Origin of the sequence: Viridibacillus sp. FSL E2-0187, from assembly GCF_038006425.1 — a bacterium.
GTDB classification, from domain to species: domain Bacteria; phylum Bacillota; class Bacilli; order Bacillales_A; family Planococcaceae; genus Viridibacillus; species Viridibacillus arvi.
The window spans coordinates 692,059-807,401 of record NZ_JBBOVG010000001.1 but is presented as its reverse complement, the minus strand read 5'-3'; the positions used below and the strand labels follow the sequence as shown (position 1 = coordinate 807,401).

The following is a 115,343-nucleotide window of genomic DNA, read 5'->3' as shown; positions in this document are numbered from 1 at the left end:
AAACTTCTATTAACCTTAATAGCGAACTTTATTAATTTGATGATAGTTAACTATTTGCTATCATTTCATTTAACGAGCTAAATTAATCTCTCACCGTTTTAATCTCAATATCACTCAAAATATCTCGTACTACCCAGCTAGCAGCGATTAATCCAACTGAAGATGGCACGAACGCATTTGATGATGGCGGCAATTGCGCTTTGCGAATTTCTGCTTCCGGTTTACCGACTGTTTGTACAACATCTGGACGAACGACAATCGGGCTCTCATCAGAGAAGATTACAGGTATTCCTTTTTTAATACCTTCTTTACGCAATTTCACACGAATTACCTTAGCTAATGGATCGGTATGTGTTTTTGAAATATCAGCAATTTGGAAGCGTGTTGGATCCATTTTATTTGCTGCACCCATACTTGCAATTATTTTTACGCCACGTTTTAAGCATTCTTTCATAATGTGAATTTTATATATAACTGTATCCGAAGCATCAATCACATAATCTGGTTCATAACTAAAGAACTTTTCATACGTTTCTTCTGTGTAGAACATATGCAAATCTATGACTTCACAATCAGGATTAATATCAGCAATTCGCTCTTTCATAACAGCTGATTTTGAGCGACCGATTGTCGACATATAAGCTACTAGTTGACGGTTAATGTTCGTAATATCTACATCGTCTTTATCTACTAAGATGATGCGACCAACACCACTTCTTGCACAAGCTTCAGCAGCAAACGATCCAACACCGCCAATTCCTAAAATTGCTACAGTAGTATTTTTTAGTTTATCTATTCCATCTGTTCCAATGGCTAATTCATTACGTGAAAATTGATGTAACATATAGCTTTCACTCCGTTTAATTTAAATTTTGTAAGTAATCCTATCCTATTAGTAAGAAAATAGGTATCGTGAAAAATATATACAAAAAGTTAGATGATTGCAAGGATTGATGTAAGTAATTTTTATAGGAGCTTTGAATTTAGATACATTCTAAGACAAATAATCTTATAACAAACAAATCCCGTAAATTCGATGCTAGAGAGTACTAGCCAATTTACGGGAGAAATAATACTTAAACTTCACTACTAGATTTCAAGATTTGTTCATTAAATGTCTCGACAAAACACGGATCTATGTATTGTCCACATTTTTTCATCCCACCTACAACTGCTCCTCCAATGGGAGGCATAAGAGAAGGATAAAACTGAATTTCTACAACTTCTTTTTGCGCCAATTTTTGGAGTATCGGTATGAAAAGTTCAACATTCGAGAATACTCCACCTGCCAACACAACAGGAATCTTATCTTTAGACCAAGTCATTTGATCTAAACATGCTTTAATAGATTGGAAGTATTTTTCACATGCCTTTTGAATAATGATGCGAGCTACTATATCTCCTTTTAGAGCTTCTTCACTCACATACATACTAAGTGGAGAAATAACAGCTCTTGGATGGCCTTCACCGTAGACTTGGTCAATTATTTGAGGAACCGCGTCTACTTGAAAGTGCTGGCACAACCTCGCTGTTAGATTAGTTTGATATCCTCTACCATCATAAGCTTTAAATACAGCTTTTAAAGCCTGTACCCCTACATCATAGCCGCTTCCTTCATCATCAAACAAATATCCCCAACCGGATGTACGTACAATGTAGTGTTGATCATCTAATCCTAATGTAATAGCTCCGGTTCCTGCTATTTGCACAATTCCTTCAGATCCTAAAGTACCAGCATACAACGCATTAATCGCATCATTTGCTATCTCAATCGTCACCTCTTTTGGTAAGTGTCTATGTAAAGCATCCATTAGAATTGGATCATATTGTTTTTCTTTCACCCCAGCCATACCTGCAAAACAGCTTGCAATTTGCGCAAAGGCTGTTGGATTTTGTGATTTTAATATTATTAATACTTGATCGATTACCTGTTCAAATTCTTTTTGACTCATTGTTGTTGGATTACTTTTACCGACTGTTACCATTGCATGGATATGTCCGCCTTCGTCACTAATAACAGCACATGTTTTGGTGCCGCCGCCATCAATCGCTAATACAAACATCTTCATCCCCCTAGCTACTTACTTCATCTTAGATAAGTAAAAAGGATTGAGAACTATAGATTCATAGCACTCAACCCTTTTACTCATTCTAACTTTTTTTCTCTACCATATTAAATCCAAAAGATTCCCATGGTCGAATTTTCTCAAGTAAATAAATTTCTTCTGGTACCACTTTGGCTACAATATTCGTACTTCCTGAATTCGGTATATCCTTTAGCACTAATTGTAACTCACCTTTGTAACGGATATCCTCGTCATTATCTATCGTGACATCTCCTGTTTTAATATCAAATACATCATGTGGTTGGAATTGCTCCGATTTGTATTTGACACGAGATTGTGTACTGCGAATCACATATTCAGAGACATCGCCACGGTTAAAGTGAGGCTCTTCAAAGATGATTTTATTTTCTACCTCTGAATTTTCAGCAGATGGCACAATATCAAGTTCTAATTTTTGGCGATTCAGCTTTCCTAATGCTTGTAGCTCTTCTTCAGTTGCATACATATTCCCAATGATCAAATCATCAATTAAGCCAGTATGCCAAAGATCTTTCGCTTGAACTGTGATAGGTAAACCGCGGTGCTCTTCCAATGTAGGTAAGCCGTACGGTGTTTCTTCCCAAGGTCCATATTGCGCATGATTCGAAGAAATCATCGCCGCAGTACGAATATGATTATCTTTGAATAACTTTGAAGAATTAATAAAATGCTCTCTCGAAAGACCTGTATACTTTCTTGGATAGAAATTATGGCAGCCAATAATATTTTCACGGTTTGGTTGATAAGACAAAATATTTTCTACATATTTTGTACCGTTACTAATATTAAGTTCGACTTTTAAGTTTGAAGCGTCCAATGACATGAACGCTTCCTCCTGTCCAGAGAATCCCATATCTAAGCGTAAAGCGGCTAAGTGATATTGTTCTTTTAAGAATGCGATATCTCTATAAGTTAAGCCTAATTCCTCAAAGACTTGAGGAGCGATGTCAGCGGAAATATCAAAGCCAAGCTGTTGCGCAAATTGATTGATTTGTTGTAACTTTTCTTTTTCCTCATTATTTTTCATAGACATTAGACAAGTGAATATCCGACTAAAACCATGATCATGCGCTAGTTGGATATAGTTTTGCATTTCCTCTAACGTGCTATGTTGAGGATAAATTGAAATTCCTAATCTTCTCATTTGAATACCTCCGCTTACCATCAATTAAACTTCTACTTTTTCTGCTTCTTCTTTTTTCATCACTACTGATTGATTTGGTTTAGTTGCTTGTGTGCCTTCTGTATTATCTAATTTAGCTGCTTTTGATGACATCATTACAAAAGGTAGATAAATACATACTGAGATTGTTATTAATACTACACTTAGTAATCCACCCGTCCATGATTGTGTTGCTAACCAGCCATTAATAATTGGTGGCGTTGTCCAAGGTGTTGCAATTGTCGCAGCTGGTACGAAGCCCCATTTTGTTGCGAAATAGGCAATTGTTACATTGACCATTGGAGTAACAATAAATGGAATAACTAAAATTGGATTTAAAATAATAGGTAGACCGAACATTAAAGGCTCATTAATATTAAATAATGCTGGTGCTGCACCTATTCTACCTACCGTACTATATTGCTTATTCTTTCTAGCAAAAAGAATTATAGCGATTACTAAAGCAATTGTTGTTCCCGATCCACCCATATTAACGAAAGCATCAAAGAATGGCTTGTTAATAATATACGGTGCAGTTTCACCGGCATTTATTGCTTTAAGGTTTTCAGCAATAGCTGGAAGATTAATAGTTTGCATGAATGGTTCGATAATGTTCGCCCCATGAATACCGAATGACCATAAGAATACAGGTACGAAAGCTAATAGCAAACCTGCAGCCCATGTATTTGTCAGACCCATAAATGGTTCTTGAATCGTTGTATAGAATGAAGATATAATATCTGGAATATCAAAGCTTGTTGAAATAACTGTTCTTACCAACGCAAATGATGCAATTGTAATGATAGCAGGTAATAAAGCTGCAAAAGATTTTGAAACTGCAGGTGGAACACCATCTGGCATTTTAATCAATAAACGTTTGTTACCTGATAACCTTGAAAATAGTTCTGAAGATAAAAGAGAAACTATTAATGCGACGAATATCCCCCCGGTCCCGGTGGTTAATCCACTTAAGCCGCCTTCACCGAATGTTCCGAAAGTCATATAACAAGATAAACTGATTACCCCTGCAGTTAATCCATCTTTACCATAGCTCTTAGCTAAGTGGTATGAAACTGTAAAAGCAAGAAGCAAAGACATAATAGCAAATGTAGCATTCCACATATTGCCGCCCCATTGCGTCCACGTTCCATGATCCCAAATAGAGTCCATTAATTTTTGATATGCTTTAATTGGTAAACCATTGAATAATACCGCTAACGAACCGATAATTGTCAGTGGCATGATTGTAATAAAGCCGTCACGAATTGCAACTAAATGTCTCTGGTTCCCAACCCTTGCTGCTACTGGAACGAACTTCTCCTCTAAAAAACGAAACATCCCTCTCCACACTCCCTTGTGTTATAGATTATTTATATGGTAAACATCAAACCTGATGTTAAGCCCCTTGTAGACGGTCATATAAATCAATAATTTCAATTGCTAAATCTTTAAAAGTAATAGCGTTCATCAAGTGATCCTGTGCATGGACTAACATGATAGAAACCTCTACTTTTTCTCCTCTAGCTTCTTGTGTTAATAACGCTGTTTGAGAATGATGTGCTTCTACTAAAGATTTATTAGCTAATGTAATTTTCTCTTTAGCAGCGCTTACATTTCCTTGTTTAGCAAGTTGAATCGCTTCCATACAATCACTTTTTACATTACCGCTGTGCAATATCAGCCCCATAATTGACTGTAATAAATCTGTTTCTTGCATGACCTTAAACCTCCTTGATTATCCAATTAAATTCAGTGCGTGTTGCAACACTTTTTCGCCGTCCATCATGCCATAATCACTCATATTGATCACTTCAATTGGGAAGTTTTTAGCTTTATATTTCGCTTCAAATGGTCCCTTTAAATAGCGTACTTGAGGTCCCAATAATAAGACATCGATATTTTTATTTGCTAATGTAGAATCAACTTCACTTTCTGAAATTGCGAAAATATCAGCAGCTAAATTTTGTCCCTCAGCAGCTTTTTGCATTTTAGTTACTAGTAAACTAGTACTCATACCTGCCACACAAACTAGCATAATATTCTTCATGAAGAGCACCCCTTTTTTGTAATTTAACTCCTAAATTGAGAATAGCAGAAATTGGTCTATACCACAATACCTTAAACGCGCTTTATTTTCCTTTTTTTCGCATTTTTTTATTGGCATATTCATAAGCAGCTTGAATTTACTGATTTTTCTAACAACTGGTATAGTCCAAAGTTTTTTTCAAAATTTTTTTGATTAACTATTAATTCTTATAAAAAGACATTAAAAATATTCATAAAATGACGGTTTTTCTGTTCTTAACGCTTTGTTCCAAAGCTTTAAGGCTGAATCATCAAGTTGATGCTCCGCGTAGAGCATTGTTTCTGTAACACTTAAATATCCAACTATTAGAGCAGAAAAAATATTAATCGACAAAGATAGGATTTGACCATTAGCTACGCTATCCGTTTCAATTACTTTTGTTTGACCTTCTCGATTAATACAGTACAACTTCTCATTCCACTGGGCAAACGGATCCTGAATACGTAAATAAAGGTTTTCCGTTAATTCTGCCCAATTGTATTCTTTTAAAAATGCTTCAACATCCACAATTCTCACCATACAATCTTGGACAAGCTCTTTCTTGAATTGTGGCTGGTTAAAGTGAAATCCGAAATGACTTGTTCCTGCAGTATTACCAGTAATGTGATAAACACTTGCACTATGAGACGAGATATAACGCCAAATCGCTTTCTCAGCAACATGATCCTTTACGACAAAGTCTTTAATAATAAAAGTGAGATTCTGAATTTGATAACGTACAAAACCTTGAATTTCATCGTCTTTATAATAAGCGGCAAAATGACTGTCGGGCTCTCTACGCTGAATTCTTTTCCACCAAGCTGCATCACGTTTCATAGAGCCATTCATTATCTCTGCATTGTCATTATAAAAAGTACTTACCTCATCAAAAAGCTGTTCATCAAGCCATTCAAAACTAAATCGTTTTACAACATCTAACTGATTACCGAAATTAGGGAAGGCTTCACTAGGTATTGAATAATTCAGCTTATCAAAAAATAATTCCCAGCCGAAATAACGATAAAAGGAGACAGAAAATGGAGCTAACACAGAAATACATTGACCATTTTCTCTCATTTCTTCTAAAGCACGAATCATCAATTTTTTCATAATCCCTCTATTTCGATACTCTGGATAAGTACATACGAACCCAATACCTCCCATTTTGTATGAGATTTGGTGAATCGTCATATTCAATGGGAGCACAAGCAATTGACCAACTAATTTTCTTCCATCATATGCTCCAATTGTTGTACTATATTCTACCCAATATTGAAAATCATTTCTTTTTTCTCCAATATATTTATTCGAAAAACTATAATCTCGTAAACGATGAACTTGTTCACTATCTTCTAGTGGTACCAATTGAATCATCGGCTTTTCCTCCTTAAGACCACAACTATGTTATATCTTCTAATTTTGAGAATTAATATTGTTTTATTGACATTTTTCGTATAAAAAATGTCGACAATTCCAATCTTCAGGGGTTGCCGACATTCTATTGGCGAATAAGAAATTGACTTCTTGTAATAGCCAAATTAATAGTTCATGTTTAATAATTTTTGCATATATTGTTCTACTTCCATTGAAGTTGAAAGTGAAAGTATTTTATCTAAATGTTGCATTAATTCTCCTTTTGAAAGGTCCGAAATATGAGCACGCGCACGTAGAATAGAAGAGGCACTCATTGAAAATTCATCTAAACCTAAAGCGAGTAAAATAGGTATAGCTATTTCATCTCCGGCCATTTCTCCACACATACCTACCCATTTTCCATTCGCATGGCCCGCATCAATGACCATCTTTACAAGACGTAAAATGGCCGGATGGAATGGTTGGTATAAATAAGAAACTTTTTCATTCATACGATCTGCAGCTAAAGTGTATTGGATTAAATCATTTGTACCAATAGAAAGGAAATCTGCTTCTTTAGCAAATAAATCTGCAATAAGCGCAGCTGAAGGGATTTCTACCATCATGCCAATTTCAATATCACTTGAAACTTCAATTCCTTCACTAAATAACTTCTCTTTCTCTTCCTCCAATAAAGCTTTTGCTTTACGGAATTCATCAAGTGTTGCAATCATAGGGAACATAATTTTCAAATTACCATGGACACTTGCACGGAGAAGTGCACGTAACTGTGTCCGGAAAATATCTTGTTGTTCCAAACAAAGTCTTATAGCTCTATGCCCTAAGAAAGGATTCATCTCTGGCTCTAATTTCAAATACGGTAACTCTTTATCTCCACCTATATCTAACGTTCTAACAACTGTCGGTTTTTGGCCCATTTTTTCAAGTACTGTTTTATAAGCGGTAAATTGTTCTTCTTCTGATGGCAATTCTTGACGATCCATATATAAAAATTCAGTACGGAATAAGCCAATGCCATCACCGCCGTTAGCTAAAATATTGTCTACATCCTCCGGCTTACCAATATTGCCCGCTAATTCTACATGATGTCCATCAGCACTTATACTTTCTGCTGTTACAAATTGCTGGAACATTGCACTCTCTGCTGCTTGCTCTTCTTGAGCTAATAAATACTCAGCAACTATTTCTTCTGTAGCATCTAATAATACTGTTCCTTTTGTACCATCTATTATTATCTTAGCTCCGTGTGGGATATCTGTTGTTGCCAGTTTTGTCCCTACAACAGCCGGTATCTCCATTGTTCTTGCTAAAATAGCCGAATGAGATGTACGTCCCCCGATATTTGTCACAAAGCCTTTCACATGCGTTTTATCAAGCTGTGCAGTCATAGATGGTGTTAAATCATCAGCAACAATAATAACATCCTTTGATAAACGACTATAATCGGGTAATTCAATGCCCAATAAATTTGCTAATAAACGCTTTGCTACATCACGAATATCAGCTGCACGTTCTTGCATATATTCATTGTCCATAGATTCAAATAACTCGATAAACATATTTGAGGTTTCTTGCAATGCAAATTCAGCATTTACACCTTCACTTATCTGAATATTAATTGCATTTAACATCTCTGGATCTTGCAGCACTAATAAATGCGCAGAGAAAATTTCTGCTTTATCGTGACCAAATTTCTTTTCCGCAGCTTCACGAATTGCTTCGAGTTCAATTTTCGTTTTAGAAACAATTTCTTTAAACCTTAATTTTTCTGCTTCTATATCAGTAATAGTCAATTTGTCAAAGGTTAGATCCGGTTCTACTAAGCAGTACGCATTCGCAATGGCTATTCCATTCGAGACAGCAATACCTTTAATCTCTAACATTCTTGTCCTAAGCCTTCTGAAATCATTAATTCTGAAACTTTTGCGATTGCCGCTTCTGCATCTGAACCTTCTGCTTTAATAGTAACAACTTCACCGGTTGGAACACCTAATGACATAACACCTAAAATAGATTTTAAATTGACTGTTTTTCCTTTGTACTCAAGCTGTATATCTGATGCAAATGGTGTAACACCTGCAACCAATACTGTTGATGGACGTGCATGTAATCCTACTGAACTAGTGATTTTATAAGTTTTTTCCATATTAATCTCCCCCATACTAATATTTATTCGAAGTTTATTCGTCTACTATACTTCGCTATCATACAATCATTTTTTTCTTTACTACCATCTAAATTTGCACTTTCAAATACAGGCGGCTCGACACCTTCATTAGCTAATATTTCAATCACTTGAGAAAGTGTCGTATTCAAGATAGCCGAACCGATTGTCGTAGATGCAGGACCATACTGCACGCTATCTTTCCACAATAACCCATCACCTATTGGGATATGTGTATCTAATACGAAGTCTGCCGTATCTTCTAGGCGTTTTCCTGTACTATGTTTTGAAACTTGCTCTTTATAATGAAGTGACTGTAATGAAATAACACGCACCCCAGCCTCTTTTGCTAATAATGCAACATCAATAGGCACAACATTTCTTCCTGACGTGGAAACAATTAATAATACATCATTTGGATTGAACTCAAATTGATGACGATGTTGCGAAACGAAGTTAGGATCTTTCTCATTAGCAGAAGAGGTTAGTGCACCCTTATGTAACATCAATGACTCAATGAATATAGGACGTACTGGTACTAAACCACCAGCACGGTAAAAAGCTTCTTGTGCTAGAATATGAGAATGTCCACAACCGAATAGTTGTAAAATACCTCCGTTTTGGATACGCTCAGCTATCAATTCGGCTGCTTTTGTCATATTTGATTGTTCTTCTTCTACTATTACATTTAATAATTGTTGAACCTCTTGAAAATATTGATGCATATTATCACCTCTGTATTTCACTAATAAATTTATAGCGATCTGCGCGATATGTACTACGCACTAATTCAAACGGTATTCCAGTACTTAAATAACTTTTTCGTTCAATAATTAATACAGCTGATGGTTGCTCAATATTCAGTAGTTTACTATCTTCTTTAGTTACTAGTGCTGCTTCCATTAACTGCGAAGCATGACCAATCTTTTGATGATGTCTTTCTTCTATTAGAGAGTATAACGAACCCAGAACCATACTCTTATCCAAATCTGGAATGATTTCTACTGGTATATATGTTCGTTCAATAGCCATTGGTAGCTGATCTGCGTTACGAATTCGAACAACGGAAAATACTTCATCTCCCGTTTTCATTTGCAATGCCTTTGCAATATCAACTGGAGGTATAATTTTCTCAAAACGAATAAGTTTATTGCTTGGCTCATATCCTCTTGAACGCATATCTTCTGTGAAACTAGTCAATCCACTTAATGGTTGCTCTAATTTTGGATTTGCTACGTATGTACCACGTCCTTTTTCTCGGTAAAGTAAGCCACTGTTTACTAAATTCGTGATGGCATGCCTTACAGTCATACGACTTACACCTAACTGTTCAGAAAACTCTCTTTCAGAAGGAATATTCTCACCTACCTTATATTCCTCTTCGAAAATTTTTCCTTTTAAAAATTCTTCAATTTGTATATACATTGGAACTGGTGAATTTTTATCTAACAAGCATTTCTCCACCTTTCATGTAGCCCCTACCAAACTACAGCTTGTTATTCTTTTTCATAAACAACTTTACCGCGACAGATAGTCTTTTGTACATTTAAATCTTCATCTAATATAACTAGATCCGCATCCATCCCGTTACCTATATACCCTTTGCAAGGTAATTCAAGCTGATTAGCAGCATTGTTGGAAGACATAGCTACTAACTCCTGTAATGTACATTGCGTGACGGCATGTATATTTTTCACAGCTTGTTCCATTGTTAGTACACTTCCAGCTAACGTCCCTTCGGATAAATGTGCACCCGTTTCAGTTACATGTACATCTTGGCCACCTAAATCATAAACACCGTAATCCAGCCCTTTTGCCCTCATGGCATCAGTAATCAATATAATTCGAGATGCCCCTTTTAAACGATAAGCAAATTTAACAGATTTTGGGTGACTATGGATGAAATCTGCTATAATTTCTACCTTCAAATCATCTTCTAGTAATACATCACCAACAACACCTGGTTCTCGATGATGGAAAGGACGCATTTGATTATATAAGTGAGTTGCTTGTTTTGCACCGAGCCCAACGGCACGCTCTATTTCATCAGATATAGCATCTGTATGACCTAATGATACAACAATTCCTTCTTTACTAATTTCCTCGATAAATTCAAAACCATTATTTACTTCAGGAGCCACCGTAACTTGTTTTATGCGACCTGCACTAAGTTCTTGCCAGTGGTGAAACTGTTGAATAGAAGGTTCAATAATATATTGTATCGGTTGTGCCCCGGCTCTTTCCTTTGATATGTATGGACCTTCAACATGTATCCCTAACATTTCCGCTTCATCTAAAGACCCTTTATAAGTAGCAGCATTCTTTAAAGTTTCTTCAATGGCATCAACTGACTGCGTCATAGTCGTTGCAAGAAAACTTGTCGTCCCCTCTTTAGGTAACGAACGAGCAATACCTCGCATTGCTTCTTCAGTTGCATCCATGGCGTCAAAACCAGCTGATCCGTGTATATGCATATCAATATATCCAGGGAAAACAATCCATCCTTTAGAAGTTCCATCAATAGTATGCTGTGCTTGAATACTTAATCCCTTACCAACTTTCGTGATTTTACCTTTTTCTAGGTAAAGATCACCTACAAACGCCTCTTGGTCGTAGTTAACAATTGTTACATTTGAAATTAGAATTGTTTCACTCATGTGCACTCTCTCCTAATTAAAATCATCTCGTCTTTCTGATTTTCAGTATCCTATCTTACCTCAGCTAGCTATTTATAAAGCGTCTTGTCATAAACCCCACTTTATTTATTAGTAATTTTAATTTTTATGAGATTTCAGATATCCGATATAACTATTGAAGTATTTCAATGCGTATTTTGTTCATTTTTTCTATGATTCTATCTGAAAGTATTTCCAATAGAGAAAATCTATCAATATAAAAGCCTAGATTGGATTAAGAACTTTGAAGATTTACCCATTTTCATTGAGGAACTCTCATTAAAACCTTACTTAGTTTCTCCTAAAGATCTACATGGTATAGTTGTCTATACCAATTATAAAACGTTTGCATATAAATGAAAAGCAAAAGTTCTTAATTTCTCTAATTTATTGAATAAACAGAACAATCAATCTACTTGAAGTTGTATCAATAAGTTTATTATCTTCTTTTCTCAATTCAAGCTCTAAAATAATAAGTTGCCCCATACATCATTCGTCAAAATGATTCTCTTATATTTAAAACATATTCTCTTCCAGGAATATTTACTACTCTTATCTACACTTTTTTCATCTTCGTTATACAAAAAACTTTCAAGAACCTATAGGAAACAACACCTATTCACTTGAAAGCTTCATTCAAACATTCTATTTAGATTACTAAGTCAGTTAATACGATAACATTCGGATGCTTTTTCAAGATTGTTACTGGTACATCTTCTGTTACTTCCCCTCTTAACAACGCTTCTAAAGCAGTACGTTTCTTCTCCCCAACAGCAATTAATAATATTTGTTCTGCACGCATGATTGAAGAAATGCCCATTGTAATTGCTTTAGTAGGTACTTCATCTAAAGAATTAAAAAATCTTGCATTTGCTATTCTAGTCGATTCTTCAAGTTCAACAACATGCGTTTCACTATCAAACGGTGTGCCAGGCTCATTAAAACCTATATGCCCATTTTCTCCAATCCCAAGTAATTGGAAATTTAACTTCATTTTTTGTAAAAGCGATTCATAACAAGCAGCTTCTTCATGAGGATCTAATGCTTCTCCATTAGGTAAATTAGATTTTTTAAAAGGCTTTTCATTGAAGAGCTGTTGTTTCATAAAGGATATATAACTTTCAGGATGTGTTTTCGGAAGACCGACATACTCGTCTAAGTTAACACTTTCACACTGAGTGAAATCAAGATCACTATTACGAATACGCTCATAAAGAGGAAGCATTGTTCCACCTGTAGCCAAACCAAAATTTTCAGAACCGTTATCTAACGCCTCTTTTAGTACATTAAATGCTCGATCATATAAGGCATCTAAATCAATAATCGTTTCAACCTTTAATGCTGTTTTTATGTGATTGCTCGTTTCCATTAATTCACCTTCTCATTTCACTTTATTTACTTACACTTTAACCCATTATTTCTAAGGAAGCCAATAGAAAAATAAAAAAATGTTTATTTTACCAATATTATACCGATAGTAATGAAAATTTATCAATTTCATTCTTTGATATAGTTTTTGTAAAAACAATTCAAATGTACTGAAAAATGTCTTTGAATTTTAGATTAAAATCAATTTTATAGCATTTAAATCAAAAAAATAATGTATTGACGTAAAATAAAAACCCTCTCAATTTTCATTGAGAGGGGGTGATTTAATAATTAACGAATCCCGATTGTGCCGTCTTAAAATCTAGTCGTTTTGAACCCGCAATAAGCAGGTGGGTGTTCTCTTCGAAATTTTAAACGTCCCATGACAGGCATGTTCGCCATCCCAAAATGTGAACTCCCAACGATAAAATGTTCGGTCAAAACTGATAAGCTTATAACGAACACATCAGGATTCGCTTTAAATACATATTACCACATTAATTCTGACAATTCAAAAGATTTACTTCTCGTCTGCCAATGTTTTTGTGCGGATATTTAACTCATCTAATTGTGCTAATGATACTGCACTTGGCGCATTAGTTAAGACGCAACTTGCACTTGCAGTTTTAGGGAATGCAATTGTATCACGTAAGTTGTCACGACCAGCTAGTAACATAATAAAGCGGTCAAGACCGAATGCTAATCCACCGTGAGGAGGCGTACCATACTCAAATGCATTCATTAAGAAACCAAATTGTTCTTTCGCTTCTTCATCAGTGAAACCAAGTGTTTTGAACATTTTTTCTTGTAAATCTTTTTCGTGAATACGTAATGATCCGCCACCAAGTTCGTAACCATTTAATACGATATCGTACGCTTGTGCTTTAACTGCACCTGGTTCAGTATCCATTTTTTCAAGATCTTCATCGAATGGACGAGTGAATGGGTGATGTGCCGCATAGTAACGGTCATCATCTTCGCTGTATTCAAGTAATGGCCACTCTGTAATCCATAGGAATGCAAAACGAGATTCATCAATTAAGCCAAGGTCTTTTCCTAGTTTTTTACGTAAAGCACCTAATGAATCAGCAACAACTGATTTTTTATCAGCTACGAACACTAAAGTATCACCTGGTTCAGCTTGCATACGTTCAACAAGTTTTTCACCAAATTCATCATCAAAGAATTTACCGATTGGACCAGTTAATCCTTCTTCAGTTACTTTAATCCACGCAAGACCTTTCGCACCGTAACGACCAACAAATTTTGTTAGTTCATCAAGATCTTTACGAGAGTATTTGTCGTTCGCACCTTTGATATTAAGACCTTTTACTTGGCCTCCGTTTTCAACAGTACTTGCAAATACTTTGAAGTTACAACCTGCAACAACATCGCTAAGTTCAATAAGTTCTAAGTCAAAACGAACATCAGGCTTATCAGAGCCGTAGCGTGACATTGCATCTTTATAAGTCATACGTTGGAATGGAGCCGGAATATCAATTCCTTTTACTTCTTTCATAACTTTTTGAATTAATTTTTCGTTTAATTCGATGATTTCATCTTGTGACATGAAACTCATTTCCATATCAATTTGAGTGAATTCAGGTTGACGGTCAGCACGTAGATCTTCATCACGGAAGCAGCGAGCGATTTGGAAGTAGCGCTCAATTCCTCCAACCATTAATAATTGTTTAAATAACTGTGGTGATTGTGGTAAAGCATAAAATTCACCTTCATGTACACGTGAAGGAACTAAGTAGTCACGTGCCCCTTCTGGAGTTGACTTCGTTAAGATTGGTGTTTCAACTTCTAAGAAACCTTCATCTTGTAAGAAGTTACGGATTACTTTTGTCACGTCAGAGCGAAGTTTGAATGTATCAAACATTACTGGACGACGTAAGTCTAAGTAACGGTATTTTAAACGAAGATCTTCGTTTACTTCAGTACGATCTTCAATTGCAAAAGGTGGTGTTTTAGCTTTGTTTATAATTGTTATTTGATCGATTAATACTTCAACCATACCAGTTTCCATGTTTGGATTGATCATGTCCGGTTCACGTAATGCTACAGCACCTTCTACTTCTACAACGAATTCGTTACGAAGAGAATCTGCAATATCTAATGCTTCTTGAGAATTTTCAGGATTGAAAACGATTTGTACAAGTCCTGTACGGTCACGTAGGTCAACGAAAATTAATCCGCCGAAATCGCGACGACGTTGTACCCATCCTTTTAATACAACGCGTTCGCCTTCATGAGCGCCACGTAAAATACCACATTCATGTGTTCTTTTTGCCATGATTATTTCCTCCAATTATTGTACCTTATGTTTTGTTAAATAATTCACTAAGTCATGAAATAGCACTTTTTCTTGGCTACCCAATTCCATGTTTTTCACATTAGCAGCTTGTTCTTCTAATTCTGACTCACCAAGTACGATGACCCATTTAGCATCTAAACGATCTGCTGATTTCATCTGAGCTTTCACTTTGCGACTCGCATAATCAAGCTCAGTTGAAATACCTTTTGCTCTAAATGAACTTGCTAATTCAACTGCTTTTAACTTCGCTTGTTCGTCCATTGCAACGATATACATATCAAGTGCATTGTCTGTATCTAGTGAACGTCCTTCTGCTTCAAGTGCAAGCAATAAACGTTCGATACTCATTGCAAAGCCAATACCAGGTGATTCTGGTCCACCGATTTGTTCAACTAAACCGTTATAGCGACCACCACCACATAAAGTAGTAATTGCACCTAGGTCCGTTGCTGTACTCATAATTTCAAAAGTTGTGTGGTTATAATAATCCAAGCCACGTACTAAGTTTGGATCTACTACATAGGTAATGCCTAAAACATCTAAGTATTTTTTAACAGCTTCGAAATAAGCTGCAGATTCCTCATTTAAGTAATCTGTTAGTGCTGGTGCAGTAGCCATTAAGGGATTTTCGCGATCCACTTTACAATCTAAAATGCGTAATGGATTTTTTTCTAGACGATTTTGACAATCTGAACAGAAATCACCAATATGTGGTTCGAAATGTTTGATTAATGCATCACGGTGAGCTGCACGAACATCTGCATCACCTAAAGAGTTAATCACTAATTTTAAGTTTTTTAAACCAGCTGTTTCATACACATCCATTGCAAGTGCAATTACTTCAGCATCAATAGCAGGATCTTTACTACCAATTGCTTCTACTCCGAATTGGACGAATTGGCGGTAACGCCCAGCTTGTTGGCGTTCATAGCGGAACATTGGACCAATGTAGGATAATTTTACTGGTTGATCAGGTTGACCGAACATTTTGTGTTCAACGTAAGAGCGTACAACCGCTGCTGTACCTTCTGGACGAAGCGTTAAAGAACGATCTCCTCTATCTTTAAATGTGTACATTTCTTTTTGCACAATATCAGTCGTATCACCAACACTACGTTGGAATAATTCCGTCTGCTCGAAAATTGGAGTGCGAATTTCTTGATATCTATATACTTGGCAAAGTTGACGAATAATTTCCTCAACCTTTTGCCATTTTTCTGACTGTCCAGGTAAAATATCTTGAGTGCCTCTAGGTACTTTATAATTCATCACATTAACTCCTTTCAAAAATTCAGATTAACTATGGACAAACGCTGCTCTTTATCTCACGATTTTCTATGATGAAACTAAAAAAGCCCTCGTCCCTTGCAATAAATGCAAGGGACGAGAGCTGTATAAGCTTCCGCGGTTCCACCCTAGTTGATTTAGTATAACTAAATCCTCTCATGTCGGATAACGGCCGATTCCGTTTTCTCCTAATAAGCAAATGCCTTTCGAAGAAAAACCTCTCGAGTGTTATTCACTATATTGTACTGTAGAAAAGATTTCAGCCACGTCTTTTCCTCTCTTATCAGCCTTAAAAATATAGTTACTTGCTCGGTCATAGGTGATTTTAAATAAATTCAGATTACTAAATATCTTACCCACTATAAACAAATATGTCAACTATTTTGAAAAACTATAGATTTGTCATGTCATTTCCTTTTACAATAGATAAAAAGGAGGATTAGCATGAAAACAAAATTAGTTAAAATGTTTAGTATTTTTTTGCTCTGTACCACGCTTATATGCTCATATTTTTACCAACCTATACATACGGAGGCATCTTCTTCAATATCATATAAAGTAACGGCTAGTCAACTTACTTTACGTGAAGGTCCTAGTACAAGTACAAAAAAACTTACGTTAATTCCAAAAAGCACAAAATTAACAAAAATCTCATCAAAAGGCTCTTGGATTAAAGTAAAATATAGCGGGAAAACAGGTTGGGTTTCTTCACAATACTTATCTAAAGTAACAACAAACGTTAATACTGCCGCTACATCGAAAACAGTAACGACAAATGTTAGTAATTTAAATATTCGTTCCGGTGCTGCAACTAGCTATAAAAGTCTTGGTAAATTAGCAAAAGGCACAAAAGGAACTGTATTAGACGAAAAAAGTGGTTGGGTGAAGATTAAAACTTCCAAATATACAGGCTGGGTTTCTAAAAGCTATGTAACGTTTAAATCAACTACTTCTTCTAATACAACTACTTCTGCTAGTAATGTCGGCAAATATTACTACATAACAATTGCTAATTTAAACGTACGTGAAAAAGCTTCTTCATCAGCAACAACTGCTATTATTGGTAATGTAAGAAAAGGTAATGAATTTAAAATTTTAAAAGAATCTGGTACATGGGTTCAAATTCAATATACGACTACTAAAAAAGGTTGGGTTTCTTCCAAGTCAGCATATGGGAAGATTAGTTCAAAAAAACATACGTCACAAACATCAAACCCTAACAAACCAGATGTAGATGAAGATACAGATGTAGAACCGACACCGGATCCTTCTGAGCCAGAAAATCCAACACCTGAGGAACCAACTGATACACCTGAAGACAATGTCGTATATACTAAACCTTCAAAAACAGAATATATCGTTATACAATCTGGTTACTTGAATATCCGTTCAAAACCGAGTACAAAAGGAGATATATTGTCTGAAGCCTCTGCCGGAGATTACTATACAGTGCTGCAATATGCTACTTATCCATCAAATGAATGGGTTGAAGTAATGTATGCTACTGGCAAAAAAGGTTGGATTTCAAATAATACATCGAATAGTTATGTAACATTATCAAATCCAGCTACAAATCCACCTGCAGTATCGAATAAAAAGATTGTATTAGATGCTGGACACGGCGGTTCAGATCCTGGTTCAGGTGGCGGAGGATACAATGAAGCCGCACTCACATACGCTTTTACTTTAAAGACAAAGAGTCATCTTGAGAGTATGGGCTATACCGTATATACAACACGTGGTCAATTCTCAGCTTGCTCTTCATCTACTAATAAAACAATAGATTTACAATGTCGGGTAGATGTGGCGAAATCGAAAAAAGCAGATATTTTCGTTAGTATACACATGAACTCTGCAAGTGCTACTGCAAAAGGAACTGAAACATATTACGCCGCTTCTGGTAATCCATATCCAACAAGAAGCAGACAACTAGCAAATGCTGTTCATAGCGCTTATCAACCTACAATGGGGAGTACTAATAGGGGCGTTAAAACGAATGTCTTTTATGTAAATAGAATGGCATCTGTTCCTTCAATTCTTTTAGAAGTCGGCTTTATTTCAAATGTTGAGGATCGTAGTAAACTAATCAATGCTACTCACCAAAATAATGTCAGCAGAAGCATTGCTCAAGGTATCAATAATTACTTCCAAACGCAATAACTATTTTCAATTACGAACAGTCTTATTCGTTTTTAACAAAACTAGAGTAAGGCTGTTTTTTTAAATCAAGATTAAACTAATCCATTAAATCAAAAAACCTCAGATGCTTCCATACAAAATTGTATGAGAGAATCCGAGGTTTTATTACTTTCTAAATAGTAAGATAGGTATCTTTCATCCGTTTATTCATAAATGAATAGTCGATAGTGTATCAATATTATTTTGATTCAATAATGATCGTAACTGGTCCATCGTTTGTTAATTGGACATCCATCATGGCACCAAAAACCCCTGTCTCAACATGTAAACCTAAGTTACGAAGTGTTTCATTGAAACACTCCCATAAAGGCTCTGCTTCCTCAGGTCGTGCAGCTTCAATAAAGCTAGGGCGATTTCCTTTACGTATATCAGCATACAAAGTAAATTGCGATACGGATAAAATAGCTCCGCCGTGATCTAAAATAGAATGATTCATTTTACCATCAGCATCTTCCCATAGACGCATTTTCACAATTTTATTTGCGATATAGTCAGCATCGGCCTTTGTATCACCATGTGTAAGTCCAACTAACAATACATATCCTTGCTCAATGGCGCCTGTAACTTGTCCATCTACAGTGACAGTTGCTTTTTTACTACGTTGCAGTATTACTTTCAAAATGAAAACTCCTATCTTAGTTTGTCACACGTTGTACAGAATAAATATCTGGAATTTGTTTAATACGATCTACAACTTTATATAAATGAGCAATATCACGAATACGAATTGTTAAGTTAATAGTTGCTAATTTGTCTCTATCAGCTCTACCACTCACAGCACTAATATTCGTTTTAGCTTCATTCACTACCTGCATCACTTCATTCAGTAAGCCCGGACGATCATAGCCTGACACTTCGATATCCACAGAATATTCTTTTTTCTCGTCAGCAAAAGCAGAGTCCCATTCAACATCTATTAAGCGTTCTTGTTCTTCATTCGATTGAACATTTGGGCAATCTGCACGGTGAACTGAAACACCTCGACCTTTTGTGATAAAACCAACAATATCATCACCTGGTACTGGGCTACAGCAACGTGAAAGACGAATCAGAAGATTTTCTAATCCTTTTACGACGACACCTGACTCAGTAGCTTTTCTCTTTTCAGGCGAATTCATTTCTTTATTGATTTTCACTAACGCTTCTTCATGATCGCGCTGTTTACGAATTTTTTCCGCAAGACGATTTACAACTTGTTGTGCCGTCATACCATTAAAGCCTACTGCTGCAACTAAATCGTCTTCACTGGCAAAATTCATCTTTTCACATACGCGTTTAAAGTTTTCAGGAGTTAAGACTTCCTTAGGATCAAAGTTTTGCTCTTTAATTTCTTTTTCAATTAATTCGCGACCTTTTACAACATTATCTTCACGCAGTTGCTTTTTAAAGAACTGTTTGATTTTATGCTTAGCTTGTGAAGATTGTGCAATTTTTAGCCAATCACGACTTGGACCAAATGATTGCTTGGATGTCATGATTTCAATAATATCACCCGTTTTTAAAGGTGTATCAAGCGGTACCATTTTACCATTTACTTTTGAACCGATAGTTTTATTTCCTATTTCAGAGTGTACGCGATATGCAAAGTCAATCGGTACAGATCCTGCAGGTAATTCCATGACATCCCCTTTTGGAGAAAAAACATAGACCATATCAGAGAATAAATCAAATTTTAATGATTCCATAAATTCTTCTGCATCAGAAGACTCGTTTTGGAACTCTAAAATTTCCCGGAACCATGTTAGTTTGCTATCGATATTCGAATTACTCATATCGATATTCTTGCCTTCCTTATAAGCCCAGTGTGCAGCAACCCCGTATTCTGCAATATTATGCATGTCCATCGTACGAATTTGCACCTCTAATGGGTCACCGTAAGGTCCTATTACTGTCGTATGCAACGATTGATATAAGTTTTGTTTTGGCATTGCGATATAGTCTTTAAAGCGGCCAGGCATTGGCTTCCAAAGAGTATGCACTATACCTAAAACAGCATAACAGTCTTTTATACTATCCACGATCACACGTACAGCAAGTAAATCATATATTTCACTAAATTGCTTATTTTGCATAACCATTTTACGGTAAATGCTGTATATATGTTTTGGTCGCCCTGATAGATCAGCCTTAATTTCAATATCATCTAACTGTGTATGGATTTCTCCCATAACAGATGATAAATAAGCTTCACGCTCTACACGTTTTTTCTTCATCAAGTTAACGATTCGGTAATATTGCTGTGGATTTAAATAACGAAGTGCAGTATCTTCTAACTCCCATTTAATAGCTGATATCCCTAAGCGATGAGCTAATGGAGCGAAAATTTCAAGCGTTTCCTTTGCGATACGTCGTTGCTTTTCAACAGGTAAATGCTTTAATGTACGCATATTATGTAAGCGATCCGCTAATTTAATTAAAATTACACGGATATCTTGCGCCATTGCGACAAACATTTTACGATGATTTTCAGCCTGCTGTTCTGCTTTCGATTTATATTTAATCTTACCTAGCTTTGTAACACCATCCACAAGCATAGCAACATCTTCACTAAACGCTTCTACAAGATCTTCACGTGTTACGGGCGTATCTTCTACAACGTCATGTAGAAAGCCTGCTGATACTGTTTCTGGATCCATTTGAAGTTCGGCTAAAATACCTGCTACTTGAATGGGATGTAAAATATAAGGCTCCCCCGAGCTTCGAAACTGTTCTTTATGCGCTTCTCTCGCAACCTCATATGCTTTTTGTACAAAAGCAACATGTTCGGTATTCATATAAGAAGAAAGAGTTGCAAAAACGTCTTCTACTGTCATCACTTGATCCTTCGCCATGTTAGCCACCCTATTCCATAAATTTTCCGATTAGATTTAACTTTAATTGTATAAAAAAAACAGCCTTGTTGTAAAGGCTATTCGCGTCAAAAGCAGTTGGCGATCATAATAACTCTAATTATATGATAAAAAACCCCTTTGTTAAAAACAAAGAGGTCAATTTATTAGTATTTCATTAATGTGAATATATCATGGCCTTTAATCTTATCACGGCCGTTTAGCTCTTCTAATTCAATTAAGAATGCACAACCTACTACTTCTCCGCCTAATTCTTCAATAAGCTGGATAGCAGCTTCTACAGTTCCACCAGTTGCAAGTAAATCATCCACGATTAAAACTTTTTGACCAGGTTTAACAGCATCTTTGTGCATCGTTAATGTGTCTTTACCATATTCTAAACCGTAATCAGCACTAATTACTTCACGAGGTAATTTACCTGGTTTGCGAACAGGTGCAAAACCGATTTCTAAAGCATAAGCAACAGGGCATCCTGTAATGAACCCACGTGCTTCAGGGCCAACGATTAATTCAGCGCCTACTTCTTTAGCATATTCCACTATTTGATCTGTTGCGTATTTATATGCCTTTCCATTATCCATGATTGTCGTAATATCTTTGAAAGAAATGCCCTCTTTTGGCCAGTCTTCAACGATAGTTACATATTGTTTTAAATCCATTACTGTTCCTCCTCAGAAACTGTTTGAGCGGATAATCTCGCATCAAACCACTGTCTTAAATCTTTATATGGTGCATACAACAATGTCTGTTCCAAATCCATTTGTTGTGCGCGTGTTTTATAAACGTTGGCACTTGATAATTGTTTTTTAGGAGCACCTTCTACAATTTTTGCAAGTCCGTTTTCTATTGTAACAAATCCAAGTTCAAAAAACACCTGGGTCATGAAAATTAACATATCACGACTCCAACCTTTATGCTTAGCTAAATCATTCAAATGCTGTCTCAAATGGAATTCCCGTCGTTTATTCAAAAACGTATAGTACCAACCAAACTGTTCACGCGTTGGCATACCATCAAAATAATGCGAATCTGGAATATAAAAGTGAGCATAAATTCGAGTCGGTTTTACATTTGTTAATAGGTCCTCTAACATTTGCACATCTTGTGGCATATCTAATAAGACGACAAAAGGGCTAACATCTTCTAGTGATAACTCTTCACTATACGGCATAATTTTTTTCGGAATTAAAGATTCATAATATTGCATTGTATCAGGCTTAAATGCTATAAATGTAGATTCCTCTACCGGTACCGTTTGCAACCATCTAGCAACTTGTCTTATTCCACGTAAGTCGAATAGCTGCCATTCATCCGTACGTACGTCTGAAATCATAAACTGTGGCTTCTTTCTGCCATTCCATTCATTGATTTGTAAATCACCTGCAAAAGAAACGTTAATGCCATAAGTAAGCTCATCTGCAAGATATCCTTTATGAAAGCCTACTGCATCAATGGTAGCATCCGGTTGACCAATTTCCATTTTCAAATGATCTTCATTGGCACCAATTTTTCGCATCGATTGAATATGTTCATCTTCAATACCATACATAGGTTTTGGAAAACCCATCCCAAACGGGGCTAATTCTCTAACTTCTGCAATTGAATCCGTATCAATCTCATCTATTTTCAGAGGAATATCTACTTGAAGAATAGGAATTAGGTCTTCTTCAGTCAAACATTCTCTTGCTTGTATATCTAGTCGTTCACGTAATTCATCTACATCTTCCATTGCTAGTGTCATACCAGCTGCCATTGGATGTCCTCCGAACGCTGGTAAAATATCACGATTCTTCGCAAGTTCTTTATACATATTAAAGCCTTCAATACTACGTGCTGAACCTTTTGCTATCCCTTTTTCAATATCAATGCATAAGATGATTGTCGGCTTATAATATTTTTCAACAAGTCTTGAAGCTACAATTCCTACTACTCCTGGATTCCAGCCTTCTTCAGCTATAACAAGTACTTGTGAATTCCGGATTTCATCGATATTTTCAACCATAGCAACAGCTTGCTCAGTAATATCAGAAACAATCCCTTGGCGCTCTTTGTTTTTATCATTTAAAAGGCTCGCCATTGTCGCTGCACTTGCCTCATCTTCTTCAAGTAAGAAATCTACACCAGGATTGGCGTCACCAAGTCGTCCTAATGCATTTAATCTTGGTCCAAATCCAAAACCAATTGTCTCTTCAGTAATGTCATTTTGCTTTGTACCTGCTACTGTACATAATGCCTTTATCGAAGGTCTTGTTGATTTCTGTAGGGCTAGAATACCTTGCTTTACTAAATAACGGTTCTCTTCTAATAAAGGCACTAAATCAGCTATTGTTCCAATCGCTACAAACTCAAGCAGATGTTTTGGAAATTCACCGTATAAAGCATGCGCCACTTTAAATGCTACACCAACACCAGCAAGCTCACCAAAAGGATACTCCCCCTCTGGATGTCTCGGGTGAATGATGACATCAGCCGGTGGCAATTCGTCTCCAATTTCATGGTGATCTGTCACAATGACATCCATACCAAGCTCTTTTGCCACTTGTACTTCATGATTGCCTGAAATACCATTATCAACAGTGATAATTAACTTAAAATTTTGCTCATGAGCTTCTCGGAATAATCGTTCGCTCGGTCCATACCCATCTGTAAATCGATTAGGAATTTTATGCTCTACATTCGCACCTAAGTCTCTCAAAACTGTCATCATTACAGCTGTACTCGTAATACCATCAGCATCATAATCACCATAAACAAGTATTTTTTCATCATTGTTGATTGCTTGATGAATACGATCGACCGCTTGCTGCATCCCATACATTAGGAATGGATCATTTGTAGATTGATGATCAATATTTAAAAAAGCACGTGCAGATTCGATTGTATCAAAACCACGTGCAGCTAATATTTTCGCTGATATTGCAGGTATACCTAGTTCTTTTTGAAATGTCTTTACAAGCATTTCATCTGGTCTTTCTATTCGCCATCTTTTTGTTGTCATTACCATTTACGTCACTTCCTCACGCGTTTCATTATACCTAATTTAACTTACGAAAAAAACCTTTAGACAATCCAGCTTGAAGGTTAGTCGTTATAAAAAGTTTTAGTTTACATGCCCTTACCTATCCATTTGTTCACTTTCAATACTGATAAAACAAACTTTGACTAATGCTCTAAAGCCACAAAAAACTACTCTACACTTTAAAAGTGCAGAGTAGTTTCAGTGAGCTGATCATTTTCGTACTTAATTATACAACTGGTTCGTCAGTGCCCCATTGTTTTTTCTTTTTACCAACGTCTAAATTACCTTGCTTTTTCATTTGGCGTTTTTTCAACGAGTACCAAACTTGAGCAGCGATAAAGATTGACGAATACATACCCGTAATTAACCCGATTAGTAATGCAATCGAGAAGTTTTGGATTGAAGGTGCACCTAAGAACAATAATGCAACTACAACAATAATTACTGTTAATACTGTATTTACAGATCGTCCTAAAGTTTGACGAAGTGATTTATTAACAATGTTGGCAAGGTCTTCTGAATCTTTAATTTTACCAACACGATGTAAGTTTTCACGAATACGGTCAAACGTTACAATTGTATCGTTTATTGAATAACCAACGATAGTTAATACAGCAGCGATAAACGTAATATCCACTTCTAGACGGAAGAAACTAAATAACGCGACCATAAAGAATACGTCATGCAATAATGATATAATCGCGCCGACACCCATGCGCCATTCGAAACGGAAAGCAACATAAATGATGATGCCAAGAGCTGCAATTGATAATGCTTTGATTGCATTTTTTACTAACTCTTTTCCTACTGTTGAAGATACTGTGCTAATACTTGGTTCGTGACCAAATTCTTTTTTAAATTCAGCTTTCACTTTTTTAACTTCATCTTTTGAAAAGTCTTCTTTATATCGAATAACACCAATGTCTTTGTTTTCACCAGAAATTACGATATCCTCTGAATCAAATCCAAGTTTGGCGATAGTATCAGAAACTTCTTCTTTCGTTAACTGTTGCTCAGCTTTAACTTCCACACGAGTACCACTTGAGAAATCAATTCCTAAGTTAAGCTTGAATATTCCTAAAACTGTAAACCCAACAATAATGAAGATTATCGAAGCTGCATAGTATTTTTTACGATTATGAACAAAATCCAATTTATCAAAGCGTGTTGTTAAATCTAATGTATCTATGCCTTCTTCAATTTTGTGTACTTTCTTTTTACTTACGCCAAACCAAGCTGTTTTTCCATCGAAGTATCCGCTATTTACTAGTAAGCCTAGTAAAATACGAGTTCCCCAAACAGCTGTGATAAAGCTGACTAAAATACTGATCATTAATGTTGTTGCGAAACCTTTAACTGAGCTTGTCCCGAAGTAAAATAATACAGCTGCTGCAAGAAGCGTTGTAATATTGGCATCGAAAATAGCTGAGAATGAAGATTTCGAACCTGAGTTAAATGCTGCCTTTATGGACTTACCAACTCGTAATTCCTCACGAATACGCTCGTACATTAAGATATTGGCATCTACAGCCATACCTACCCCAAGTACAATTGCTGCGATACCTGGTAGCGTAAGAACCGCATTAATCCAATCAAAGATAACAAGTACTAAAAATGTGAAAATAACTAATGTTAAATTCGCTACCAATCCTGGTAGACGATAATATACAAGCATAAAGATAAAGATTAACCCAATACCAACTAGACTTGCAAAAATCGTACTTTTCAGCGCTTGATCACCGAATTGTGCTCCTACTGAAGTTGAATACTTCTCAACTAATTTAACAGGTAATGCACCTGCATTTAAAATACCAGATAAATCTTTTGTTTCCTGAACAGTAAATGCGCCTGAAATTTGAACGTCTGATGAATTGATGACTTGAGATACTCCTGGGGCAGAAACAAATTTAGGTTTTGCCTTTTTAACTTCTTCTGCGTAGGAGTCTTTACCTTCTTCAAAGTCTAACCAAATGACTAATAAGTTATTTGGTTCTCCCATTGCCGCAATTTTCCCTGTTACTTCAGCAAATTTTGCTGGATCTTTTAATTTCAAGGTAACAATAGGACGATTCTTATCGTCAAAGGAACCAGATGCACCGCCTTGTTTCAAATCATTTCCGTCTAACAAAATGTTATCGTTAACATCACGGAATGTTAAATTGGCCTCTGTTGAAAGTAGTTCGCGAGCAGATTCTTGATCTTCAACACCTGCTAACTGAACTCGGATACGGTCTTTCCCTTCAATTTGAATGCTCGGTTCACTAACACCAAGTGCATTTACACGTCGTGATAATGCTTGTGCAGTATCCTTCACATCATCTTCTGTAATATCCGAACCACCATTTAAAGGCTCTACTTGATAAAGAACTTCAAAACCACCTTGTAAATCAAGGCCTAGTTTAATATTGTTCAAGACTCCTTGAACAGTCGTACTCATCGTTGCACCTAAAACAACTACTAGTAGTAAAAAAGCAACGATACGGCTTCTTAATTTCATTCAAACTTCCTCCTCAAACAAATACAGCGGTATGACTTATAAAACATTTTACTTAATAATCTATATTATGACACGAATTTATTCATAAAGCTTGTAAAAACTTCGAGACTAAATGCTCATAACCTATGAAACCTAATATAAAAAGTACTGTAAAATGTTTTTTAGTAAAAAAATTTGTTTCATTCGAACAACATCAAATTTTAAAACTTAACAGGTCTATTATGAAACAGGTGGACCCCACTGTCAAATTGACCCTTTTTTTATTTAAATAAAAATTTTCTTTAAGGTTCTTCACTACCATTCCCATGCAATAGCAGTTGTAATTCATCTTGATTTAATTCCGAGAACCAATTAGATGTCTTTGATTCTTCAATTTGAGTATAGGTCATATATTGTGCAGTAGTAAGAGAAAATAAACCCTCAACCATTTCATAAGGACGCAATGTCTGAATATTGCGCTTACGCCATTTCTTTTTTACACATACATCCCATATGTCCTCTACTGTTACCGTTCTAAAACCTTGCATGATAAATTCATTTCTTTTACTAATTAAAGCTGGTAAAAACTTTTGAAATAAAGCCTCGTACTCGATCGCCATCATTTCACTTCCTTTATGGTAGTTTTATCCGCTTCTGTTCTTGCATAGGATAATTGTATACGAATTTTCTTGAATTGAGAAGGAAGGGATAGTATTGACTTCTTTTTTTCATGGCACTTTTTTATTAATGGGTGCTGTGTTCTTATCTAAGCTCTTGGGTTTCTTGTATCGAATGCAATTTATGAGGGTTGCGGGCGAAGAGGCTGTCGGCACATATATGGCGGCATATCCGGCTTTTATTTTCTTCTTATCCCTAATCCAACTCGGCATTCCAATTGCTGTAGCGAAAATTATCGCTGAACTGCACGCGAAAAAAAAGAAAGAGCAATTAAGTGCTGTAATGAGAACAGCTACTTTATTGACCTTTCTAGCAGGTATTATCTTATTTCCTTTGATAATGCTATTTATTCCGTATTTGTCCAACAATTTACTTCATGACGGACAGACCATGCTTATTTTATATGTTGGCTTGGCAACGGTTCCAGTTGCCGCCGCATCCGCACTGCTCAAATCTTTCTTTCAAGGACTAGCACGCATTGCAGAAACGGCTTGGTCTCAAACAATGGAACAAGTTATCCGTATTATTCTTATTACTTTTTTATTACCTTATGGCGTAAATGTAGAAGAACCAGCTCTAACTGCAGGGTTTGCTATGGTCATTACAGCAATTGCTGAAGCCGTCGCTTTCCTCTATCTGTATTGGCATTATCGAAAAGTAAAGCGTTCAGGTGTTCTACAGCCATCAAAAGAGTATTATCCACCAAATCCAATATTAAAAGTAGCTCTTCCTTCAACTGGTAGTAAAATCTTTGGTACATTCACATGGTTTTTAGAGCCCATTATCTTTTTAAAGGCGCTAACATTAGCAGGTATGACAACTGTTGTTGCGACAAAATTATACGGGGTCATTTCTGGTGTGCTTGTTCCATTATTATTATTCCCAGCTTTTGTACCATTTGCTCTATCAGTTGTGCTTATACCTGCTGTAAGTGATGCTGTTGCTCGTGGCAATCACAGGTTATTAAAAGATCGTGTCCAAATTTCACTTCGATTATCGACGCTTGTAGGCTGTTTTGCGGCTACATACTTTTTCATTCACGGTGATGAACTTGCGATGAAACTTTTTCACCTGCAAGAAAATCGTGGCTATGTAAAATTATTATCACCTGTCTTTTTCTTTTATTATATTCAAAGTCCACTAAATTCGATTCTACAGGCTGTAGATGAGGCGAATGCTGCTATGATGAATGCTGTATATGGTGGTATAGGTAAATTGTTTATCATGTTTGTTCTCGCTTCTCAGTCCGGTTTACAAGAAAAAGGTGCGGTCATTGCGATTGGTTTCGGTGTTCTCGTCACATCCTTTTTACATATCGCAACTATTCGTCAGAAGAAATATTTGCATACGGGCTTCCGATTATTTGTCGTCCCATATGGCATATTCATTTTCGTAGTCGTATTACGAACCATGCTTATACCTACTGCAGGTCTTTCTGTTATCTGGAATAGCGCTATAACCTTAGGTATACTTTCTGTACTTTTGATACTATTTAATCAAATTAGATGGCGTGATTTTATGTATTTAACAAGAACAATTAGGAAACGGCTATGATGCCGCTTCCTTTTTTTGTACGTGCAATTCATTCTCCTCAAAACAGCAATAAAATATTTCTGTAATGTCAGTGATACCTTGTTCTAATAGTTTTTCCCTTAACCATTCTTCCGTTCTTTGTGTTAACTCGAGGTTATGATTTTGTACCTCCCCATCAATAATATATGGTAGTACGGGTGGTTCTTCAGCTTTCACAAATACAGAAAGGTTTCCAGATGGTTCTAAAAAAGCGTAGGCAACTTGCTGAACAGATCCTACCTGCTGTTCTCTTAACTGTTGGAATAAATCATTTAGATTATAACGTTGTTTCCTCATTTCACTTTCCATAATGACGCCATCTCGAATAATCGTAACCGGATCGCCATCAATTAAATCACGAATCTTTTTATTTTTTAAAGTTATAAATGACAAAACAACTTGGATAACGAGCAGCATAATCATCGGCAGAACTGATTCAAATAACTTACGTTGCGGATCATCTATAGCAAATGCTGCAACTTCAGCGATGAGTACGAATATGACGAGATCAATCATACTTAGTTCGCCAACTTCTCGTTTTCCCATGAGTCGAAAAATAATCAAAATAACAAAATATAAAAAGACGGTACGAAATGCGATAATTAATAAATCGTTCATACACGACTCCTTTTTTTAAAATAGAATGTGTAAGATTGAACAATTTATACAAAAACATTGATTTAAAACACACTACTTTTTAAACTATTGTCTACATATTTTAAAAATATAATTGTTCAAAGTTTTTATTAAACTATCTGATAACTTCCTGATAAATACTTTCTTCAAATATTTCCACAAAAAAAAGACTACGCCACAACATAAGTGTGGAATAGCCTTTTTGAACGCATTTAATTAGTTAGTTGCATCTTCAACAATGCGACCTACTGCCGCGCGCTCGAAACGTAGTTTTGTGCCATCAGCAACTTTGATTACAACTGTTGTATCGTCAACCGCGTCAACTTCACCGTGCAATCCACCGATTGTCACGATTTGATTGCCACGTGATAAACTATTTTGCATTTGAGATGTTTTCTTACGTTGTTTTTGTGCTGGACGGATTAATAGTAAATACATCACACCAAACATAAGAATAATCGGGCCAATACCTGATAAAATTTCCATTGAATAAAATCCCCCTTTCTATATCTTTCAATAGTATACAAGAATCAGAAATTTTTTGCATTTGGTTTGTTGAAACCATATGCTTCAAAAAACTCTTCTCGGAAATCACCAAGTCGATCTTCACGAATCGCTTGTCTTACGTTTCTCATTAAATCTTGTAAGAAATATAAATTATGATAAGAAGTTAATCGGATTCCAAATGTTTCTTCCGCTTTCAACAAGTGACGAATATACGCACGTGAATAATTGCGACAAGTATAGCAATCACAGTTCGGATCAAGTGGACCAAAGTCTCTTGCGAATTTCGCATTTTTGATCACTAAACGACCTTCGCTTGTCATGCATGTACCATTACGAGCAATACGTGTTGGTAATACACAGTCAAACATGTCAATACCGCGAATTGCACCATCGATTAATGAGTCAGGAGAACCTACTCCCATTAAATAACGTGGTTTTTCTGCTGGTAATAACGGGGTTGTATATTCAAGCATACGGTTCATGATATCTTTTGGTTCCCCTACAGATAGGCCACCGATAGCATAGCCTGGGAAATCCATTGATACAAGATCCTTTGCAGATTGCTTACGTAACTCTTCAAATTCTCCACCCTGGACAATACCAAAGAGACCTTGGTCATGTGGACGGGCATGAGCTTCTAGACAACGTTCTGCCCAGCGAGATGTACGTTCCACGCTCGCTTTCATATATTCAAAAGTAGCTGGGAACGGAGGACATTCATCAAATGCCATCATAATATCTGCACCAAGTGCATTTTGAATCTCCATCGCTTTTTCAGGACTTAAGAATAGTTTATCACCATTTAAGTGATTACGGAAATGAACGCCTTCTTCTTCAATTTTACGAATATGACTTAAGCTAAATACTTGGAAGCCACCCGAATCCGTTAAAATTGGACGATCCCAGTTCATAAATTTATGGAGACCTCCTGCTTCACGAACAATATCGTGACCTGGACGAAGCCATAGATGGTACGTGTTACTTAAAATAATTCCTGCTCCCATATCTTTTACTTCTTCTGGAGACATTGTTTTAACAGAAGCTTGAGTACCTACTGGCATAAATGCTGGTGTCTCGAATGAACCGTGCGGAGTATGCACGATACCAAGGCGTGCGCCTGTTTGCTTATCTGTTTTAATTAGCTCATATCTGATTGCTTGAGACATTGATTAATTTCCTTTCTGTGCTTTTGGGCGGATAAACATCGCGTCGCCAAAGCTAAAGAAGCGATAGCGTTCTTGTACAGCGATATTGTAAGCATTTAATATTATTTCACGGGTTGTTAATGCACTCACTAACATAACTAGCGTTGATTTTGGCAAATGGAAGTTTGTGATTAAACCATCAATTGCTTTGTATTCAAAACCCGGGTAAATGAAGATTGAAGTCCAACCACTATCAGCTACAATCTTACCATCATGGCGTTCTGCTATAGTTTCAAGTGTACGAGTAGATGTTGTTCCTACTGCAATTACACGACCACCATTAAGTTTTGTATCATTAATAATAGCTGCTGTTTCTTCAGTTAGATTATAAAATTCAGAGTGCATTGCATGTGTTTCTATTGTCTCAACATTAACAGGACGGAATGTTCCTAATCCTACATGCAATGTTAAGAAAGCAACTTTAACACCTTTTGCACGAATTTCATCTAATAAGTCTGTTGTGAAGTGTAGACCTGCTGTAGGAGCCGCTGCTGAACCACGTTCCTTCGCAAAAACAGTTTGATAACGATCTTGATCATCTAATTTTTCACGAATATATGGTGGTAGAGGCATTTCTCCAAGTTGGTCTAAAATTTCATAGAAGATTCCTTCGTAGTTGAATTTAAATAGTCTTCCACCATGATCTAACTCACCTGTACACGTCGCTTTTAGCAGACCTTCACCGAAAGTAATTTCAGTTCCTACTTTCACACGTTTTGCAGGTTTCACTAGCGTTTCCCATTCATCTTCATTTGACGTTTGTTTTAATAGTAATATTTCAACATGCGCGCCTGTTTCTTCCTTTACACCCATTAAGCGTGCAGGTAATACACGTGTATCATTTAAGACAAGGCAATCACCTTCGTGTAGTTCTTCGATAATATCACGGAAAGTATGATGTGTCACTTCACCTGAATCACTATCTACTATCATTAAACGGCTTGAAGTGCGGTCTTCTAGTGGTGTTTGTGCAATTAACTCTTCTGGTAGTTCAAAATCAAAGTCTTCTAATTTCATTGTTAACTTCCTTTTGTTTTATGTTTGTGATGGCAATGGATAGCCAAAATGCTCATAAGCTAGTGTAGTTGCTATACGCCCTCTTGGTGTTCGCTGTATGAAACCAATCTGCATTAAATAGGGCTCGTAGACATCTTCAATTGTCATTGATTCTTCACCAATACTTGCTGCAATCGTATCTAAACCAACAGGGCCGCCTCGGAAACGTTCAATCATTGTAGAAATTAATTTGTGATCGATATGATCTAAACCTAACGGATCGACTTGTAACAACTCTAGTGCAGCTTGTGCCATTTCTAGTGTAATGTTTCCGTCTCCAATAACTTGTGCATAGTCTCTAACTCTTTTTAGTAATCGGTTTGCGACACGTGGTGTACCACGTGACCGACGAGCTATTTCTCTTGCTGCTATTTTATCAATGTTCACATCAAAAAGCACAGCACTTCTACAAACAATTTCTGTTAATGAAAGCTCGTCATAATATTCCAGTCGCAACAACACGCCGAAACGATCCCGAAGGGGAGCTGATAGTGCTCCTGCTCTTGTAGTTGCTCCTACTAATGTAAAAGGAGGTAAGTCAAGTCGAACAGAGCGCGCTGCAGGACCTTTCCCCACGACAATATCTAAACAAAAGTCTTCCATTGCGGGGTACAGTACTTCCTCAATCGCTCGGGGGAGACGATGAATTTCATCGATAAATAAGACATCTCCCGGTTCTAAAGAACTAACGATTGCAGCTAAATCTCCTGGACGCTCTATAGCTGGTCCGCTCGTCATGCGAATTTGAACATTCATCTCATTAGCAATCACAGCCGCTAAAGTTGTTTTACCGAGCCCTGGAGGCCCGTATAAAAGCACATGATCCAAACTTTCTTCCCGCATTCTCGCTGCTTCGATAAATATCTTCAAATTGTCTTTTACTTTTTGCTGACCAATATATTGAACCAAATTTTGAGGTCTTAGTGATTGTTCAAATTGTTCATCAAAATTAGATACTTCACTCGATACAACGCGCTCGTCCATAACTATTCCTCCTTTCTTTTATTTTTGTTTTAATAATAGTTGTAAGGCTTTCTTCATATATGCTTCAGTTGATGAAAGTTGATGATCTTCATCAAGTTGTGGTCGAATTTTCGTTAACTCACGCTCCGAATATCCTAAAGCCGTTAACGCTAGTAATGCTTCCTCTAATTCATGCTTATTCGGATTTACTCCGAATAGTGGCAATTCATCTTCTCCACTTGGTAATTCAACATTTTCAAGTAGTACATCTAGTTTCCCTTTTAAATCTAGAATCATTTGGCGAGCGGTTTTCTTTCCAACACCTGGGAACTTTACAAGGAAAACTTCATCTTCTTGTTCAATTGCTTGAATAACTTGAGATGGGTTGCCACTTGCTAAAATGGCCATTGCTCCTTTAGGTCCAATACCTGATACTTGTATCAGTTTACGGAATAGTTCACGTTGCTCTAATGATTTAAAAGCAAATAATAGATGTGCATCTTCTCTTACGTGATGATGCGTATAGACTTGCAGTGATTCCTTTTGAACATGAAACGCAAACGGATTTGGCGTATATAATTGCCAGCCGATTCCTTGCTGCTCCATGACAATATATTCTGGAGTAACTCTTGTTACTTGTCCAATTATGTAGTCATACATGGCAATTCCCCTTATATTCAACGCTATGATTATAGCATATTATTTGTTACATTAGGATGTCAGACCTTTGTCCAAATAGCAGTAGAAAAAGATAGATCGCCTAAACGACCTATCTGAAGCTTTATTTGTCATTTTCTTATCCCAAAAAAGACAAACACCTATTCTATTTCACACTTCCACTATCATACCATAATTTTGGCCAAGATGAGAGCGCGACCTTTGTAAATGCCACAAGTTCTTCGACGAAAGCCGCTTTGCGCTGTGTAGCAATGACATCAACATACAGCCATTCTCTTAACAGCTCATTAGGATAACGAATCGCCAGTAAGTGCTCTTTCGGAAATCCCTGCAAAAGTGGCTGCTCCTCTAAAAGTTTAGGCAGATTATAATCGACATGAGGAAGTACACGATGCATCCACATGATGATTTCATCTTCAGCATGACCAACTGCTGCTAAATCAAAATCAATCAAATACACCTTGCCTTTCTCCGTCATTAAAAAATTATGATGCACAACATCTCCATGGAGAATTGTTGGCTTTTTATTTTTTACTGGTTGCATACTTTTTAACGCTTGTTCCGCATATATAATAAGCTGATCAACAGCCGGTTCACCCAAAAACCGGGCTATTTGTTCTTTCTTAGCTTTGAATTTTGACAAACGATCCTGCCATTTCAACTGTAAATCATATTGTGGCAAAAACACTCCGAACTCAGACCAATTAATGTCACTATTTGTTGCATGTAATTTATATAATAAATCTAACGTTTTTGTACGTTCTTCTATACGATTAAATTTTACTGCTCGCACATTAGATGCCCACGGTTGCACAATAGCAGTAGGATCATCACTTGCAATAACCGGTAATATATTCGGAAAACTTGCCTTTTTTAATTGTTGATGAACAATACGAACCTTGTCAGCCGTCCCTTTATTCGCGTAGCGTTTAATCGAATAATTATGCCCATTAATAGTCCATTGCCAAACGTTTGGCTTAACCCTCCTGAAAATACCGCTTTGATTCACATCAATTATAATCTACAGAAGTTCTTGGCTGTGGGTACGGTTGTGGTTGCTGACAACTGCATGAAGAAGGATTCCAATTTGGCATTGGCATTGGCATCGGCATCGGCATTGGCATCGGATAGAATTGCATTGGCATACTTGGCATCATCATTTCAGGTTGCTGCCATTGCTGTCCTTGAACAGGCCACTGCGGTTGCATCGGTTGTTGCCACTGTGGCTGCATTGGTTGCTGCCATTCAGGTTGCATTGGTTGTTGCCATTGCGGCTCCATTGGTTGTAGAGGACCATGATGATGTCCTATAAATGGAGACTCGTCAAACCCACAATCTCTAGTTGATTCAGGCATTTGCCAGCCTGTTGGTGGACTTGGCTGCATCCCCATCGGCGGACTTGGTTGCATTCCCATTGGTGGACTTGGTTGCATCCCCATTGGTGGACTTGGTTGCATCCCCATTGGTGGACTTGGCTGCATTCCCATTGGTGGACTTGGTTGCATCCCCATTGGTGGCCAAGGCTGTTGATTTTGCCAATTCGGCATTGGCATTGGCATTGGCATCGGCATCGGCATTGGTGCTGCACCTCCCCACTGTGGCATTTCTGATGGCGGACACGATTGCATCCCCATTGGTGGCCATGACGGCATTTCTGGTGGACATGGTTGCATCCCCATTGATGGCATTTCTGGTGGACATGGTTGCATTCCCATTGGCGGAATTGGTGGTGGTGCACTTGGTGGTGGTGCACTTGGTGGCAACTCCCCTGATGGGCTTGTTTGTATAGGTTGTGTTGGTTTTTTTTCATGTAACGGTTGAATAATTATTTCCTCTTCATGTTGTTCAACAAACTCTATACGTGTTTTGACTGGACGTTGTTGTACATGTGGATGCACATGTGGAATTGGTGCCGGCTCTACAATAGGTGCTTCTTTTACTGGTACATGTTTTGGTGCTTCTTTTACTGGTACATGTTTTGGTGCTTCTTTTACAGGATAATGTTTTGGTGCTTCCTTCACCGGATGGTGTATCGGTGCCTCTTTCACCGGATGGTGTATCGGTGCCTCTTTCACCGGATGGTGTATCGGTGCTTCTTTTACTGGCTGATGTATTGGTGCTTCTTTTACTGGGTGCTCCTTATGTGAGTGATTCGGCGCTTCTTTTTTTGGTACAGCAGGCAAGAAAATTTCCATACCCGGTACGATATAATCCGGATTCGCCAAATGAGCATTTAAGCGTTTCAAATCTTCAAAAGAAATGCCATACTGTCTTGCGATTTTCCATAGAGTATCGCCTTTTTGGACCGTATGAGTGCGCATTTTTTTCCTCCTTCCGTCTTCATATCATATGAAAAGCTTTCACAATTGGTCACCCGATTTTATATTTCAGTGAGTGCCTTTCATGTTACACTATGAGTTGAGAAGGGCAATTTATGCTTGTATTCGAGGTGATTTAGATGAAAAAATTATTAGGTGAAGAACGAAGAGCAATGCTTTTGGACATGCTTAAGCAAGAAGGACAACCAATTACAGGTACTGAACTTGCTAAACGCACCAGTGTTTCGAGACAAGTAATTGTCAGTGATATGGCCTTATTAAAAGCACGTAACGTACCGATTATGGCAACAAGCCAAGGATATGTACTTTTTACTTCTAATGAAGATAAAACCCGCTGTGAACGCCAGATTGCATGTCGTCATACATCTGCCGATACAGAAGAAGAATTAAATATATTTGTCGATGCCGGAGTCACAGTGAAAAACGTTACTGTGGAACATGCCGTATATGGAGAGATTACTGCTTCCATCATGGTCTCTAGTCGTCATGACGTTCAACAATTTATGCAAAAGCTAGCCGATACGAAATCGAATCTTCTATTAGAGTTAACAGAAGGAGTTCATATCCATCTTATTTCTGCTTCCACTGAAGAAAAAATAGATTTTGCCATACAGCAATTACAATCGAAAGGCTTTTTAATTACGACAAATTAATTACAGCATACAAAAAAACTCTTAGCAAAGGTGCTAAGAGTTTTTTCTCATTTATCAGTCATGACTATTTTGGTATGTATAATAAGTGCCGAGTGATTTTACTGAGCATCCTAATGCAGATAGCTCATCCATCGCACCTCTCATCATTGGTGCATTTTCATCTTCTAGTACGTCAACGATAAAGAAATAGTCGCCTAAACCTGTTTTTAACGGTCTTGACTCGATTTTACTTAAGTTGATTTGACGCCATGCAAATACGGATAGCACTTGATGTAATGCTCCTGAACGGTCATTAGGTAATGTAATCATTACCGTTGTTTTTATTTGTTCATCACGATGTTCCCTTTCAATCCGTTGATTGGTTCTAGATAGAACGAAAAAGCGTGTATGATTAAAATGGAAATCATGAATATTATCTTGGACAATGTTTAAACCATAAGTTTCTGCAGCTGAACTGTTACCAATTGCAGCAATACATTGATCGGGGTTTTCAGCTATATACTGTGCTGCCGCTGCCGTCGATGTCGTTGGATTTAACGGAGTCCCTCTAAATCTGTAGTACAAATATTTATGACATTGAGCAAGTGCATGAGGGTGTGAATATATACCCTCAATGCCTTCCCAATGATCAGCATATTTTGGATTTACCATTAAATGTTGTGCGATTGGAGATAAAACTTCTCCAACTACATATAAATCCGCTTCATGATATAAATAGTCAATCGTTAACGGTACAGATCCCTCAAGCGCATTTTCTACAGGTACTACTGCTAAATCCACTTGACTGGATGCTACCGCTTCAATGCACTCTGGAATTGTTTTGTAAGGAATAAGCCATTCGTTTGGAAATAACTCTTGCGTAGCTAAATACGTAAACGTGCCTGCTGGGCCTAAATAAGCCACTCTATTTTCCCACTCTTTTGATGTCAATTCAAAAAAGCCCCCTTATAATGCTCCTGAACTAATTACCTCTGCTGACTCTACAAAATCTAATTTTTTTAGTTGCTGTATTAAATCATCTAACTCTATATCCATTGCTGTCACATCTAATGATAATGTCACGTTCGCTCTTCCTTGTATCGGAATCGTTTGATGAATAGTTAAGATATTACAATGTGTATCTGTGACAGTTGATAATAGACGTGCTAATGTTCCTTTACGGTCTTCTAACTGTAAAAAAACAGTTAAAATACGTTCTTGAACGATAGAGTGGAAGGGGAAAACAGCATCTCGGTATTTATAAAATGCACTACGAGATAAATCTACCTGCTTAACAGCATCCCATATTGATGAAACGGCACCTGTTTGTAATAAATACTTCGCATCAAGTGTCTTTTGCATGGCATCTGTTAGAACATCTTCGCGTACTAAATAATAGCGTTGATCTGCTACATTTTTCATCTCTTTCCCCCCTAAATACTTACTCTATAAATTCAAATTCGAATTCAAGTAAACGAACAATATCGCCGTTTTCAGCGCCACGTTCTCTTAATGCTTCGTCAACGCCCATACCGCGTAATTGACGAGCAAAGCGTCGAATTGAATCTTCACGACTAAAGTCAGTCATTTTGAATAATCTTTCGATTGAAGAGCCACTTAATACGTAAGAACCATCATCGTCACGTGAAATTTCGAAGTCTGGACCTTGTGATTCATGTTTGTATAAAACAGTTGCGTCCGTTTCTTCTTCTTCCACATCGTTCAATGCAAATTCAGGTGTTACTTCTAATAAGTCCGCTACAGCGAATAGTAATTCTTTCAATCCTTTACGTGAAACAGCAGAAATCGGGAATATTCTCGCATCTTCTCCAACTTTTTCACGGAACGCTTGTAAGTTTTCTTCCGCATCAGGCATGTCCATTTTATTGGCAACAATAATTTGTGGACGCTCTGTTAAACGTAGATTATATTGTTCTAATTCTTTGTTAATCGTTAAGTAGTCATCGTAAGGATCGCGACCTTCCATACCAGACATATCAATCACATGTACGATTACGCGCGTACGTTCAATATGACGTAGGAATTGATGTCCTAATCCCACACCTTGGTGAGCTCCTTCGATTAATCCTGGTAAATCTGCCATAGCGAAACTACGGCCGTCCTCTGTTTCAACCATACCTAAGTTCGGCACAATTGTTGTGAAATGATACGCACCAATTTTCGGTTTTGCTGCAGTAACAACTGACAGTAATGTTGATTTACCTACACTTGGGAAACCGACTAAACCTACATCAGCTAATACCTTTAACTCTAATATAACATTAAGTTCTTGTCCTGGCTCGCCTTTTTCAGAAAGTTCTGGCGCAGGATTTGACGGTGTAGCAAATCGAGAGTTTCCTCGTCCACCACGTCCACCACGGGCGATAACGGCTGTTTGACCATGTTCTACTAAATCAGCGATAACTCTACCATCTTCTTCAGAAGTTACGATTGTACCTGGTGGCACTTTTACATAATAATCTTCCGCATTTTTACCATGTTGGTTTTTACTCATACCATGATTACCGCGTTCTGCTTTAAAATTACGTTTATAACGGAAATCCATTAATGTACGTAATCCTTCTTCAACGATAAAGATCAAGTCTCCACCATTACCACCATCACCGCCTGCTGGGCCACCATTTGGTATAAATTTTTCGCGACGGAAAGCAACCATACCATCTCCGCCGTCTCCACCTTTAACAAACACTTTAACGTGATCTACAAACATTTAAATACCCTCCTTGCTTGCTTCTATGCAATAACACCAATCTTCATTTGTAAAATGATTATTTTTAATCATTATAGATTGATGCTCTATTTTTTCTTTGAATGGCTCAATATCCCATGAGCCTTTTAAATGAAATGAAATTTCTAATTGTTCTTGCGTTGAGTTGATGTGAAGTGATAGATTTTGCTCTATATATGGGTTTAATGAAGAATATACATAGGAGACAGTCCGCTCTAAATGATCTTTGATCGGTCCATCTAATGCTATATCCACCTCAGAATCAACGTTACTTTGAATAGTTACTTGATAGGACGGATATCGCCATTTCAATGTGTGAAACCATTCAATCGTTTTTGGTAATCCTAATTGATTAATATTGAAAAAGATACGACATTGTTCGGCCACTCCAGAAATTACTTCTTTCGACTCCTCTACACGTCCCATGTCCAAATTAATCTTTATTAGTTGAAGCTGATTTAAAAAATCATGGTGTGCAAAGCGTAGCACTTCATTTACGGTGAGAGGCTTTTCAGTCATTGTACACACTCCTCCAATAAGATGTTCAGTCTTCAGTATACCAATTTTTCATCGGTTTTTCTCGCATTAGAAAAACAAGGCTTCCGCTAACTTGAGCGAAAGCCGATTTAGAACAGGAACTGGTTACTAAAAACATACTTTTTACCAGTGAATAATAAAAGTGCAATCGTTCCCGTTCACCTCCGACAAGCGTTAGAAAGCTCGAAATAAAAGTGCCTTGCTTACTTTCACTTGGAGATTTGAAACAAGCTCAAAGGTGACGCGAATGCCTGGACATGATTAAAAGTTATATACTTGCTTATTCATTTAAAAAAGGACTGCAATAAATGCAGTCCTTAGCTTTTGAAATTAAGCTTCTTGAGCGACAGGGTATACACTTACTTTTTTCTTGTCGCGACCGTAGCGTTCAAATTTAACTACGCCGTCAACTTTTGCGAAAAGTGTATCGTCTCCACCGCGGCCAACGTTTTCACCTGGATAAATTTTAGTACCGCGTTGACGGTAAAGAATTGATCCACCAGAAACGAATTGACCATCAGCACGTTTAGCTCCAAGGCGTTTTGACTCAGAGTCACGACCGTTCTTAGTAGAACCTACCCCTTTTTTCGAAGCGAAAAACTGAAGATCTAAAGTTAATAACATCATCTGTTCCACCTCCTACATTTGGGAATATGATATCTGAATATATTGTCCGTAACTTTGCACAATTGTATACAACTGTGCAACCATTGTTTGAACAACTAATTGTAAGCGACTGTCTAATTCTTCATCTAAATCGGCTGGCAAAGTGACGTGGAGATATCCACCTTCACCCTCTTGCTGAATAGTAGGTTCAACATTTAATAGTTGGTACATGGCATTAACAGTGCCAAAAGCAATTGCTGATGCGCCTGCACATACTAAATCTTTCCCTGATTCATCAAAATCTGCGTGACCTTTCATTTCAAATGAAGATACATGTCTTTTTTCATCGTGATTAATCGTTACTTGGATCATTTAATCACCTCACTATTAAGCGTTGATAGCTTCAACTACTAATTTAGTATAAGGTTGACGGTGACCTTGTTTACGACGGTAGTTTTTCTTAGCTTTAAGTTTGAAAACAACGATTTTCTTTTGACGACCGTGTTTTTCAACTTTAGCTGTTACAGTAGCGCCTTCCACGAATGGAGCACCAACTTTAACCGCTTCGCCACCTACGAATAAAACTTTGTCAAAAGTAACCACTTCACCATCTTCTGCGTTTAATTTCTCAACGTAGATTTCTTGGCCAGCTTCAACTTTGATTTGTTTACCACCAGTTTCGATAATTGCGTACATATCTGCACCTCCTCTTATAACTCAGACTCGCCCTCAATCAGGTGATCCCGAAAGATACTTAAAACCTTTTCAGCGCGGTTGTAGTAGCACGGGTGCTACAAACAATAACATTAAAATACTACCACATAGAAACTATTACGTCAATATATTCAACGCATACTTTTCAAATGCTTTAGTATATTTACGATATCTCCATTCTTTTATATTTTGAAATAATATAAATACAAATAAAAAAAGCAAAAATGCGGACTTTGGTAATAATAAAATACAGCACAGTAAAACCGCTAAACATGTAATAATTGAATACTTTAAAAAAAACTCATGTATTTCATATAAAGGCTGTTTTCCGCTTAATAAGATTTCGATTAGACGACCACCGTCTAAAGGCCAAATTGGCAATAGGTTAATAAGTAAAATAAAGAATTGTATGTATACCAGCGGTTCTTTTATCGCCCCTGGCATGAATAGAGCTAAAATCAGGAGAAAAAAAGTAGCAATCGGTCCAGCAGCTGCTACTACTAACCTATGCTTTTTACGAATCAACTGTGTTTTCGCAAGTCTTATTTCCCCTCCATAAGGCATAATCGTACAGTCTTTAATGATGAGCTTATATTTGCTAGCAGCTATTAAATGACCGCATTCATGCCAAAGCAACGAGCCGAGAATCATGGCATAGTGAGCTACATTACCTGACAACAACAATATAATTATTATCGGTATCATCGTGGGATGTATGCGGAATTTTAGTACTTTTATTTTCCCCCTCACTTCAACCACTCTTTTATCGCAGTTGAATCAAGCATAGTCCCCTTATTCTCAACTTGTAAATAAAGACGCCCCGACGTTAAATTTGAAATTGTTTCTCCCTCCTTAACTGAGGTATACGGTAATATTGTCAATTCATCTAAAAAACCATACGTAACATTTTCTCCATTCTCATAAATGACCGTCATCGTCTTTCCAAGTGATTGCGTATGGCCAGTGAAAATAACAAGTCCGTCTTGTTTAGCACGGATACTAATATTCTCTTTATAAGACAGTAAAGTACCGTTCGAGAACGGCTGTAAAGTGGAAAATGTAGCTAGCTCTCCCTCATATAAAGGAGCTGTTACAGTAATTGAATCATTTTGTTTACCATCCGGATCAAGTAAACCCTTTGTCCAATTTCGTAGCACCACAAAATCTTCACCAGTACTCGTAATTTGCTTAATATTCGTCTGCATCGTGCCATTTTTTTCAAGTACTGAAATCATGACAACACTTAATGTAATGAGGAATGCCAAAATCCACTTCAATTTATTCTTCAAACTCTTCACCTCATAGTATTCTTTATTGCAATATATGAGAAGAGTAGGTACTTCATTCATTTACACGCTATATATACTTTATTTGGAGAGAAAAATAAAGTAAGTTATAAATACTCTTTTGTACTATAACTGAAATTCAAGCTCTCCTTCCATATTCCCCTAAAATAAAAAGACTACTCTACACATTTTAAATGCGGAGTAGTCTAACTAATCGAGAACAATATTTTACGGATTTAGAGCTTGTCCAGTAAGGACGAGAATCCACATAACTTATTTAGAAAATAATGATTTGAGTTTAGCGAATACACCTTTACTCTCACCTTCTAAAGTCATAAGCGGAACTGATTCACCAAGGATTCGTCGTACGATGTTGCGATATGCTAAAGCCGCTTGTGTAGTCGGCTCCATCACAATCGGCTCACCTTTATTGGATGAGCTAATCACATTCTCATCATCTGGAATAATTCCTACCAAATCAATTGATAAGTGTGTAGTAATTTCGTTCACATCTAATGTATCGCCGCGATTCATTAAATGTGGACGAATCCGATTAATAATTAATTTAGGCGGTTCTATTTCTTCTTGTTCTAACAGACCAATAATACGATCTGCATCACGCACCGCTGAAATCTCAGGTGTTGTGACAACTATTGCTTTATCTGCACCCGCAACAGCGTTTTTATAACCTTGTTCAATTCCAGCCGGACAGTCAATTAACACAAAATCATAGTCTCTTTTTAATTCACCAATTAACTGTTTCATTTGTTGTGGTGTTACGGCTGTCTTATCTGTTGTTTGAGCAGCAGGCAATAAAAATAATAATTCATCAAAGCGTTTATCTTTTACAAGCGCTTGGTGAATTTTACATCGACCTTCAATAGCATCTACTAAATCGTAAATAATGCGGTTTTCTAATCCAAGGATAACATCAAGGTTGCGTAAACCGATGTCTGTATCAACTAAGCATACTTTTTTTCCTTGAAGGGCCAATGCAGTTCCTAGATTTGCAGTAGTCGTTGTTTTACCAACGCCTCCCTTACCAGAAGTTATTACAATTGCTTCTCCCACATTAGCTTCCTCCTTTAAACGTTGACAGATTTGGTCTAAATAAACGCAAATCTTGCAAGCGGTCAATCGTAATATGACCATTTGAATGTATATACGCACATTCCATTTCAGGTGTTTCAGACAAAACGGCTAATTCATTTGTCATAAGTTCCATTAAGTCAGCAATCAGTAGATGGGTTGCTTCAAGCCAAGACGCTGCTATAACTGCTTCACGGTTACCTTTTGCACCTGCATGAGCAATTCCTTTTAAACGTCCTAAGACGAAAATACTACCGCCTGCTTCAACTTTAGCGTTAGGATTAACATCTCCAACAACTACTAAGTCACCTTCAGCACGAATCGTTTGTCCCGATCGTACGATACCAACATAAGTAGCTGATCTGCTTTCTACCACTCTACGATTACTTTCTTCAACAGAAATTACATCGCTCTTAATCTTTGAAACTTTTAAATGCTCGGATTGCTGAACAATATGCAAAATTTCTTTCAATTGTTCTTCATCACAATAACGATTTCCTAATTGAATCTGTACTTCAGCTTGACCTTCCATACCTTCTTCGGACACCTTACGCTTAAGTTCATCGATTAACTCTGAGTAAGCGCATTGATCGTCTAATCGAAGCACAAGTCCATCCTTCGTACCTTTAATATAGACTAGCTGCTTTGTCGACAAATGCGTCACCTCACGATTTTTTTATAAAATGGATTGATTTGCTTTTTGCAATACGCGCGCTTGTATTAAATATCTAAACGTCCAACCAAGCATGATTAGGAAAATTGAGTTCGCAATCATTGTTGGTATTAAACGCTGATTTAAAAATTCTGAAAATGGAATAGTCGTGAATGAAATTATTAAGAAAAATTGATGTAAGATAATCTCTAATAACGCGACTAATAGTAACGATAATGTTGTTGTTACAAATAAATGCTGATGGATATATTTTACTGTAGAACCTGCTATAAAACAAATAAATGGGTACAAAAATGAATATAATCCAATAATATCAATGTAGAAGATATCATACAAGAGCCCAAAAATTAATCCATATAGCATAGCTCGTTTTCGATTGTAGTAAATCGAAAGAAATATCAAATATAATATTAAAAATCTCGGCACTAAATAAACTAACTCACCCTTCCACTCAATCGGTGAAAATAGGGCGAATTCAGTTTCCAAAAAGAACAAAACAACAGCGACTAGAGGAATTAGAAAACGTACCATCATTCTCCATCCCCAGTCGTGTTAGTAGTAGTCTTATTTGTTTCGTCATTGTTTGTACTATTACCATCAGAACCATCAATATTAATAGATTCTCTTTTCGCAATAATAACATGATCAAGCATTGAAAAGTTAGCAGCTGGTTTCACATAAGCAAGTTTTGTTAAACCATAATCATCCGTAGTAACTTTTGTTACTTCCCCAATTAGAATACCTTTCGGGAAAATACCACCTAAACCAGATGTCATAACTTTATCGCCTTTTTTCACTTTTAAACTAGAGTCAATACGTTTTAGTATTAATTCGTTACGTTTCCCATCAAAACCTTCTATTAGGCCAAATACTTGTTTTTTATTTGCAACAACTGCTGATACACGATAATTAGGATTATTGGTAGTCAATAACTCTACTTCTGATGTATACGGTGTCGTTTGCACGATTTTACCAATTAAACCTTCTGATGTTCTTACAGCCATGTTGACTTTAATTCCATCCATAGTACCTTGGTCCAAAATCAATTTTTCTTCCCATTGATCAGGATTTCGTGCAATAACAGTTGCTTGAATTGGATTAAATTTCTTCAAATCCTCTTTTTTGTCAATTATAGCTCGTAGCTTGTCATTTTCAATCTTCAAATCATTGACTTCGCCCTGCAGTACTGCAAATTCTTCCAAACGCGATTTTAATCTTTTGTTTTCATCATACGTGTTTAATAATGCATCGACATTATTAAAGATTCCTGTTATGTAGTGAGCCGGTTTGGACACTAGAGATTGTCCAAAACCGACTGTATCTTTAATAATTTGTTCAGGAAGCGAGGCGTTTTGACGATCGCGTAAGGAGAAGCTAATCAATGCCACGAGGAAAATTACGCCGACAAGCAGCAAAATTAATCGCTTATTCGAGAAAAACTGTGGCATTGCCTAAACCTCCTTAACCTTTCGTTTGTTGACGACGTACTAAATCGATATGATCTAACGCCATACCAGTACCAATTGCAACACAATCTAGCGGGTTTTCAGCAATAAATACTGGCATATTAGTTTCGCTACTGATAACTTTATCTAAGCTTTTCAGTAGTGCTCCACCACCAGTTAATACAATTCCGCGTTCCATAACATCAGCAGAAAGCTCTGGAGGAGTTTGCTCTAATGTTTTCTTAACGCCATCGATAATAGCAGCGATAGATTCACGTAATGCTTCAGCAATTTCGATAGAAGAAATTTCAATTGTTTTTGGTAAACCAGTTACTAAATCACGTCCGCGGATTTCCATACGCTCTTCAGGACCTTCAGTGCTAGCAGAACCAATTTCCATTTTAATAGATTCTGAAGTACGTTCACCAATTGTTAAATTATATGATTTACGAATATAAGCTGTAATGGCTTGATCCATTGCATCACCCGCAACACGTACAGATTCACTTGTCACGATACCACCTAATGAGATAACAGCAACTTCAGTAGTACCACCGCCGATATCAACAACCATACTACCTGTTGGTTCCCAAACTGGTAAGTTAGCACCAATTGCTGCTGCAAATGGTTCTTCAATTGTGAAAGCATCTTTCGCGCCTGCTTGACGAGATGCATCTATTACAGCACGTTGTTCAACAGATGTAATACCATAAGGTACACAAATCATCACATTCGGCTTCTTCCAGTTACCACCTGAAGATTTCATAGCCTCACGTAAATAATATTGAATCATAGTAGTAGTAATATCAAAATCAGCTATAACGCCATCTTTCATTGGGCGGATTGCTACGATTGAACCTGGAGTACGTCCAATCATATTTTTTGCATCGTTACCTACTGCTACGATTTCACCTGTTTTTGTATTTTTCGCAACTACAGAAGGCTCTCTGAGTACGATTCCTTTTCCTTTAATAAATACCAATGTATTTGCTGTGCCGAGGTCAATCCCGACATCTTTCCCACCTAATCCAAACACTATTATGTTCTTCCTTTCTCTATAGCCATAACTTTCTTAGCTGTCATAAAATCATAAGTTTTATTATAACGGAAAGGAATGAAAAATTACAGTGTTACATGTACCCTTTCTCCTTTAAACTTATAAATTGGTGGTCCCCAATTATGACATGGTCTAAAAGCTCTATACCTATTATATAGCCGGCTTCCTGGATTCTTTTTGTAACTTCAATATCTTCTGGTGAAGGAGCGGGGTTGCCTGAGGGATGATTATGCGCACAAACAAGCGAAGCAGCAGAGCGTTTAACAGCTTCACGAAAAATTTCACGTGGGTGAACGATACTAGCATTTAAACTACCAATGAAGATCGTTTGCTTATGAATAATTTGGTTTTTAACATTCAAAAACAACACTACGAAATGCTCTTGTAGTAAAGCAGTCATATCAGCCATTAAGTATGTAGCCGCATCTTGAGGAGACCGGATAGTATAGCGATCTTCTATTCGCTGTTGCGACATTCTTCTACCAAGTTCAATAGCAGCTAGTAGTTGAATCGCTTTTGCCTCTCCAATTCCTTTTACAGACGTGATTTCTTCAATGGCTGCATGCTTTAATTCGTGAAGCTGTTCGAAAGAAGTTAAAACTCGATTTGCAATATGTAAAACAGATTCTTCCTTCGTTCCTGTCCTTAATAATATTGCGATAAGCTCCTGGTTCGATAAACTCTCTGCTCCTTGTCTCTTTAAGCGTTCCCTAGGACGGTCATCTTGATGCACATCACGGATCATCATTGGTTTAATAGTGTCAGTAGACATCGACTATCTCCCCTTCCTTTACAACGAGAATCTTTTTGCTAATTAGATGCTCTTGCAAAGCGTCAATTGGTAATCCAGCGACATTATCAAAATCCCCCTCAATAGATTCCGTTATATTTGCCCCTAATCCTTGTATATTATAACCAATATCATGCTCAAAAGGTTCCCCGGTTTCAACATAATATTCAATTATTTTTTGAGATAATTTTTTCATCGTTACTTTGGACTCAACTACAACCATTGTTACCTGTCCAAGATATCTAACTGCAATCGCTGTCGTTACAATATGTTGACGATTTGATAGTTTAGCTAAATAACGATATGCAGCCTGTCTAGTAGTAGGGGGGCTAATAATTTCACCATCAATGCTAACGGTTCTTTTCGTCGAAATATATACCTTATTACGCTCTACCATAAATTGACGCCACAAAGTCACAAAAGAGCAGTAAACAGTAAAATCTAAAGGTGATGTAGTTGAAGGATAATCAATGGCTACATGATGATACTCAACCTCATAAGGTATTTTAATACGAGCAAAAATATCTTCAGCATTGCCTTTTGGGCTCACTAGAATAATAGTCGTTATCGGATTTAAAGTCATTTCAATTCCCTCCTTTTTTGACATCATAATCGAAATGACATTTTTTTCAAAAGTGTTAAAACTAAGATTTGATGGGTTTTAACACCTTAAAACCCAATCTTGAGACATTTGTTCTGTGCTGTATAGTGGCTAATTAACTGTAATCTGATTACTAAAATATCGTCTGAAACCTTTGATACCGCTTCAATGTTCGAAGTCCAATTAGAAGGTGGATCAATCTTTTTCTTAGAGCCTTCAAAAGTAAACTTTGACACTTTTGATGCACTCAGTACTTTGGGCATTTCGACAAGTGCTGGACTTTCACATTTAGCACCGCTAAAGCTAATCTTTTTTACGAATGAATCTTTATCTACTCTTTCTTTAATTTCCTTTTCCTTCGTTCCAACAGCAGACCATACAAAATATTGACCTCCAAATGAAACAATAGCACTCGTATATAGTTTTGGATTAGTACCTAAAAATTCCGTTGCGGATTGCTCACTTGAAAAAACACCATACTGTTGAGCATAAAAGGTATATGCTTTGTCATCAGCCTTAGCAGTTGTTGTCGTTTTTGTTGCAGTTTTCTTATCGTTAGTAACTTGCTTATCTGCCTGTCCATCAAAAAAATGCAATGCAATGAAAAATAGAAATACTCCTGCCACACCAATAATCACACCATGCACCATAGACAAGAGCAGCATTTTTTTATTATTTCTGGATTCAAATTTCATGTCATCACCCCTCTATTAACCGTAGCATGATAACCATAAAAAAAGACAAGACTCCTGTCGTCCTGTCTACAAAATTTATCTTGTTAAAATAACAAATTCATATACCATTCGAGAATTTGTTCACCATAGAAATAAGCAATAATACTTGCCACTGCAATCGACGGACCGAAAGGAATTGGAGTTTTACGCCCTTGCTTTCGGTAGATTAATAGTACAACACCTGTTACTAAACCAATAACAGCAGCCAAAAATAACGCAAGTAATGTCGAAAAAATACCAAGTACTAGTCCAATGATGAAAAATAATTTAATATCCCCTCCCCCTATACCACCTTTCGACAGGATAGCAACGAGTAATAATATTAAAAATCCACCAAATGCTCCAACAACACTGTCCCACCATGGCTCTGACTGGATGAAAATACGTCCAACCACTAAGAGCGCCCCAAAAAATAATAAAACCTTATTAGGAATCAGCATATACGCAATATCTGAAACTGTAATAATGATTAATAGGGAAATAAATAATAGTGCAATAATTAATTCAGGTTTTAACCCCAATTCTAAATATGCCAATGTAAATAAAAAACCTGTCAAAAATTCCATCAACGGGTATACCCAATGAAGTTTTGCATCGCAATTTCTACATTTCCCCTTCAAAAACAAAAAGGATAAAACAGGCACTAAGTCCTTAGCTGTTAACTGCCTTTGACAATTTGTACAATGTGAAGGTGGGCGAACAATAGACTCTCCCTTAGGTACTCTTAACCCAACGACATTAAAAAACGAACCAAAAACTAGACCAAATATAAAAAAGAATAGTGCATAAACAATTATCATGTATATCCCTCTTATTAAAGTTTATTCTTCTACTGAACCCTCATAATAGAATACTGTGAGTTGTACGGTTGCTTGAAGCGCTTCTTCTACCTCTGAATTTTGTACATCTGTATTTGGTATCTCGTACTCTACAGAGTCAATACGCATAATACGAGGCAATACTTCGACTTCCTTAAAAAAAGCTCTTATTCCTTTTTTATCCTTTGCACTAATCGATAGCGTCATCGTTATTAGTTTTAGTGCTTCTGGTAGACTACTAGATGCAATCGGTGAAATCGGGGTAACCGACGTTTCTTTCTCATCATTACCGTTTACATTATCACTATTTCCTTGATTTTGTGGTTCCTTATTAGTTGAGGTATCGTTCGTTTCGATTGTTTCTTTCACAGCCTCATCATAATTATTAAATGTAACGTCAAGTACATTTGTTTCGCTTACTAATTCCACTTGTTCAATAGCATTAATCACATTACTCAAATCACGATCTAACGGTACTTTCGTTTTAAGTTCACTCATACTTTTCTCGTTGGCTTTTTGTTCGTCCTTTATTAAGTCAAGTTGTTCATCTAGAGTGGCTGCCTCTTTCCTCATATCCGCAATTTGATATTTCAATGAATTACTTTCCTCCATTTTTGGATACACAGCATAATAAAAGATAGCACATAAGATTGTGATAACAAGTATTCCGATTAGAATATAAGCTGATTTCTTATTACTCCCTAAAGAATTCATGGACGCCCTACCTCCGCAAGTAAATCTGAATTACTAATAGCCAATTTAAACTCTGCTGTATAGCGGGGGACTAAATCTTCATCTAAATCGGCATTATTATACTCGTTTTTTTCTGGTTTAAAAGCCGTTACTTTTTCAATTTGGACATCAGTATATAAATGATCCATTAATAATTTTTGAACATATAGAGATACATCGTTAAGTGTTTCAAAATCGATTGTCACTGCAATACCTTCAGCACCGTACTTAATGTCGGTAAGCTTTTCGTACGATTCAAGATGACCTTCTAAACTATCAATTATAGGTGTAACTGGGTATGAAATCGATTCAACAAATTGTACAGATTGAGCAAGAGTACCTTGTGATTGCTTCTGAATATTAGCGATTTGTCCTTTATAACTATTAATTTCTGTTGATAAACTTTGTTGCTCTGAGGTCAAGGTTTCAATCTCACTTTTTAAAGAGAAATATTTTACCCCAATAGCAATAAGTAATAAACAAACGACAGCTATAAATAACCATAAAAATAGACTATGCGTCTTTTTTCTTTCTATCTTAGGTAAGAGATTAATATCTGGAATCATAACCTACTCTACCTCCTTTAAGGCTAAACCAATTAAACTTGATTGAGATGCCTTAAAGTTAGGAAACTTACTAGTAATCACCGAATCTTTTAAAGTATGTATAGGCAAATTTAATTGACTTTCTAGCATATCAATTATATAAGGCAACTCAGGAGAATCTCCTATAACAACAATATTCCCTACGCTTTTTTCGCCTTTATTTAAAGAGTAGTGATAAAAGTTTAAAATACGATCAATTTCTGATAACGGCTCCATTAATGCTGTTTTATAGTTCATCACATCATCACTGTAGGCATAGACAAAGGCATCTTCCGTTTGTTTAGGGTACCATTTACTACGCTCTGTATTAATCGTTTGATAACGTAAAAATTCGACTTCCCCTTGCGAATAAATTGTTAATGAGAGCTCATTAATAGACCAATCCGTGATTAGCGTAATGCTTTTATGTATATTCGGCATAACTATCTCCAGCAAACGCAGATTAGAAATCGCTTTAATATCTGCTACAACAGGCGTTAAGCCAGAATCATCTAATAGCCCCGTCAACTTCTGAATCTCATCTGCACTCGTAGCAAATAAAGTCGCCTTGCCATCCCCAGCCTGTGCATCATAAATATCTATAAGCGCATCTTCAAATGGTAGGTGAATTGAACGTCCTAGCTCCATCTCTACATATTCTTTAATCGCTTCTTCTTCCTTTAATTCCTGCGGATGATCAATTACCTTCATCATAACTGTACTATCTGGCACAAAAAAGCGTACATTTTGGCCTTTAAGACCATATTTTTTTACTTGCTCCTTTAGTATCTCAAAAAAAGAAAGCTCATCCTCAATGACACCATCCACCACAATACCTTCATCTAAAGGAATTCCTTCTATTGTAGACTGCGCTAAATCATTTGAACTGACTGCTAACATATGCATTGCATAATCATTATATATAAGTGACAGCTGTCGCTTTTTCTTCTTAAATATCATCAGAGTACCTCCCACATCGAAAAGCTTTAATACTTCGGTGGAGAAAGCCAAGAGTACATTTGAAGTGCTATGGCTTTCTTCAACGAAAGATTAAAGGGAATACAGCAGCTGGGGCTGCTGTAAATTTTCACTACTCTCCTTCATCTTTCACATTATTATTTTTCATTATTTTTGCTAGTTCATCGCTTGTAATCGGTGACTTAACCTTTCCTTCTAATTTCCCTTTCATATTACCTAATTCACTATAAGTTAAAGTGTATTCATTTTTTTCAAACTTTACACTTACATCCTCTAACTTCACACCGGGTTTAGTTACGAAATTTTCCAATACTTCTGCCGAGCATGTATCTTCTGGACATTCACCATCTGCTATTGCAATTTTCGCTCCTGAAATAATACTTGAAGCATCAGCTAAAATCGCTTTATCATGAGAGTTATTAATAATATTCCCAATCGCAGGAATAGCGATTAATGCGATAATAGCGATAATAACGATTACAGCTAAAAGCTCGATTAAAGTCATACCTCTTTCATTTTTCATCATTTTTTTGATCTTATTCATGATAAAACCTCCTTTTTCTGTATATGTAAGTTGATCCTTAGAAGTTAGTTGTACTTGCTCAGGTGTCATTTTCCCTTTCACCTCCTTTCAATTAATTTCTATTAGATTTGTTCATATAAACTAAACATCGGTAGCATAATGGCTGCTACGATAAATCCAACAATAGCTGCTAGAAGTAAAATCATTAATGGTTCTATTAAAGACTTCAACGAATCGACTGTGCGATCCACGTCATCTTCGTAAAACTCCGCAATTTTTTCTAACATATAATCTAGGGAACCCGTTTGCTCTCCGATAGCAACCATTTGCGTTACGAGTGGCGGAAATACCCAGCTTTTCTCTAATGGCTGCGCTAGTGGACTTCCTTTTTCTAATGAACTTTTAGATTCGCTAATCACTTCTTCTATAACAGGGTTACCGATAATTTTCTCAACTATGGCTAAAGCACTTAATATAGGTACAGAGCTACTAAATAAGGTTGATAACGTTCTAGTCATACGAGCAATTGCCGATTTTTGCAGTACTTTTCCGAAAATCGGCATTTTCAATAGGACATAGTGCGTCATAAATTTAAATTTTTCATTATTCTTAAATAGAAAAGCAAATCCTCCGATTGCAACTATAGTTACGAGTAAAAATAGCCACCAGAATTTTTTTAAAGCATCGCTAAATGCTAGGACAATCAATGTAATGGCTGGTAGTTCAGCGCCAAAACTAGCAAAGGACGCTGTAAATCTCGGGACAAGCCATAGCAGCATAAAAACGGCCACCAAAACGATTAAGATGACTAACACAACCGGATAAGTCATAGCCGATTGAATTTTCTTCTGTAACTTAAAAGATTTCTCATAGCTAAAAGCCATTCGTTCTAATGTGTCATCTAAATTACCTGTCGCTTCCCCAGCCTTCATCATATTGATAAAGAGCGTCGGGAAGACCTTTGGATATTTCGCCGCTGAAGCAGAAAAAGCAATACCGGAGCGAATATCCTCCTCCACTCCATTCAAAGCTTTTTTAAGCGTCTTACTAGACGTTTGCGCACTTAATATCCGTGTTGCTTCTACGATCGATATACCTGCACGGATTAGCGTCGCAAATTGACGACAATAAATAACAAAGTCCTCATTTTTCACTCCATTACCAAGCGATAAATCCTTGTGCAAAATACTTTTGGACTCTTCAATTTGTCGAGGGTTAATGCCTTGTTCTCGTAATTTTTTCACGGCTAATTGCTTGGAGCCAGCTTCAATAATCCCTTTCTCTGCAGACCCCTTTGATGACCGACCACTATAGCGATATACTGTCATCCAAATTCACCTGCATTCAAATACGTTTTGGCGATTTCAAAATCTATTATTTTCTTCGTTAAAAGCTGTTGAATAGAACTATCAATCGTATGCATGCCAAGCGCTCGATTTGTTTGCATAATATTCGGAATTTGATGCACCTTATCGTTTCGTATTAAATTAGAAACAGATGGAGTATGTACTAAAATTTCTGTTGCTGCTACTCTACCTGGCTTGTCTATTCGTTTAAATAGACGCTGTGAAATAATACCTTGTAACACATTCGCTAGCTGAATACGAATTTGACTTTGCTGATGAGGTGGGAAGACGTCGATAATTCGGTCAATTGTCGTAGGTGCACTACTTGTATGCAATGTCGCCATAACTAAATGTCCTGTTTCAGCAGCTGTAATTGCTGTTGAAATCGTTTCGTGATCACGCATTTCTCCTACTAGAATAATGTCTGGATCTTGACGAAGAGCTGCTCGCAAACCGTTTGCAAAACTATTCGTATCAGTACCTACTTCTCTTTGATTTACAATCGACTTTTTATGTTTATGCAAATATTCAATCGGATCTTCTAGCGTAATAATATGTTTCGCATTATTTGTGTTAATATAGTCAATCATTGCAGCTAGAGTTGTAGATTTACCTGAGCCTGTTGGTCCTGTTACAAGTATGAGCCCTTGGGGTTTACTACATAAATTTTTCAATACTTCCGGCATACCTAATTGTTCAATTGTTGGAATTTCAGATGTAATTTTACGTGCTGCTAATGTGCAGCTATTACGCTGATGATAGGCGTTCATACGGAAACGACATCTTCCTGGGAGTGAGTAGTTGAAATCAACTTCACCTTTTATTTCATACTCCTCCTGACGATGCGGTGGAAGAATTTCTTTAATCATCAACTCTAATTCATCAGGTGTCAGATTATCTTCTCCATACGGCTGCAATTGACCGTTAATACGATAATGCGGAGGAACACCTACAGTTACATGTAAATCCGAAGCGTCATTATCATCCGCATAAGTTAGTAATTCTAAAATAGATTTCGCCATTTCCTCACATCCTAATTATCAGTTGCTACACGTAATATTTCTTCTGTCGTTGTTACACCCTCTGCCACCTTTAACAGTCCATCTTCTAATAATGTTCGATAGCCTTTGTTATACATTTCCTTTTTAATCGTTGCAATCCCTGCTTTATCTAGTATCAATTCTTTTATATAATCATCAACTACGAGTATTTCATGAATTGCAAGTCGCCCTCTATATCCCGTCTTATTACATGAAGGACATCCTTTACCACGCTTTACTCTTTCAACATGTACATTATGTTTCAAAAAAATCTCCTGTTCTTGTAAAGATAAGTCATGATCCTCAACACAATCTCGACAGACTCTTCTAACAAGACGCTGTGCCACAACTCCGACAACTGAAGATGAAATTAAAAACGGCTCAATTCCCATATCAATCAATCTAGAGATAGATTCAACAGCACTATTCGTATGTAATGTACTTAGTACTAAGTGACCGGTTAAGGATGCACGAGTCGCTATTTGCGCTGTTTCTAAATCTCGAATTTCACCTATCATGACGATGTCTGGATCTTGACGTAAAATAGATCTTAGGCCAGTAGCAAACGTCAATCCTATTTCTTCACGAACTTGAATTTGATTTACACCATCCATTTGATATTCAACTGGATCCTCAACTGTCACGATATTGACATCTTCACCATTTAGATGATGCAATGTCGCAGATAATGTAGAAGATTTACCGGAACCAGTTGGACCTGTAATAAGTACAATTCCATTCGGTTTAGAAATTATATCTTTAAAATGTACTAAGTTATTATCTGAAAAACCCAGTTTTTGAATATCTCCGTGTGAGTTATTCAAATCCAATACGCGCATAACAACTTTTTCTCCATAAATTGTTGGTAACGTAGATAATCGAATATCAATTGGATGAAGATTGATATTCGCCTTTATTCGCCCATCCTGGGGTAAGCGATTTTCTGTAATATTCAAATTCCCCATTATCTTAATACGAGCGATAATCATATTTTGCATATGTTTTGGAAGGGAACGCTCAGTTTTTAATACACCATCAATACGTAACCGAATACGCAGTTCTGTTTCATGAGGGTCAAAGTGAATATCACTAGCTCTTTGAACAACAGCATTCGAGATAATTTGGTTAACTAACTTAACAATAGGAGAATCGTCATCAAAAATTTCTGTTTCTTCATCTTTTTCTAATGGGATAAAATCATTCAACGCAGCATCCATTGTTTCCTGTAGATCATAGTATTTAGAAATAGAACGATATAAATCATCCTTCGTCGCAATACTCGTTTCTATTTGGCAGCCCGTCACCATACGAACTTCTTCAATAGCGAAATAATCCATAGGATCAGCCATAGCAATGAGTAACTTATTCTTTTCACGCGTCAAAGGCATTAATAACGCACGTTTAGCTAACTCTTTTGGTACTAGTTGAATGAGTTCCGGTTCAATTGCATATTGACTAATACTAATATGAGGTACGCCTAATTGGAATTCTAGTACTTCAATTAAAAGTTGCTCAGTTAGTAAATTTTCTCTAATTAGAAAATCTCCGAGTCTCTCATTTACACTTCTACTTTTTAGAGCATAATCTAACTGCTCCTGAGTAATTGCGTTAGCTTCTACTAATAAATCCCCGAGTCTTTTTCTTTTTACTCTACTCATTTTCCCCTCACCTCTTCGCCACCTTATTTAGTACTAGGTGTAACAATATCTCCTGTTTCGGTATAGTAGCTTCCTTCAGGAACAGGACTACCATTTTTACTTTTAGTTGCTTTTTTTCGTTTAGTAGTTGTAGGTTTACAGACATCTGAGGTATCATCCACATTACATTCTTCTGAAACTTCTTCTTCGCTTGTAGTATTCAAATCAACCGCTGTTTGTTTTGATGACAGCTCAATGATTTCATTTTGTGGAGCATAGTAATTTTGACTGATTAATTCTGTCTTTTCATTTCCATTATCAATAGTGACTGTGCGAAAAATTAATAGTTGTAGACCTGCCTCTGATTGTTGAGCTATCTCTCTTTCTCCTTCTTCTAAATAAGAAGAATATCGATAAATAGTACGGGGTTTAACAATCTTTTTATCCTCTTCAAAGACGGACACTTTTGGATTGCCTCTTAGTGAATATAGTTCAATTTTTAATTCACCTGATTTTACTGTAGCAACAATTTTCGCCGGTACTTTACTATGGGATACAAATCGAAAATCTCTTTTAAATATTGGATTAACAACAGCTTCATACCCAGGATACACATAACTTGGAATTTCGTTGGCTTGATGCCTTTCCAATATTTCGAAGCTACTTTGCACTACTGCACTATGCAAAGCTGATGCTGCAATCGTCATTGCACTTTCATTGTTAGAGGCATTAGCTATTAGTCCATTAAATGAGACTTCATTTTCTGGCTCAATTAAATACCCATTTAATTGATCAAAAATTTTCGAAATTTCTGCGATTTGACTATCTCTTAAAACTATCGTTTCAAAGGAAATTCGTTCAGCATGATCGATTGATATATCGTTCACTTCAACCTTAATTGGTGAACTCTTCAAATAAGACGCAGCTTCAATAATTTGAGTAATTAAATTTGCATCTTTTAGATTTGTTTGGTTTTCAACTTTCTCTTTTAAAGTAGAATTTGCTTCTACAATTAAAGACTCATGTACAATACTTTTCTTTTCCCAAAACGCATACCACGGTTTCTCTATACTAAGTTCATATTGCTTAATAGAAGCATCTATATCGAATTGAAAATCTTCTCCAGTCAATAAAATCTCTTTTTCCCCAACCGTTATCAATATTTCTCCACCTTGCCATGTATCAATAGCTGCATTTAACTTTTTTTTCATATCTTCCTTAGACAAATTCTCTATAGAAACATTCCCTATAGTAGAGCCCTTAGGAGCTGCTAATGCGTTATCCCCTTTATATTCAAACGAAACAAGAAAACCGAATACTAAAAGGGTAATTATTGTTATTTTCGTGAAAAACCTCATATTCTAATTCTCCTATTATAGATATTTTTATATATACTTATTTCCCATAACTATAGAATAGATTATAAATAAAAATTATCCAAAAAGATACGACTTTTATCACAACTAAAAATTAATTTTACATATTACAACTAAAAACATATGCTATATATCATATAAGAAGGTATGATATAAGTATATAGTTCAATCCTAAAAACAGGTTATTTGAACCATTCATATTTACATATTACTTCTCTATTAATATTTTATTTTATTTATCACCTCATACTGTTGAAAAATATATTCCATCAATCATACGAAAGAGGTTTTAAAAATGATGAAATTCTATAAGCAGATACGTTCAAACGAAAAAGGATTCACACTTATTGAAGTCTTGGCATCTTTCGTTATATTAGTAATTCTACTAACATCCTTTTTTACCTTCTTTATCCAAACAGCAAAAACGGGGAAAAACTCAGAAAATATTGTAGATGCGACATATATCGCACAATCAGAAATGGAAAAAGCTTATGCAGTGAGTAAAAAGGAGAGCAATCGGGAAGAAGCCATTAAAAGTTTAGGCTATACACTTGAAGGTAATGGGAGCGAATTCATTAAAACAGAAGCTACAAATACTATTAAATTAAAGCTTAAAAATAACACAAATGCACCTAACTTAACGAACATCATTATTACTGTCTATGAAAACAAAGAGATTACTCCGAAAGCACAAATGGAAAATGTATTCGTATGGAAGTGAGGTAAACAATGATGAAAATAGTAAATAACGAAAAAGGTGTGTCATTAGTAGAAATACTTGCTACGATTGTCTTAACTGCTATAGTTGCTACTTTAATATTCAACGTTCAATTGTCCAGTTCTAAACAATACGACAAACAATTAAATAAAAATCAACAGCTTAATGAGGTTTCATATGTCTTAAAAGTCATTACAAAAGAAATGAGAAAAACAACTGATATTAGCTCTATTAATGATGGAATAAAAATAAAAAACGTAGAATATAAATTCGATGAAAGTACAGAAAGTATCACAAAAAATGCTGAACCCTTTGCTTCTCAGATTAAAAGCTTTAGTGTCAAAAAAGAAGATAGTGCTTGGCATATCATCATTGAAAATCTGGATGAAAAAAAAGTAGAAACAAAAATAGTCGTTAGGAGTGGGAGCTAGTGAGGAAACAATTCAGAGATAATCAACTAATAAAAAATGAAAATGGCTATACTCTGCTCATTGTTTTAATGGTATTAGTCGTCATCTCAGTACTTGGCCTTGGACTATTGACCACAACCGCAAACACGATGAAGCTTTCAGACAAAGAACGAGTTGACCAAGCTACGTACTATATTGCAGAGGCGGGGTTAGTACAGCGAAGAGAACAATTGAATCAAATTGTAAATACGGCTTTTGAAGATACTAAAACGAAATACCTTTCTCTTTCTACTGAAATAAAACGTGGCGAGACGCAATCTGAAAGAGATAAATTTGATTTTGAAAAGGAATTTTTAAAAGAAGTACAACTCAAAATCCCATTATCAAATACAACATTCCTTGATTTTGAAAAGAACGGAGATAATGCTCCTGAGGCTTTTGTAACAGTTTCAATTAAAAACATAAGTAATAAGGAATTAAAGTATAAAATTACATCCACAGGTAAAATTGCTAGCAATAAAAAACGAACTTTATCTCAAAACTTTACTGTTTCATTAGATGTCGACCCCGGAAACAACGGAAACTATATTTCCAAGTTTGCTGTCCATACAACAGGTAGTTTATTTATGAGTAATGGTAGTATTTTTGGACAAGTTGCTACAGCAGGAGAAAATTCGCTAAAGATGACTAACAGCGGAGCGGAAATTTGTTTAAAACCAAAATCTAAAAATGATTGTTTAACTTATGCCACATTACACAATAGGGATCTATTAGAAAAACTGTTAGTACAAAATGTACCTTTACCTGAATTACCAATTTTCCCAGATGATAAATTTATAATTAATACAAATAGTAATATACCTGGATATCAAGAAGATAAATATGCAGTAGAATATACAAACCGTTATTATTTAATTAAAGATAAAAATTTAGAACCTAATTGGTATTACAATAATTATGTATACCCTATTCATAAAGATCAACACTTCGCTAATGTTAACATAACAACAAGTAATAGTGGATTTACAATTGATATTGGTAACTCAGACATAAATCTTTATATTGATGGTACACTTGATATTCAATCTAAGTTAAGTATTAAAGGAAATGGTTCCCTAACTATCTACGCCAATGATATGAATATCCACTCTTCAAAAATCTTTGATATCGAAAATTCAGGAAGGGTCCACCTTGTTATTAATAATAAATTATCTATTAAAGGAGATTTAAATAGCGGAAATACACCATTAACTATTAATACTAGTGAATTACAATTGAGTAGTCCTGGAAAAATACAGATTCAAGATAAAGGGACTGCATCTATATATGTTAAGAATAAAATATCCGACTTTTCGGGTTATATACTTACAGCTTCAAAAAATACAAAACAGGCTACTATATACTATCAAGGGCCCGATTTAGTATTATTCAATGGAGCCGCTACATTATACGGATCACTTTATGCAAAACAGGCTAATTTACACATAGGTAGCGGTGCTTCAATAAGAGGTGATATTTTATCTGGCGGTTCTTCGATACTAATGGACGGAGGAGCCAATGTCGTCACTAATCAATATATTCTAGCACCACTTGCAAGTATTAATATGGGAGCAGGCTTCGATATTATAGGTTCTGTTATTTGCAATACTTTTGACATGAGCGGGGGCGCTAAAATTACTCATCCATCTGCATTAAACGATGATAACTCTTTAGGTGAAACTATTACTAGTCAACCTGATAAAGTAAATAAGATAACTTCTAATGATGATTTATTGGAAGAGTAATATTTTACTACTATGTATCATTATCAATACATTATTTAGACAATAAAAAAAGCATCTTCGATTGAATTAGGGTACATTTACCTTAAATTCAAATAGAAGTTGCTTTTTTTATGTGAACAGTATTAAGTTATCCGTACGAAGTGAAAAAGAAAGCTATCGAGATACGATAAGCAGGTATATCAGAGAAACAGTCTTAATCAATTTAACGTTAGACATAAAACGCAAGATTAAACATTATGCTGTGGTACAAACACAGAAAAATACTTCGATTAGAACAAACTTTTAAAAAATAAATAAATTATAATAACTATATTCAAATACAAGCGAAACTATAATAATTCTAAAAAATCATCTCTTTTTAAAAAGTTAGCAAAAGTATCCCTTAACCAACTCAATTACTTATATCCCAGATTCTAATACGACTTATCCCTACAATAAAAAGTCGTTAACTGTAATGTCGTTTGAATGGTTTCTTTTAAACCATTTGAAACTACTTCTCCGTTTGGTACTGAAAAGTTCACTTTATCTATACGGACGATACGATCTAATCTTTCTACTTCTTTTATAAAGTCATAAACATCGTCATAATTTGGAGAGACTAGCATTACATCAAATGTTATACATTCAGGCTTAAGTGAGGAAGTTACAGATGAATTAGAACATACGGGAGTTGCATATTGAATTTCTTCTACTTGTTGGTTAACTGATGAACGGTTAGATGATAATGTTTCATCTGTGGTTATTGATTCACTACTATGCTTCATTGTTCCTTCTACTAATTCTTGTCCATACAAATTAGTTAATGAAATGGTCACATCATTTTTGATTACAATACTATCAACTTTCGTGATTGTTAGCTGTTCAATATTCCGGAGTGCACGAAGAACCTTTTCAAACTGTCTACTCCCAGGATCTTTGTTTAAAAATTCTAATTGATTGATTTTAAGTACATCCTCTCATTTTTAATCCACGTTTTCTTTGCTCATTTTCAACAGTATATTAATAGTATTGCAGGCATTCATAAGTAAAAATATTTAACTAATATGTATTCTGCTAATCATTATATGTTGCAATAGCTAAGAGAATTCTAGGATTCTCTTAGCTATTGTTTATGTCTTTAGATACTCCGCTACGCGATTACGTCCTTTTTGTTTAGCTCCTACATACAAAGCCCTATCAGCATTTCGTATTAGTGCCATTGGTTTATCACAATCTTCAGGAGCAGTTGAAACACCAACACTTGTCGTGATTGTGACATGTTCTTTTATATGATTCAAACTCAAATCTGATTCAATTTCAAATAACTTAAGTTGTACATTCATACGAATATCTTCGGCTAAGTTGAGTGCCTCACCTTTAGACACATTCGGAAGTAAAATAACGAATTCCTCACCGCCAAATCTAGCTAATAACCCTTTACCTTCCACTTTTTCCTCTAAAGTACGAGCAAAGTCACATAAAATGCTATTACCACTTTGATGACCATAAGTATCATTTATAAGTTTGAAATGATCAATATCGAGCATGATTAACGATAGCTGACGTATTTCACCGTCCATTAATTCTTGCATTTTAATTGTAAGTTGTTCTTCGAAATACCTGTAATTATATAACCCTGTTAAACCACAGCGTTCACTTTTGTTTAATGTCGCCTCAATATACCGCGATCGCTCCACGGAAACAGCAAAATAAGAACAGAGAATGTCCAATATACTAATTTTATATTCTTCAAAGAATTTTTTCTTATTAGAAGCTAATAAGAAAACCCCTACCATTTTTTGATTTCTTGAGATTGGCATTATTACTATACTTTGTGTAGCAAAAGGCAAAAAACCTATCCCCATATCTATCCATTCTGACTGTTGATTGTAAACAATCGTTTCCTCTGTGTTCATTATTTCTTTGATAGGCGTTTTCAAAATATTTTCATGAGAGATATTAACCGTTGTAGCTACTCCATTTTCATGTGATCTAAGGAATTGTAGCTGACCATTAACAATATCGATAATGTAAGCATGATCTACAGGCATGATTTCAATAGTTTTAGCCATAAATAAGTCTACAACTTCATCACTCGTTAATCGATCCCCTAATTGATGACCAAAATGCGCAGCCAACGATAAGTATTCATTTACTCTTTCTGATGTACTATACATTCTTAAAATTTGAGTCACTATTAGAAATGGCAACCCTAGTAAAACAAATGATATTGGCCCCACATATTCCGACAGTAGATATAGTGTTAACCCCATAGGAAAAGTAAATAGCATACTATTATAATCCCAATAATCATCTTTCGTTAGAAATGGAGCTCTTTTCTTCATAACGATTAAACTCAATTTCAGTAACACATGATTCACAAATGTATTCATAAATAAATACACCATTCCGAATAAGACAATATGAGTGATGCTAAGCGAACCAAATTCTCCACCAATTATGATAAAAAATAAACCACTGATGAAAGATACGAGGAAAAACATAATCGAATTCCATGGAATGCGGTAGAGACTTAACTTAAGTAACTTAGCACGGTATAAAAATGGAATGAGTGCAATTTGGAATACAATCAACTCTATAAATAAACCATATTTCAAAAAAACCGCTAAGTTTACCCATTGCATAAAAAATAAAGGGACCCCGTTTATAACAAAAGGGAAAATGGCTGTTATGATTGCCAATACTATAAAGCCTATTAACTCAGACCAGTCAATATACGTTGGTGGAGGGAAATAGTGGTATACCACATATAAACTGATTGGTACTGTTGCCAACCATACTGCAAATACGGTCCATTTAAACTTTAGTGATAAATTCACTTCTCACACCTCTAATCGTGAGCATTTATGCCTACTTTTAAGCAATTATAGCAAATCACTTTACCAAAGTCATCCATTTAATGAAATTCAATTAAATGTTTCATGCAATATTTTTCGCCATTTTGCTAACAAATATAAGGAACCAGTCATGATAATTACTTCATTTAACAGCAACTTTTGTTGAACAGTAGTTAAAATGTCATATGTTGTCGATTTATTTACCGTATTACTCATTTTCATAATCTCATTAGCAGCCATCGCTCGATCATTTGCTACATCTACAAAGGTAAAGGTAGTACCTACTTTTTCTAATTCTGCTAATACCCCTCGTATATCTTTGTCCCCAAGCATACCAACTATAAAATGAATAGGTTCATTTGGAAATTGCTCTTGAATCGCATCTACTAAACTTTTAGCACTCGCTGGGTTATGCGCCCCGTCAATATAAAGCTTCGGTGCAAGTAGTTCAAAACGACATGCTAGCTGAGCACTTTGAACCCCATTTCGGAATGCCTCGACATTTGTTTTCACTCCATTTACTTGTGCAAAAATATTAAATGCTGTAATTGCTAGCGCCATATTACTACGTTGATGCAGCCCCGGCATTGAACGTGTTAAGTTCGGAATTCGTACATCATTAGCCATATATATTTCCTTCGAGTTTTCCTCTATAACGGTGAAATTTTCATTGTAAACAAGTAATGGTGAGCGAAGTTTTTCCGCTTCTTGTGTAAATATTTTCATCGCTTCAATTGGTAGCACACCCGTCACTACAGGCTTTCCTTCTTTAATAATGCCTGATTTATGCATTGCTATACTTTCTATAGTCGAGCCTAAAAAATTTGTATGCTCTAAAGCAATACTAGGTACAACAGACACGATTGGCTTTACAACATTCGTACTATCAAAACGCCCACCCATACCACATTCAATAATCGTAATATTAGGTGCAAAGCGCTCGAAAGCTAAAAAGGCTGCCACTGTTAACAATTCGAAGTCTGTTAGCTTTCCATCTAATCCTGCATCTGCCATGATTTTAAAAACAGCATCCATTTCTTCTGGTGTGATTGGTTGTTCATCTAGCTGAATTTGATCATGTACATCTTCAATACACGGAGACATGAATGTAGCGGTCGACAGTCCATGAGCCTTACTTATATGTTCTATAAAAGTAATCGTTGAGCCTTTGCCATTTGTACCCGCCACATGGACTACTGATAAGTTTTCTTGTGGATTCCCTACTAATTGTAATGCTTCGGTAATTGCTGTTAACCCTGGTTTAATCGAGGCATCACTACGGACACCCCACTTTTCTTTATAGTAATCTAATTTCGGAATCATGTCGGCACCTCATTTACTGCTTCACTTTATTGCTTAAAAAAGCACGTACTTCAGAAATAAAATAAAGAGAACCTGTTATGACTAATACATGCTCGTCCTCTTTTTTCTCAATTGCTCGCTTCACTACGCGTTCCCACTCTGTATCATAATAAGTATGGTGGTGCTGTGATAATGCTGCTAATTCTTCAGCTGATGCAGCATTAGGCATAGTTATTTGCGTAAATGTCATAGAGGATGCTACTTCCGCCATCATCTTAATACTTTTTAGATGATCTTTATCCTGTAGTGCTGCATAGATAAAATCGTATTCACTTGTCGGATATTTCGCTTTTAATGTGGCAATTAATGCTTCTGTACCTTCGGGATTATGCGCTCCATCAATTACAATAAGATGATCATACTCTTCAAAGCGCCCCGCCCATTTTGCTTCTTTTAAAGCTTTTCGAATAGCTTCTTCTGTAATGTCAAAGTATCCAGCATCTTTTAACAATAATGCCGTTGTAATAGCTAATGAAGCATTGTTAATTTGATGGGGTCCTGCCATAAGTAATTCAACATCTTTTATGACGTAATCACGTGTAGAATAATTAAACACCTGCATATGTTCCTTTTGAGCGACTTTTGTTGCCGTAAAATCCTCATTGAAAATAGCTATAGGTGCATGTTTCTCATCCGCTATTTTCCGAAGAACTTCTAGTGCATCTCTATTCTCTACCGTTGTCACTACGGGTCTATTTTCTTTAATAATGCCACCCTTTTGATAAGCAATTTTGTCATAGGTATCACCTAAAATCGCTGTATGTTCTAAAGAAATCGTTGTAATTATTGAAATGATGGGATCAATCACATTAGTTGAATCTAATTTGCCACCAATACCTGTTTCTATTAGAGCAACATCTACTTTTTCATCTGCAAAATAGAGGAAAGCGACAATCGTCATAATTTCAAAAAAACTAGGGTATACTCCGTCCTTTTCATCTATTGCAGCAAACACTTTATTGACGTATAAGAGGAATTGCTCATCCGTAATTTGCTTGTCGCTAATTGTAATACGCTCATTTATGCGCTCTAAATGTGGAGAAACAAAGCAGCCTACTTTTTCTACTTGGCTGTATTTTAATATTTCCTTTAATGCGTTTAAAGTAGAGCCTTTGCCGTTTGAACCTGCTAAATGAATTGTTTTAAAAGTATGTTGGGGGTTGCCAAATTCTTGTAATAATGAATTAACGACTTCTAATGGAATCGATGTACTACTACCCTTTTTTAATGAGGTTAAAAACTCGACGCACTGTTCTATATTTGTAAACACTATTCAACACTCCTGGTATGTATATTGTGCTTGTTATTTAATCATTTACCTTCTTATTATAAGCCATTATAAAGAACAATAACTACATTACATTCTGGTTATAATTACCGCTTGACTTTTTCTAGTAAGATTAATATCAATTGAACTAAAATATCTTTCAACTTATATCCGCCTGGATTTAAATTGTAATTATTTATCAAATTTCATTTCGTTTTTATAACAGAAAAAATCGCTCAAGTATAACACTTGAGCGATTTTTTTGATTACATATTTTTCAATTCGTTAATACGTTTCTCTACTGTTGCATATTTTTCAATATAGTCTGCTTCTTTAGCACGCTCAGCAGCTACAACATCATCTGGAGCTTTAGATACGAAACGCTCATTGTTCAGTTTACCTTGAACACGTTTCACTTCTTTATCCCATTTCTCAAGTTCATTCGATAGGCGCTCAATTTCAGCCGCTACATCGATTAATCCTTCAAGAGGTAAGAATAATTCTGCACCAGATACAACAGCTGACATGCATTGACCAGGAGCTTCAATGTCTTCACCAAGTGTTAATGGCTCTGGGTTACAGAATTTTTCTAGATATGCTTTGTTATCTTCCAAAACAGCAAGTGTTACAGCATCTTTAGCCGAAACATATAAAGGTACTTTTTTGCTCATTGGCGTTTGTACTTCAGCACGAATGTTACGAACAGCACGGATAATATCCATTAGTAATTTCATGTTATCCGATTGTGCTTGTGAAGTTAAAGTTTCATCAACTGTTGGCCAAGCAGCTACTGTAATTGATTCGCCTTTATGCGGAAGGTTTTGCCAAATTTCTTCTGTGATAAATGGCATAAATGGATGTAACAGGCGCATTGTATTATCTAAAACATATGCTAGTACAGAGCGCGTTGTTTTCTTCGCTGCTTCGTCTTCACCATATAATGGCAATTTCGCCATTTCGATGTACCAGTCACAGAAATCATCCCAGATGAAGTTGTATAATTGACGACCTACTTCACCAAATTCAAATTTCTCAGCTAAAGTTGTTACTTGTTCGATTGTTTCGTTCAGACGAGTTAGAATCCATTGATCTGCTACTGATTTTTTACCAGTTAAATCGATTTCATCATAAGTCATGCCTTCCATGTTCATCAAAGCAAAGCGCGAAGCATTCCAAATTTTGTTTGAGAAGTTCCAAACAGCTTCTACTTTTTCATTTGAGTAACGTAAATCTTGACCTGGAGAAGAACCAGTTGCTAAGAAGTAACGTAATGAGTCAGCGCCGTATTTTTCGATAACATCCATTGGATCAACGCCGTTACCTAGAGATTTAGACATTTTGCGCCCTTGCTCATCACGAACTAATCCGTGAATTAATACATCTTCAAATGGACGTGTTCCAGTAAATTCAATACCTTGGAAAATCATACGAGAAACCCAGAAGAATATAATATCATAACCAGTTACTAATGTATTAGTTGGGTAGTAACGTTTAAATTCTTCGTTTTCTTCATCTGGCCAGCCCATTGTTGAAAACGGCCATAATGCAGATGAGAACCAAGTATCTAATACATCCGTATCTTGATTCCAGTTTTCAGCATCAGCTGGAGCATCTGTACCTACGTAAATTTCGCCTGTTTCTTTATGGTACCAAGCTGGAATTCGGTGGCCCCACCAAAGTTGGCGAGAAATACACCAATCACGGATATTCTCCATCCAACGAGAATACGTATTTTCAAAACGTGCAGGTACAAAGTTTACTTTGCCTTCTTCATCTTTTTGAAGTTCTAATGATGCATCTGCAAGTGGTTGCATTTTAACGAACCATTGTGTTGAAAGATACGGCTCAACAACCGCACCAGAACGTTCTGAGTGCCCTACTGAGTGCATATGATCTTCGATTTTGAAGCAAACACCCATGTCTTGTAAGTCTTTAACAATTGCTTTACGGCATTCAAAGCGATCCATACCTTTATATTTTCCAGCATTATCATTCATTGAACCGTCTTCATTCATTACAAGAATACGTGGTAAGTCATGGCGGTTACCTACTTCAAAGTCATTCGGGTCATGAGCTGGTGTAATTTTCACAACACCCGTACCAAATTCCATTTCAACGTACTCATCTGCAATGATTGGAATTTCGCGACCTACGATTGGTAATGTCACTGTTTTACCGATTAGATGTTGGTAACGTTCATCTTTAGGGTGAACAGCGATTGCAGTATCACCTAGCATTGTTTCAGGGCGTGTAGTTGCAATTTCAATTGCTCCAGTTCCATCAGTTAATGGATATTTGAAGTGATAAAAAGCCCCTGGAATGTCTTTGTATATAACTTCGATATCTGATAACGCTGTTTTAGTTGCAGGATCCCAGTTAATGATATATTCACCGCGGTAAATTAATCCTTTTTCGTATAGTTTTACGAATACTTCTTTTACTGCATCAGAAAGTCCTGCATCTAATGTGAATCGTTCACGAGAATAATCTAGCGCTAGACCCATTTTCGACCATTGCTGACGAATATGACCTGCATACTCTTCTTTCCATTCCCATGTTTTTTCAACGAACTTTTCACGGCCTAAGTCATAACGAGTAATACCTTCTTCACGAAGTTTCGCTTCTACCTTTGCTTGTGTTGCAATACCCGCATGGTCCATACCTGGTAACCAAAGCGCATCGTATCCTTGCATACGTTTCATACGAATTAGGATATCTTGTAATGTTGTATCCCAAGCATGCCCTAAGTGTAGTTTACCTGTTACGTTTGGTGGTGGAATTACGATTGAATATGGCTCTTTGCCACTTTCAGGTTGTGCTTTAAAGAATTCTCCTTTTAGCCACCATTCATAACGTCCTTGTTCGATCGACTGTGGATCATATTTCGTTGGCATTGATGTCGTTTGTTGTTCTGTCAATTTGACGACCTCCTTTTTATGTTTTGTTAACAACGAAGTATTTTGTAGTTTTTTGCAAATAAAAAACTCCTATCGCCTAAAAAGGACGAAGGAGTTGAATTCGCGGTACCACCTTTATTTCAACACAAAAAAACGTGCTGACACTTCATTGTATAACGGCTTCTAACCGGCTTCTGCTAGCTTTATCAGGTTCACAGAAACTGCTCCAGGGCGACCTTCAAATGTGTGTAAGCGGAAACTCGCACCTAACGTTTCCTCTCTTTGGCAAACACAAGACATTCTACTCTTCCCTATCTATGCATCTATATTAAGATGACCTTATTGTATCGGAAAAAAGATGCATTTTCAAGTTTTTTAGAAAGGAGGACCACATTTCATGTCACGTCGAAAATATAACCCTTATTTTCTACCACCTTGGCTACGGAAAACAAGATTTTACTGTAGAAGTATTATCGTTCCTATTTGTTGCTTCCAAGGTATTCGTGTTATCATCGTCCCAACAACATGGGACATTATTTTACTTCTGGTATTAGCCTTATTGTGGTACTTATTGTTTACGGATTTCCTTTAAGTTATACGTTTTAATTGTATATGCTTCTTCTAAATCCCATAAGAACGCATCAGATTCTGGTTCCTCTTGAGCACTTGCCTCGGCAGTAGTAGTAGTTGAACTTTCTACTACTTCTGCTTCTAATTGTGCAGTAGCAACTTGCGGCTCCTCATAATTACATGTCGCCTGCCAGCTAAAATGACAACTACCATCATCTTGGAATGTTGTCGTAATATAGTCTACTTTTATTTCTACAGGAACGTCTTTATTCACTCGATCTCGCGGCAAATTTACATGTAACGGCACAGCATATTCAAAATAACCCGATTCTCCTTGCATGTCTAAATCCTCTATTGTTGTCCAAGTTGAAGTCCCATGATGTGGTGTTTCTCCTTCTGCAAATGCTACATTAGCAGAAATATGATAAATACCTGTTAAAAATACTGATTCACCTGACTCTTCTTGTGTCCAACGAGGTGTAATTTTCACATTCGACGTATCTTGCGGTTTACCAAAACTTTCAGGAAAGTTAAATCCTTCTGCGATTTCCCAGGAAATATGTTGCATAGCTTGACCTCCTTCATATATCTAATAGAATATATGCTTGATAGTATTGTGATTATGCATTGTGTTATGTCCATAGATTAATCGATTGTAGTTATTCGTTTGTTGGTCAGGTCCATTAGATTCATTGATGCTCTAAGATAAAGATTAACTATATTACGTACAGTATCAATGTATTTACATGCATAAAAAAAGGCCTTCTCGTAATAGAGAAAGCCTTTTTCCTATATTAGCGTGCAAGTTGTTTAAATACTTTTTGGAAAGCTTGAACTGTCTTTGCAATATGTTCTTCAGTGTGCTCTGTAGAAACAAATACACCTTCAAATTGTGACGGCGGCAAGAAGATTCCTTCATTCGCCATTAAACCGTAGTATTCAGCAAACAATTGTAAATCAGAAGTTTTAGCTGTTTCAAAGTTAATAACATTCTCATTAGTTAAGAAATAGCCAATCATTGAACCTGCTCGATTTACTGTGTGAGGGATATTATACATTTCTGCAGCTTCTCGGAAACCTGTTTCTAATTGATCACCTAGTTTTGTGAAGTAATCATATGTTTCAGGTTTTAAATGACTAATTGTTGCTAAACCAGCAGACATTGCAAGTGGGTTACCTGATAATGTACCCGCTTGATAGATTGGACCTGCTGGAGCAATTTTCTCCATAATCTCACGCTTACCACCGAATGCACCTACAGGTAGTCCACCACCGATTACTTTACCAAGACAAGTTAAATCTGGTGTTACACCGTAGTGACCTTGAGCACTATGATACCCTACACGGAAACCAGTCATTACTTCATCAAAGATTAATAGGGAGCCAGCATTAGTTGTTAGTTCACGTAATCCTTCAAGGAATCCTGGTAACGGAGGAACTACACCCATATTACCGCAAACCGGTTCAACGATTACTGCAGCAATTTCTTCACCGAATTTTTCGAAGACAAGGTTAGCTGATTCTAAATCATTATACGGAACAGTTAATGTGTTTTGAGCAATGCCCATTGGTACTCCAGGACTGTCTGGTAAACCAAGTGTTGCTACACCTGAGCCAGCTTTAATCAATAAACTATCTCCATGTCCATGATAGCTACCTTCGAACTTCAAAATTTTATCTCTTCCTGTAAAGCCACGTGCAGCACGGATTGCACTCATTGTTGCTTCCGTACCAGAAGAAACCATACGAATCATTTCGATTGAAGGAATACGATCTATCACTACTTTTGCTAGTTCATTTTCTACTAGTGAAGAAGCACCGAAGCTTGTTCCTGTTTCAGCTACTTTTTGAATTGCAGCTACAACATCAGGATGCGTGTGACCAATAATTAGTGGACCCCATGATAATACATAGTCAATATAATCATTACCATCGATATCCGTAATGATTGCCCCTTTACCACTAGCCATGAAAATCGGGTCCATATCAACTGCTTTAAATGCACGAACTGGACTGTTTACGCCACCTGGCATTAAGTTTACCGCTTCTTTAAAAGCTTGTTTTGATTTTTCATATGAACGTGTCATGAATTATTTTCCCTCCATCCAACGAACTGCATCTTTTGCGTGATAAGTAATGATTAAGTCTGCTCCTGCGCGTTTCATACCTAGTAGTGTTTCTAAAACCGTTTGTTTCTCGTCAATCCAACCATTAATAGATGCCGCTTTGACCATCGCATATTCTCCACTTACATTGTAAGCAACAACAGGTAAATCGTAGTTATTACGTACATCGCGTACAATATCTAAGTAAGCCAATGCTGGTTTAACGATTAAGAAATCTGCTCCTTCTTCTACGTCTGAAGTAGCTTCACGCATTGCTTCCATACGATTTGCAGGATCCATTTGATATGTTTTACGATCACCAAATTTAGGTGCGCCATCTGCCGCATCACGGAATGGTCCGTAATATGCTGAAGCGTATTTCACTGCATAAGACATGATTGGAACATCTTCAAATCCAGCATCATCCAAGCCTTTACGAATCGCTGCTACAAAACCGTCCATCATATTAGATGGGGCAATAATATCTGCTCCCGCTTCTGCTTGTGAAACTGCTGTTTTTGCTAATAAATCTAGTGAAGGATCATTTAAAATTTGTTCTTTGTCATTCACAACCCCACAATGACCATGAGAAGTAAATTCACATAGACATGTGTCTGCTATAACCACGATTTCTGGGTAATTCTTTTTCACAAAACGAGTTGCTTCTTGAACAATACCGTGATTATGGAAAGCTTGAGTACCTACTTCGTCTTTTTCTGCAGGCAAGCCAAAAAGAATAACTGAAGGTATACCTAGTGATACTACTTCATCCATTTCCTCAGCTAACCGATCAATTGAAAATTGGAAAACGCCTGGCATCGAAGATACTTCATTTTTTATATTTTCGCCATCCATGACGAAAATAGGATAGATGAAATCTTCTTTATGCAAATATGTTTCTTTTACCATTGAACGCATTGTAGCGGATTGACGTAAACGTCTATGTCTTTTAAATGTTAAATCTTTCATTTTAGATGTTCCTTTCTATTAGCTAACTCTTGAATCAGTGCTTTCATTGTATAGGTGGGTGGCATTATATCAACTTTAGCTCCCGCTTTAATTAGCGCTCGCTCTGTGATATGTCCTATGGAAAGAACCTTAAATGAATGCCAACCGATTACCTTTGCTACATGCTCAGAAAAAACCTCTACTGCTGATGGACTTGCAAAGGCAATACTTACATTTGTCGATTCTTTTAACAGTGTTAGCAGTTCTGTAGTATGTTCCGTCGTTTGAACCGTTTCATAAACAGTCCATTCATCGACATGACAAGATAAACCTTTTACTATAGTATCCTTTGCCATCGAGCCCTTAAAAAATTGACAGGATACATTATCCCCCGCAATTGTAGGGAACTCTTGTACAAATACATCTGCACTGAACGTTGAAGGCATAAAATTAATCTCAAAACCTATGTCCTCAAGAGCTTCGGCTGTTTTTATACCAACAGCAGCCACCTTACATGACCAATCAGATACCTGGAAATGAAAACGCTGTATTTTGCTTTTAAAAGCAAGGACCGCATTTTGACTAGTGAAAATAAGCCAATCATACAGCTTACTTTTTTCAAGTTGTTGTCGGTCCATGTCACTTTTAACCTCATTAACAGTAATAAGCGGTAGGTGTATAGCCTGACCGCCTAATTGTTCAATTTGCTTTTTCACGGATGCTGTAACATGTGTGCCTGTTAATACGATTTTTTCTCCACTAAGAGATAAATCATTTAGCATCTTGCTCAGCCTTTACTTTTTGAATTAAATCAAAGGCTCCTTGCTCTGTTAAAATACGAGCAACTTCTTCACCAGCTGCTTTAGCATCTTCCATTGTCACCGTTTCTTTATAAATAATAGACGCATCTGGAGCTGCTACTAAACCAGTTAGTTCAATTTGTTTTCCATCAAATTTTGCGTAACCTGCGATTGGTACTTGGCAACCACCATCCATTGCTGCAAGATATGCGCGCTCTGCATGTGCTTCTTCCCAAGTTGCTTTGTCTGTTAATTTAGCAAGCTCCGCTAATAATTCAGCATCATCACTACGACACTCAATACCTAGTGAACCTTGCCCAACAGCAGGGATACACATTTCAGCAGATAAGTATTCTGTTACGACATCTTGACTCCAACCTAGTCGTTTAAGACCGGCTGCAGCTAAAATAATTGCATCATATTCGCCCGTTTCAAGTTTCGCTAAACGTGTATCTACGTTTCCACGAATCCATTTGATTTCGATATCTGGACGTTGGGCCAATAATTGTGCACTGCGGCGTAAACTACTCGTTCCAACAACAGCACCTTTTGGTAGATCCGCAAATTTCACATGACCTTTTGAAATAAAAGCATCACGTGCATCTTCACGTGGAGGGATACAGCCGATTACAAGCCCCTCTGGTAAAACTGCTGGCATGTCCTTCATACTGTGGACAGCAAAATCAATTCCTTTATCAAAAAGTTCTTGTTCGATTTCTTTTACAAATAGTCCTTTACCGCCGACTTTAGAAAGTTGGACATCTAAAATTTGGTCACCTTTAGTCACGATTTCTTTGACTTCAAATTCAAACGGAGCACCCGCCTGTTTCATTTGATTGATAAACCAATTAGTTTGCGTTAAAGCAAGTTTACTTCTTCTTGAACCTACTACTATTTTTCTCACAATAATCCAACCTTTCTATTAATACCAAAGATGAAAATCAGACAATTTACTTCCTAAAAAGAAATTGATGATTACAAACAGAAATGCATACACATGAGCCCACGCATAACCTGTCGAATGTAATTTCCCTTTTCGATTTCCATAAATGATGAAACAATAAATTAACAACGAAACAAATGAACCAACAATTTTCACATCAAATACAGATATGTTATCTAATGTTAAATATGCCCATTGTAGGCCTAAAATTAAACTTATTAATAATAACGGTATACCCGTTAATAATGAAGCCGTCATTCCTTGCTCAGTTTGCTGTAATGATGGAAGTCTCGTCCATTGCTTCGTCCATTTCTTTTTCTTTAATACATTATATAAAATCAAATATAATGTCGAAAAAACAAACGATAGTGAGAATGCCACATACGAAAGTATTGCAAACGTAATATGGATAAATAAAAGCTCAGAGCTAAGTGCTTCACCTACTGGCGACTGTGCAATTTGCGATGGTGCAAATGTATGAATCGTCATGAAGATGAATCCAATTACGTTGATGAAGAATACTGGTAAATCTACTCGATATACGCAATGTAAAAGGATCGAAATGGTTATTAATAACCAAGCGTAAAAATAGATTCCTTCAAACAACGATAATATAGGGAAACGATGCGTCTCCACTATATACATTATTAAAAATACTGATTGTAAAATCCATACGATGGAGAGTAGCCAAAATGCAACACGGTGAGCTTTTGCATCCTTATTTAAATAATCTATAAAATAGAATACAAGACTGATTGCATATAAGACGACCATCGCTTCATGTAGTCTTGTCATCGTCAAATCAGCCATAACTTACTCCTTTATTTTTAACTTTATCGCGAAAAAAAAGACGAATTCGCATCTATTAGTTTACCATACAGATACGAAAACGCCTCCTAAACAAATTTCATTAATATGATAATCCAGGACTAGAAGATTGTGCTTCTTCTGCTATTTTTTGCATTCGATTTTTTTCTTCTAATTGGTGCCTTTTCACTTCATCTTGCACATCATTTTCAATTCCGAAGATTTGTTGGAATAGCTGTAATTGTTCATTTGCTTTTGTTGAACTAGCCATTTCCTTAACTTGCAGAATTGGTTCTTTTAATAATTGATTAATAATTGATTTCGTATGCTTACTTAACACCTTTTTCTCACGATCCGTTAAATCAGGCATTTTGTTTTCAATACTTTGCATTGTTTCCTCTTGAATTGTTGCTGCTTTTTTACGAAGCGCGGCAATTACAGGTACTACACCAAGTGTTGATAACCAGTCTTGGAATTCATGAATTTCAGTGTCAATCATTGACGAAATTTGCTTAGCAGCACGTTCACGCTCAGCAAGGTTTGCCTCAACTATGCCTTGTAAGTCATCAATATCATATAGGAAGACATTTGGTAAATCACCAATACGTGGATCTAAGTCACGCGGTACAGCGATATCTACCATAAATAATGGTTTCCCTTTTCTTAAACGTTCAACAAATTGCATTAATTCAAAATCAATAACATAGTCTGTCGCACCAGTTGAACTGATTAAAATATCAGCTTCAAGAAGTGTACATTGGAGCTCTTGCATTGACTTTGCTGTTCCTTCAAACTTAGAAGCAAGTAACTCAGCTTTTTCAAATGTTCGGTTAATCACAGTTACTTTACCAACACCACTACCATACAAATTTTGAGTCGCCAATTCACCCATTTTACCTGCGCCTAAAATAGCAACATGTTTTTGTTGTAATGATCCGAAGATTTTCTTAGCAAGTTCCACTGCTGCATAAGAAACAGACACTGCATTTTCGCCGATAGCTGTTTCACCATGCGCGCGTTTTGCGAATGTAATCGCTTGCTTAAACAGTTTATTGTAAACCGTACCTGTTGCACCGATTTCTTGTCCATTTAAGAAGCTATTACGCACTTGTCCAAGAATTTGTGTTTCTCCAAGTACCATAGAATCTATCCCAGCAGTAACACGGAATAAATGCTCCATCGATTGTTCATCTTCACGAATATATAAATGTGCAGAAAAAGTTTCAACAGGAACTTTAAACCAATTTGCCAGGAATTGTTTTATATAGTGACGTCCAGTATGCAATTGATCGACTACAGCATACACTTCTGTTCGGTTACATGTAGATACAATTACGTTCTCTAATATGCTTTTTTCACTTTGAAGAGCTCTCATAGCATTCGGTATTTCACTCTCAATAAATGAGAATTTTTCACGAATCTCTACTGGAGCTGTCTTATAATTCAAGCCTACTACGATGGTATGCATGAAATCATACACCTCTCACGTTCATCTAATTCACGATTTCTATTATAGCATAAATGTCAGTCACGGCTAGTTTTAATTGTGAACGGCATATGAATGATAATAGTACTCGCCTTATTTATAATTATTATAATGTAAGTGTATCAAAAAATTTGTCGAACAACAACCATATTGCTTCATATATTATTTTTCCCAAACAAGCACATAACTATTCAAGACATAACAAAAGAGCGCAAGCAACTATCGCTCGCGCTCTCCCTATGAAACTGTTACATTCTTTTTTCGATTTCTGCCCAAGCTTGGTCCATGCCCATGCTTTTTTCAGAAGAAAATAAAATAAGTGGATCATTTGGATCCATATCCAATTCGTCTTTCACCACTTTTTTATGCTTTTCCCATTTACCTTTTACAATCTTATCAGCTTTCGTTGCAACAACGATACATGGAATATTGTAATGCTTCAAGAAATCATACATCATACAGTCATCAACTGTAGGTTTATGACGAATATCTATAATTAACACAACCGCTTTTAATAATGAACGACTTGTGAAATATTGTTCAATCATTCGTCCCCAAGCTTCACGCTCAGATTTTGAAACTTTCGCATAACCATAACCTGGAACATCCACAAAGAACAATTGCTCTTCAATTTTATAAAAATTCAGTGTTTGCGTTTTCCCTGGTTTAGATGAAATACGTGCCATACTTTTACGCCCAATCATTCGATTGATAAAAGATGACTTCCCTACATTTGATCGTCCTGCCAAAGCGAACTCTGGCAGACCATCTTCTGGATATTGTGCTGGTCGTACTGCACTAATGACCATTTCTACATTATTAACTTTCATATTTCTCCTCCGTCTAACGCTATTTCCAGTACTTCATCTGCGTTTGACACTATCTTAAATGAAAGCTGTTCACGAACACTATCTGGTATATCATCAATATCGCGTTCATTGTCTTTCGGTAAAATAATTGTCGTTAAGCCTGCACGATGCGCCCCTAACGTTTTTTCTTTCAAACCACCAATTGGTAATACTCGTCCACGCAACGTCACTTCACCTGTCATACCTACTTCTCGTCGGATTGGACGTTTCGTAATTGCAGATGTAATAGCTGTAACCATTGTAATCCCCGCTGATGGACCATCTTTTGGTACGGCACCTTCAGGCACGTGAATGTGAATATCATGTTTATCGAAGAATTCTGGGTCAATATTCAGATCCTCTGATTTTGAACGGACATAAGATAAGGCCGTTTGAGCAGATTCCTTCATCACGTCTCCAAGCTTACCAGTTAACTGCAATTTGCCTTTACCAGGAGTTAACGAAACTTCAATCTGTAAAGTATCGCCACCAACTGTTGTATACGCTAATCCAGTTGCCACACCTATTTGATTTTCTGTTTCAGCTTGTCCGTAATGGAAACGATGTTTTCCAAGAATATCTTCAAGATTCTTAGCCGCCATTACCACACGTTTTTTATCACCCGCGACAATTTGCATCGCTGCTTTACGGCATAAAGTTGCAATTTGACGTTCTAATCCTCGAACACCTGCTTCGCGTGTATAATATCGAATTAAATCAATAATAGCATCATCACGAATTTGCAATTGTGCCTTTGATAAACCATGCTCTTTCAGTTGTTTCGGAATAAGATGTTTTTTCGAAATTTCATGCTTTTCTTGCTCTGTATAACCAGCGATTGTAATGATTTCCATACGGTCAAGCAATGGTCCAGGAATCGTACTTAAATCATTTGCTGTCGCAACAAATAATACATTTGATAAATCATATGTTTCTTCAATGTAATGATCACTAAATGAATTGTTTTGTTCTGGATCTAATACTTCAAGCATAGCAGCAGAAGGATCTCCTCGGAAATCATTCGACATCTTATCGATTTCATCAAGTAAAAATACTGGGTTTACTGTACCGGCCTTTTTCATACCTTGTATGATACGTCCTGGCATTGCACCCACGTAAGTTCTTCTGTGTCCTCGAATTTCAGACTCATCACGTACACCACCAAGTGAAATACGGACAAATTTACGATTTAAAGCTTCAGCAATCGATTTTGCCAGAGAAGTTTTACCTACTCCAGGAGGTCCTGCCAAACATAGTATAGGACCACGTAAAGACTGTTTTAATTGTCGAACTGATAAATATTCAAGAATACGTTCCTTTACTTTATCAAGTCCTTCATGATCACGATTTAAAACTTTTTCTGCCATTTTAATATCATGTCTGTCTTCAGTCTTTTCTTTCCATGGTAATGCTACTAGCCAATCAATATAACTACGAATGACGCCACTTTCAGCTGCTGCTGCAGGCAATTTTTCGTATCGATCCAATTCTTTATAAGCCACTTTTAATATAGCTTCAGGCATTCCTGATTCTTGGATTTTCTTTTTCAGCTCAGATACTTCACCTGTTTTGCCTTCACGATCACCAAGTTCAGTTTGGATTGCCTTCATTTGTTCACGTAAATAGAATTCCTTTTGCGCTTTTTCCATAGCACGTTTTACTTTAGAGCTAATCTTTTTCTCAAGATTCAATACTTCCTGCTCATCATGTAAACGTTGAATTAATATTTCCAAACGCTCTTTTACGTCGATGATTTTAAGAATCTCTTGTTTACCAGTAATTTTTAACGGCAAATAAGAAGCAACCATATCTGCAAAGCGTCCTGGTTCTTCAATATCAGCAACAGTATCATATGTTTCTGTAGTTACTTTACTCGAAGCTTTTGAGTACTTTTCAAAATAAGTAAGAAGTGTGCGCATTAAGGCTTCTGTTTCAGCATCCACAGTTTTTGAATCTTCGAAGTTTTCTATTTCTACAACTGCAAATTCTTCTCCATCGCGATAATCAACGACTTTCGCACGATTTAGCCCTTCAACTAGTACACGAATTGTTCCATTTGGTAACTTTAGCATTTGTTTTACATATGCGACTGTACCGACTGTATATAAGTCATCCGGCGTAGGATTTTCAATGCTCATCTCTTTTTGAGTGACTAAGAAGATAAGATTATCTTCCAACATTGCATGTTCAAGAGCTGCTACAGAGCGCTCACGACCTACATCGATATGTAATACCATTGTGGGATAAACGAGTAAACCTCTTAAAGGCAATAATGGGATATCTTTCGTTCTTTTAACTTCAGTCATGCGGGTGATCACCTCCATTAGATTTTGTCCGATTTACCCGCAAATCAAACATTATTAATTACAGAAATGATTACCATTTCATTTTCACTCTTCATAATTGTTATCGACTGAATTTTATTTTAAAAAAAGCCAGCATTCGAGTAGTGCTGTTTGGCACTTTTTCGAAGCCAGCTTTTCAATCAGTTATTAAGCAGATGTTTTTTCGCTGTCTGATTTTAACTCAGTTCCATCTTCAAGAAGAAGTTTTGGACGAGCTTTTTCTGTAATCGTTTCTTTCGTAATGATACATTTTGCAATATCATCGCGAGAAGGTAGTTCAAACATAACATCTAACATAATGTTTTCAATAATTGATCGTAAACCACGAGCACCTGTTTTGCGTTCGATTGCTTCCTTAGCAATTTCCAATAATGCATCTTGATTGAACTCAAGTTCAACATCATCAAGAGCTAGCATTTTTTGATATTGTTTAGAAAGCGCGTTTTTAGGCTCAGTTAAAATTTGAACAAGCGTTTCAGCATCTAGCTGTTCTAGACTTGCTAATACCGGAAGACGACCAATAAATTCAGGAATTAAACCAAATTTCAATAGATCTTCTGGGATTAAATACTTCATCAAGTTATTATCTTCAGGTTCGTCTTTCTTACCATTCGAACCGAAGCCAATTACTTTTTGGCCTAAACGACGCTTAATGATAGATTCAATTCCGTCGAATGCTCCACCAACAATGAATAAGATATTAGTTGTATCGATTTGGATAAATTCTTGATGCGGGTGTTTACGTCCACCTTGTGGAGGAACACTAGCAACTGTGCCTTCTAAAATTTTCAGAAGCGCTTGTTGTACACCTTCACCAGATACATCACGTGTAATCGATGGGTTTTCTGATTTACGGGCTACTTTATCGATTTCATCAATATAAATAATCCCTTTTTCAGCACGTTCGATATCATAATCTGCTGATTGAATTAGTTTAAGTAGAATATTCTCAACATCCTCACCCACATAACCAGCTTCAGTTAAAGATGTAGCATCCGCAATAGCAAACGGTACATCAATAATACGCGCTAACGTTTGGGCTAGTAATGTTTTACCACTACCAGTTGGTCCGATTAAAACGATATTTGATTTTGAAAGTTCTACATCGTCAATTACACTGTTTGAGTTTACACGTTTATAGTGATTATATACTGCAACAGATAGGGCTTTTTTTGCACGCTCTTGACCGATGACATAATCATCCAAAATTGCAAGAATCTCTTTCGGTTTCGGAATATCTTTTAGTTCCACTTCTTCTTCTGTACCTAGTTCTTCAACTACGATTTCAGAACACAACTCTATACATTCATCACAAATATATACACCTGGTCCTGCAACCAGTTTACGAACTTGTTCTTGTGGTTTACCACAGAATGAGCATTTTAAGTTGCCTTTTTCGTCATTAAATTTGAACAATTATTTCACCCCTATTCAAACAATAATGTTACAAGATTACGTTAACATTATCAAATATAATGATTTTGTATAACTTGTAACACTTTGCTCTCTTATTCTCTCTATGTATTCAAAGTGCTAATTATGTATGTGATAAAACAAGGTACGCTAAAAATCACGTACCTTGTCCTATCAAATCATGGTGCTATTTAAATATTACTCAGTAATTTTTGCGTTATCAGCTAAGAACTCAACTGTTTTTTGGATTTTGATATCGTGTTCTAGAACATGAGTACCACCTAAAGCAGTTTTAATTTGCTCTGCATCCATACCGAATTGTGCAGACATTTTTTCTAATTCAGCAGTTAAATCTTCTTCAGTTACTTCGATTTTTTCTGCTTCAGCAATTGCTTCTAATACTAATGATACACGAACGCGGCTTTCAGCGTCAGTTTTCATTTGTCCACGAAGAGCTGCTTCGTCTTGACCTGAGAATTGGTAGTAAAGATCAAGATTCATACCTTGCATTTGAAGGCGTTGAGTGAATTCTTGCATCATACGATCAATTTCAGTGTTAATCATAGCTTCTGGAATATCCATTGAAGCGTTAGTTGCTGCTTTTTCTACTAGTTCATCACGTAAAGCTGTTTCAGAAGCAGTAGCTTTTTCAGCTGCAGTTTTTTCTTTTAGTTTAGTGCGTAGAGCATCTAAACCTTCAACTTCGCTATCGATTTCTTTTGCAAGATCATCGTTTAGCTCAGGAAGTTCTTTACCTTTTACTTCGTTAATAGTTACTTTGAAAGTAGCTTTTTTACCAGCTAACTCAGCTGCATGGTACTCTTCTGGGAAAGTTACTTCAACTTCTTTAGCTTCGCCAGATTTTGCACCTACTAATTGTTCTTCGAATCCTGGGATGAATGAACCAGAACCGATTTCAAGTGAGTAGTTGTCGCCTTTTCCGCCTTCGAATGCTTCGCCATCAACGAAACCTTCGAAATCGATTACTGCAGTATCGCCAGTTACGATTTCTTGATCTTCTTTAACAACTAGCTCAGCTAGACGTTCTTGTTGCTCTTTTAATTGAGCTTCAATTTCTTCATCAGTTACAGCAGAATCTTGTTTAGTCACTTCTAGACCTTTATAGTCACCAAGAGTTACTTCTGGGCGAACAGTTACTTTCGCTGTGAATGTGAACGCTTCGTTTTTATTGATTGCTTCGAAGTCGATTTCTGGTTGATCAACTGGTTCTACTCCAGCTTCATCAAGAGCTAATGGGTAGTTACCATTTACTAAGATTTCTAATGCATCTTGGTATAATGATTCAACACCAAAGCGTTGTTCGAACATTTGACGAGGCATTTTACCTTTACGGAAGCCCGGTACGTTAATTTGTTTTACTACTTTTTTGAAAGCTTGATCTAAAGCTTCATTTACTTTTTCAGCAGATACTTCTACTGTTAATAATCCAGTATTACCTTCTTGTTTTTCCCATTTTACTGACATTTATTCTACCTCCAAAAATAATTTCAAATGTTAGACAATTCATTCGTTTTACGATTTTGACAACCATTTTAGTATATCATAGATAGCTATACTTTCAACTTATTTCATACGTCAGGCAGTTCAGAAAGTTGCTCAAGCTTGTGGAAAAAGTCCATCAAGTCATAATCAGTTTCCTTTACTTCTCCGAACATTGCATGTACAAAATCTACGTAGCCATCCGCTATTTCCCTAGCTTCATAATCGAACCATTCAAATGGATAAGTTACGACAATATGTCGATGTATTAAATATTGTACCATATCTAATGCCGAAGGTTCTTGCTGTAGCTCATCTTCTACCACTGACAAGACTGCTTTTGTAACTGGTAAGGCAGATGGTTCTGCTAACTCAGATGGATTAACCGTACACTGAACATTGAATTTTGTAACATTCACTGTTGTATCAACTTGTTGATTTACTAGCAATAACAATGCCTCACTTTGAAGTAAAGGATGGATTCGGTCATCTTCGATAATGGCTACTATTTCCTCTTTTATATGACGGATATTAACCTGTCGAATACTCTGCAATAATTGAAACTGTTTCATATAAGATAAAGAGAAAAAATGATTTAGTTGTAACTCAGTACTATCAAACTTAAAATCGATAACCGGCTCATCTGTCTGAATTAGATTCTCTGCTATACGAGCATTAAGTTCTTGCAAGCGAATAAACTTTGGAATTGATTCCTCAGGAATGACTTGTTCTTCCAGTAACGATCTGATTAATTCTTCTACCTGATTGAATTCTTTCAATTCCATACAGACAGTGAGATATAACTCCATCGCTTCTATGTATTTATGAGGACCTATAGCGAGTAATTTCTCACATGCCTCTTTCGCTTTTTCAAAATTTCGTATTTCATATAAGGAGAAAGCATATACACTAAGCGTACTTTCATCGCCTTCAGTATACTGCAATGCTTCACTAAGAGCTTGCACAGCTAAGTCATATTGATAATGTTCTGCAAAGTGATGCCCATCAGCTATTAGTTTATCTATAGCTCCAGGAAACACAATGACATTATCTTGTTTTAGAATATTGTGTCGTTTTTTTCGCAAGTGTGCTCACTCTCCCACTCTATTTTATCATATCTTGCATATACACAAAAACATTTTACATACCCATATTCCATACTAGCTTAGTGAAGGATTGAAACGACAAGATCAATAAAAGGAATTTTACTTCCAATCTTTATATAGGTAGAAACTCTGCCTATACTGAGTAAAAAAGCGACTTTCTCACATTATAACCGTCTTCCATGCTAGATAATCTGCCACTTTTTCAAAGGTATACTATCTAGGATTAATCGGTTGCAAAATGCTGCTTGACTGACTGTAAAAAGAGTTGTATCGCTACTGGCAGGTGCCGATTTTTCATATATGCTAGATAAACCGTTCTTTCAAGGGAAGGATGGTCAATAGGCCTTTTAACAACAGTCTTATCAATTGGTTCCATAACATAATTTTCAGGGACAATTGTAACCCCTAAATTATTTCTCACTAATGAAACTGCTGTTTCAAAACGCTCTATCTCAAATTGAATGTTTAACTTTAATTGCGCAACTTTGAAGGCATTTATAATATCTATTCGTGTTTGAAAACCTTCTGTACTAACAATAAATGATTCCTGCTCTAAATCAGCTAAGCTCAAACTAGCTTTTTTTGTTAGTGAATGTCCTTGAGGCAACACAGCTACTAATTGTTCCCGATAAAGTGGGATCGATTCTATATCTTCATCATAAATCAGTTGATTCGTTATGATTGCATGTGATTTATATGTTTGAAGAGAGTGTTTAACATGCTCAACACTTAGCACGTCAAAAAGCTTAAATACCATTGCCGGATAGCTTTGTTTATAGGTATGGATCAAATTAGGCAACCAAGTCTTAAGTGATTCAATAATACCCAGTACAATTTCACCTTTTCCTCCAGCTATTACTTCCTTCATTTCTTTATTCATGATATCCATTTGAGATAACATAATAGTAGCTCTCGTATATAGCAATTCACCGGCATCCGTTAATACAAATTTCCGAGTACTTCTTTCAAGTAAAGGTGCTCCAACTTCATGTTCTAGTTTTTTTACTGCATTACTTAAGGAAGGTTGCGAAATGTGTAGTTTTTCAGCTGCTTTTGAATAACTTTTATTATTAACAATTGTGATGAAATAATATAATCGTTTTAAATCCATACTTATTATCTCTCTCCACTTATAGTTTTTAACTATTATTTTATAATAATTATATATTAGAAATTATAATTAATGAAATATATAATGAATTTACAATCAATTTTAATTATTCTAAACGTTGAGGTGAAATATATGTACACAAAGATTACTAAAGAACAATGGCAAGGACGTATAGACCATCAGACAAACAGAGTGAGTTTTCGATACCATCAAGTAGTAGAACCAATTAATATTCAAGAAATTGAGGAATGTACAACTCCCACTTCAACTATTATTGGCTTTGAATGCGAAGAAGGCGTAAGAAGAAATCAAGGTCGTCTTGGCGCAGCTGCTGCTCCTAATGCTATTAGATCCTCATTATCAAGTTTGCCTTGGGTACTGCCTACTGAAAATAAATTACAGGATGCTGGCAATATTGCATGTAAAGATACGCATCTTGAAGAAGCTCAAATTGAATTAGGGAAAGCTGTCACTAATATTTTGAATTCAAAATCTAAGTGTATCGTGCTCGGAGGAGGTCACGAAACTCTATATGGCCATTATTTAGGCATTAGAGAAGCGATTGGGCCCGAGAAAAAACTCGGCATAATCAATATTGATGCTCATTTTGACTTGCGCTCATATGAAATTGAGCCATCATCTGGTACGATGTTCCGACAAATTTTAGAACAAGATACGAATGCTAGCTATTTTGTACTTGGTATTCAACGTTATGGCAATACAATGGAATTATTCGAAAAAGCAGATGAACTTGGTGTCCATTACATTTATGAAGATGAGTTAATTACTGATACATCTCAACTTTATAAGAGCGAGATACAAGAATTTATCGATAACCATGACGCAGTGTTGCTAACACTATGTACAGATGTATTGAACGCTGCATTTGCACCTGGAGTTAGTGCACCTTCTCCGTTTGGCTTATCTCCACAAATTGTACGCTCTATTATTCAATTTGTAACAAGTCATGACAAAACGTTGTCATTTGATATTTGTGAAGTAAATCCATCGTTAGACGAAGGAGGAAGAACGACAAAATTAGGGGCGTATTTCGTCAACGAAGCGATAGTTTCTTTTAAAAAGGGGTATGGTAGATGTTAGAAATCAATCAAATTACAACCGTATTTTTAGCGGTTGCTCTATTAACTTTAGGTAGTTTCCTCATTAAAAAAATAGGTATTTTACAGCGTTTTTGTATACCTGCACCTGTTGTTGGGGGCTTAATTTTCGCAGCAATTGCAACTATTTTACAAGCAACAGGCACTTTAGAGATTTCACTAGATACTTCTTTACAAAGTTTATTTATGATTACTTTTTTCACGACAGTTGGTTTAGGTGCTAGTTTTAAATTAGTAAAGCTAGGCGGGAAGATTTTAATCGTTTATTGGCTTGCTTGTGGCTTTTTAGCGCTTATGCAAAATGTAATCGGTGTCTCACTTGCATCATTATTTGGCATCGATCCTTTAATCGGCATGATGGCTGGAGCTGTATCAATGGAAGGTGGCCATGGTTCTGCTGCTGCGTTCGGACAAACATTAGAGGATCTAGGAATTTCCTCAGCAATGACTATTGGCGCTGCTGCTGCAACATGCGGTCTTGTAGCAGGTGGCCTAATAGGTGGTCCGATTGTAAAATATTTAATCACTAAACACGACTTGAAACCTGCAGAAGAAGAGGAAGTTGCTAGCCATGAGGATGATGACTATCCAATTACTTCTGAATCTTTTTTATTCCAAGTGTTTATCATTACATTCTGTATGGCAGTAGGTACATATCTGGGGACACTATTCTCAGAAGCTACAGGGTTTGTACTTCCTGGGTATGTTGGCGCTATGTTTGCTGCTGTCATTGTACGAAATGTATTAGACAAAATAAAACCACACTCTGTACATATGAAGAGTGTCAACTTAATCGGTGATGTGGCATTAGGAGTCTTCCTATCAATGGCATTAATGAGTATTAAACTTTGGGAAATTGCAGATTTAGCATTACCATTATTTGCGATCGTCTTTGTTCAAGTATTATTTATCGTCGTATTTAGTATCTTCGTGTTATTCCGCATCCTTGGAAAAAACTACGACGCTGCTGTTATGGTTGCAGGTTTTGCTGGACACGGATTAGGTGCAACACCAAATGCCATGGCCAATATGTCTGCTGTTGTAAACCGTTTTGGTCCATCTCGTAAAGCATTTTTAATCGTACCAATCGTTGGTGCATTTTTAATAGATGTCTTTGCAATACCAATCATAATCACTACCATTAATCTATTCAAATAAAAATAGGACCGTTATCCACTTGGATGACGGTCCTTTTGTCTTTTCATTAGGCGGATGAAATTTATTATAAAAAGCTTCTAAAAAAAGCATAAAGGCACCTTACTTACCGACCTTGTGAATTTCAATTTCTTTCGATTTTGTCCTTTATCCCTTATGTTTATTAAAAAATCCCTAACCTTATACACGAACAACATGCAAAGTATGATCAATGCCCACCTCCATAATAATAAGGATTCTGTACAGCGGTATAATAAGGATGATAGTTTGTCATAGGAACACTAGGCTGTTCTATGTTGGTATTCTTTGGCGGATTTAAACAATTGTCAGTTGGACCAATAAGTATTGTTTCGTTATTTAAAGGTGCAAGTGTTTTCTTCAATTGATTTGGCTCTAAACAATAAGCATAAGCAAGTACTTCTGTAGGTGTTTTTGTAAGGAGGTCTGACCCTAATATAGATTCTGGATACGGTGCATCGAAAATCGCAAGCAAATGCGTTTTTTCTTTGGTTGCTATTTCCCAATGCCACCAGCCTTGAGGAATGTTCGCAACTTGGCCTGGGGTAATAGGTAGATGTGAAACTTTATTAGTAAATGGATTAATCAAAGAAACAACGGCTGATCCTGAAATACAATATACTAACTCCGAAGCATTTTGATGATAATGCGGTTCAATAATACGATCTTTACTTAAAAATATATCAAAAAGCGATACATTACCTAGCGTATTTAAATTATTTCTACCTAAACTATTAATAAAATTTTCATTATTACGCGTAAATAATCTGTTTTTATTTAAATCAAAAAAGAATTCTACATTCGGTTGTGTAAAATCCATGTAAGAAATAGACATTGATCAAAAACCTCTTTTCATTAAATAATTCGTTTCATCGTATTTTATGCAATTAACAAAAAGGCGTGACAAATGCCCATACAAAAAAGAAGAACCCTTTAAATTGAGGGTTCCCTGGAATTCTTTCCTATTCATTTCATACGCGTTGCCAGAAACGTTGAATGGTCATCGCTTCTATAAATTCCTTAGAGAAGGTTTGCGGATTTTGATCTACTAATACACCCGGCTTCCCTAAAATTCCTAGCGACTCTAAAATTGGCGCAGCCGCTTCTGAAGCACCAATTGGTTTGAAATGATTATACGTATCTATTACAAATGACTTTGTTTTCCATTGGGTGTTTTCATTTGCATTTGTACTTACTCCTACATACAAACCATCATAAAGTAAAGGTGAACCAGTTAAAAAACTTTGATCTACTTTTAATTCTACACCGTCAGTACCTTTCACTACGCCTAATTCGTCATGAACAATGACTGGTTGAAGTCCAACTTTTTTCCACTGCTCTAATAAATAATTTGTTTCTCTACCGTTGAACCCACTCTCTAAAATAACTCCTACTTTTAGCGTTTTTGGTGAAAGTTTCGTATTAAATAGACTTAAAGCTGGTGATGACTTTTTCACTTGGGATTCTGGTACTTTCGGAACCTCTATGCCTAATGCAGTAGCAACAACCGTCGCTAACTCTGTACTAATATGTCCTAGCATATTCACAACTTGTTGTCTTACAGAGACACTTTGTACCTTACCTAATTCAAAGCTAAAAGCTTGCATAATATGCTCTTTTTCCACAGGCGTCATACTATTCCAAAACATACGTGCTTGTGAGAAGTGATCTTCGAAACTTTCCGCTGTTTCTCTCACTTTTCTTCCATCTACTAAAGAAGGATAAGTGACAAAACCACCTTTTGAACCTGGCACTGTGTAAGGTGTATTATCTGCTAATGAGTTTTTATGGTAAGCTATTCGATCTTTGTCGATGATATAGCGAGAAGCACCATCACGCTGATTATTATGAAAAGGACAAACCGGACGATTAATCGGCAACTCTTGATGATTCGTACCTACGCGATACAACTGTGTATCCGAATAAGAAAATAGTCGACCTTGAAGAAGTGGATCATTCGTAAAATCAATACCACGCACAATATTTCCGGGATGCAATGCGACTTGCTCAGTTTCAGCAAATACATTATCAACATTTCGATTCAACGTAATTTTCCCAATCATTCTAACTGGTATATCTTCTTCTGGCCATAATTTAGTAGAGTCTAATATATCAAAGTCAAATTTAAATTCATCTGCTTCTTCCAACACTTGAATACCAAGTTCATATTCTGCATAATTACCATGTTCTATATTTTCCCATAAATCTCTTCTATGGTAATCTGCATCTGCCCCACCTAATTTCTGCGCCTCATCCCAAATGAGTGACCGTAAGCCAAGTACTGGCTTTATATGAAATTTCACAAAACGGGATTTTCCATGCTTATTTACGAATCGGAATGTGTGTACACCAAAGCCTTGCATCATTCGGAAACTTCTTGGAATGGTTCTATCACTCATAATCCACATTGCCATATGAGCTGACTCCTGATTATTTGCTATGAAATCCCAGAATGTATCATGCGCTGTTTGCCCTTGAGGAATTTCATTATTAGGCTCTGGTTTAACCGCGTGGATTAGATCAGGGAACTTAATACTATCCTGAATGAAAAACACAGGAATATTGTTGCCGACTAAATCAAAATTACCTTCTTCAGTATAAAATTTCGTAGCAAAACCACGGACATCTCGATTCGTTTCATTTACCCCTTTAGAACCTGCCACTTGTGAAAAGCGTATAAATAATGGCGTTTTGACAGCAGGATCATTAAGGAATTTAGCCATTGTTAATTCTTCAAGTGACTCATACAATTCAAATTCACCATACGCTCCGTATCCACGTGCATGCACAACTCTTTCCGGAATGCGCTCTCGATCAAAATGAGCCATCTTTTCACGGAAAAGAAAATCTTCAATTAGCGTCGGACCTCGGTCCCCCGCTTTTAAAGAGTCTTCATCATTGGAGATTTTCACACCTTCATTTGAAGTCATGATTTTCCCTTTGTTTTCACGGACAAACTGTTGAAGTTGCTGTTCTTTCTTATCCATCTTATCGTTATTATTTTTCAAAAAACCACCTCATCCATACTCTATGCACGTGTTTTTTTCATTAGTAGTAAAACTAGATAAAAATAAAATACAAAAAACCTTCTAAAGGATTAAAAACTGCTTTAGAAGGTGCTTTTATTACAATTCTTTTGCCATAGTAGTTACTATTTTATCAATAACTGGAATTGTGTCTTCTTTATTTTGTACAAGGACGCTAAAAATGTACCACTCACCGCTATCTGCTTGCACATATCCACTTAATGTATTGACTGCATTGAGAGACCCTGTTTTTGCTATAACTTTCCCAGCTGTTAATGGGTCTTTAAAACGATTACGCAACGAACCTCCTATCATTCGTTCAGCATTTGCCGCTACAGGTAAACTAGTATAATACGTTTGGTACCAGCTTTTCTCTTTTTGAACTTTGTAAAGCATATCCGTTAAAGCATTGCTAGTTACACTATTCTTATGGGACATACCTGAACCATCTTCAAAGTCCCATGATTTCATATTAAGTTTTAATGATTTGCCGTACGATTTTACAACTTTTAAACCAGCTTTGGTGCTCCCATCATGCCTTTCAACTTGCCCCATCGTTTTCACTAAAATATCGGCAATCCCATTATTACTAAGTTTCATATATGGAATCATAATATCTTTTAATGGCATTGATCTTTTTTCAACAAGCAAAGTAGCTTTTTTAGGAGTCTTCATTACTTTAAGCGTATGACCACTTATAAATTGGATGCCTGCTTCTTCTAAAACTGATTGAAACAAAGATAATGTGTGTATGGTCGGATTTTTTACTGTAATCCACTCTCGCCCCGTTTTACCTATTGGTAAATTTCCACTAACGACAATTTGATTGGATTTGTATAGTCTCGTAATATCTAATGTGTTCACATCAGTTTCTTTGACTGTCTTTGCTTTATTTATGATTTCCATTTCACCAATATAAGGTGTGACTTTAATGGTAGGTGGAGTATCAACTGACCCTGTAGACACATCTACGATAACAGTCCCCGTATCATAGTCAGTATTGGGCGAAGTTGTTAATGCCGTTATAGGAGCAGCGTAATAATACGGTTCATCATCCCATACAATACCCGGCGTTAGTAATTCACTATCAAACCATGTATCATCCCCGAATAAATCGCCCTCCACAGTATGAATACCTTTAGCTTTCAATTTCCCTGCAAACTGCTCCAAATCTTCTTTCATTAAAGTCGGGTCCCCTTCACCCTTTATGTACAGATCCCCCTTTAACAAACCATTTGAAATCTTACCGTTCGTAAACAGTTGCGTTTTAAACCGATAATTATTTCCAAGTACATCTAATGCTGCTGCCGAGGTCAACAATTTCATATTTGATGCTGGTTTGATTGCTTGACCACCTTTGTATGAGTAGATTAAACGCCCAGAATTCTTTTGCCGCACGGAAATACTCACTTCTGCTCCGTCAAGCTGTTCCTTTACAATCTTTTCAATATCTTCTCTTAATAGATTTAAATCCTGAGTACCAGCATCAATCGTCTGGCCAAATAATAAAAAACTAACCATAAGCATGAATACTTTCACAAATAAAGAAAGCCTGCTTTGCATATTTATCCCCCTTTTCTACTAGCTTAAAGTTTTGTGAATTTCGTATTGGTTCACTAGTATATGCTTTATTTTCTCTGTCAATTCTCACTTTTCTCCACGGTTCAAGCAGTTCACTACTTTTATAATAACCATAAAAAATGACTAAATAAAAACACACCAACTAGAGGTGTGTTTGAACATCTAAAAATCCATTTATAATTGAATTACATTTTGCATTTCAAATCGGCAATCTTCAATAATTACTTATTCTAAATTGATTATTCTTGCCACTCAATCAAATTAGGGTTTTCATCTAATATTGAGGTGTATTGCCTAATGTCACCATACTTAGCTCCAGGATCCAAAGTTTTATAGCGCTCAAATTTTTGCAAACGCTCTTGCTCATTTGCCCACCCTAAATGCTTTAAACGTAACTGGCTAATACTGTTAGGCAAATTGAATATGTTTTGAGGATAACGACCACAATGTTGAGGGGTTTCTTTCCAAGTATAATCAAAGCCTTTACGGTATCTAAGTAAAAAAGGTCGATAATATAGATGTGCCTGCCAATATTCATCTTCTCTATAATGAGTCAACTTCCAGAAGTCATATAACCGAAAACTATAAAGATCGAATTCATTCTGCTCCAGCAGTTTATGCACTTCCTCAGCGAACTTATCCTCAAAAATTTCATCAGCATCTAGATTCAAAATCCAATCGGGATTCGTACTAATTGTCTCCTCCCATTGCTGTTTTCTAAGTTCAACTTCATTTCCGAATTTTGATTCTACGTTTTTTACCATTCGAACAGGAATGTCCTTTAAAACTTCTAAACACACAGCTACAGTATCATCAGTGCTACCGTCGTCAATTATAACAGCTTCATCGATAAACTTCCGATGCGATTCAAGTGCCTGTTTGAGATAACGACCACTTTCATTTTTCACTACCATAGAAAGCGTTAGTTTTGGCTTCCCCTTAGTTATGACCTCAACTTGATTACTAGGTGTTTCCCAACTTTTTTTATAAACTTCTACTTGCTCCAAATCTGATTCGCGATACAAATGCAAAGGTGGGACATGTGTATCCACATGCATGGATAATCCTAGTGCACCAGCTCGAATACAAAAATGTCGATCTTCTCCCCAGAATGAGAGATTTTTTATCTGTTTAAAATTCACTCCTGCAAGAAGAGCTTTTCGACTGATTAAAGTGCAAGCCCCTAGCCCGCCAACTTCGTAAACTCCAGGTATTCTTAATTTTGTGAGGAAGTGCATATATCGGGCTGATTTTTCTTCCTCTGTCAAATACTCTCCTCGTTGTTGCTCGAATTGCGTATATTCATTTGATACCCACACTTGAGGTTGTGCATGTGCCTCTGGTTGCCATTTCGTCCAGAAAATTTCCGAAATAATATCCTTATCTGCTTTTAGTAGCCAGTCAATCGTATCTGGGTGAAGAATTAAATCTGAATCAACTAAAAATAAATAATCATAATTTTCATTAATAGCGATATCAATTATCTGATTCTTATAATCTGCTACTTTCCATATAAGTTGCTCATTCCAATAATGTGTATGGTCGTTACGAGCATACACATCCGAAACCTCAGCATGTTCAATTCGTATGTTGTTATTTTGCTCTTGAAATTCTATAAGTAAGTTGGTTGAGAGTAAATCCTCGTTATTCTCAAGAAAAAAAACATCTAAATTAAATTGATCTTTTCGCAAATTAGAAACTGCTGATAAAAATTCATTTAGTACTTTAGGACTCTGACGAACAGGACTTCCCAGCAGAATGTTAGGTTTGCTTGCTGTCAAAAGATCGTCCTCCTTCATTTATTAATATCACGCACGAATATTGTTTCATCTAAACCTTATATACAATATATGTTTGAGTTATTTAATCGTACCCAGCTTCCAAACTTTAAAAGAATTAATTCAAAATAGGGAGAGCTACATGTTAGTGTCGTTGCTACACTAAAAGATTATTTGAATTTCTGAGCAAAGGAAAATTTCTTTAAGAATTATGTAGTATTTTTTTATAAATAAAAATGCTCACTGCAAAAGCAGGGAGCATCATAAAATACATCATTTAGATATCCATTCAAAGAGTAATTGAATACATAAATACAGTAATCCTCCCGTACCAAGTAACTTTATAGCCAATTCCGTTCGTCTTTCTAAATTACTCTTTTCTAAATCGTAATTTCGATTTTTATCATTTTCAACTGCTGCATCACGAGATTTAATAAGATCCCACTGATTTTGAATAGTATTTTGAAATAGCAGACGTGTATCTCGATTTTCTTGTAGTATCGTATTTTCTAATTTCAAATAAGACTGCTCCACTGCACGCAAACGTTTTTCTTTGTCTAAGTCATTCACTTCTAACTGTTTTATACGCCCCTCATGATTATATAAAAGATGATCGACTTCTACGGTTTTCTCCAATGTTTAGTCTCCACCTTTCCTGAGTAGGTAAAAAGCACACCCAATCGGATGCGCTTTTATGATATTTTTTTGCTATTTCACTCTTAATACTTGTCCTAAATAAATCGTATAGTTGCTATTAAGATTATTCCACGTTTTGATTTGATCAACTGTACTACCGTATTTTACGCTCAATGAATACACCGTGTCACCTGAAACAACCGTATGATAAGTCGCAGAGTCCTTCTTCGGTAGATTGAAGCATTTAACTAAACCATTCACATGCCCACGAGCTACATTTGCAATCCACGTATCATTTTTCATCTTTGTAGCATCACTTACAGTATCGATAAATCCATTCTCAGTTAATAGTGCAGGCATATTCGATTCGCGTAAAACATGCAGATCGGATTGTTTTTTACCACGGTCCGTTAACTGATTCACTTGCATAATTTCTGAGTGAATATTATTTTGATACGTTGTAGAGGGTGCCCCAACCCCTGGATACACATAACTTTCAAAGCCAGTTCCACCGCCAGCGTTAATATGCACTGAGAGGAAGAAATCAGCTCCCCATGCATTTGCTGCATTCGTACGATCCGTCAGACTTGGAAACGAGTCACCTGTGCGAGACATTAAAATCGATACATTATTATATTCCGCTGTAAGAATGTCTCTAATCTTTGTCCCAATTTTTAGCGTAATGTCCTTTTCCTGAATTCCGTTCCCTATAGCCCCTGGATCGCTCCCACCGTGTCCTGGATCAATAAAGATTTTCACCATACTAACATCCCCTTTGTTTGTTATTAGTAAGTACTTACAACTCAATAATATACGAACAAACGTTCTAAATCAAATACTTATTTTAATTTTTCTCATAATTGGTTAATAATACCTAAAAATTAATTATTCATTACAGGGTTTATTTCCTTTCATTATTTCTCAATTTAAAGTTCCTCATTTCCATAAACAATCCATGGACGAGTTTCATGACTTGTTTAAAAAACATAAAATAGCCAAGGGGAGGCATGACAATGAAAGAAAATAATCCTAATCGTAATCGCAAACAACACTTTGAAAAAGGTTTTGAATCACCAGAAAATCAGCCCGCCAAACTTCATGTAATCGGTGCTGCTATTACAACACTAGGTGAGGCAATATTAACTATTGCGGCATTGGCAGAGTTGCAAGAATTAGAAGAAGAACAAAGATTGAGTAAAAAACAGTCACATTTGCTTAAAGAACAATCAAGACAGTTAGAAGAGATGCAAAAGCAAATTGATCTTTTAACATATCAAATGTCAAAAATGGACCTTAGAAAAAAGTGAAACAATTAATTCATTCTACCTTTATGACACGCTAATCTTTTTTCAATAGAGGTAAGGGTCTTGCTAGTAGAATTCAATTAGATCCTTCCTCAATAATTCTTAAAATTGCTTGGCTCAAATAAAACTCATTACAAGTTTTTACACATGCATTGTGTACTTCCAAGTAATAGGCATAATTAAATTCTCTTTCATCAAGACAAGCCTCTCTGCTCCTGTTTGTCATTTGCTATGTAGAGCCACCCTTAAAATCATCAATAAAAAAAGAGAAGAAATATTTCTTCTCTTTTTCTCCACGTAGAAAAACTTTACGCAAATAATAAAATTTCTCCTTTCTGATTTGAAAAATCGTTTAGGGCTGTTTTTCTTTCAAGCAAAAAAATTCAATCCCATTCATCAAAGCTCTTAATTTCGTATATTGTCCATCGTAATTTTCATGTGTGTAGCTCGTAAAAATAGACAGAAAAGCATCTTCAGTTAATTGTATACTCGCACATTCAAATCCAAAATAATAATTAATTATCTGATGTCGATAGACTCCCTTATCAACTTGAAGTTGTTGTACTCTGTTTACAATCGCCTGCACGTTATTTATGGTTAACGTTTCTTGTTCATTATGAGCAGTTTCAGAAGCATTATATGGAGCACGATCATAAACACCACATACTTCAAATACATCTGGAATCGGATCTATCTCCCAACCAAGGACATCTCTTTCATTGCCCTCCTCATCAAAATACACGCCTCCATCTTCGTATCCACCTTGCTTGAACACTTTATACAATTTTCCGTTTATCGTTTTTTCTTTAAATTCATATGAATGGTGTAGATTATGGAAACGAACATAGTCGCCAACTTTAGCTTTTCGAGATACTTTGCATAGTAACTTTCCTTTGTGATGAATTATTTCATCCTCTTCTCCTTGTATCTCTTTTTCAATAAAATCCATATTTGCTAAATGATTAAATCGCTTCATACTACTACCTCCCAAATGTATTAGTTACAAGAGTTAATGAAAAGTTGCCAATTACGAATTGAGTAGCTCCATCTATTATTCCAACAAGGTTCGGTTAGTATGCTTCTTTCAATTCACTATTTCTATTAGTTGTATATTATCCGAATTTTTCCGGATTGTAAAACGATTAATTTCTAATTTTTCATTATTTTTCCGATTATTTCCGGATTTTTCGTTGCGTATAACGTTATATTCGATTATGATTAATTTAACTATTTTAGGTGATTGGAGGAAATAATATGTTTGACAGGGATTTACCTCTCAAAAAGGAGATTGCCAAGAATATTAAAGAGCTACTTAAAATGAACAATTTAAATCAAATCAAACTTAGTGAGTTATCTGGTATATCAAAAAGTACGCTTTCTGATTATTTAAATTGTAAAACGCTCATTAATATTAGCAATGTAGAGAAAATGGCTACTGCCTTAAATGTTGAAAAATCAAGAATTGATCCTTCATTTTCAACTACAAAGGAATTATCCCTAAAAGAAAAAACGATTGAAACTATAGCAGCCCATATAGATGATAATGTAACAGAGGAAGAAATTGAGGTTATTAAAAACTACATAGACTTTATAAAATCGCAACGTAACAAATGAGGTGAATTTATGTTATACGAAGCACTTATGTCTCAATATAAGCACTTAACATTCAAAGAATCTTTATTAATGCCAAAGGGATTATCTGGTCTTTATATAGACCATCAAATCATAATAAATAAACGATTAAGCCTTTACGAAAAACACTGTGTTTTAGCAGAAGAGATTGGGCATTATGAAACAACTTACGGAGACATTACGAATTTAGAAAGTGTTAGTAACCAAAAATTAGAACTTACAGCAAGAAGATGGGGTTATGAAAAGATCGTTTCCTTAGACAAGCTTATTGAATGCTATGTTGCTGATCAAAGAACTGAAGAGGACATTTGCACGTACCTAGAAATAACCCCACAATACTTATATTGCGCTATAGATAGATATCGACAACGTTATGGCTTATCGACCATTTATAATGGCTATCGTATATTTTTTGATCCTTTGAATATTGAAAAGGATTTTTTTTAACCACAAAAAGAACATATGTTTCCTTTTTTAATAATTGAGCAGAAAAATAGTTCTCCTATATTCTGATCAATCTTTTTTCCTTACACGATTGATTCCATTTCACTTTGCTTTAAAGCAGCATTTTCTTCAATTTATTTGTTCTGAAAATTTTCATTGCAAAAAGTATATTTATTTTTATCGCAATTACAAAATGTGTTTAAACAAAGCATAGATGGACAGGATTTAAGTAAGCATGACTGTTATTATTCGTTTAAGGCGTGAGAAATAGAGTAGTTTAGAGGATAAATCAACTTTTAGCGTCGGAATATTTAGCTAATACAAACTGTCAAATATTGATTTAACCTGCAAATATATCGACGAAAAAGCTTTGCTTAACTGAACTCTTAAAATCGCCTGGTGAATCAGGTTAGTCGGAAGGGAGTACTAGAAGTGAAATATAAAATTGTTGAAAATGATGAAAATAAAGAGGGTATTCTTGGCCTCGATGATGAAGCTAAAGGAAATGGAGCAAACGGTTTACTTACAAAATTTAACAATGTAGAAAAAGCTAGTCTTGCTGAATTTGTAGTAAATAAAGATATACAAAATGAAGAAAAAATGAACTATTGGAAAGGACGCGAGTATATAAGAACCTTATACTAATGATAATCCTTCAAAATAAACATAAATACGATATTGCTGGTCATGTTCTATAAACATTGCTTGGCATCATTGAACAAACCAAAGTTATGTAACAATAAAACAAAGCCACTTCATTAAAAGTGACTTTGTTTTATTGTTGCAAAATATATTAAAATACCTATTTTTGTAATTTGCATTTGTCTCGCACGCGCAATTGGTTATTTTGCTATACACCTTCGTTTCTTTAGCTATTTGGAATTAATTAACGATATAACGCATCATATTCCGCCTACTCTCCATGACGAATTTGCGAGGGTAACATACCGTAATGCTTTTTAAATAATTTACTAAAGTATTTTGTATCTGTGTAGCCTGTAGCAAGTGATATTTCATATATTTTCATATTTGTTGTTTTGAGTAAGGTGATCGCCTTTTCCATTCGTTTTTTAGTTATGTAATCCAAGACGGTTTCACCAGTTTTTCGTTTGAAGTATTCACTAAAATAGGTGGCGTTCATAAAAACCTTACCTGCTATTTTCTCAATCGTTAACGGTTCATGTAAATGCTCATGAATCCACTGGGTCGCAATTTCTATAGATATATTCTTCGACTCAGGTTCAGCGAGCACTTCATTTTTATGAAATTTAGCTTTAATTTTATCCAGACACACTTGCATTTCCAACCTATCAATCGGTTTTAATAAATAGTCAAGTGCCCCTTCACGCATTGCTTTTTGTATAAATTCAAAATCATCGTAACCGCTAATGATCACTGCATAATAGGATTTTGAGACCCTTTCATTTAAACGAGTTAGCAATTCCAAGCCACTCATCAAAGGCATTTTCACATCGGTAAACAACACATCAAAAGGAAGGTCAAGTTTTACAACATCATCGAGACAACTCTGCCCCGTTGCATATGAGCCAACAATTTCCCACTCTTCACCGTTACTTCTAATTAGTTTTTCAATGCCCCTTCTTAGACGACTTTCATCGTCAACAACGATGACTTTAATTTTCTCTGTCATGATTGTGAACACTTCCTCTATCTAGTATAGGTATACGCATGAAAATTTTAGTGCCGATGCCTTCTTCACTTTGAATACGTAGATGATACTCATTACCAAAATGGAGCACAAGTCTACCGTTTACATTGGATAAGCCAAAGCTGTCATCCTTTTTAAACATCTGATTGTCAGTTAGCTGCTGTTTGATTAAAGCTAATTTTTCAGAACTAATACCTTTACCATTGTCTTGAATGACAAGCTGCATCACGCTATCCTCTTCTGTAACCGTAACATTGATTTCTAACGTCTGTCCGGGTAGATATGCATGCTCAAATGCATTTTCAATAAGTGGCTGGAGGATAAATTTTGGTGTCATTTTGTCGTGCAATGTATGAGCAGCTACGACCGAATATGCTAATGTTTCTTCAAAGCGAGCTTTCTGAATCACTAAATAATCTTGTATATGTTGTAGTTCTAAGCACAAGGGAACGAATTGATCTTTATTGCCCAATGAATAGTGCAACATGCGACCTAAATTTGTGACCATCTCTACCACGCTCGTCTTTTCATCCTCTTCCACCATAATAGCTATATTTTCTAGTGTATTGTACATAAAATGCGGATTGATCTGCGACTGAAGTGCGTATAGCTCTGCTTCCTTCTGCTTCAATTCAATTTCATATTTTTCATTTATTAATTCTTCAATTTCTCGTAGCATTTTCGAAAATGCCTTGGAAAGCATACCTACTTCATCATTCGACTCATTTGTAAGCTGGATATCAAAATCTCCTTTTTCCGCTCGCTTCATCTCACCCGCTAAACGTTGAATTGGTTTGGCTACACCCCACGCAAGAACGATCGAACTACCAATTGCCAATACTACAATAATAAAGAATGCTATGATTGTTATATTACGTACAAAATCGGACTCTTCCGTTAAGTGGCTCACTGGAATTGCATGCATAAAGGTCCAACGGTTTTTAACACTATTGGCGCTACTATATAATGTTTGGTCTGATTGAAAACTACCATTTGCTATTGGATAATCTACCTTATCCTTATCAAGAGTGCCGATAAAAGACGGCATGGAATGATAAATAATATAGCCTTGATTATCTACCATCCACATTTTCGCATCATCTTGCTCATCGACAGTACTTATTGTTTGCTCGATAAAGGCTAAATCAAGTGCCACAAATACTGTGCCTAAATTGTGCCTGTTTTCATAGTCAATAATTTGTTTTACTAGGAGCACAAATGGTTTACGCTCTTTGAAGAAAAGAGAGGTTTCGTGTGGAAAAAACACCCTTTCCTCCCCTATTAATTTATATGAATTTCCGTATAATCCGATAGACTTACTTGTTGAGAATCCAGAGTCATATGAAAGGCGTGAATTTTGAAACAGACGATCCTTTGAAGAAACAAACACACCAATAACATGCTCCCGACTACCTTGCATAAAAGAACTTGCCAAATAATTTTCAACTAAATGTTCATCCTGTTTCATATTTGATACATTTTGATAAGTGGATTTCCTCAAAATATTCATTACTTCTTTGTTGTTATTTATTTGATTCATTTCATCAAAATACTGTTCAATTTGTCGCTCCATATTATTATTAGCTTGGTTTAATAACCTTGGAATATATGTACCTACTTGTCTTTCAACTGATAATACGTATTGACTATAAGCCACGTATCCTAATAAAGCAGTTGGAATAATAGTAATAATAATATAGGTCAATAATAATTTCGTTTTTAACGTATAATTTTTAAATTGCCCTCGCTTAAAAGTCATATTGATTTACATTCTCCTTCGTGAAATCAATAGCTTCCCCCATAACAATTCGTTGTTCATTATTATAGAAACGTACAATGCCTACACCTGGAATAACTTCATAATCATTAATAGGCTCTCCAGCAAGTATTTTCTCGGTTAAAATAATCATTAAATAACCCAACTTTTTCGGACTCCATAAAGTAACTGTCTGTGCTGAACCATCCAATAAATAATTCCGCATTAAATTCGGTGTCGATAAACCAACTACTGCCACCTGTCCAACCTTTTTTTGTTCTTTCACAGCCTGTGCTGCAGCTGGAGGTCCAACAGAAGAATTGCCGATAATCCCCTTTAAATTTGGATACTTTTTTAATAATGTCTTTGCTGCTTCATACGCAATTTCCGGATCATCATTAGTCGCGACGACCTCTACCACCTTCATATTTGGATAATATTGTTGCCATTGTGCTTGAATCCATTTGACCCACGAATTATGGTTAATCGCTGAAAAAGAGCCTGTCATTATCGCAAACTCTCCGTCTTCTCCTGTATGAAGTGCTAACTGGTCCATTAAATGCCGACCAAGAATTTCAGAATCAACCATATCCACAAATAGATTCCTTGCTTCTTGTTGGCTATCAGCATCCCATGTCACAATCTTGATGCCTCGCTTTTTAGCCTTCTTCAATACTGAAGATAAACTTTTACTATCAATAACTGAGACTGCAATGGCATCCACTTTCTTATCCATCATTTTCTCCACAATTTCACGTTGTAGTTCCGCTTCTGCTTTTAATGGTCCCTCATATACTATCTCAATTTCTAATTGTTCAGCTGCTTCTTTGACGCCTTCATAAACAGATTCAAAATATGGTATATTGCCTACTTTCGGTATATAAGCAATACGGTAATGTTTTTTAGTCTTAGGTTTTTTTTGCGTTTGTTCCTGTTTAACCTTATCGGCTTCATACAATACATGGTATTTTTCTGGACTTGTACATCCAATCACCAAGGAAATGGTAGCGATTACATAAAAAATTATTAAGAACCAACTTTTATACATATAATCACCTACTCTTCAAATAGATTAAAAGACCAAATCTTCCGATAATTTAAAGGGGTAATACCCTCGCGTTTTTTAAATAACTCTATAAAATGACTAACATCCTCTATCCCTACATCTCGAGCAATTTGAGAAATAGCGTCATTGCCAATTCTTAATTTATATTTCGCGGCTTTCATTCGTTGGACGATTAAAAACTCATTTGGTGATAGACCTACATATTTTTTAAACTGTTTAGCCATTTGATACTTGTTTACAGCTACACGCCTTGCCAGTTGGTCAAGCGTCCATTTTCGTTCAAAGTCTGTCGTTAAAATATCCTGTAGTTCAATCACATATGTTGGCATCGCTTCTTTATTCTCAGGCTGATACAGCGAAAGTTTCAATTGTTCTCCCAAAATATGCTGAATTCGTTGTGATATTTCGACTTCATAATAAAACTGATGTTGGTTTAATAGTGGCTTTATTGACCACATTATCTGTTCAAAGAAATCTAGTGACTTAACCTTTACAACTAGACCGTCAGACTCTTTTAGTAGATTGAAATAAGAAGCAACAGCTGCTCCATTTACATGCATCCAAAGGAAATTCCATGTCCCTTTAGCTGCTGTCCAATATTTTTGATACTCTCGACAATGTATTAAAAACAAGCTTCCTTTATGTAATGTATATGTATTTTCCTTGTATTGCAGGAAACCCTCCCCTTCTATAGTTAATACTATTAAATATAAATCAAGCCCACTTCTCTCTGTGAAATAAGGCGCATATGTTTTAAAATAGCCAAACTCATGTAGTGTGTTTAAATGCTCTTTCGCTTTAATAGAAGGACTATCAGTAATCCAAATAGAATCCTCAGACCAATTGTCCGTATATTGCTGCCACAATTTCATGCCGCTCCCCCGCTCGTCAAGATAATCATATAAAAAGCCAATATACTCTAATGCATCTAGTTTTGGATATTAGTATGATTTTCAATAATCATACAGTTTTTACAAGGAGGAAACAAATATGAAACGTGTTCAATATAAGAAACCACGAATCGGCCTATATTCTACTGGATTGGAGGCTTATTGGGCTCAATTCCCTGGCTTACGCGAACGATTACTTACTTATAATCGCTTTATCGAAATCAATTTAGCCAAATCTTGTGATGTATCAAATTTCGGTCTAGTTGATACTGTTCTAAAAGCCCGTAAAGCAGGTGATTGGTTTACTGAACAACAAGTAGATATTATTTTTGTTCACGCTGCAACGTATGCGACAAGCGCTACAGTATTACCTGTTCACCAAAATTGCTCAGCAAAAGTAATATTATTGAATTTACAACCAAGTCCACAGCTCAATTATGATGAAACGAATACAGCTGAGTGGCTCGCAAACTGCGGCGCATGTCCCGTACCTGAATTCGCTAATGCCCTGCATCGGGCGAATATTTCATATAATGTAATTAATGGTTTACTAGGACTTTCGGAAACACCAGTCTGCACAAAATCTGACGAAAATACCTCACACATGCCCGAAGCTGAAAAAGCATGGAAAACTATTAATGAATGGGTACAAGCAGCAAGAATTAAGCGTAATTTACAGCAGGCTACTTTTGGTTTTTTAGGTAACACATATAGTGGAATGCTTGACCTTTATAGTGATTTCACGATGCTCCAAGCACAAACAGGTATTCATATTGAAGTACTTGAAATGTGTGATTTACAAGCTTTACAAGAATATGTGACAACTTCTGATGTTGCTGAAATCGAGCAAATCACACAAGATATGTTTAACATTGCAGAAGATTCTCCTTCTGAAAAACTCGCTAAAAAGCCAAGTAAAGAACAACTTGCACAAGCCTATAGCGTAGCTGCCACACAACAAAAATTGGTGGAAGAGCGTGGACTTGATGCTCTTGCTTACTATTATCATGGAGCTCCCGGAAATGCCTATGAACAGCTGCAAAGCGACTTTATTTTAGGCCACTCTCTATTAACAGCTAACGGTATTTCTTGCGCGGGTGAAGGTGATTTAAAAACTGCTGTTGCCATGAAAGTATGCGATACAATTGGTGTTGGAGGTAGTTTTTGTGAAATTGTTGTAACAGATTATAAAGAAGGCACAATCCTTTTTGGACATGATGGACCTTTCCACATCGACATAGCTGAAGGGAAACCTGCGCTTCGTGGAATGGGCGTTTATCATGGGAAGCAAGGGAGTGGCATTTCTGTAGAGGCTAAAGTGAAAACCGGGCCAATCACTTTACTTTATTTAACGCAAACTGTAGAAGGCCGCTTAAAATGGATCATTAGTGAAGCAAGATCTACAGATGGTCGAATTATGACCATAGGGAACACGCAAACACCGGTTAAATTTTCTCTACATCCGGATGAATATTTTGATGCTCTCTTTAAAGAAGCACCTACACATCATTGTGCAATGGCAATAGGGCATAATGCTGGTGTATTCACGAAAATGGCACAGCTGATGGGGACTGAATTTAATGTCATATAGTTAATTAAATGGAGCTGTCTCACCAGTTGGTTTTAATCCTGAGAGACAGCTTGCTATTTGTTAATAACGCCAGAAAAAGCAACTAGTCGAAAGCAACTAGTTGCCTTGCATTCATAAAAATATATAGTACTTAATCTACTGTTAAAACTTCTGAAGTGCGTTTGAATAATTCCTCACGCTCATATTTTTCAACTTCTGCAAGCCATTTTTCACCAACTGGTACATTCATCTTCACACAATATCGATCCCATACTGCACCAAATGGATATGTTTTAAATTCTTCTAATAATGCTAATCGAGCGGTATAATTCCCCTCTTCTTGATAACGTTTCAATAAATCATGCGGCATTAATAATGCATATAGTAGCGCCTTTATCATATTTCGTGTTCCAATTGTCCAAGCAGCAACTCGGTTAATACTCGCATCAAAGAAATCTAATCCAATAGCAACTTTATCGAGTGCATCATTACGTACAATTTCAATTGCTATTTCTTTTAGTTCATCATCTAAAATAACGACGTGATCACTATCCCATCGAACAGGTCTTGATACATGCAATGCTAATTTGTCTGAAAATAGAAGCATGGACGAAATTTTATTGGATACTGTTTCGGTTGGATGATAGTGTCCAGTATCCATCAGATAAGTCTTTTTATTTGTTAATGCATAGCCCATATAAAATTCATGCGATCCAACTACATAAGATTCTGAGCCAATCCCAAACACTTTACTTTCCACTGCATCAATTAAATATTTTTCGCTTATCTCCTCCGCATAAATAGCATCTAATGATTCCTTTAGACGTTTTCTAGGCGTCAGCCGGTCTGCTGGGATATCTTTGTAACCGTCTGGAATCCATATATTCATCAAGGAAGGCGTTCCTAAAGCTTTACCGAAATACTCCGCTATTTTGCGGCACTTCATACAATGTTCAATCCAGAATTCACGAACTGTTGCATCTGGGCTTGCTAATGTTAAGCCATCTTCCGCTTTCGGGTGTGAGAATAGCGTAGGATTAAAATCTAGACCAATTCGCTGCTTTTTAGCCCACTCTACCCAATTTTTGAAATGCACTGGTTCTAGTTCATCACGGTCGACAACCTGCCCATTCGTTTCTGCATAAAGGGCATGTAAATTCACACGATGGCGACCTGGAATTAAAGACATAGCCATCTCTAAATCTGCGCGTAATTCCTCTGGCGTACGCGCCTTTCCAGGATAATTCCCTGTGACATCAATACCACCTGATAACTCACTTTTATTCACTTCAAAGCCACCGATATCATCACCTTGCCAGCAATGAATCGAGACAGGAATAGTTTGTAATATTTCTAGTGCAGCATCCGTATCAACATCCCATTTACCGTAAGCTTCTTTTGCTAAAGCATAACTCTGTTCAACAGTCATTAAAATACCTCCCTATGAAAATGGATTTATGCTAAATAAAATACAGACTTTAAATCTACCGCTACTGGACTTAGGTCTTCATTTGTTTCCATTAAAGGCTCCATATAGGTCCACCACTTTTGGCAAATCTTCGTGTCAGCCATAGTAGCCCACTTCTCTTCACTCTCAATTTCAACATAAGCAAATAAAAGTCCCGTTTCTTCATCTAAAAAAATGGAATAATTCTGTGCACCGTGTGCTTTCAATTCCATCTTCAAGTCATCCCACAGCTCATCATGTCTCTTTTTATATTCCTCATAACAATCTTTATAGAGAAACATTTTCGACGCCTTACGAATCATACACGTCATCTCTCCTTTGTAGTTACCGCAGTAAAGTTGTTGATAATATCTTTTGCATCTACTGCTTGTGGCTCAAACTTTTGAATTGTAAAAGATGCTCGAACTAGCTCTCTTCCCTCTGCTATTGAGTTCAAGGTCCCTTGTGCAATCATTTGAATGAGTAAATTACCAATAGCTGTCGCCTCAGATGGTCCTGCATAAATAGTTACACCACTTAAGTTAGCGGTCATTTGATTGAGTAAATCATTTTTGGAGCCACCACCAACAATATGTAGCTTGTCGATTCGTTCATGTGTAATTGCCTTTAAATGGTCCATTTCGATAGCATAAATAATCGATAAATTAGAAAATACACATACAGCTAGTTCACCAATCGTATGTGGAATTGGTTGCTCTGTTTCCTGACAATACAGCTTAATTTCCTTGATCATATTAAGCGGGTTTAAAAAACGCTCTTCATTAAAATTAATATATTGTAAGTACGGAGATACTTTGGTCGCTTCCTTAATAACTTGTTCAACAGAATATTGCCCTGGGTAATTCCGTATGATTTCCTGCAAAACCCACATGCCCATAATATTTTTCAAAAAACGATACGTATTAGAAACACCCCACTCATTCGTATAGTTATCTTGATAAGCTTGTAAATTTATAATTGGTTCCTTTTTTTCTACACCTAGTAATGACCAAGTACCGCTACTCAAGTAGGCCCATTGTTCTTTTTCTCCAGGTGTCCCTGCAATAGCAGAAGCCGTATCATGTGAAGCTACAGCAACAAACTTACACTCCGGTAGATCATACGTAGGAAATTGATCTTGCTGTAATTCCCCAATCACTTGCCCCGGCTCAATAAAAGGTGCAAATTGTAATTTTTCTAATCCTATAATCTTTAATAAATTTTCATCAAAATCACGACTTTCTGGACTTAGCAGCTGCATTGTTGATGCATTCGTCATCTCAAGAGCCGCTACACCTGTCAGCCTATACGCTAAATAATCTGGTATTAATAGAACATATTTTGTTTGTTGCAGTAATTTCTGATCCTCTTCATATAGTTGATAAAATGTATTAAAGTGCTGTAGCTGAATACCCGTTTTCAAATAAATATCCTCTAGAGCTAAATGGGACTCTATTTTCTGCATCGTATTGGCTGTACGGCGGTCTCTATAACAATACGCCTCTTGCAAACGATCACCGTCCTCGCCTACTAGCACATAATCCACAGCCCATGTATCTATCCCCACTGTCACATTATGAAAGCCACGTTTTTTCACCTTCTCAAGCCCCACTAATATTTCCTGCAGTAAATGGTCCACATTCCATAAAGACCGACCATCTACTTCTTTAAAACCATTCGAGAAGCGGTGAATTTCTTCTATTTGTAACTGGCCATTTTGTAAAGTCCCAACAACAAAACGCCCACTTGAAGCACCAATATCAATCGCAATTTGTGTCATGACCTTCACTCCCATTTCCAAAAGGTGTTATCGCGTAAAGGCTGCTGGTACTCCGCTATCGACGCGGTACACCAACTCTTCTAATCCTCTTGCACCCATGTATTGTGTATCATGTTATTACCTCCTGCTATGTCTTTTCATTGAAGAAAAATATCCTCAGTCTACTTCAGGACTGAGGACAATTTCTGATTAGTAAACTTCTTTCCACTCTTCAATATTGCTCTTCTCAAATTTGAATGGTTCGCCTAACATAATTTGAGTACCATCGCCGTCCTCAACAACTTCTTTTGCACCTGTACGACCTGCTTCAAATTTATCTCCGACTTTCCCTTCAATATCCCCTTTAATTAAAGCTGAAGCTGTATAACCGGCAGCATAGCCTACATCAATTGGATTCCATAGATACATCCAAGGACAAACGCCACTTTCAATATAGCTTGCCATCTCACTTGGCAATCCTAAGCCTGTTAACATCACTTTTCCTTTTAAGCCTTTATCCGTTAAAACTTTGCCTGCTGCTGCAATACCAACAGTAGTTGGTGCAATAATTCCTTTAAGTTTTGGATACGTTTTTAACAATGCTTCTGTTTCTGAAACACTTTTATCACGTAAGTCGTCACCATATGCCACTTTTACTAACTCAATATCTTTGTACTCATCTTTTTCAAGCTCTTTTTGCATGTATTCAATCCATAAATTTTGGTTTGTTGCTTGAGAAGTTGCACTTAAAATAGCAATTTGACCTTTGCCACCAATCATTTCCGAAATTGCTTCAATTTGTACACGTCCAATTGCTTCTGGATCCGCTTGGTTGACATGTGTAATACGACTCTTAGCATTAACTGCTGAGTCAACTGAAATAACTTTAATTCCTGCATCCATTGCTTTTGTTAGAGCTGGTTGCAATGCATCTGGGTCATTTCCTGTAATCGTAATAGAATCTACTTTTTGAGTAATAAGTTGCTCAATAATTTGAATTTGCGCTTCTGCTGTAGGCTGATCTGGTGCACGTAAAATAGCCTCGCCATCTAACTCCTTAATCGCCTCTTCAAAACCGTCCATCATTTTCTCGCCGTAAGGATTTCCTGTATTTTTAAAAATAAATGCATATTTCTTTTGACCACCGTCATCTTCTTTTTCCTTGCTTGGCTTCTGACTATCTCCTGAACTACTCCCTTGGCTACATGCAGCTAAAACACCAAGTAGCAGTACCGATGTCACGATTAACATGAACAACTTCTTCATAAGAGCACCCCTTTAAATTTTTGTATGTGATAAAACATGATTCCCTTTATTTACGCATTTCTTTGACCTTTGGCACTATAACTGCGAATAATAATAATGCCCCAATAATAATCATTAAAGTTTGAGAAGGGATATTGATTAATCCAAGTCCATATTGTAAATAACCAATGATAAAGATGGCAATAACTGTCCCGATTAATCTCCCTTTTCCTCCAGCCGTACTAATACCACCAAGTGCGGCCATCGCTATAACATCGAGCTCATAGCCATTTGCAATATTTGGCCGAGTACTGCCCATTCGTGATGCTAAGAAAACCGCTGTTAGTGCGGCCATCACCCCCGCTAATGTATAAACAATTAACTTTGTACGATTGACATTTACACCTGAAAATTTGCTAGCTACATCATTATGACCAATCGCAAATACTCTACGGCCAAAAGACGTTTTATGGAGTAATAAACCGAACAGGACAGCAATAATTACAAATACGATTAAGATAAATGGAACTCCGAATATATAACCCCATCCAAAGAAGCCAAACCATTCAGGAAAATTTCCGGATGCCTGATCTTCCAAAATAATATAGGCAATTCCTCGATATAAAATCATTGTCGCTAGCGTAACAATAACTGCTGACAACTCAGGGAATTTCGTTATTAATAATCCGTTCAACAATCCGCATAGGGTACCAACCAAAAGACAAATGATAACTGCTACTTCCATCGGCATTCCGAGCACATTATAAGCAGTTGCCATCACGACAGAAGACAAAGCCACCGTCGATCCGACCGAAATATCAATCTCCCGCATAATCATAATGAAAGCCATTGGAAACACGATGAAGGACTTATCTAAAAAGATCATCGTCGCATCTCTTAAACTCGTTACATTTAAAAAGTAGGGTGATAGCAATGTATTCAGTGCCATTACACCTATTAAAATTAATACAAGTAACCATTCCCACTGTAGAAAAAATTGCTTCGTCGAAAAGGGCTTATGTGCCTCAAGTTTTCTATGAACATAGGTTTCTTCCAATTTAGACGCCATAAATTACACCCTCCTCTTCAACAAATTATTCCGCTCTACACCGCGTTTCACCATAACATTAAGTAAAACGGCTGCTAAAATAATCGAACCTTCTATGCCTTTTTGCCAAAATGGAGATACATTCAAAAGTGGCAATGCATTATTTAAAATACCGATTAAAAATGCGCCTAAAATGACTCCACTTAATTTCCCTGCTCCCCCAGCAATACTGACACCACCTAAAATACAAGCCGCTATTACACTTAGCTCATAGCCAGTAGCTGTATCGCCTTGTGCAGAAGCAAATTTTGACACCCAAAGGACACCACTTAGGCCCGATAATCCGCCCATTAATGTATAAACGATAATGAAGACTTTCTTCTCACTAATCCCAGTAACCTTAGCTGATTCAGGATTACTACCGACCGCATAAATTTGTCTACCTGTACGTGTGTGTCCTATAAAGTAAATCGCAAATGCATAGACAATTAATGCAACAATGATTAACGTATTAACACCTAACAACTTGCTCGTCGCAATACCAACAAAACTTTCGGGCATTTGATAAGAGCTAATCCACTTACCATCGCTCACCATATACGTAAGCCCTCTGAATATATTCATCATTGCCAAAGTCGCAATAATCGGTAACACGCCTAAATAGGACACTAATCCACCTATTACAAGCCCACAAACAATACCTATGCCAATTCCCATTAAAATAGCTACTATTGGAGATGTACCTGGATGATTACTCACAAACTGTGCCACAATCATGCCTGACAAAGCTAAAGTGGCACCTATGGAAAGATCAATTCCTCTTGTTACAAGAACTAGCATCATACCAACTGCGAGAATTGATAATATCGCTGTATTCGTTGCCATATCACTAATATTCTCTAACGTTAAAAAACTACTATTTCGAAGCTGTACAGCAATTACTAAAATAACAATGAAAACAAGAAGTCCAATTTCTCGGAATTGCCCTATCTTTGCTAACTTCGATTCTTTTTTCTCTGTATTAGTTGGCAATGTCTCATCCATCATACTGGTAGACAAATTGTTTCACCTCCTTGTGGCATCTCACCCATTGCCGCAGCAAGAATTGATTCTTGTGATATTTCATGGGGGTCCATTATCTTCACCATACGTCCTTCTCGCATTACGGCTACACGATCACTTAGACCAATTACTTCAGGCATTTCAGAAGAAACTAATATTACGCCATAACCTTGATGGGCCAACTCGTTAATAATTTCGTATATAGCTGATTTCGCACCAATATCTACACCCTTTGTTGGCTCATCTAAAATGATAATATCTAAATCTGTCATTAATAATTTTGCTACTGATACTTTCTGCTGATTACCACCAGATAGGGAACTGACAAGATCAAATACGCTTTGTGCTTTCACATTTAGTTTCTCTGCTAGCTCTTTTGCTTTAAGTGATTCAGTTTTTTCATGAAGCCATCCACCTTTAGTAAAGCTCTCCAATGTTGGTAATGTAATATTTCTACCAATGCCCCAAGGAAGAATGAGACCTTGCTTCTGGCGGTCCTCTGGTAAGTAACCAATTCCTTGCTTCATCGCGTCTTTTGGATTTTTAAACTTTATTTCCTTACCATGTAGATAAATGAAACCGCTATCATATTTTTCGATACCAAATAATGTTTCACACAATTCTGTTCTTCCTGCACCAACTAAGCCTGTTAAACCAAGTATTTCACCTTTCCGTAACGTAAAGGAAACGTCTGCAAAATAGCCAACCTTCCCTAAACTTTCTACACGAAAGATTTCCTCGCCAATGCCATGTGTTTTACTTGGAAATACTTGATTGATTTCGCGTCCCACCATAGCGACAATTAAGTTGTCATTCGAAATATCATTTACCGCCCAAGATCCAATGTAATTTGCATCACGCAATACGGTTACCTGTGATGCCAATCGATACATATCTTCAAAACGATGCGAAATGAAAATGATAGCTGTTCCTCTGTCACGTAAATCTTCAGCAATACGGTATAACTCTTCACTCTCGCGTGCCGTCAATGCCGCTGTCGGTTCATCCATAATGATGATTCTTGCATTCGTCGATATTGCCTTCGCAATCTCAACAATTTGCTGTTGAGCTACACTCAGTGTCCCCATATCTTGCTTCGGATTTATAGAGGAACCTAAAGACTGTAATATTTTCTTAGCTTCTTCGTGCATTTCTTTCCATAGTAAACGCTTAGTAGTTGGACTTACTTTCTCATGCCCCATGAAGATATTTTCTGTAACATTCAAATCTGGATAATTCGTTACGTGTTGATAAATGGCGGCAATTCCTGCTGCCTTTGCCTCATTAGGATTTGCAAAAGAAACTATCTTTCCATCTAGGATCATTTCACCTTCATCTGGTTTATGTACGCCTGTAATTACTTTAATGAAGGTCGATTTCCCTGCACCATTCTCTCCCATCAGAGCATGAATTTGCCCTTTTTCCAACACAAATGAGACATTGTTTAGCGCAGTGACACCAGGGAACTTTTTTGTAATCCCTCTCAATTCCAATACTGTTTCTCCCATAAAATTCACCACCGCCTTCCATTTATTCAATTTTATATTTTCTGAATATTCATTGTAAGGAGTTATCTTTTGGAAAAAGGGGGGTAATCTTCGGATTGTGACATGGAAACGTTACTTATTACTGAAATAGAATTTAATGCCGCTTTCAACTTCTTTTAAAATAATAAACAAAAAAAGAACAGCTACAAGTTAATGTAACTGTTCTCTAATTAAAGACTTTCTATTTCATTTATGACACATCTATTTTTGTTGAAAAAATCCACCGAATTCCTCAACAAGCTCACTAAAGATCTTTAAAGCATTTTCAATTGGTTCTGGTTTTGTGAGATCCACGCCTGTTTTTTTCAATAATTCAAGCGGGTACTCGGAACTACCGCTTTTTAGGAAGTTCAAGTAGTTTTCAAGAGTGCCCTCTTCACCAGATAAGATTCTATCTGCAATATCGATTGCAGATGCATATCCTGTCGCATATTTGTATACATAGAAAGGACGATAGAAATGTGGAATACGTGACCAACCGTACTTCACCTCTTCTTCAAAAACAAGATCCTCGCCATTGTATTCACGGAAAATCTTTTCATAAACGGTACTGAAAGCTTCAGCATTTAATGGTTCATCATTTTCAGCTTTCTCATGGGTGATTTTTTCGAATTCACCAAACATGACCTGTGTGAAAAACGTACCTTTAAAACTATCAATAAAATGATTTAAAAGGTATTTCTTCTTATTTTCATCGGTAGTTGTTTTTAATAGGTAGCGAATCAATAGAATTTCATTAACAGTTGAAGCAACCTCTGCAACGAAAATAGAGTATCCCGCACTGATTTGTGGTTGATATTTTGAACTATAATAAGAATGCATCGCATGCCCAGATTCATGAGCAAGCGTGAATAAGCTATTTAAATCATCTCGATGATTGAGAAGAACAAATGGGTGTACACTGTATAAACCCATATTATAAGCTCCCGAACGTTTTCCAGGTGTTTCCCTTACATCGTAATAGCGATTTTTCTTGAAATCAGCAAGAGTAGATACATAATCGTCACCAAGAGGCTTAAGTGCTTCTAGCATAATTGAAAATGCTTCATCATAGGAAATTTCCTCTTTCGCCTCTTGAACGAGCGGTACGCTTAAATCATAAGCACGCAGCTCATCGACACCTAAAATTTGTTTACGTAGTTTTACATAGTCATACATTGGCTGAATGTTTGCTTTTGTAGCTGCAATTAGATTCTCATAAACTTCGATCGGTACTTCATCTGAGAACAACGACTTCTCAAGGGCTGATGGATAATTCCTTGTTTTGGCTAGTGTCACATTGTTTTTAATAGCTGATGATAATGTACTGGCAATCGTATTTTGCATTTGCACATATGGCTGATAATACGCTTTATATGCTTCTTTTCGTTTATCGCGATTTGAGTCTTCCATCAATTTGCTGTACATTCCACGGGTAAGTTCAACACTCTGTCCCTCATCGTTTGTAACGGTACCAAACTTGATATCGGCATTATTAATCATACCAAACGTCTTTTGCGGGGAAGAAAGCGCTTCTCCAAGCTGAGATAAAATCGCTTCTTGATCTTTATTCAGTACATGTGCCTTATATCGATATGACTCTAATAAATCATCTTCGAAATAGCGTAGCCCCTCAACCTCTTGTATGTAGGATTTCAGTTTATCTTCCTCAAGACTTAATAAAAACGGCATAAAAAATGAAGTGGCACTAC

106 protein-coding genes, 1 other RNA gene and 3 other annotated features (1 of these 110 running past the window's edge) are annotated in these 115,343 nt (G+C 36.4%); of the genes, 14 read left to right on the top strand and 93 right to left on the bottom strand.

Annotation, left to right across the window (positions count from 1 at the left end):
- Positions 1–82: 82 nt before the first annotated feature.
- From MHH85_RS03820 to hisS, 16 genes are all read right to left on the bottom strand, one after another.
- Positions 83–844, bottom strand: coding sequence for a tRNA threonylcarbamoyladenosine dehydratase (locus tag MHH85_RS03820; protein WP_038187302.1), 762 nt, complete (start codon positions 842–844; stop codon positions 83–85).
- 232 nt (positions 845–1,076) lie between these two features.
- Complete coding sequence (locus tag MHH85_RS03815; protein WP_340705992.1) at positions 1,077–2,063, bottom strand: N-acetylglucosamine kinase; 987 nt, start codon at positions 2,061–2,063, stop codon at positions 1,077–1,079.
- An 88-nt stretch (positions 2,064–2,151) separates the two neighbouring features.
- Positions 2,152–3,249 (bottom strand): DUF871 domain-containing protein, encoded by a 1,098-nt coding sequence (locus MHH85_RS03810; protein ID WP_340705991.1) that lies wholly within the window; start codon positions 3,247–3,249, stop codon positions 2,152–2,154.
- 24 nt (positions 3,250–3,273) lie between these two features.
- Positions 3,274–4,605 (bottom strand): PTS sugar transporter subunit IIC, encoded by a 1,332-nt coding sequence (locus MHH85_RS03805; protein ID WP_340705990.1) that lies wholly within the window; start codon positions 4,603–4,605, stop codon positions 3,274–3,276.
- A gap of 58 nt (positions 4,606–4,663) precedes the next feature.
- Positions 4,664–4,984, bottom strand: a complete 321-nt coding sequence (locus MHH85_RS03800) for a PTS lactose/cellobiose transporter subunit IIA (RefSeq protein WP_053416449.1) — start codon at positions 4,982–4,984, stop codon at positions 4,664–4,666.
- Positions 4,985–5,002: 18 nt separating this feature from the next.
- The gene (locus tag MHH85_RS03795) at positions 5,003–5,314 is read right to left on the bottom strand and encodes a PTS sugar transporter subunit IIB (RefSeq protein WP_038187317.1); all 312 of its coding nucleotides are present in this window, start codon (positions 5,312–5,314) and stop codon (positions 5,003–5,005) included.
- 219 nt (positions 5,315–5,533) lie between these two features.
- Positions 5,534–6,706 carry a GNAT family N-acetyltransferase gene (locus tag MHH85_RS03790; RefSeq protein ID WP_340705989.1) on the bottom strand — a complete coding sequence of 391 codons (1,173 nt, stop codon included), beginning with the start codon at positions 6,704–6,706 and terminating at the stop codon, positions 5,534–5,536.
- Positions 6,707–6,870: 164 nt separating this feature from the next.
- A complete protein-coding gene (gene ptsP, locus MHH85_RS03785) occupies positions 6,871–8,589 on the bottom strand; it encodes a phosphoenolpyruvate--protein phosphotransferase (protein ID WP_340705988.1) in 1,719 nt (572 codons plus the stop codon).
- Positions 8,583–8,852: a phosphocarrier protein HPr gene (locus MHH85_RS03780; protein ID WP_038187323.1), complete on the bottom strand. Its 270-nt coding sequence runs from the start codon at positions 8,850–8,852 to the stop codon at positions 8,583–8,585. The genes ptsP and MHH85_RS03780 overlap by 7 nt, the downstream gene beginning before the upstream one ends.
- A gap of 23 nt (positions 8,853–8,875) precedes the next feature.
- A complete protein-coding gene (locus MHH85_RS03775) occupies positions 8,876–9,595 on the bottom strand; it encodes a sugar isomerase domain-containing protein (RefSeq protein ID WP_193740549.1) in 720 nt (239 codons plus the stop codon).
- 4 nt (positions 9,596–9,599) lie between these two features.
- Positions 9,600–10,322: a GntR family transcriptional regulator gene (locus tag MHH85_RS03770; protein ID WP_340705987.1), complete on the bottom strand. Its 723-nt coding sequence runs from the start codon at positions 10,320–10,322 to the stop codon at positions 9,600–9,602.
- 44 nt (positions 10,323–10,366) lie between these two features.
- Positions 10,367–11,527: an N-acetylglucosamine-6-phosphate deacetylase gene (gene nagA, locus MHH85_RS03765; RefSeq protein ID WP_340705986.1), complete on the bottom strand. Its 1,161-nt coding sequence runs from the start codon at positions 11,525–11,527 to the stop codon at positions 10,367–10,369.
- Positions 11,528–12,194: 667 nt separating this feature from the next.
- Entirely contained in the window at positions 12,195–12,914 is a 720-nt protein-coding gene (locus tag MHH85_RS03760) for a glucosamine-6-phosphate deaminase (protein ID WP_340705985.1), read from the bottom strand.
- Between the two features lie 293 nt (positions 12,915–13,207).
- Positions 13,208–13,389, bottom strand: a non-coding RNA gene (gene ssrS / locus MHH85_RS03755) — 6S RNA.
- 44 nt (positions 13,390–13,433) lie between these two features.
- Positions 13,434–15,212 carry an aspartate--tRNA ligase gene (gene aspS / locus MHH85_RS03750; protein ID WP_193740553.1) on the bottom strand — a complete coding sequence of 593 codons (1,779 nt, stop codon included), beginning with the start codon at positions 15,210–15,212 and terminating at the stop codon, positions 13,434–13,436.
- Between the two features lie 15 nt (positions 15,213–15,227).
- Positions 15,228–16,502, bottom strand: coding sequence for a histidine--tRNA ligase (hisS, locus tag MHH85_RS03745; protein ID WP_340705984.1), 1,275 nt, complete (start codon positions 16,500–16,502; stop codon positions 15,228–15,230).
- 107 nt (positions 16,503–16,609) lie between these two features.
- Positions 16,610–16,846: a binding site (T-box leader), on the bottom strand.
- 118 nt (positions 16,847–16,964) lie between these two features.
- On the opposite strand from hisS, the gene MHH85_RS03740 reads away from it, so the two are divergent.
- The gene (locus tag MHH85_RS03740; protein ID WP_340705983.1) at positions 16,965–18,680 is read left to right on the top strand and encodes an SH3 domain-containing protein; all 1,716 of its coding nucleotides are present in this window, start codon (positions 16,965–16,967) and stop codon (positions 18,678–18,680) included.
- 217 nt (positions 18,681–18,897) lie between these two features.
- Here the strand turns inward: MHH85_RS03740 and dtd are convergent, their stop codons facing one another.
- The 6 genes from dtd to MHH85_RS03710 form a co-directional block, all read right to left on the bottom strand.
- Positions 18,898–19,338, bottom strand: coding sequence for a D-aminoacyl-tRNA deacylase (dtd, locus tag MHH85_RS03735; protein WP_340705982.1), 441 nt, complete (start codon positions 19,336–19,338; stop codon positions 18,898–18,900).
- A gap of 16 nt (positions 19,339–19,354) precedes the next feature.
- Complete coding sequence (locus MHH85_RS03730; RefSeq protein ID WP_193740557.1) at positions 19,355–21,550, bottom strand: RelA/SpoT family protein; 2,196 nt, start codon at positions 21,548–21,550, stop codon at positions 19,355–19,357.
- Positions 21,551–21,714: 164 nt separating this feature from the next.
- On the bottom strand, positions 21,715–22,227 hold the full coding sequence (locus MHH85_RS03725; RefSeq protein WP_193740558.1) for an adenine phosphoribosyltransferase: 513 nt from the start codon (positions 22,225–22,227) through the stop codon (positions 21,715–21,717).
- Entirely contained in the window at positions 22,227–24,572 is a 2,346-nt protein-coding gene (gene recJ / locus MHH85_RS03720) for a single-stranded-DNA-specific exonuclease RecJ (protein ID WP_340705981.1), read from the bottom strand. The genes MHH85_RS03725 and recJ overlap by 1 nt, the downstream gene beginning before the upstream one ends.
- Positions 24,573–24,813: 241 nt before the next feature.
- Complete coding sequence (secDF, locus tag MHH85_RS03715; RefSeq protein ID WP_340705980.1) at positions 24,814–27,084, bottom strand: protein translocase subunit SecDF; 2,271 nt, start codon at positions 27,082–27,084, stop codon at positions 24,814–24,816.
- A 281-nt stretch (positions 27,085–27,365) separates the two neighbouring features.
- Positions 27,366–27,683 carry a post-transcriptional regulator gene (locus MHH85_RS03710; RefSeq protein ID WP_193740561.1) on the bottom strand — a complete coding sequence of 106 codons (318 nt, stop codon included), beginning with the start codon at positions 27,681–27,683 and terminating at the stop codon, positions 27,366–27,368.
- Between the two features lie 94 nt (positions 27,684–27,777).
- On the opposite strand from MHH85_RS03710, the gene MHH85_RS03705 reads away from it, so the two are divergent.
- Positions 27,778–29,295, top strand: coding sequence for a putative polysaccharide biosynthesis protein (locus tag MHH85_RS03705; RefSeq protein ID WP_193740562.1), 1,518 nt, complete (start codon positions 27,778–27,780; stop codon positions 29,293–29,295).
- Here the strand turns inward: MHH85_RS03705 and MHH85_RS03700 are convergent.
- The 8 genes from MHH85_RS03700 to MHH85_RS03665 form a co-directional block, all read right to left on the bottom strand.
- Positions 29,290–29,931: a DUF421 domain-containing protein gene (locus tag MHH85_RS03700; protein WP_193740563.1), complete on the bottom strand. Its 642-nt coding sequence runs from the start codon at positions 29,929–29,931 to the stop codon at positions 29,290–29,292. The genes MHH85_RS03705 and MHH85_RS03700 overlap by 6 nt on opposite strands.
- A gap of 234 nt (positions 29,932–30,165) precedes the next feature.
- The gene (gene yajC, locus MHH85_RS03695; RefSeq protein ID WP_193740564.1) at positions 30,166–30,435 is read right to left on the bottom strand and encodes a preprotein translocase subunit YajC; all 270 of its coding nucleotides are present in this window, start codon (positions 30,433–30,435) and stop codon (positions 30,166–30,168) included.
- Positions 30,436–30,479: 44 nt separating this feature from the next.
- A complete protein-coding gene (gene tgt, locus MHH85_RS03690; RefSeq protein ID WP_053416467.1) occupies positions 30,480–31,622 on the bottom strand; it encodes a tRNA guanosine(34) transglycosylase Tgt in 1,143 nt (380 codons plus the stop codon).
- A 3-nt stretch (positions 31,623–31,625) separates the two neighbouring features.
- The gene (gene queA / locus MHH85_RS03685; RefSeq protein ID WP_193740565.1) at positions 31,626–32,678 is read right to left on the bottom strand and encodes a tRNA preQ1(34) S-adenosylmethionine ribosyltransferase-isomerase QueA; all 1,053 of its coding nucleotides are present in this window, start codon (positions 32,676–32,678) and stop codon (positions 31,626–31,628) included.
- Positions 32,679–32,696: 18 nt separating this feature from the next.
- The gene (gene ruvB, locus MHH85_RS03680; RefSeq protein ID WP_193740566.1) at positions 32,697–33,701 is read right to left on the bottom strand and encodes a Holliday junction branch migration DNA helicase RuvB; all 1,005 of its coding nucleotides are present in this window, start codon (positions 33,699–33,701) and stop codon (positions 32,697–32,699) included.
- A gap of 18 nt (positions 33,702–33,719) precedes the next feature.
- Complete coding sequence (gene ruvA, locus MHH85_RS03675; RefSeq protein ID WP_340705979.1) at positions 33,720–34,340, bottom strand: Holliday junction branch migration protein RuvA; 621 nt, start codon at positions 34,338–34,340, stop codon at positions 33,720–33,722.
- A 163-nt stretch (positions 34,341–34,503) separates the two neighbouring features.
- Entirely contained in the window at positions 34,504–35,367 is an 864-nt protein-coding gene (locus MHH85_RS03670) for a phosphotransferase (RefSeq protein ID WP_193740568.1), read from the bottom strand.
- Position 35,368: 1 nt separating this feature from the next.
- Positions 35,369–36,679, bottom strand: coding sequence for a LysM peptidoglycan-binding domain-containing protein (locus MHH85_RS03665; protein WP_340705978.1), 1,311 nt, complete (start codon positions 36,677–36,679; stop codon positions 35,369–35,371).
- A gap of 137 nt (positions 36,680–36,816) precedes the next feature.
- Between MHH85_RS03665 and MHH85_RS03660 the strand changes: the two genes are divergently transcribed.
- On the top strand, positions 36,817–37,350 hold the full coding sequence (locus MHH85_RS03660) for a transcription repressor NadR (protein WP_340705977.1): 534 nt from the start codon (positions 36,817–36,819) through the stop codon (positions 37,348–37,350).
- Between the two features lie 54 nt (positions 37,351–37,404).
- Here MHH85_RS03660 and pheA read toward each other — a convergent pair whose 3' ends face one another.
- The 26 genes from pheA to MHH85_RS03530 form a co-directional block, all read right to left on the bottom strand.
- Positions 37,405–38,280, bottom strand: coding sequence for a prephenate dehydratase (pheA, locus tag MHH85_RS03655; protein WP_193740570.1), 876 nt, complete (start codon positions 38,278–38,280; stop codon positions 37,405–37,407).
- A gap of 15 nt (positions 38,281–38,295) precedes the next feature.
- On the bottom strand, positions 38,296–38,751 hold the full coding sequence (locus MHH85_RS03650) for an ACT domain-containing protein (protein WP_053416474.1): 456 nt from the start codon (positions 38,749–38,751) through the stop codon (positions 38,296–38,298).
- Between the two features lie 19 nt (positions 38,752–38,770).
- A complete protein-coding gene (gene obgE, locus MHH85_RS03645; protein WP_053416475.1) occupies positions 38,771–40,060 on the bottom strand; it encodes a GTPase ObgE in 1,290 nt (429 codons plus the stop codon).
- Positions 40,061–40,597 (bottom strand): Spo0B domain-containing protein, encoded by a 537-nt coding sequence (locus tag MHH85_RS03640; protein WP_193740571.1) that lies wholly within the window; start codon positions 40,595–40,597, stop codon positions 40,061–40,063. It abuts the gene before it with no gap.
- Between the two features lie 348 nt (positions 40,598–40,945).
- A complete protein-coding gene (gene rpmA / locus MHH85_RS03635) occupies positions 40,946–41,239 on the bottom strand; it encodes a 50S ribosomal protein L27 (RefSeq protein WP_038188306.1) in 294 nt (97 codons plus the stop codon).
- A 15-nt stretch (positions 41,240–41,254) separates the two neighbouring features.
- Positions 41,255–41,593 (bottom strand): ribosomal-processing cysteine protease Prp, encoded by a 339-nt coding sequence (locus MHH85_RS03630; protein ID WP_193740572.1) that lies wholly within the window; start codon positions 41,591–41,593, stop codon positions 41,255–41,257.
- A 15-nt stretch (positions 41,594–41,608) separates the two neighbouring features.
- Positions 41,609–41,917 (bottom strand): 50S ribosomal protein L21, encoded by a 309-nt coding sequence (gene rplU / locus MHH85_RS03625; protein ID WP_038187403.1) that lies wholly within the window; start codon positions 41,915–41,917, stop codon positions 41,609–41,611.
- Between the two features lie 13 nt (positions 41,918–41,930).
- Positions 41,931–42,007 (bottom strand) — a sequence feature (ribosomal protein L21 leader region).
- A gap of 45 nt (positions 42,008–42,052) precedes the next feature.
- Complete coding sequence (locus MHH85_RS03620; protein ID WP_340705976.1) at positions 42,053–42,685, bottom strand: site-2 protease family protein; 633 nt, start codon at positions 42,683–42,685, stop codon at positions 42,053–42,055.
- The gene (locus tag MHH85_RS03615; RefSeq protein ID WP_340705975.1) at positions 42,682–43,224 is read right to left on the bottom strand and encodes a peptidoglycan DD-metalloendopeptidase family protein; all 543 of its coding nucleotides are present in this window, start codon (positions 43,222–43,224) and stop codon (positions 42,682–42,684) included. Before MHH85_RS03615 ends, MHH85_RS03620 begins: the two co-directional genes overlap by 4 nt.
- 270 nt (positions 43,225–43,494) lie before the next feature.
- Positions 43,495–44,292, bottom strand: a complete 798-nt coding sequence (gene minD, locus MHH85_RS03610; RefSeq protein ID WP_038187406.1) for a septum site-determining protein MinD — start codon at positions 44,290–44,292, stop codon at positions 43,495–43,497.
- A 1-nt stretch (position 44,293) separates the two neighbouring features.
- Entirely contained in the window at positions 44,294–44,965 is a 672-nt protein-coding gene (gene minC / locus MHH85_RS03605; protein ID WP_193740576.1) for a septum site-determining protein MinC, read from the bottom strand.
- A 21-nt stretch (positions 44,966–44,986) separates the two neighbouring features.
- Complete coding sequence (gene mreD, locus MHH85_RS03600) at positions 44,987–45,514, bottom strand: rod shape-determining protein MreD (protein WP_193740577.1); 528 nt, start codon at positions 45,512–45,514, stop codon at positions 44,987–44,989.
- Positions 45,514–46,431: a rod shape-determining protein MreC gene (gene mreC, locus MHH85_RS03595; RefSeq protein WP_053416482.1), complete on the bottom strand. Its 918-nt coding sequence runs from the start codon at positions 46,429–46,431 to the stop codon at positions 45,514–45,516. Before mreC ends, mreD begins: the two co-directional genes overlap by 1 nt.
- A gap of 13 nt (positions 46,432–46,444) precedes the next feature.
- Positions 46,445–47,464: a rod shape-determining protein gene (locus MHH85_RS03590; protein ID WP_053416483.1), complete on the bottom strand. Its 1,020-nt coding sequence runs from the start codon at positions 47,462–47,464 to the stop codon at positions 46,445–46,447.
- Positions 47,465–47,558: 94 nt separating this feature from the next.
- Positions 47,559–48,257, bottom strand: coding sequence for a RadC family protein (gene radC / locus MHH85_RS03585; protein WP_053416484.1), 699 nt, complete (start codon positions 48,255–48,257; stop codon positions 47,559–47,561).
- Positions 48,247–48,858, bottom strand: coding sequence for a Maf family protein (locus MHH85_RS03580; protein ID WP_193740579.1), 612 nt, complete (start codon positions 48,856–48,858; stop codon positions 48,247–48,249). The genes radC and MHH85_RS03580 overlap by 11 nt, the downstream gene beginning before the upstream one ends.
- An 86-nt stretch (positions 48,859–48,944) precedes the next feature.
- Positions 48,945–49,571 carry a hypothetical protein gene (locus MHH85_RS03575; RefSeq protein ID WP_193740580.1) on the bottom strand — a complete coding sequence of 209 codons (627 nt, stop codon included), beginning with the start codon at positions 49,569–49,571 and terminating at the stop codon, positions 48,945–48,947.
- Between the two features lie 83 nt (positions 49,572–49,654).
- Positions 49,655–50,410, bottom strand: a complete 756-nt coding sequence (locus MHH85_RS03570) for a prepilin peptidase (protein WP_340705974.1) — start codon at positions 50,408–50,410, stop codon at positions 49,655–49,657.
- 21 nt (positions 50,411–50,431) lie between these two features.
- Positions 50,432–51,142 carry a hypothetical protein gene (locus MHH85_RS03565; RefSeq protein WP_340705973.1) on the bottom strand — a complete coding sequence of 237 codons (711 nt, stop codon included), beginning with the start codon at positions 51,140–51,142 and terminating at the stop codon, positions 50,432–50,434.
- Positions 51,139–51,726: a PilN domain-containing protein gene (locus MHH85_RS03560; RefSeq protein ID WP_340705972.1), complete on the bottom strand. Its 588-nt coding sequence runs from the start codon at positions 51,724–51,726 to the stop codon at positions 51,139–51,141. The genes MHH85_RS03565 and MHH85_RS03560 overlap by 4 nt, the downstream gene beginning before the upstream one ends.
- Before the next feature lie 3 nt (positions 51,727–51,729).
- The gene (gene pilM / locus MHH85_RS03555) at positions 51,730–52,704 is read right to left on the bottom strand and encodes a type IV pilus biogenesis protein PilM (RefSeq protein WP_340705971.1); all 975 of its coding nucleotides are present in this window, start codon (positions 52,702–52,704) and stop codon (positions 51,730–51,732) included.
- A 130-nt stretch (positions 52,705–52,834) separates the two neighbouring features.
- On the bottom strand, positions 52,835–53,266 hold the full coding sequence (locus MHH85_RS03550; protein ID WP_340705970.1) for a prepilin-type N-terminal cleavage/methylation domain-containing protein: 432 nt from the start codon (positions 53,264–53,266) through the stop codon (positions 52,835–52,837).
- A 101-nt stretch (positions 53,267–53,367) separates the two neighbouring features.
- Complete coding sequence (locus tag MHH85_RS03545; RefSeq protein WP_340705969.1) at positions 53,368–54,573, bottom strand: type II secretion system F family protein; 1,206 nt, start codon at positions 54,571–54,573, stop codon at positions 53,368–53,370.
- Positions 54,570–55,613, bottom strand: a complete 1,044-nt coding sequence (locus MHH85_RS03540) for a type IV pilus twitching motility protein PilT (RefSeq protein WP_340705968.1) — start codon at positions 55,611–55,613, stop codon at positions 54,570–54,572. Before MHH85_RS03540 ends, MHH85_RS03545 begins: the two co-directional genes overlap by 4 nt.
- 11 nt (positions 55,614–55,624) lie before the next feature.
- The gene (locus MHH85_RS03535) at positions 55,625–57,289 is read right to left on the bottom strand and encodes a GspE/PulE family protein (RefSeq protein WP_340705967.1); all 1,665 of its coding nucleotides are present in this window, start codon (positions 57,287–57,289) and stop codon (positions 55,625–55,627) included.
- A 23-nt stretch (positions 57,290–57,312) separates the two neighbouring features.
- Positions 57,313–58,626: a VanW family protein gene (locus MHH85_RS03530; protein WP_340705966.1), complete on the bottom strand. Its 1,314-nt coding sequence runs from the start codon at positions 58,624–58,626 to the stop codon at positions 57,313–57,315.
- Positions 58,627–58,939: 313 nt separating this feature from the next.
- Between MHH85_RS03530 and MHH85_RS03525 the strand changes: the two genes are divergently transcribed.
- The 3 genes from MHH85_RS03525 to MHH85_RS03515 are packed head-to-tail and all read left to right on the top strand — an operon-like array spanning position 58,940 to position 61,556.
- Complete coding sequence (locus tag MHH85_RS03525) at positions 58,940–59,365, top strand: type IV pilus modification PilV family protein (RefSeq protein WP_340705965.1); 426 nt, start codon at positions 58,940–58,942, stop codon at positions 59,363–59,365.
- Positions 59,366–59,373: 8 nt separating this feature from the next.
- Complete coding sequence (locus MHH85_RS03520) at positions 59,374–59,793, top strand: PulJ/GspJ family protein (protein ID WP_340705964.1); 420 nt, start codon at positions 59,374–59,376, stop codon at positions 59,791–59,793.
- A complete protein-coding gene (locus MHH85_RS03515; protein WP_340705963.1) occupies positions 59,793–61,556 on the top strand; it encodes a DUF7305 domain-containing protein in 1,764 nt (587 codons plus the stop codon). The genes MHH85_RS03520 and MHH85_RS03515 overlap by 1 nt, the downstream gene beginning before the upstream one ends.
- A 413-nt stretch (positions 61,557–61,969) precedes the next feature.
- Here the strand turns inward: MHH85_RS03515 and pilO are convergent, their stop codons facing one another.
- The 5 genes from pilO to MHH85_RS03490 all read right to left on the bottom strand — a co-directional run bounded on the left by pilO (position 61,970) and on the right by MHH85_RS03490 (position 69,916).
- On the bottom strand, positions 61,970–62,320 hold the full coding sequence (pilO, locus tag MHH85_RS03510) for a type 4a pilus biogenesis protein PilO (RefSeq protein ID WP_340705962.1): 351 nt from the start codon (positions 62,318–62,320) through the stop codon (positions 61,970–61,972).
- 345 nt (positions 62,321–62,665) lie between these two features.
- Positions 62,666–64,375: a sensor domain-containing diguanylate cyclase gene (locus MHH85_RS03505; protein WP_340705961.1), complete on the bottom strand. Its 1,710-nt coding sequence runs from the start codon at positions 64,373–64,375 to the stop codon at positions 62,666–62,668.
- Positions 64,376–64,462: 87 nt separating this feature from the next.
- Positions 64,463–65,716: a bifunctional folylpolyglutamate synthase/dihydrofolate synthase gene (locus MHH85_RS03500; RefSeq protein ID WP_340705960.1), complete on the bottom strand. Its 1,254-nt coding sequence runs from the start codon at positions 65,714–65,716 to the stop codon at positions 64,463–64,465.
- A 13-nt stretch (positions 65,717–65,729) separates the two neighbouring features.
- Positions 65,730–67,025, bottom strand: coding sequence for a bifunctional folylpolyglutamate synthase/dihydrofolate synthase (locus tag MHH85_RS03495; RefSeq protein WP_340705959.1), 1,296 nt, complete (start codon positions 67,023–67,025; stop codon positions 65,730–65,732).
- Between the two features lie 263 nt (positions 67,026–67,288).
- Positions 67,289–69,916, bottom strand: coding sequence for a valine--tRNA ligase (locus tag MHH85_RS03490; RefSeq protein ID WP_340708119.1), 2,628 nt, complete (start codon positions 69,914–69,916; stop codon positions 67,289–67,291).
- Positions 69,917–70,018: 102 nt separating this feature from the next.
- Positions 70,019–70,246, bottom strand: a binding site (T-box leader).
- Between the two features lie 70 nt (positions 70,247–70,316).
- Here MHH85_RS03490 and MHH85_RS03485 point away from each other — a divergent pair.
- The gene (locus MHH85_RS03485) at positions 70,317–70,511 is read left to right on the top strand and encodes a hypothetical protein (RefSeq protein ID WP_227752120.1); all 195 of its coding nucleotides are present in this window, start codon (positions 70,317–70,319) and stop codon (positions 70,509–70,511) included.
- On the opposite strand, the gene MHH85_RS03480 is transcribed toward MHH85_RS03485, so the two are convergent.
- From MHH85_RS03480 to MHH85_RS03420, 13 genes are all read right to left on the bottom strand, one after another.
- Positions 70,488–71,057 carry a hypothetical protein gene (locus tag MHH85_RS03480; protein WP_193740596.1) on the bottom strand — a complete coding sequence of 190 codons (570 nt, stop codon included), beginning with the start codon at positions 71,055–71,057 and terminating at the stop codon, positions 70,488–70,490. The two genes, MHH85_RS03485 and MHH85_RS03480, sit on opposite strands and share 24 nt — an antisense overlap.
- A 226-nt stretch (positions 71,058–71,283) precedes the next feature.
- A complete protein-coding gene (gene hemL, locus MHH85_RS03475; protein WP_340705958.1) occupies positions 71,284–72,576 on the bottom strand; it encodes a glutamate-1-semialdehyde 2,1-aminomutase in 1,293 nt (430 codons plus the stop codon).
- Between the two features lie 3 nt (positions 72,577–72,579).
- Positions 72,580–73,563, bottom strand: a complete 984-nt coding sequence (gene hemB / locus MHH85_RS03470; protein WP_193740598.1) for a porphobilinogen synthase — start codon at positions 73,561–73,563, stop codon at positions 72,580–72,582.
- Positions 73,560–74,324 (bottom strand): uroporphyrinogen-III synthase, encoded by a 765-nt coding sequence (locus MHH85_RS03465; RefSeq protein ID WP_340705957.1) that lies wholly within the window; start codon positions 74,322–74,324, stop codon positions 73,560–73,562. The genes hemB and MHH85_RS03465 overlap by 4 nt, the downstream gene beginning before the upstream one ends.
- Positions 74,314–75,246 carry a hydroxymethylbilane synthase gene (hemC, locus tag MHH85_RS03460; protein WP_340705956.1) on the bottom strand — a complete coding sequence of 311 codons (933 nt, stop codon included), beginning with the start codon at positions 75,244–75,246 and terminating at the stop codon, positions 74,314–74,316. The genes MHH85_RS03465 and hemC overlap by 11 nt, the downstream gene beginning before the upstream one ends.
- An 18-nt stretch (positions 75,247–75,264) precedes the next feature.
- On the bottom strand, positions 75,265–76,095 hold the full coding sequence (gene ccsA / locus MHH85_RS03455; RefSeq protein WP_193740601.1) for a cytochrome c biogenesis protein CcsA: 831 nt from the start codon (positions 76,093–76,095) through the stop codon (positions 75,265–75,267).
- Between the two features lie 100 nt (positions 76,096–76,195).
- Positions 76,196–77,560, bottom strand: coding sequence for a glutamyl-tRNA reductase (gene hemA / locus MHH85_RS03450; RefSeq protein WP_193740602.1), 1,365 nt, complete (start codon positions 77,558–77,560; stop codon positions 76,196–76,198).
- 266 nt (positions 77,561–77,826) lie between these two features.
- A complete protein-coding gene (yihA, locus tag MHH85_RS03445) occupies positions 77,827–78,408 on the bottom strand; it encodes a ribosome biogenesis GTP-binding protein YihA/YsxC (protein ID WP_193740603.1) in 582 nt (193 codons plus the stop codon).
- The gene (gene lon / locus MHH85_RS03440) at positions 78,405–80,732 is read right to left on the bottom strand and encodes an endopeptidase La (protein ID WP_193740604.1); all 2,328 of its coding nucleotides are present in this window, start codon (positions 80,730–80,732) and stop codon (positions 78,405–78,407) included. The genes yihA and lon overlap by 4 nt, the downstream gene beginning before the upstream one ends.
- A gap of 186 nt (positions 80,733–80,918) precedes the next feature.
- Positions 80,919–82,187: an ATP-dependent protease ATP-binding subunit ClpX gene (clpX, locus tag MHH85_RS03435; RefSeq protein WP_053416512.1), complete on the bottom strand. Its 1,269-nt coding sequence runs from the start codon at positions 82,185–82,187 to the stop codon at positions 80,919–80,921.
- Positions 82,188–82,382: 195 nt separating this feature from the next.
- Entirely contained in the window at positions 82,383–83,669 is a 1,287-nt protein-coding gene (gene tig / locus MHH85_RS03430) for a trigger factor (protein WP_340705955.1), read from the bottom strand.
- 104 nt (positions 83,670–83,773) lie between these two features.
- On the bottom strand, positions 83,774–84,769 hold the full coding sequence (locus MHH85_RS03425; RefSeq protein ID WP_340705954.1) for a tetratricopeptide repeat protein: 996 nt from the start codon (positions 84,767–84,769) through the stop codon (positions 83,774–83,776).
- Positions 84,770–85,013: 244 nt separating this feature from the next.
- On the bottom strand, positions 85,014–85,901 hold the full coding sequence (locus MHH85_RS03420) for a LysR family transcriptional regulator (protein ID WP_340705953.1): 888 nt from the start codon (positions 85,899–85,901) through the stop codon (positions 85,014–85,016).
- A gap of 132 nt (positions 85,902–86,033) precedes the next feature.
- On the opposite strand from MHH85_RS03420, the gene hutG reads away from it, so the two are divergent.
- Entirely contained in the window at positions 86,034–87,002 is a 969-nt protein-coding gene (hutG, locus tag MHH85_RS03415; protein ID WP_340705952.1) for a formimidoylglutamase, read from the top strand.
- A complete protein-coding gene (gene gltS, locus MHH85_RS03410) occupies positions 86,996–88,177 on the top strand; it encodes a sodium/glutamate symporter (RefSeq protein WP_340705951.1) in 1,182 nt (393 codons plus the stop codon). The genes hutG and gltS overlap by 7 nt, the downstream gene beginning before the upstream one ends.
- A 205-nt stretch (positions 88,178–88,382) precedes the next feature.
- Here the strand turns inward: gltS and MHH85_RS03405 are convergent, their stop codons facing one another.
- From MHH85_RS03405 to MHH85_RS03380, 6 genes are all read right to left on the bottom strand, one after another.
- Positions 88,383–89,027, bottom strand: coding sequence for a cupin domain-containing protein (locus MHH85_RS03405; RefSeq protein ID WP_340705950.1), 645 nt, complete (start codon positions 89,025–89,027; stop codon positions 88,383–88,385).
- A gap of 136 nt (positions 89,028–89,163) precedes the next feature.
- The gene (locus tag MHH85_RS03400; RefSeq protein WP_340708118.1) at positions 89,164–91,179 is read right to left on the bottom strand and encodes a catalase; all 2,016 of its coding nucleotides are present in this window, start codon (positions 91,177–91,179) and stop codon (positions 89,164–89,166) included.
- A 138-nt stretch (positions 91,180–91,317) separates the two neighbouring features.
- A complete protein-coding gene (gene dacB, locus MHH85_RS03395; protein WP_340705949.1) occupies positions 91,318–92,781 on the bottom strand; it encodes a D-alanyl-D-alanine carboxypeptidase/D-alanyl-D-alanine endopeptidase in 1,464 nt (487 codons plus the stop codon).
- A 257-nt stretch (positions 92,782–93,038) separates the two neighbouring features.
- Positions 93,039–94,580, bottom strand: a complete 1,542-nt coding sequence (locus tag MHH85_RS03390; RefSeq protein ID WP_340705948.1) for a glycosyltransferase — start codon at positions 94,578–94,580, stop codon at positions 93,039–93,041.
- Positions 94,581–94,850: 270 nt separating this feature from the next.
- Positions 94,851–95,213, bottom strand: a complete 363-nt coding sequence (locus tag MHH85_RS03385; RefSeq protein WP_340705947.1) for a hypothetical protein — start codon at positions 95,211–95,213, stop codon at positions 94,851–94,853.
- A 72-nt stretch (positions 95,214–95,285) separates the two neighbouring features.
- Complete coding sequence (locus MHH85_RS03380; RefSeq protein ID WP_193740615.1) at positions 95,286–95,975, bottom strand: N-acetylmuramoyl-L-alanine amidase; 690 nt, start codon at positions 95,973–95,975, stop codon at positions 95,286–95,288.
- A gap of 251 nt (positions 95,976–96,226) precedes the next feature.
- Between MHH85_RS03380 and MHH85_RS03375 the strand changes: the two genes are divergently transcribed.
- Complete coding sequence (locus MHH85_RS03375; RefSeq protein WP_340705946.1) at positions 96,227–96,520, top strand: hypothetical protein; 294 nt, start codon at positions 96,227–96,229, stop codon at positions 96,518–96,520.
- A gap of 349 nt (positions 96,521–96,869) precedes the next feature.
- On the opposite strand, the gene MHH85_RS03370 is transcribed toward MHH85_RS03375, so the two are convergent.
- Positions 96,870–97,493 (bottom strand): hypothetical protein, encoded by a 624-nt coding sequence (locus tag MHH85_RS03370; RefSeq protein WP_340705945.1) that lies wholly within the window; start codon positions 97,491–97,493, stop codon positions 96,870–96,872.
- 278 nt (positions 97,494–97,771) lie between these two features.
- On the opposite strand from MHH85_RS03370, the gene MHH85_RS03365 reads away from it, so the two are divergent.
- The 3 genes from MHH85_RS03365 (at position 97,772) to MHH85_RS03355 (ending at position 99,238) form a co-directional block, all read left to right on the top strand.
- Positions 97,772–98,131 carry a helix-turn-helix domain-containing protein gene (locus MHH85_RS03365; RefSeq protein WP_340705944.1) on the top strand — a complete coding sequence of 120 codons (360 nt, stop codon included), beginning with the start codon at positions 97,772–97,774 and terminating at the stop codon, positions 98,129–98,131.
- A gap of 9 nt (positions 98,132–98,140) precedes the next feature.
- Positions 98,141–98,596, top strand: coding sequence for an ImmA/IrrE family metallo-endopeptidase (locus MHH85_RS03360; protein WP_340705943.1), 456 nt, complete (start codon positions 98,141–98,143; stop codon positions 98,594–98,596).
- A 429-nt stretch (positions 98,597–99,025) separates the two neighbouring features.
- Complete coding sequence (locus MHH85_RS03355) at positions 99,026–99,238, top strand: hypothetical protein (RefSeq protein ID WP_340705942.1); 213 nt, start codon at positions 99,026–99,028, stop codon at positions 99,236–99,238.
- 268 nt (positions 99,239–99,506) lie between these two features.
- Here MHH85_RS03355 and MHH85_RS03350 read toward each other — a convergent pair whose 3' ends face one another.
- Genes MHH85_RS03350 through MHH85_RS03335 form a run of 4 tightly spaced genes read right to left on the bottom strand, consistent with a single transcriptional unit; the run spans position 99,507 to position 103,956 of the window.
- A complete protein-coding gene (locus tag MHH85_RS03350; RefSeq protein WP_340705941.1) occupies positions 99,507–100,244 on the bottom strand; it encodes a response regulator transcription factor in 738 nt (245 codons plus the stop codon).
- A complete protein-coding gene (locus tag MHH85_RS03345) occupies positions 100,228–102,021 on the bottom strand; it encodes a sensor histidine kinase (RefSeq protein ID WP_340705940.1) in 1,794 nt (597 codons plus the stop codon). Before MHH85_RS03345 ends, MHH85_RS03350 begins: the two co-directional genes overlap by 17 nt.
- On the bottom strand, positions 102,011–103,066 hold the full coding sequence (locus tag MHH85_RS03340) for an autoinducer 2 ABC transporter substrate-binding protein (protein ID WP_340705939.1): 1,056 nt from the start codon (positions 103,064–103,066) through the stop codon (positions 102,011–102,013). Before MHH85_RS03340 ends, MHH85_RS03345 begins: the two co-directional genes overlap by 11 nt.
- Positions 103,067–103,074: 8 nt before the next feature.
- Entirely contained in the window at positions 103,075–103,956 is an 882-nt protein-coding gene (locus MHH85_RS03335) for a helix-turn-helix transcriptional regulator (protein ID WP_340705938.1), read from the bottom strand.
- A gap of 118 nt (positions 103,957–104,074) precedes the next feature.
- On the opposite strand from MHH85_RS03335, the gene MHH85_RS03330 reads away from it, so the two are divergent.
- Positions 104,075–105,565: an L-fucose/L-arabinose isomerase family protein gene (locus tag MHH85_RS03330; RefSeq protein ID WP_340705937.1), complete on the top strand. Its 1,491-nt coding sequence runs from the start codon at positions 104,075–104,077 to the stop codon at positions 105,563–105,565.
- Positions 105,566–105,695: 130 nt separating this feature from the next.
- Here MHH85_RS03330 and rhaA read toward each other — a convergent pair whose 3' ends face one another.
- The 8 genes from rhaA to pepF form a co-directional block, all read right to left on the bottom strand.
- On the bottom strand, positions 105,696–106,973 hold the full coding sequence (gene rhaA, locus MHH85_RS03325) for an L-rhamnose isomerase (RefSeq protein ID WP_340705936.1): 1,278 nt from the start codon (positions 106,971–106,973) through the stop codon (positions 105,696–105,698).
- A gap of 26 nt (positions 106,974–106,999) precedes the next feature.
- A complete protein-coding gene (rhaM, locus tag MHH85_RS03320) occupies positions 107,000–107,314 on the bottom strand; it encodes an L-rhamnose mutarotase (RefSeq protein WP_193740627.1) in 315 nt (104 codons plus the stop codon).
- Positions 107,315–107,319: 5 nt separating this feature from the next.
- A complete protein-coding gene (gene rhaB / locus MHH85_RS03315) occupies positions 107,320–108,771 on the bottom strand; it encodes a rhamnulokinase (RefSeq protein WP_340705935.1) in 1,452 nt (483 codons plus the stop codon).
- Positions 108,772–108,960: 189 nt separating this feature from the next.
- Positions 108,961–110,016, bottom strand: a complete 1,056-nt coding sequence (gene rhaS, locus MHH85_RS03310; RefSeq protein WP_193740629.1) for a rhamnose ABC transporter substrate-binding protein — start codon at positions 110,014–110,016, stop codon at positions 108,961–108,963.
- A 46-nt stretch (positions 110,017–110,062) separates the two neighbouring features.
- Positions 110,063–111,064, bottom strand: a complete 1,002-nt coding sequence (locus MHH85_RS03305; protein WP_340705934.1) for an ABC transporter permease — start codon at positions 111,062–111,064, stop codon at positions 110,063–110,065.
- A 3-nt stretch (positions 111,065–111,067) separates the two neighbouring features.
- Complete coding sequence (locus tag MHH85_RS03300; RefSeq protein ID WP_340705933.1) at positions 111,068–112,102, bottom strand: ABC transporter permease; 1,035 nt, start codon at positions 112,100–112,102, stop codon at positions 111,068–111,070.
- Positions 112,087–113,613: a sugar ABC transporter ATP-binding protein gene (locus MHH85_RS03295; RefSeq protein WP_340705932.1), complete on the bottom strand. Its 1,527-nt coding sequence runs from the start codon at positions 113,611–113,613 to the stop codon at positions 112,087–112,089. Before MHH85_RS03295 ends, MHH85_RS03300 begins: the two co-directional genes overlap by 16 nt.
- Before the next feature lie 240 nt (positions 113,614–113,853).
- Positions 113,854–115,343, bottom strand: partial view of an oligoendopeptidase F gene (pepF, locus tag MHH85_RS03290; RefSeq protein WP_427773500.1) — the 3' portion only. It continues 310 nt past the right edge of the window; only the last 1,490 of its 1,800 coding nucleotides appear in the window; its start codon lies off the right edge, out of view; its stop codon occupies positions 113,854–113,856.

Coding starts and splice junctions, on each gene's coding strand:
- MHH85_RS03820 (WP_038187302.1), bottom strand. CDS start 844: ATGTTACATCAATTTTCACGTAATGAATTAGCCATTGGAACAGATGGA.
- MHH85_RS03815 (WP_340705992.1), bottom strand. CDS start 2,063: ATGTTTGTATTAGCGATTGATGGCGGCGGCACCAAAACATGTGCTGTT.
- MHH85_RS03810 (WP_340705991.1), bottom strand. CDS start 3,249: ATGAGAAGATTAGGAATTTCAATTTATCCTCAACATAGCACGTTAGAG.
- MHH85_RS03805 (WP_340705990.1), bottom strand. CDS start 4,605: ATGTTTCGTTTTTTAGAGGAGAAGTTCGTTCCAGTAGCAGCAAGGGTT.
- MHH85_RS03800 (WP_053416449.1), bottom strand. CDS start 4,984: ATGCAAGAAACAGATTTATTACAGTCAATTATGGGGCTGATATTGCAC.
- MHH85_RS03795 (WP_038187317.1), bottom strand. CDS start 5,314: ATGAAGAATATTATGCTAGTTTGTGTGGCAGGTATGAGTACTAGTTTA.
- MHH85_RS03790 (WP_340705989.1), bottom strand. CDS start 6,706: ATGATTCAATTGGTACCACTAGAAGATAGTGAACAAGTTCATCGTTTA.
- ptsP (WP_340705988.1), bottom strand. CDS start 8,589: ATGTTAGAGATTAAAGGTATTGCTGTCTCGAATGGAATAGCCATTGCG.
- MHH85_RS03780 (WP_038187323.1), bottom strand. CDS start 8,852: ATGGAAAAAACTTATAAAATCACTAGTTCAGTAGGATTACATGCACGT.
- MHH85_RS03775 (WP_193740549.1), bottom strand. CDS start 9,595: ATGCATCAATATTTTCAAGAGGTTCAACAATTATTAAATGTAATAGTA.
- nagA (WP_340705986.1), bottom strand. CDS start 11,527: ATGAGTGAAACAATTCTAATTTCAAATGTAACAATTGTTAACTACGAC.
- MHH85_RS03760 (WP_340705985.1), bottom strand. CDS start 12,914: ATGGAAACGAGCAATCACATAAAAACAGCATTAAAGGTTGAAACGATT.
- aspS (WP_193740553.1), bottom strand. CDS start 15,212: ATGGCAAAAAGAACACATGAATGTGGTATTTTACGTGGCGCTCATGAA.
- hisS (WP_340705984.1), bottom strand. CDS start 16,502: ATGAATTATAAAGTACCTAGAGGCACTCAAGATATTTTACCTGGACAG.
- MHH85_RS03740 (WP_340705983.1), top strand. CDS start 16,965: ATGAAAACAAAATTAGTTAAAATGTTTAGTATTTTTTTGCTCTGTACC.
- MHH85_RS03730 (WP_193740557.1), bottom strand. CDS start 21,550: ATGGCGAAGGATCAAGTGATGACAGTAGAAGACGTTTTTGCAACTCTT.
- MHH85_RS03725 (WP_193740558.1), bottom strand. CDS start 22,227: ATGGATTTAAAACAATATGTAACTATCGTTGAAGACTGGCCAAAAGAG.
- recJ (WP_340705981.1), bottom strand. CDS start 24,572: ATGGTAATGACAACAAAAAGATGGCGAATAGAAAGACCAGATGAAATG.
- secDF (WP_340705980.1), bottom strand. CDS start 27,084: ATGAAATTAAGAAGCCGTATCGTTGCTTTTTTACTACTAGTAGTTGTT.
- MHH85_RS03710 (WP_193740561.1), bottom strand. CDS start 27,683: ATGGCGATCGAGTACGAGGCTTTATTTCAAAAGTTTTTACCAGCTTTA.
- MHH85_RS03700 (WP_193740563.1), bottom strand. CDS start 29,931: ATGAACGATTTATTAATTATCGCATTTCGTACCGTCTTTTTATATTTT.
- yajC (WP_193740564.1), bottom strand. CDS start 30,435: ATGGAAATTTTATCAGGTATTGGCCCGATTATTCTTATGTTTGGTGTG.
- tgt (WP_053416467.1), bottom strand. CDS start 31,622: ATGTCTCAAGCAATCAGATATGAGCTAATTAAAACAGATAAGCAAACA.
- queA (WP_193740565.1), bottom strand. CDS start 32,678: ATGAAATTAGAAGACTTTGATTTTGAACTACCAGAAGAGTTAATTGCA.
- ruvB (WP_193740566.1), bottom strand. CDS start 33,701: ATGGACGAGCGCGTTGTATCGAGTGAAGTATCTAATTTTGATGAACAA.
- ruvA (WP_340705979.1), bottom strand. CDS start 34,340: ATGTATGACTACATAATTGGACAAGTAACAAGAGTTACTCCAGAATAT.
- MHH85_RS03665 (WP_340705978.1), bottom strand. CDS start 36,679: ATGCGCACTCATACGGTCCAAAAAGGCGATACTCTATGGAAAATCGCA.
- MHH85_RS03660 (WP_340705977.1), top strand. CDS start 36,817: ATGAAAAAATTATTAGGTGAAGAACGAAGAGCAATGCTTTTGGACATG.
- MHH85_RS03650 (WP_053416474.1), bottom strand. CDS start 38,751: ATGAAAAATGTAGCAGATCAACGCTATTATTTAGTACGCGAAGATGTT.
- obgE (WP_053416475.1), bottom strand. CDS start 40,060: ATGTTTGTAGATCACGTTAAAGTGTTTGTTAAAGGTGGAGACGGCGGA.
- MHH85_RS03640 (WP_193740571.1), bottom strand. CDS start 40,597: ATGACTGAAAAGCCTCTCACCGTAAATGAAGTGCTACGCTTTGCACAC.
- rpmA (WP_038188306.1), bottom strand. CDS start 41,239: ATGTTATTAACTTTAGATCTTCAGTTTTTCGCTTCGAAAAAAGGGGTA.
- MHH85_RS03630 (WP_193740572.1), bottom strand. CDS start 41,593: ATGATCCAAGTAACGATTAATCACGATGAAAAAAGACATGTATCTTCA.
- rplU (WP_038187403.1), bottom strand. CDS start 41,917: ATGTACGCAATTATCGAAACTGGTGGTAAACAAATCAAAGTTGAAGCT.
- mreD (WP_193740577.1), bottom strand. CDS start 45,514: ATGGTACGTTTTCTAATTCCTCTAGTCGCTGTTGTTTTGTTCTTTTTG.
- mreC (WP_053416482.1), bottom strand. CDS start 46,431: ATGCCACAGTTTTTCTCGAATAAGCGATTAATTTTGCTGCTTGTCGGC.
- radC (WP_053416484.1), bottom strand. CDS start 48,257: ATGTCTACTGACACTATTAAACCAATGATGATCCGTGATGTGCATCAA.
- MHH85_RS03580 (WP_193740579.1), bottom strand. CDS start 48,858: ATGACTTTAAATCCGATAACGACTATTATTCTAGTGAGCCCAAAAGGC.
- MHH85_RS03575 (WP_193740580.1), bottom strand. CDS start 49,571: ATGAAATTTGAATCCAGAAATAATAAAAAAATGCTGCTCTTGTCTATG.
- MHH85_RS03570 (WP_340705974.1), bottom strand. CDS start 50,410: ATGATAATTGTTTATGCACTATTCTTTTTTATATTTGGTCTAGTTTTT.
- MHH85_RS03565 (WP_340705973.1), bottom strand. CDS start 51,142: ATGAATTCTTTAGGGAGTAATAAGAAATCAGCTTATATTCTAATCGGA.
- MHH85_RS03560 (WP_340705972.1), bottom strand. CDS start 51,726: ATGATTCCAGATATTAATCTCTTACCTAAGATAGAAAGAAAAAAGACG.
- pilM (WP_340705971.1), bottom strand. CDS start 52,704: ATGATATTTAAGAAGAAAAAGCGACAGCTGTCACTTATATATAATGAT.
- MHH85_RS03550 (WP_340705970.1), bottom strand. CDS start 53,266: ATGAATAAGATCAAAAAAATGATGAAAAATGAAAGAGGTATGACTTTA.
- MHH85_RS03545 (WP_340705969.1), bottom strand. CDS start 54,573: ATGACAGTATATCGCTATAGTGGTCGGTCATCAAAGGGGTCTGCAGAG.
- MHH85_RS03540 (WP_340705968.1), bottom strand. CDS start 55,613: ATGGCGAAATCTATTTTAGAATTACTAACTTATGCGGATGATAATGAC.
- MHH85_RS03535 (WP_340705967.1), bottom strand. CDS start 57,289: ATGAGTAGAGTAAAAAGAAAAAGACTCGGGGATTTATTAGTAGAAGCT.
- MHH85_RS03530 (WP_340705966.1), bottom strand. CDS start 58,626: ATGAGGTTTTTCACGAAAATAACAATAATTACCCTTTTAGTATTCGGT.
- MHH85_RS03525 (WP_340705965.1), top strand. CDS start 58,940: ATGATGAAATTCTATAAGCAGATACGTTCAAACGAAAAAGGATTCACA.
- MHH85_RS03520 (WP_340705964.1), top strand. CDS start 59,374: ATGATGAAAATAGTAAATAACGAAAAAGGTGTGTCATTAGTAGAAATA.
- pilO (WP_340705962.1), bottom strand. CDS start 62,320: ATGAAGCATAGTAGTGAATCAATAACCACAGATGAAACATTATCATCT.
- MHH85_RS03500 (WP_340705960.1), bottom strand. CDS start 65,716: ATGATTCCGAAATTAGATTACTATAAAGAAAAGTGGGGTGTCCGTAGT.
- MHH85_RS03490 (WP_340708119.1), bottom strand. CDS start 69,916: ATGCCAACGAAATATGATCCACAGTCGATCGAACAAGGACGTTATGAA.
- MHH85_RS03485 (WP_227752120.1), top strand. CDS start 70,317: ATGTCACGTCGAAAATATAACCCTTATTTTCTACCACCTTGGCTACGG.
- MHH85_RS03480 (WP_193740596.1), bottom strand. CDS start 71,057: ATGCAACATATTTCCTGGGAAATCGCAGAAGGATTTAACTTTCCTGAA.
- hemL (WP_340705958.1), bottom strand. CDS start 72,576: ATGACACGTTCATATGAAAAATCAAAACAAGCTTTTAAAGAAGCGGTA.
- hemB (WP_193740598.1), bottom strand. CDS start 73,563: ATGAAAGATTTAACATTTAAAAGACATAGACGTTTACGTCAATCCGCT.
- MHH85_RS03465 (WP_340705957.1), bottom strand. CDS start 74,324: ATGCTAAATGATTTATCTCTTAGTGGAGAAAAAATCGTATTAACAGGC.
- ccsA (WP_193740601.1), bottom strand. CDS start 76,095: ATGGCTGATTTGACGATGACAAGACTACATGAAGCGATGGTCGTCTTA.
- hemA (WP_193740602.1), bottom strand. CDS start 77,560: ATGCATACCATCGTAGTAGGCTTGAATTATAAGACAGCTCCAGTAGAG.
- yihA (WP_193740603.1), bottom strand. CDS start 78,408: ATGAAAGTTAATAATGTAGAAATGGTCATTAGTGCAGTACGACCAGCA.
- lon (WP_193740604.1), bottom strand. CDS start 80,732: ATGACTGAAGTTAAAAGAACGAAAGATATCCCATTATTGCCTTTAAGA.
- tig (WP_340705955.1), bottom strand. CDS start 83,669: ATGTCAGTAAAATGGGAAAAACAAGAAGGTAATACTGGATTATTAACA.
- MHH85_RS03420 (WP_340705953.1), bottom strand. CDS start 85,901: ATGGATTTAAAACGATTATATTATTTCATCACAATTGTTAATAATAAA.
- hutG (WP_340705952.1), top strand. CDS start 86,034: ATGTACACAAAGATTACTAAAGAACAATGGCAAGGACGTATAGACCAT.
- gltS (WP_340705951.1), top strand. CDS start 86,996: ATGTTAGAAATCAATCAAATTACAACCGTATTTTTAGCGGTTGCTCTA.
- MHH85_RS03405 (WP_340705950.1), bottom strand. CDS start 89,027: ATGTCTATTTCTTACATGGATTTTACACAACCGAATGTAGAATTCTTT.
- MHH85_RS03400 (WP_340708118.1), bottom strand. CDS start 91,179: ATGGATAAGAAAGAACAGCAACTTCAACAGTTTGTCCGTGAAAACAAA.
- dacB (WP_340705949.1), bottom strand. CDS start 92,781: ATGCAAAGCAGGCTTTCTTTATTTGTGAAAGTATTCATGCTTATGGTT.
- MHH85_RS03380 (WP_193740615.1), bottom strand. CDS start 95,975: ATGGTGAAAATCTTTATTGATCCAGGACACGGTGGGAGCGATCCAGGG.
- MHH85_RS03375 (WP_340705946.1), top strand. CDS start 96,227: ATGAAAGAAAATAATCCTAATCGTAATCGCAAACAACACTTTGAAAAA.
- MHH85_RS03370 (WP_340705945.1), bottom strand. CDS start 97,493: ATGAAGCGATTTAATCATTTAGCAAATATGGATTTTATTGAAAAAGAG.
- MHH85_RS03365 (WP_340705944.1), top strand. CDS start 97,772: ATGTTTGACAGGGATTTACCTCTCAAAAAGGAGATTGCCAAGAATATT.
- MHH85_RS03360 (WP_340705943.1), top strand. CDS start 98,141: ATGTTATACGAAGCACTTATGTCTCAATATAAGCACTTAACATTCAAA.
- MHH85_RS03350 (WP_340705941.1), bottom strand. CDS start 100,244: ATGACAGAGAAAATTAAAGTCATCGTTGTTGACGATGAAAGTCGTCTA.
- MHH85_RS03345 (WP_340705940.1), bottom strand. CDS start 102,021: ATGACTTTTAAGCGAGGGCAATTTAAAAATTATACGTTAAAAACGAAA.
- MHH85_RS03340 (WP_340705939.1), bottom strand. CDS start 103,066: ATGTATAAAAGTTGGTTCTTAATAATTTTTTATGTAATCGCTACCATT.
- MHH85_RS03335 (WP_340705938.1), bottom strand. CDS start 103,956: ATGAAATTGTGGCAGCAATATACGGACAATTGGTCTGAGGATTCTATT.
- MHH85_RS03330 (WP_340705937.1), top strand. CDS start 104,075: ATGAAACGTGTTCAATATAAGAAACCACGAATCGGCCTATATTCTACT.
- rhaA (WP_340705936.1), bottom strand. CDS start 106,973: ATGACTGTTGAACAGAGTTATGCTTTAGCAAAAGAAGCTTACGGTAAA.
- rhaM (WP_193740627.1), bottom strand. CDS start 107,314: ATGATTCGTAAGGCGTCGAAAATGTTTCTCTATAAAGATTGTTATGAG.
- rhaB (WP_340705935.1), bottom strand. CDS start 108,771: ATGACACAAATTGCGATTGATATTGGTGCTTCAAGTGGGCGTTTTGTT.
- rhaS (WP_193740629.1), bottom strand. CDS start 110,016: ATGAAGAAGTTGTTCATGTTAATCGTGACATCGGTACTGCTACTTGGT.
- MHH85_RS03305 (WP_340705934.1), bottom strand. CDS start 111,064: ATGGCGTCTAAATTGGAAGAAACCTATGTTCATAGAAAACTTGAGGCA.
- MHH85_RS03295 (WP_340705932.1), bottom strand. CDS start 113,613: ATGGGAGAAACAGTATTGGAATTGAGAGGGATTACAAAAAAGTTCCCT.